General features: G+C 68.4%; 98 protein-coding genes (2 of these 98 cut by a window edge). 39 read left to right on the forward strand and 59 right to left on the reverse strand.

Going from position 1 to position 115,343, the window contains the following annotated elements; genetic code table 11:
* Window positions 1-141, reverse strand: partial view of an MFS transporter gene (locus QUE68_RS25605; RefSeq protein WP_284234898.1) — the 5' end (the start) only. 1,593 nt of this gene lie to the left of the window's left edge; only the first 141 of its 1,734 coding nucleotides appear in the window; the start codon lies at window positions 139-141; the stop codon falls past the left edge of the window.
* Between the two features lie 274 nt (window positions 142-415).
* Between QUE68_RS25605 and thiD the strand changes: the two genes are divergently transcribed.
* The 9 genes from thiD to QUE68_RS25650 all read left to right on the forward strand — a co-directional run bounded on the left by thiD (window position 416) and on the right by QUE68_RS25650 (window position 8,180).
* Complete coding sequence (gene thiD, locus QUE68_RS25610) at window positions 416-1,261, forward strand: bifunctional hydroxymethylpyrimidine kinase/phosphomethylpyrimidine kinase (protein WP_284229297.1); 846 nt, start codon at window positions 416-418, stop codon at window positions 1,259-1,261.
* Entirely contained in the window at window positions 1,251-1,868 is a 618-nt protein-coding gene (locus QUE68_RS25615; protein WP_286274624.1) for an alpha/beta hydrolase family protein, read from the forward strand. Before thiD ends, QUE68_RS25615 begins: the two co-directional genes overlap by 11 nt.
* 19 nt (window positions 1,869-1,887) lie before the next feature.
* Complete coding sequence (locus QUE68_RS25620) at window positions 1,888-2,499, forward strand: septum formation family protein (protein ID WP_286274625.1); 612 nt, start codon at window positions 1,888-1,890, stop codon at window positions 2,497-2,499.
* Between the two features lie 29 nt (window positions 2,500-2,528).
* Window positions 2,529-4,016, forward strand: coding sequence for a flavin-containing monooxygenase (locus QUE68_RS25625; RefSeq protein WP_284234896.1), 1,488 nt, complete (start codon window positions 2,529-2,531; stop codon window positions 4,014-4,016).
* 17 nt (window positions 4,017-4,033) lie between these two features.
* Complete coding sequence (locus tag QUE68_RS25630) at window positions 4,034-4,303, forward strand: hypothetical protein (protein WP_284229305.1); 270 nt, start codon at window positions 4,034-4,036, stop codon at window positions 4,301-4,303.
* Window positions 4,304-4,423: 120 nt separating this feature from the next.
* Window positions 4,424-5,251 carry a polysaccharide deacetylase family protein gene (locus QUE68_RS25635; protein WP_455013534.1) on the forward strand — a complete coding sequence of 276 codons (828 nt, stop codon included), beginning with the start codon at window positions 4,424-4,426 and terminating at the stop codon, window positions 5,249-5,251.
* A gap of 89 nt (window positions 5,252-5,340) precedes the next feature.
* On the forward strand, window positions 5,341-6,489 hold the full coding sequence (locus QUE68_RS25640) for an APC family permease (protein WP_286275946.1): 1,149 nt from the start codon (window positions 5,341-5,343) through the stop codon (window positions 6,487-6,489).
* Between the two features lie 101 nt (window positions 6,490-6,590).
* Complete coding sequence (locus tag QUE68_RS25645; protein ID WP_286274627.1) at window positions 6,591-7,904, forward strand: uracil-xanthine permease family protein; 1,314 nt, start codon at window positions 6,591-6,593, stop codon at window positions 7,902-7,904.
* Window positions 7,905-7,919: 15 nt separating this feature from the next.
* Entirely contained in the window at window positions 7,920-8,180 is a 261-nt protein-coding gene (locus QUE68_RS25650; protein WP_286274628.1) for a hypothetical protein, read from the forward strand.
* A gap of 4 nt (window positions 8,181-8,184) precedes the next feature.
* Here the strand turns inward: QUE68_RS25650 and QUE68_RS25655 are convergent, their stop codons facing one another.
* Complete coding sequence (locus QUE68_RS25655; protein WP_286274629.1) at window positions 8,185-9,363, reverse strand: acyl-CoA dehydrogenase family protein; 1,179 nt, start codon at window positions 9,361-9,363, stop codon at window positions 8,185-8,187.
* A gap of 52 nt (window positions 9,364-9,415) precedes the next feature.
* Between QUE68_RS25655 and QUE68_RS25660 the strand changes: the two genes are divergently transcribed.
* A complete protein-coding gene (locus QUE68_RS25660) occupies window positions 9,416-10,618 on the forward strand; it encodes an NAD(P)/FAD-dependent oxidoreductase (RefSeq protein WP_286274630.1) in 1,203 nt (400 codons plus the stop codon).
* Window positions 10,615-10,950, forward strand: a complete 336-nt coding sequence (locus QUE68_RS25665) for a cupin domain-containing protein (RefSeq protein ID WP_284229316.1) — start codon at window positions 10,615-10,617, stop codon at window positions 10,948-10,950. The genes QUE68_RS25660 and QUE68_RS25665 overlap by 4 nt, the downstream gene beginning before the upstream one ends.
* A gap of 44 nt (window positions 10,951-10,994) precedes the next feature.
* Here QUE68_RS25665 and QUE68_RS25670 read toward each other — a convergent pair whose 3' ends face one another.
* Both QUE68_RS25670 and QUE68_RS25675 read right to left on the reverse strand, forming a co-directional pair.
* Entirely contained in the window at window positions 10,995-13,046 is a 2,052-nt protein-coding gene (locus QUE68_RS25670) for an acetate--CoA ligase family protein (RefSeq protein ID WP_286274631.1), read from the reverse strand.
* An 8-nt stretch (window positions 13,047-13,054) separates the two neighbouring features.
* Window positions 13,055-14,698, reverse strand: a complete 1,644-nt coding sequence (locus tag QUE68_RS25675; RefSeq protein WP_286274632.1) for a phytoene desaturase family protein — start codon at window positions 14,696-14,698, stop codon at window positions 13,055-13,057.
* 115 nt (window positions 14,699-14,813) lie between these two features.
* On the opposite strand from QUE68_RS25675, the gene QUE68_RS25680 reads away from it, so the two are divergent.
* On the forward strand, window positions 14,814-15,482 hold the full coding sequence (locus QUE68_RS25680; RefSeq protein ID WP_284234888.1) for a TetR/AcrR family transcriptional regulator: 669 nt from the start codon (window positions 14,814-14,816) through the stop codon (window positions 15,480-15,482).
* Here QUE68_RS25680 and QUE68_RS25685 read toward each other — a convergent pair.
* Both QUE68_RS25685 and QUE68_RS25690 read right to left on the reverse strand, forming a co-directional pair.
* Window positions 15,463-16,623, reverse strand: a complete 1,161-nt coding sequence (locus tag QUE68_RS25685) for an ABC transporter ATP-binding protein (RefSeq protein ID WP_284234887.1) — start codon at window positions 16,621-16,623, stop codon at window positions 15,463-15,465. The genes QUE68_RS25680 and QUE68_RS25685 overlap by 20 nt on opposite strands.
* A gap of 10 nt (window positions 16,624-16,633) precedes the next feature.
* The gene (locus QUE68_RS25690) at window positions 16,634-18,010 is read right to left on the reverse strand and encodes an aspartate aminotransferase family protein (RefSeq protein ID WP_284234886.1); all 1,377 of its coding nucleotides are present in this window, start codon (window positions 18,008-18,010) and stop codon (window positions 16,634-16,636) included.
* 89 nt (window positions 18,011-18,099) lie between these two features.
* On the opposite strand from QUE68_RS25690, the gene QUE68_RS25695 reads away from it, so the two are divergent.
* Genes QUE68_RS25695 through QUE68_RS25710 form a run of 4 tightly spaced genes read left to right on the forward strand, consistent with a single transcriptional unit; the run spans window position 18,100 to window position 22,345 of the window.
* Window positions 18,100-19,353 carry a polyamine ABC transporter substrate-binding protein gene (locus tag QUE68_RS25695; RefSeq protein WP_284234885.1) on the forward strand — a complete coding sequence of 418 codons (1,254 nt, stop codon included), beginning with the start codon at window positions 18,100-18,102 and terminating at the stop codon, window positions 19,351-19,353.
* Entirely contained in the window at window positions 19,311-20,264 is a 954-nt protein-coding gene (locus tag QUE68_RS25700; RefSeq protein WP_284229328.1) for an ABC transporter permease, read from the forward strand. The genes QUE68_RS25695 and QUE68_RS25700 overlap by 43 nt, the downstream gene beginning before the upstream one ends.
* Window positions 20,261-21,142 carry an ABC transporter permease gene (locus tag QUE68_RS25705; protein ID WP_284234884.1) on the forward strand — a complete coding sequence of 294 codons (882 nt, stop codon included), beginning with the start codon at window positions 20,261-20,263 and terminating at the stop codon, window positions 21,140-21,142. The genes QUE68_RS25700 and QUE68_RS25705 overlap by 4 nt, the downstream gene beginning before the upstream one ends.
* A gap of 51 nt (window positions 21,143-21,193) precedes the next feature.
* On the forward strand, window positions 21,194-22,345 hold the full coding sequence (locus tag QUE68_RS25710; RefSeq protein WP_284229332.1) for an aromatic ring-hydroxylating oxygenase subunit alpha: 1,152 nt from the start codon (window positions 21,194-21,196) through the stop codon (window positions 22,343-22,345).
* A 3-nt stretch (window positions 22,346-22,348) separates the two neighbouring features.
* Here the strand turns inward: QUE68_RS25710 and QUE68_RS25715 are convergent, their stop codons facing one another.
* Together QUE68_RS25715 and QUE68_RS25720 are read right to left on the reverse strand one after the other, a co-directional pair.
* On the reverse strand, window positions 22,349-23,788 hold the full coding sequence (locus QUE68_RS25715; RefSeq protein WP_284234883.1) for a M28 family peptidase: 1,440 nt from the start codon (window positions 23,786-23,788) through the stop codon (window positions 22,349-22,351).
* Entirely contained in the window at window positions 23,785-25,296 is a 1,512-nt protein-coding gene (locus QUE68_RS25720) for a M28 family metallopeptidase (RefSeq protein WP_284234882.1), read from the reverse strand. The genes QUE68_RS25715 and QUE68_RS25720 overlap by 4 nt, the downstream gene beginning before the upstream one ends.
* 83 nt (window positions 25,297-25,379) lie before the next feature.
* Between QUE68_RS25720 and QUE68_RS25725 the strand changes: the two genes are divergently transcribed.
* Complete coding sequence (locus QUE68_RS25725; protein ID WP_284234881.1) at window positions 25,380-26,126, forward strand: SDR family oxidoreductase; 747 nt, start codon at window positions 25,380-25,382, stop codon at window positions 26,124-26,126.
* A 12-nt stretch (window positions 26,127-26,138) separates the two neighbouring features.
* On the opposite strand, the gene QUE68_RS25730 is transcribed toward QUE68_RS25725, so the two are convergent.
* The 5 genes from QUE68_RS25730 to thiO are packed head-to-tail and all read right to left on the reverse strand — an operon-like array spanning window position 26,139 to window position 29,369.
* Window positions 26,139-26,612: a MarR family winged helix-turn-helix transcriptional regulator gene (locus QUE68_RS25730; protein ID WP_284234880.1), complete on the reverse strand. Its 474-nt coding sequence runs from the start codon at window positions 26,610-26,612 to the stop codon at window positions 26,139-26,141.
* Between the two features lie 13 nt (window positions 26,613-26,625).
* Entirely contained in the window at window positions 26,626-27,387 is a 762-nt protein-coding gene (locus QUE68_RS25735) for an SGNH/GDSL hydrolase family protein (RefSeq protein WP_284236118.1), read from the reverse strand.
* Window positions 27,388-27,398: 11 nt separating this feature from the next.
* Entirely contained in the window at window positions 27,399-28,154 is a 756-nt protein-coding gene (thiG, locus tag QUE68_RS25740; protein ID WP_284234879.1) for a thiazole synthase, read from the reverse strand.
* Window position 28,155: 1 nt separating this feature from the next.
* Complete coding sequence (gene thiS, locus QUE68_RS25745) at window positions 28,156-28,353, reverse strand: sulfur carrier protein ThiS (protein WP_284234878.1); 198 nt, start codon at window positions 28,351-28,353, stop codon at window positions 28,156-28,158.
* The gene (gene thiO, locus QUE68_RS25750) at window positions 28,350-29,369 is read right to left on the reverse strand and encodes a glycine oxidase ThiO (RefSeq protein WP_284234877.1); all 1,020 of its coding nucleotides are present in this window, start codon (window positions 29,367-29,369) and stop codon (window positions 28,350-28,352) included. Before thiO ends, thiS begins: the two co-directional genes overlap by 4 nt.
* Window positions 29,370-29,508: 139 nt before the next feature.
* On the opposite strand from thiO, the gene thiE reads away from it, so the two are divergent.
* Window positions 29,509-30,189: a thiamine phosphate synthase gene (gene thiE, locus QUE68_RS25755; protein WP_284234876.1), complete on the forward strand. Its 681-nt coding sequence runs from the start codon at window positions 29,509-29,511 to the stop codon at window positions 30,187-30,189.
* Here thiE and QUE68_RS25760 read toward each other — a convergent pair.
* Window positions 30,173-30,679, reverse strand: coding sequence for an NUDIX hydrolase (locus tag QUE68_RS25760; protein ID WP_284229350.1), 507 nt, complete (start codon window positions 30,677-30,679; stop codon window positions 30,173-30,175). The genes thiE and QUE68_RS25760 overlap by 17 nt on opposite strands.
* 160 nt (window positions 30,680-30,839) lie before the next feature.
* On the opposite strand from QUE68_RS25760, the gene glnX reads away from it, so the two are divergent.
* The 4 genes from glnX to QUE68_RS25780 all read left to right on the forward strand — a co-directional run bounded on the left by glnX (window position 30,840) and on the right by QUE68_RS25780 (window position 36,194).
* Window positions 30,840-32,159, forward strand: coding sequence for a protein kinase G-activating protein GlnX (glnX, locus tag QUE68_RS25765; RefSeq protein ID WP_284229352.1), 1,320 nt, complete (start codon window positions 30,840-30,842; stop codon window positions 32,157-32,159).
* A gap of 32 nt (window positions 32,160-32,191) precedes the next feature.
* Window positions 32,192-33,148 carry a glutamate ABC transporter substrate-binding protein gene (locus tag QUE68_RS25770; protein ID WP_454786513.1) on the forward strand — a complete coding sequence of 319 codons (957 nt, stop codon included), beginning with the start codon at window positions 32,192-32,194 and terminating at the stop codon, window positions 33,146-33,148.
* 65 nt (window positions 33,149-33,213) lie between these two features.
* Window positions 33,214-35,409 (forward strand): serine/threonine-protein kinase PknG, encoded by a 2,196-nt coding sequence (locus tag QUE68_RS25775; protein ID WP_286275947.1) that lies wholly within the window; start codon window positions 33,214-33,216, stop codon window positions 35,407-35,409.
* Between the two features lie 80 nt (window positions 35,410-35,489).
* Window positions 35,490-36,194 carry a PAS and ANTAR domain-containing protein gene (locus QUE68_RS25780; RefSeq protein WP_284234873.1) on the forward strand — a complete coding sequence of 235 codons (705 nt, stop codon included), beginning with the start codon at window positions 35,490-35,492 and terminating at the stop codon, window positions 36,192-36,194.
* 189 nt (window positions 36,195-36,383) lie between these two features.
* Here QUE68_RS25780 and QUE68_RS25785 read toward each other — a convergent pair whose 3' ends face one another.
* From QUE68_RS25785 to fgd, 3 genes are read right to left on the reverse strand one after another with little or no spacing between them, the layout of a single operon-like run.
* Window positions 36,384-37,532: an acetate kinase gene (locus QUE68_RS25785; protein WP_284234872.1), complete on the reverse strand. Its 1,149-nt coding sequence runs from the start codon at window positions 37,530-37,532 to the stop codon at window positions 36,384-36,386.
* Window positions 37,529-39,646: a phosphate acetyltransferase gene (gene pta, locus QUE68_RS25790; protein ID WP_284234871.1), complete on the reverse strand. Its 2,118-nt coding sequence runs from the start codon at window positions 39,644-39,646 to the stop codon at window positions 37,529-37,531. Before pta ends, QUE68_RS25785 begins: the two co-directional genes overlap by 4 nt.
* Before the next feature lie 18 nt (window positions 39,647-39,664).
* A complete protein-coding gene (fgd, locus tag QUE68_RS25795) occupies window positions 39,665-40,675 on the reverse strand; it encodes a glucose-6-phosphate dehydrogenase (coenzyme-F420) (RefSeq protein ID WP_284229363.1) in 1,011 nt (336 codons plus the stop codon).
* 71 nt (window positions 40,676-40,746) lie between these two features.
* On the opposite strand from fgd, the gene QUE68_RS25800 reads away from it, so the two are divergent.
* Window positions 40,747-41,487, forward strand: coding sequence for an MBL fold metallo-hydrolase (locus tag QUE68_RS25800; protein WP_284234870.1), 741 nt, complete (start codon window positions 40,747-40,749; stop codon window positions 41,485-41,487).
* Here the strand turns inward: QUE68_RS25800 and QUE68_RS25805 are convergent.
* From QUE68_RS25805 to QUE68_RS25815, 3 genes are read right to left on the reverse strand one after another with little or no spacing between them, the layout of a single operon-like run.
* A complete protein-coding gene (locus QUE68_RS25805) occupies window positions 41,480-41,770 on the reverse strand; it encodes a hypothetical protein (protein WP_284229366.1) in 291 nt (96 codons plus the stop codon). The genes QUE68_RS25800 and QUE68_RS25805 overlap by 8 nt on opposite strands.
* A gap of 27 nt (window positions 41,771-41,797) precedes the next feature.
* Complete coding sequence (locus QUE68_RS25810) at window positions 41,798-42,907, reverse strand: LLM class flavin-dependent oxidoreductase (RefSeq protein ID WP_284234869.1); 1,110 nt, start codon at window positions 42,905-42,907, stop codon at window positions 41,798-41,800.
* On the reverse strand, window positions 42,904-43,401 hold the full coding sequence (locus tag QUE68_RS25815) for a GNAT family N-acetyltransferase (protein WP_284234868.1): 498 nt from the start codon (window positions 43,399-43,401) through the stop codon (window positions 42,904-42,906). The genes QUE68_RS25810 and QUE68_RS25815 overlap by 4 nt, the downstream gene beginning before the upstream one ends.
* 118 nt (window positions 43,402-43,519) lie before the next feature.
* On the opposite strand from QUE68_RS25815, the gene QUE68_RS25820 reads away from it, so the two are divergent.
* Window positions 43,520-44,371, forward strand: coding sequence for an SDR family oxidoreductase (locus QUE68_RS25820; RefSeq protein WP_284234867.1), 852 nt, complete (start codon window positions 43,520-43,522; stop codon window positions 44,369-44,371).
* A gap of 147 nt (window positions 44,372-44,518) precedes the next feature.
* Window positions 44,519-50,710, forward strand: a complete 6,192-nt coding sequence (gene pks2 / locus QUE68_RS25825) for a sulfolipid-1 biosynthesis phthioceranic/hydroxyphthioceranic acid synthase (protein ID WP_284236117.1) — start codon at window positions 44,519-44,521, stop codon at window positions 50,708-50,710.
* Between the two features lie 2 nt (window positions 50,711-50,712).
* Here the strand turns inward: pks2 and QUE68_RS25830 are convergent, their stop codons facing one another.
* Window positions 50,713-51,498, reverse strand: coding sequence for an SDR family NAD(P)-dependent oxidoreductase (locus QUE68_RS25830; RefSeq protein WP_284234866.1), 786 nt, complete (start codon window positions 51,496-51,498; stop codon window positions 50,713-50,715).
* Between the two features lie 56 nt (window positions 51,499-51,554).
* Here QUE68_RS25830 and QUE68_RS25835 point away from each other — a divergent pair, with 56 nt between their 5' ends.
* A complete protein-coding gene (locus QUE68_RS25835; protein ID WP_284234865.1) occupies window positions 51,555-52,928 on the forward strand; it encodes a WS/DGAT/MGAT family O-acyltransferase in 1,374 nt (457 codons plus the stop codon).
* Window positions 52,929-52,943: 15 nt separating this feature from the next.
* Here QUE68_RS25835 and QUE68_RS25840 read toward each other — a convergent pair whose 3' ends face one another.
* The 14 genes from QUE68_RS25840 to QUE68_RS25905 form a co-directional block, all read right to left on the reverse strand.
* Window positions 52,944-54,191 carry a phthiocerol/phthiodiolone dimycocerosyl transferase family protein gene (locus QUE68_RS25840; protein WP_284234864.1) on the reverse strand — a complete coding sequence of 416 codons (1,248 nt, stop codon included), beginning with the start codon at window positions 54,189-54,191 and terminating at the stop codon, window positions 52,944-52,946.
* Window positions 54,192-54,216: 25 nt separating this feature from the next.
* On the reverse strand, window positions 54,217-55,026 hold the full coding sequence (locus QUE68_RS25845; protein ID WP_284234863.1) for an ABC transporter permease: 810 nt from the start codon (window positions 55,024-55,026) through the stop codon (window positions 54,217-54,219).
* Window positions 55,026-55,847 (reverse strand): ABC-2 transporter permease, encoded by an 822-nt coding sequence (locus QUE68_RS25850; RefSeq protein ID WP_284234862.1) that lies wholly within the window; start codon window positions 55,845-55,847, stop codon window positions 55,026-55,028. The genes QUE68_RS25845 and QUE68_RS25850 overlap by 1 nt, the downstream gene beginning before the upstream one ends.
* On the reverse strand, window positions 55,844-56,809 hold the full coding sequence (locus QUE68_RS25855; protein ID WP_284234861.1) for an ATP-binding cassette domain-containing protein: 966 nt from the start codon (window positions 56,807-56,809) through the stop codon (window positions 55,844-55,846). Before QUE68_RS25855 ends, QUE68_RS25850 begins: the two co-directional genes overlap by 4 nt.
* 11 nt (window positions 56,810-56,820) lie before the next feature.
* Window positions 56,821-61,284 (reverse strand): type I polyketide synthase, encoded by a 4,464-nt coding sequence (locus QUE68_RS25860; RefSeq protein ID WP_454786476.1) that lies wholly within the window; start codon window positions 61,282-61,284, stop codon window positions 56,821-56,823.
* Window positions 61,284-66,002 carry a type I polyketide synthase gene (locus QUE68_RS25865; protein WP_286274633.1) on the reverse strand — a complete coding sequence of 1,573 codons (4,719 nt, stop codon included), beginning with the start codon at window positions 66,000-66,002 and terminating at the stop codon, window positions 61,284-61,286. The genes QUE68_RS25860 and QUE68_RS25865 overlap by 1 nt, the downstream gene beginning before the upstream one ends.
* Window positions 65,999-66,760, reverse strand: coding sequence for a thioesterase II family protein (locus QUE68_RS25870; protein WP_286274634.1), 762 nt, complete (start codon window positions 66,758-66,760; stop codon window positions 65,999-66,001). The genes QUE68_RS25865 and QUE68_RS25870 overlap by 4 nt, the downstream gene beginning before the upstream one ends.
* Entirely contained in the window at window positions 66,757-68,526 is a 1,770-nt protein-coding gene (locus tag QUE68_RS25875; protein ID WP_286274635.1) for an AMP-binding protein, read from the reverse strand. Before QUE68_RS25875 ends, QUE68_RS25870 begins: the two co-directional genes overlap by 4 nt.
* Window positions 68,527-68,891: 365 nt before the next feature.
* The gene (locus QUE68_RS25880; protein ID WP_286274636.1) at window positions 68,892-69,314 is read right to left on the reverse strand and encodes a hypothetical protein; all 423 of its coding nucleotides are present in this window, start codon (window positions 69,312-69,314) and stop codon (window positions 68,892-68,894) included.
* Window positions 69,315-70,559, reverse strand: coding sequence for an O-succinylhomoserine sulfhydrylase (locus tag QUE68_RS25885; RefSeq protein ID WP_284234855.1), 1,245 nt, complete (start codon window positions 70,557-70,559; stop codon window positions 69,315-69,317). It abuts the gene before it with no gap.
* Complete coding sequence (locus tag QUE68_RS25890) at window positions 70,556-70,969, reverse strand: rhodanese-like domain-containing protein (protein ID WP_284234854.1); 414 nt, start codon at window positions 70,967-70,969, stop codon at window positions 70,556-70,558. Before QUE68_RS25890 ends, QUE68_RS25885 begins: the two co-directional genes overlap by 4 nt.
* Window positions 70,970-71,003: 34 nt before the next feature.
* Window positions 71,004-71,471: an Rv0361 family membrane protein gene (locus tag QUE68_RS25895; protein WP_286274637.1), complete on the reverse strand. Its 468-nt coding sequence runs from the start codon at window positions 71,469-71,471 to the stop codon at window positions 71,004-71,006.
* A complete protein-coding gene (locus QUE68_RS25900) occupies window positions 71,468-72,571 on the reverse strand; it encodes an ATP-grasp domain-containing protein (RefSeq protein WP_286274638.1) in 1,104 nt (367 codons plus the stop codon). The genes QUE68_RS25895 and QUE68_RS25900 overlap by 4 nt, the downstream gene beginning before the upstream one ends.
* Before the next feature lie 24 nt (window positions 72,572-72,595).
* Entirely contained in the window at window positions 72,596-72,910 is a 315-nt protein-coding gene (locus QUE68_RS25905; protein WP_286274639.1) for a UBP-type zinc finger domain-containing protein, read from the reverse strand.
* 39 nt (window positions 72,911-72,949) lie between these two features.
* Between QUE68_RS25905 and QUE68_RS25910 the strand changes: the two genes are divergently transcribed.
* On the forward strand, window positions 72,950-74,545 hold the full coding sequence (locus tag QUE68_RS25910; RefSeq protein ID WP_284234850.1) for a Na+/H+ antiporter: 1,596 nt from the start codon (window positions 72,950-72,952) through the stop codon (window positions 74,543-74,545).
* Here the strand turns inward: QUE68_RS25910 and QUE68_RS25915 are convergent.
* Window positions 74,501-74,971 (reverse strand): MarR family winged helix-turn-helix transcriptional regulator, encoded by a 471-nt coding sequence (locus tag QUE68_RS25915; RefSeq protein ID WP_284236116.1) that lies wholly within the window; start codon window positions 74,969-74,971, stop codon window positions 74,501-74,503. The two genes, QUE68_RS25910 and QUE68_RS25915, sit on opposite strands and share 45 nt — an antisense overlap.
* A 211-nt stretch (window positions 74,972-75,182) precedes the next feature.
* Here QUE68_RS25915 and QUE68_RS25920 point away from each other — a divergent pair, with 211 nt between their 5' ends.
* The gene (locus tag QUE68_RS25920; protein WP_286274640.1) at window positions 75,183-76,394 is read left to right on the forward strand and encodes a cytochrome P450; all 1,212 of its coding nucleotides are present in this window, start codon (window positions 75,183-75,185) and stop codon (window positions 76,392-76,394) included.
* Window positions 76,395-76,406: 12 nt separating this feature from the next.
* On the forward strand, window positions 76,407-76,595 hold the full coding sequence (locus tag QUE68_RS25925) for a ferredoxin (RefSeq protein ID WP_286274641.1): 189 nt from the start codon (window positions 76,407-76,409) through the stop codon (window positions 76,593-76,595).
* On the opposite strand, the gene QUE68_RS25930 is transcribed toward QUE68_RS25925, so the two are convergent.
* The 3 genes from QUE68_RS25930 to QUE68_RS25940 all read right to left on the reverse strand — a co-directional run bounded on the left by QUE68_RS25930 (window position 76,581) and on the right by QUE68_RS25940 (window position 79,287).
* The gene (locus tag QUE68_RS25930) at window positions 76,581-77,282 is read right to left on the reverse strand and encodes a hypothetical protein (protein WP_284234846.1); all 702 of its coding nucleotides are present in this window, start codon (window positions 77,280-77,282) and stop codon (window positions 76,581-76,583) included. The two genes, QUE68_RS25925 and QUE68_RS25930, sit on opposite strands and share 15 nt — an antisense overlap.
* An 83-nt stretch (window positions 77,283-77,365) precedes the next feature.
* Window positions 77,366-77,995, reverse strand: coding sequence for a PaaI family thioesterase (locus tag QUE68_RS25935; RefSeq protein WP_455012560.1), 630 nt, complete (start codon window positions 77,993-77,995; stop codon window positions 77,366-77,368).
* Window positions 77,992-79,287 carry an adenylosuccinate synthase gene (locus QUE68_RS25940; protein WP_284234845.1) on the reverse strand — a complete coding sequence of 432 codons (1,296 nt, stop codon included), beginning with the start codon at window positions 79,285-79,287 and terminating at the stop codon, window positions 77,992-77,994. The genes QUE68_RS25935 and QUE68_RS25940 overlap by 4 nt, the downstream gene beginning before the upstream one ends.
* Before the next feature lie 69 nt (window positions 79,288-79,356).
* Here QUE68_RS25940 and QUE68_RS25945 point away from each other — a divergent pair, with 69 nt between their 5' ends.
* Genes QUE68_RS25945 through QUE68_RS25955 form a run of 3 tightly spaced genes read left to right on the forward strand, consistent with a single transcriptional unit; the run spans window position 79,357 to window position 81,351 of the window.
* Window positions 79,357-79,962: a peptidase M50 gene (locus QUE68_RS25945; RefSeq protein WP_286274642.1), complete on the forward strand. Its 606-nt coding sequence runs from the start codon at window positions 79,357-79,359 to the stop codon at window positions 79,960-79,962.
* A 27-nt stretch (window positions 79,963-79,989) separates the two neighbouring features.
* Window positions 79,990-80,562: a hypothetical protein gene (locus QUE68_RS25950; protein ID WP_286274643.1), complete on the forward strand. Its 573-nt coding sequence runs from the start codon at window positions 79,990-79,992 to the stop codon at window positions 80,560-80,562.
* Window positions 80,563-80,571: 9 nt separating this feature from the next.
* On the forward strand, window positions 80,572-81,351 hold the full coding sequence (locus QUE68_RS25955) for a site-2 protease family protein (protein WP_286274644.1): 780 nt from the start codon (window positions 80,572-80,574) through the stop codon (window positions 81,349-81,351).
* Between the two features lie 6 nt (window positions 81,352-81,357).
* Here QUE68_RS25955 and QUE68_RS25960 read toward each other — a convergent pair whose 3' ends face one another.
* Complete coding sequence (locus QUE68_RS25960; protein ID WP_284234841.1) at window positions 81,358-81,774, reverse strand: DUF3151 domain-containing protein; 417 nt, start codon at window positions 81,772-81,774, stop codon at window positions 81,358-81,360.
* Window positions 81,775-81,875: 101 nt separating this feature from the next.
* Between QUE68_RS25960 and QUE68_RS25965 the strand changes: the two genes are divergently transcribed.
* Complete coding sequence (locus tag QUE68_RS25965; RefSeq protein WP_286274645.1) at window positions 81,876-82,604, forward strand: Rv0361 family membrane protein; 729 nt, start codon at window positions 81,876-81,878, stop codon at window positions 82,602-82,604.
* A gap of 62 nt (window positions 82,605-82,666) precedes the next feature.
* Here the strand turns inward: QUE68_RS25965 and fbaA are convergent, their stop codons facing one another.
* Entirely contained in the window at window positions 82,667-83,704 is a 1,038-nt protein-coding gene (gene fbaA, locus QUE68_RS25970) for a class II fructose-bisphosphate aldolase (protein WP_284234839.1), read from the reverse strand.
* A 991-nt stretch (window positions 83,705-84,695) separates the two neighbouring features.
* On the opposite strand from fbaA, the gene QUE68_RS25975 reads away from it, so the two are divergent.
* The gene (locus QUE68_RS25975) at window positions 84,696-87,461 is read left to right on the forward strand and encodes an ATP-binding protein (protein WP_286274646.1); all 2,766 of its coding nucleotides are present in this window, start codon (window positions 84,696-84,698) and stop codon (window positions 87,459-87,461) included.
* A 47-nt stretch (window positions 87,462-87,508) separates the two neighbouring features.
* Here the strand turns inward: QUE68_RS25975 and QUE68_RS25980 are convergent, their stop codons facing one another.
* A complete protein-coding gene (locus tag QUE68_RS25980; RefSeq protein ID WP_284234837.1) occupies window positions 87,509-88,522 on the reverse strand; it encodes an alcohol dehydrogenase catalytic domain-containing protein in 1,014 nt (337 codons plus the stop codon).
* 106 nt (window positions 88,523-88,628) lie between these two features.
* Here QUE68_RS25980 and QUE68_RS25985 point away from each other — a divergent pair, with 106 nt between their 5' ends.
* Both QUE68_RS25985 and QUE68_RS25990 read left to right on the forward strand, forming a co-directional pair.
* Window positions 88,629-88,928, forward strand: coding sequence for a hypothetical protein (locus tag QUE68_RS25985; protein WP_284234836.1), 300 nt, complete (start codon window positions 88,629-88,631; stop codon window positions 88,926-88,928).
* A 65-nt stretch (window positions 88,929-88,993) separates the two neighbouring features.
* Window positions 88,994-90,079, forward strand: coding sequence for a hypothetical protein (locus tag QUE68_RS25990; RefSeq protein WP_286274647.1), 1,086 nt, complete (start codon window positions 88,994-88,996; stop codon window positions 90,077-90,079).
* Between the two features lie 3 nt (window positions 90,080-90,082).
* On the opposite strand, the gene QUE68_RS25995 is transcribed toward QUE68_RS25990, so the two are convergent.
* Window positions 90,083-92,848: a helix-turn-helix transcriptional regulator gene (locus tag QUE68_RS25995; RefSeq protein ID WP_286274648.1), complete on the reverse strand. Its 2,766-nt coding sequence runs from the start codon at window positions 92,846-92,848 to the stop codon at window positions 90,083-90,085.
* A gap of 72 nt (window positions 92,849-92,920) precedes the next feature.
* Entirely contained in the window at window positions 92,921-93,481 is a 561-nt protein-coding gene (locus tag QUE68_RS26000) for a hypothetical protein (RefSeq protein WP_286274649.1), read from the reverse strand.
* A gap of 117 nt (window positions 93,482-93,598) precedes the next feature.
* Between QUE68_RS26000 and QUE68_RS26005 the strand changes: the two genes are divergently transcribed.
* Complete coding sequence (locus QUE68_RS26005) at window positions 93,599-94,297, forward strand: DedA family protein (protein WP_284229423.1); 699 nt, start codon at window positions 93,599-93,601, stop codon at window positions 94,295-94,297.
* On the opposite strand, the gene QUE68_RS26010 is transcribed toward QUE68_RS26005, so the two are convergent.
* The 9 genes from QUE68_RS26010 to ttfA form a co-directional block, all read right to left on the reverse strand.
* Window positions 94,294-95,202, reverse strand: a complete 909-nt coding sequence (locus QUE68_RS26010; protein WP_286274650.1) for an LLM class F420-dependent oxidoreductase — start codon at window positions 95,200-95,202, stop codon at window positions 94,294-94,296. The genes QUE68_RS26005 and QUE68_RS26010 overlap by 4 nt on opposite strands.
* Before the next feature lie 217 nt (window positions 95,203-95,419).
* Window positions 95,420-96,775 carry a ferredoxin reductase family protein gene (locus tag QUE68_RS26015; protein ID WP_286274651.1) on the reverse strand — a complete coding sequence of 452 codons (1,356 nt, stop codon included), beginning with the start codon at window positions 96,773-96,775 and terminating at the stop codon, window positions 95,420-95,422.
* A 51-nt stretch (window positions 96,776-96,826) separates the two neighbouring features.
* The gene (gene nhaA, locus QUE68_RS26020; protein WP_286274652.1) at window positions 96,827-98,668 is read right to left on the reverse strand and encodes a Na+/H+ antiporter NhaA; all 1,842 of its coding nucleotides are present in this window, start codon (window positions 98,666-98,668) and stop codon (window positions 96,827-96,829) included.
* Complete coding sequence (locus QUE68_RS26025; protein WP_286275950.1) at window positions 98,665-100,602, reverse strand: acetoacetate--CoA ligase; 1,938 nt, start codon at window positions 100,600-100,602, stop codon at window positions 98,665-98,667. The genes nhaA and QUE68_RS26025 overlap by 4 nt, the downstream gene beginning before the upstream one ends.
* Before the next feature lie 14 nt (window positions 100,603-100,616).
* Window positions 100,617-101,780 (reverse strand): glycoside hydrolase family 76 protein, encoded by a 1,164-nt coding sequence (locus tag QUE68_RS26030; protein WP_286274653.1) that lies wholly within the window; start codon window positions 101,778-101,780, stop codon window positions 100,617-100,619.
* Window positions 101,781-101,795: 15 nt separating this feature from the next.
* Window positions 101,796-102,449 carry a TrmH family RNA methyltransferase gene (locus tag QUE68_RS26035; RefSeq protein ID WP_286274654.1) on the reverse strand — a complete coding sequence of 218 codons (654 nt, stop codon included), beginning with the start codon at window positions 102,447-102,449 and terminating at the stop codon, window positions 101,796-101,798.
* A complete protein-coding gene (locus QUE68_RS26040; protein ID WP_284234827.1) occupies window positions 102,442-103,341 on the reverse strand; it encodes a hypothetical protein in 900 nt (299 codons plus the stop codon). Before QUE68_RS26040 ends, QUE68_RS26035 begins: the two co-directional genes overlap by 8 nt.
* On the reverse strand, window positions 103,342-104,118 hold the full coding sequence (locus tag QUE68_RS26045) for an SDR family NAD(P)-dependent oxidoreductase (RefSeq protein ID WP_286274655.1): 777 nt from the start codon (window positions 104,116-104,118) through the stop codon (window positions 103,342-103,344).
* A 29-nt stretch (window positions 104,119-104,147) separates the two neighbouring features.
* Window positions 104,148-104,954: a trehalose monomycolate transport factor TtfA gene (gene ttfA, locus QUE68_RS26050; RefSeq protein ID WP_284229436.1), complete on the reverse strand. Its 807-nt coding sequence runs from the start codon at window positions 104,952-104,954 to the stop codon at window positions 104,148-104,150.
* Between the two features lie 110 nt (window positions 104,955-105,064).
* On the opposite strand from ttfA, the gene QUE68_RS26055 reads away from it, so the two are divergent.
* On the forward strand, window positions 105,065-105,742 hold the full coding sequence (locus QUE68_RS26055; RefSeq protein WP_286274656.1) for an SDR family NAD(P)-dependent oxidoreductase: 678 nt from the start codon (window positions 105,065-105,067) through the stop codon (window positions 105,740-105,742).
* A gap of 82 nt (window positions 105,743-105,824) precedes the next feature.
* Here QUE68_RS26055 and clpB read toward each other — a convergent pair whose 3' ends face one another.
* From clpB to QUE68_RS26080, 5 genes are all read right to left on the reverse strand, one after another.
* The gene (gene clpB, locus QUE68_RS26060; RefSeq protein WP_284234825.1) at window positions 105,825-108,371 is read right to left on the reverse strand and encodes an ATP-dependent chaperone ClpB; all 2,547 of its coding nucleotides are present in this window, start codon (window positions 108,369-108,371) and stop codon (window positions 105,825-105,827) included.
* Window positions 108,372-108,500: 129 nt separating this feature from the next.
* A complete protein-coding gene (locus QUE68_RS26065; RefSeq protein ID WP_286274657.1) occupies window positions 108,501-110,765 on the reverse strand; it encodes a putative bifunctional diguanylate cyclase/phosphodiesterase in 2,265 nt (754 codons plus the stop codon).
* A 113-nt stretch (window positions 110,766-110,878) separates the two neighbouring features.
* Window positions 110,879-112,276, reverse strand: a complete 1,398-nt coding sequence (locus tag QUE68_RS26070; protein WP_286274658.1) for an amidohydrolase family protein — start codon at window positions 112,274-112,276, stop codon at window positions 110,879-110,881.
* 5 nt (window positions 112,277-112,281) lie between these two features.
* The gene (locus tag QUE68_RS26075) at window positions 112,282-113,523 is read right to left on the reverse strand and encodes a multidrug effflux MFS transporter (RefSeq protein ID WP_286274659.1); all 1,242 of its coding nucleotides are present in this window, start codon (window positions 113,521-113,523) and stop codon (window positions 112,282-112,284) included.
* A complete protein-coding gene (locus QUE68_RS26080; protein WP_286274660.1) occupies window positions 113,520-114,482 on the reverse strand; it encodes an antibiotic biosynthesis monooxygenase in 963 nt (320 codons plus the stop codon). The genes QUE68_RS26075 and QUE68_RS26080 overlap by 4 nt, the downstream gene beginning before the upstream one ends.
* Before the next feature lie 325 nt (window positions 114,483-114,807).
* Here QUE68_RS26080 and QUE68_RS26085 point away from each other — a divergent pair, with 325 nt between their 5' ends.
* Window positions 114,808-115,125 carry a helix-turn-helix domain-containing protein gene (locus QUE68_RS26085; protein ID WP_284234820.1) on the forward strand — a complete coding sequence of 106 codons (318 nt, stop codon included), beginning with the start codon at window positions 114,808-114,810 and terminating at the stop codon, window positions 115,123-115,125.
* Here QUE68_RS26085 and QUE68_RS26090 read toward each other — a convergent pair.
* Window positions 115,122-115,343, reverse strand: the 3' end of a protein-coding gene (locus QUE68_RS26090; protein ID WP_284234819.1) for a ClpP family protease. The gene runs 369 nt beyond the window's last position; 222 of the gene's 591 nt are visible here — the last part of the coding sequence; its start codon lies beyond the right edge, outside the window; the stop codon is at window positions 115,122-115,124. The genes QUE68_RS26085 and QUE68_RS26090 overlap by 4 nt on opposite strands.

Here is a 115,343-nt window from a genome sequence, read left to right on the forward strand (position 1 = left end):
GGTGGCCAGCAGCGTGCCCAGGGTGGTGTTGGACAGGACGACCCACTTGTAGTGCGGATGGTCGTGGTCCATGCGCCTGCGCCGCGTGGCGGTCTCGGCGAGCGCGGCGTCGGCGCCCCCCGCGAGTCCAGGCTTCGTCATGTCAGTCTCAGTCGTCATCAGCTTCACTTCACGTATCGACATCGGTTCCATACGGGCGGCACGGACGGCCCTGCCCAAAAAGCATATGTTAGCTATACAAAACATCTCGAGGCAATTCCTATTCCCCATCCCTGCGGCGTCGCCCGCAAGACCCCCTGCGGTACGTTCGAAATCGTCCGCGCGGGAGCGCACGCCACGTGCACTGAGAGGACGGCCAGTGCGCCGTCGACCGTATGAACCTGACCGGGTAATGCCGGCGTAGGGATGAGGTGCCATGAATTTCCTACCACTCAGCCCGCCGCGGCAGACCCCGCTGCGCGTGATGACCATCGCGGGCAGTGACTCCGGCGGCGGGGCGGGCATCCAGGCGGACATGCGGACGTTCGCGCTGCTCGGCGTGCACGCATGCGTGGCCGTGGTCGCCGTCACGGTACAGAACTCGTTGGGCGTCAAGGGTTTTCACGAAATCCCCCTGGACGTCATCACCGGCCAGATCACGGCCGTCGCCGAGGACATCGGCATCCAGGCCGCCAAGACCGGGATGCTGGCATCGTCCGACATCATCGAGGCCGTTTGCCAGACGTGGCGGGACCTCGACGCGGCCGGGCTGGCGGCGCCCCTGATCGTCGACCCGGTGTGCGCCTCCATGCACGGCGACCCACTTCTGCACCCGTCGGCCTTCAATGCGCTGCGCGGTGAACTGTTTCCGCTCGCCACGCTGGTGACGCCGAACCTCGACGAGGTACGGCTCATCACCGGGATCGACGTCGTCGACGCGGCCACCCAACGGGATGCGGCGCGGGCGCTGCACGCGCTGGGGCCGCGGTGGGCATTGGTGAAGGGTGGGCACCTGCGGTCGTCGTCACACAGCCCCGATCTGCTGTTCGACGGCTCGGAATTCCACGAGTTCGATGCCGAGCGCATCGACACCGCCCACGATCACGGGGCGGGTGACACCCTGGCGGCGGCGACGGCGTGCGCCCTGGCCCACGGCTACGACGTGCCGGAGGCGGTGGCGTTCGCCAAGCGGTGGGTGACCGAATGTCTGCGCGCTGCATACCCTTTGGGGCACGGCCACGGCCCGGTGTCACCGCTGTTCAGGCTCAGCCATGGACTTTGACGCGATCGCGGGCATCGCGCACGCACCGGCCGGCGACCCGACCGGAATCGTCGTCCTGACCCACGGTGCGGGCGGCAGCCGCGAATCCCCGATGCTCATCAGGATCTGCGACCAGTGGGCCGCTCACGGCTGGCTGGCGGTCCGCTACGACCTGCCCTACCGGCGGCGTCGGCCGAAGGGGCCGCCATCGGGATCAGCCGCCGCCGACCAGGCGGGCGTCGCCGAGGCCGTCGCGCTGGCCCGCTCGCGCACCAACGGTCCAGTGCTCGCCGGCGGCCATTCCTACGGCGGCCGGATGACGTCGGTGGCCGTCGCGGACGAGCTCGCGGTCGACGTGCTCACCCTGTTCTCCTATCCCCTCCATCCGCCGGGCAAGCCCGAACGCGCCCGCACCGAACACCTACCGTTGATCACGGTGCCGACCGTGTTCACCCACGGCACGTCCGACCCCTTCGGCAGCATCGACGAGGTGCGTGCGGCGGCGCTGCTGATCTCGGCTCACACCGAGGTGGTCGAGGTGACCGGCGCCCGCCATGACCTCGGCTCCAAGACCCTGGACGTCCCAGCGCTCGCGGTCGAGGCCGCTCTCCGGTCGCTACCGTCGTAGATCCTGCTATCTTCCGAGAATGACCTGGCCGTCGGGAGATCCGAATCAGCCGCCCGAGTATCAGCAGCCGGGTGCTCAGTACCCGCCGCCGCCCCCGCTGCCCTATCAGCAGGGTCCGTACGGACCGCAGGGGCCGTACGGCCAGCCGCCCGCCGGCTACCCCTATCCAGGTCCGCCGCCGAAGAAGTCGCGCAAGGGCCTTTTCATCGGTCTGGGGGTGCTCGCTGTCGTGCTGATCGGTGCCCTGATCGCCGCCGTCGCCTTCTTCTTCTTCGCCACCAAGGACAAGGTCATCGCCACCGACCTGGCCGTGGGCGACTGCCTCACCGACATCCCGGACGGCTCACTGGTGCAACTGGTGCCCAAGACCGATTGCAACCAGCCGCACGCCGGTGAGGCCTACGCCGTGCTGACCATGCCCGACGGTGAATACCCGGGCGAAGCCGCGATCAACGTGTGGCAGAACAAGTGCCCGGACGAACTGGCGTCGTACGCCCCCGACGCGCTCACCGACGACTCGATCGGTGTGTTCGTGCTGTATCCCACGGCGGAGACGTGGGGGCAGGGCGACCGGGCGATCGTCTGCATCGCCACGACCGACATCAAGCGGACCGCATCGCTCAAGGGGTGACGAATAGGACCTGAGGTAGCGTCTTGGGAATGAATTTCGAGCACTTCGACACGGTCATCGTGGGTGCCGGGTTCGCGGGGATCGGCGCTGCGATCCAACTCAAGCGACTGGGCCTGCACGATCTCGTCATCCTGGACCGCGAGGACGACCTCGGCGGCACCTGGTACGTCAACCACTACCCCGGCCTCGCCGTCGACGTGCCGACCACGACCTATTCGTACTTCTTCGAGCCCAACCCCAACTGGTCACGGCTGTTCACCCCGGGACCAGAGATCAAGCAGTACGCCGACGACGTCGCCGACAAGTACGACGTCCGCCGACACATGCGGTTCAACGTCACGGTCTCCGGCGCCCGCTGGGATGAGGACGCCAGCCTCTGGCGGGTCGCCCTGGCCGGTGGTGACACCCTGACGGCGCGTTACCTCATCACCGCGACGGGCTTCCTGTCCCAGCCGAAGGTGCCCGACATTCCGGGCATCGCCGAGTTCGCCGGCAAGGTCATCCACACCACGGAGTGGGAGGACGACTACGACGCCGCGGGCCGTCGCATCGCGGTGATCGGGACCGGCGCCACCGCCGTCCAGCTGATTCCCGAACTCGCCAAGCGGGCCGCCGACCTCACGGTGTATCAGCGCACCGCGATCTGGGTGGTGCCCAAGGTCGACCTGCGGTTCGGAGAACGAACGAAGCGGCTGTTCGCGCGAATCCCCTTGACCCAGCGCGTACTTCGCTGGCTGACCGACTCGATCTACGAGGTCATGGTCTCCGTGGGCGTCCGGCACTACCGGACCTTCCGCGGCCGGTTCAACGTCTCCGCGTCCGACCTGTCGAAACTTCACCGGTTCGCAGTGATCCGCGATGCCGACCTGCGCCGGCGCCTGACGCCCGACTACGACTTCGGCTGCAAGCGTCCCACGTTCTCCAACGGCTACTACCGTGCGTTCACCAAACCTCATGTGCACCTGCAAGATGCAGGTATCGATCACGTCGAAGCCGACGGCATCGTCGCCGCCGACGGCACCAAGAACGTCATCGACACCCTGGTGCTGGCCACCGGATTCGATCTGTGGGAAGCCAACTTCCCCGCCGTCGAGATCATCGGCCGCGAGGGCCGCGATCTCGGAAAGTGGTGGCGTGACACCAGGTTCCAGGCGTACCAGGGCGTCTCGATGCCGTACTTCCCCAACTACCTGAGCCTGGCGAGTCCGTACGCGTTCCTGGGGTTGAACTTCTTCAACACGATGGAGTATCAGATGCGGTTGATGGACCGCCTGTTCTCCGAGGTGAAGCGACGCGGGGCCACCACGTTCGAGGTCACCGAGGAGGCCAACACGGCCTTCCTCGACCGGATGACCGAACTCCTCGTCGACTCGCTGTTCACCACCGGCAACTGCGGGAGTGCGAACTCGTACTACTTCAACCCTGCCGGCGAGCCCACCCTGTTGCGCCCGTCGTCGACGGAAGCAGCCATCAAGGAGGCCTCGGAATTCCCGCTGGCCGACTACCAGATTGCCTAATCAGAGAGGATCGGTACGTGCCGCAGGAGAGTAGTTCGAAAGTGCCCGCGTTCGTCGGATTGGCCTTGGCCGGAACGGGTGTCGCACACTTCGTCCGCCCAGAGCTGTTCGAGGGCATCACCAAGTCCGCCTTCCCCACGGACACCGACCGCTACCTGAAGATCAACGGCGGTCTCGAGACGGCGCTCGGACTAGCGGTGGCGATCCCGCAGACGCGCAAGCTGGCGTTGGCCGGGCTGCTGGGTTACGGCGGCTACCTGGCCGTCAACGTCATCCGCAACCGGTAGCGCCGGGGGGGTCAGCTACCTGACGGCAAACTCCAAGGCCCAGCTTCCGCCGCTATCGATCGCTGAGCAGTTACCCTGCTGCATGTGCCCGATGTGACCAGAGTGATCAATGGGGCACTGCTGTCACGGCGCACCATCCTCCTGGGCGCCGTTGCGTCGGCCGCTGGACTCGCCCTCGCCGGCTGCGGCGCGGGCGCCTCGAGCGAGCTTGCCGTCGCGACACCGGTCGGACCGCCGCCGGCGCCCGCGTGGCCCCAGCTGCTGCCCCCGCCGCCGACTCAGGCCCGGATGCTGCTGCCTGGCGGCGGCGTGCTCAGCTCCCTGCCCGGGCCCGGTGACCTGATGTCGCTGACCCTCGACGACGGGGTCGACAGCGCGGTGGTGCGCGCCTACTGCCAGCTGGCGAAGGACACCGGCATCCGCCTGACCATGTTCGTCACCGGCGTCTACGCCTCGTGGAGCGAGAACCGCGAGATGCTGCTGCCGCTGGTGGAGTCGGGCCAGATCCAGCTGGGCAACCACACCTGGATCCACCCGAACCTGACGAAGCTGACCGGCAGTGGGATCGCCGACGAGCTTCGCCACACCGATCGGTTCATCAAGGACACCTTCGGCGTGGACGCCGCGCCCTTCTACCGGCCGCCGTACGGCGCCTTCGACGATCGCGTCCAGTCGGTGGCGACCGACCTCGGCTACACCGAGACCACCCTCTGGAACGGCAACCTGGGCGATGACCAGATCCTGGCCCCACGCGACATCGTCGCCAACGCCGAGAAGTACTACGTGCCGCAGTCGATCGTCATCGGCCATCTCAACCACCCACCGGTCACCGGCACCTACCACGAACTGCTCGACGTCATCCACGATCGCAAACTCCGCACGGTCACCCTCGCCGACGTCTTCCTCAAACCCGAGGCCAGTCGGCTGACCTCCGCGTACCCCGACTGACTACGCTCTGACGCGTGGCCGTGCCAGATCCACCCGCGCTGCGGCGCAGCCTCGGCACGGCGGACGCCGTCACCATCGGACTCGGGTCGATGCTCGGCGCGGGCATCTTCGTCGCCCTGGCACCGGCCGCCGCGGCGGCCGGTTCGGCGCTGCTGGTGGGGCTGGCCGTTGCCGCGGTCGTCGCCTACTGCAACGCGACGTCGTCGGCCCGGCTCGCCGTGCTCTACCCGCAATCCGGCGGCACCTACGTGTACGGGCGGGAGCGGCTCGGACCGTTCTGGGGTTACACGGCCGGATGGAGTTTCGTCGTCGGCAAGACGGCGTCGTGTGCGGCGATGGCGCTCACGGTCGGTGTCTACGCCTGGCCGGAGTACGCCCACGCGGTCGCCGTCGCCGCGGTGGTCGCCCTGACCGTGGTCAACACCGTCGGCGTGCAGAAGTCGGCGTGGCTCACCCGGATCATCGTCGCCCTCGTCCTAGCGGTGCTCGCCGCCGTGGTCACCGTGATCGTCGGGTCCGGGAACGCCGACCTCTCGCGGCTGGCGCTGCACGACGCGAGCGTCCTCGGTGTGCTGCAGGCGGCCGGGCTGTCGTTCTTCGCGTTCGCCGGGTACGCCCGCATCGCCACCCTTGGCGAGGAAGTGCGGGATCCGGCGAGGACGATCCCGCGGGCGATCCGCCTCGCCCTCGGGCTCACCCTGGTCGTCTACGCCGCGGTTGCCGTCGCCGTGCTCGCGCAATTGGGCAGCAGTGCAATGGCTTCCGCGACCGCCCCGCTGGCTGACGCCGTGATCGCCGCCGGTCACCCTGGACTGACGCCCGTCGTCCGGGCCGGTGCGACAGTCGCGGCACTTGGATCGCTGTTGGCGCTCATCCTCGGGGTGTCGCGCACGGTGCTGGCGATGGCCCGCGACCGCCATCTGCCCACCGTGCTGGCCGCCGTGCACCCGCGGTTCGCCACGCCGCACCGCGCGGAGATCGCCGTTGGCGCCGTCGTCGCCGTGCTCGCGGCGGTGCTCGACCTGCGGGGCGCCATCGGCTTCTCGTCGTTCGCGGTGCTGGTGTACTACGCCATCGCCAACGCATCGGCATTCACCCTCGGCGCCAAGGTGATTCCGATCGCGGGTCTGCTCGGTTGTCTGGTCCTGGCGTTCACGCTGCCGGTGACGTCGGTGCTCGTCGGCGCGAGCGTCGTCCTGCTCGGCGCGCTGGCCTACGCCGTGCGTCGCCGAACGTGACGCCACTGCGAAGAATCGCCCGTTTCTTCGCAGTGGGCTCACGCTCGGCGGGAGAGAGCCTGGCTCGCGGGATCACCTGCGATGGTGTGTAGTCGAGAACCGTGATCCCACTCAGCTGGAAGCCCGTGCCGTCCGACGCGAATGTCGTCGCGCCCGATGAACGCCTGAGCTGGCCGCGCACCCTCGGCATCGGCGCCCAGCACGTGGTGGCGATGTTCGGCGCGACGTTCCTGGTGCCGGTGCTGACGGGCTTCCCACCGGCCACCACGCTGTTGTTCTCCGGCGTCGGCACGGTTCTGTTCCTGATCATCACCGGCAACCGGTTGCCCAGTTATCTCGGATCTAGTTTCTCGGTCATCGCCCCGGTCACCGCGGCGGTGGCGTCGAACGGCACCGGCAGCGCCCTGGGCGGCCTGGTGGCCGTCGGCCTGTTGCTGATGATCATCGGCGCCATCGTGCACTTCGTCGGGACCGGCTGGCTCGACGCGACCCTGCCGCCGGTCGTGACGGGCGCGATCGTCGCGTTGATCGGCTTCAACCTGGCGCCCGCCGCCAAGGCCAACTTCGACAAGGGCCCCGTCGTCGGCCTCGTCACCCTGGTCCTGCTCGTCGCGATCCTGGCGTTCTTCCGTGGCATCATCGGTCGCCTCGCGATCTTCCTGGCGGTCGTCATCGGCTACCTGCTGGCACTCGCCATCGGCGACGTCGACACCTCCGCGATCGCGGCCGCGCCATGGATCGGCCTGCCCGAGTTCCAGACGCCGTCGTTCGATCTCGCGGTGCTGCCGCTGTTCCTGCCCGCGGTCATCGCGCTGGTGGCGGAGAACATCGGCCACGTGAAGTCGGTCGGGCAGATGACGAACACCGACACCAACCCGGTGATGGGCCGCGCCATCGCCGCGGACGGATTTGCCACCACGCTCGCGGGCTTCGGCGGCGGTTCGGCCACCACCACGTACGCCGAGAACATCGGCGTGATGGCCGCGACCCGCGTGTACTCCACTGCGGCGTACTGGATCGCCGCTGCCGTAGCGATCGTGCTCGCGATGTGCCCGAAGGTCGGCGCGGCCATCTCCGCCATCCCGCCCGGCGTGCTGGGCGGGGCGACGATCGTGTTGTACGGGCTCGTCGGCATCCTCGGCGTCCGCATCTGGCTGACCAACCACGTGGACTTCGGCCTGCCGGTGAATCAGATGACGGCAGCCATCCCGCTGATCATCGGCATCGCCGACTTCACCTGGCAGACGGGCTCGTTGACCTTCACGGGCATCGCGCTCGGCTCGATCGCCGCGCTGGTGATCTACCACGGGATGCGACTGCTGGGCTTCCGCGGGCCGAAGGCCACGTCGGACGGGTTTGGCCAATCCCCCGACGACAGGGGTAACGGGCGAGATAATCAGGCCGAGTCGGCCTAAATGAAGGAATGTGCGATGAAGAAACTGGCAGCAACGCTATTGACGACCGCCGCGATGGCGGCACTCCCGTTCGCCGTGGCGCCGGCGGCTCAGGCCGACATCTGCGCGGGTGCCGGCGGTCGGCACGTAGCCGTCGGCGGGTGCACCAACGTTGCCGGCGACGTCGCCAGGGGCGTCGCGATCGCCTCGGCCGACACCCCGTACGTCTACGGCGAGATCCCGTGTTACACGGTCGAAGGGGTGCCGTACTACACGCCTCCCGGCGACCCCTGCTGAGCGGTCACCCGCCGCCTTCCAGTACCGCCGCCGGTCCGCGATTCATCAGCTGACGGGCGACGATGAGGCGCTGAATCTCGCTGGCGCCCTCCCAGATCCGCTCGACGCGGAGCTCTCGGTACATCCGCTCGGCGACGTTCTCGCGCATGTAGCCGCGACCGCCGAAGATCTGCACGCTGCGGTCCGCGGCCCGGCCGGCCATCTCCGAGCAGTACAACTTGGCCATTGACGCCTGCGCGTGCAACGTCTTTCGGTCCGCGCCGGCATCGATCGAACGCGCCACCTCGTACAGCATGGTGCGCGCCGCGAAGAGTTCGGTGGCGGTGTCGGCGAGCATGCCTGCCACGAGTTGATGCTCACCGAGTTGCTTGCCGTCGACGACGCGCTGCTTGGCGAACGCGGTGACCTCCTCGAGCAACCGTTGTGCAGCCCCCACGCACCTAGCCGCCACCATCAACCGCTCGAACCGGAACCAGTCCTGCGTGAAGGTCATTCCCTCGCCCTCCGCGCCGACGAGATTCGCCGCAGGCACCCGCACGCCGTTGAAGGCGACGATGGGGTGTTCATCAGCGATGTGATGCGAATAATGTGGCGTACGAACCACTTCCACACCCGGCCACGGCAGGTCCACCACCACGAGAACGTGTTCGCCCTCGAACTCGCCGCCGACCAGAACCGCCTGCACGAAGCAGTAGTCGGCGAGGTTGTACGACGTGACGTGCCACTTCACCCCGTCGACGACGTACTCGTCGCCCACCCGACGGGCGGTGGTGGCCAGTGCGGAGACGTCGGAGCCCGCGAATTCCTCGGTGATGGCGTAGGCCTCGTGCTTCTCACCGCGGACCGAGGGGAGCAGCCACCGTTCCCGTTGGTAGTCGGTGGCCACGTCGACCCACCACTGGGGCGGAGTGGCCATCGCCCAGGCCAGGCCGTTGGTCGCCCGCCCGCACTGTTCCTGCACCAGCACTTGCTGTAGCGCGGTGCATCCGACGCCTCCTACCGAGGTGGGCATGTTGGTGCCGTAGAGGCCCAATTCAATTGCTCGGGAATGGTGTTCGGCAGTCAGTTCCTTGGACAGCACACCACCGGCGAACTCGGCTTCGACCTCGAGGGGGATCAGCGAATCGACGAAGCCACGCGCGGTCTCCTGGATTCGCCGATCTGCCTCCGTCAATCCGTACATCCCCGCTCCTTGCTCTTGACTGAGTGTTCAGTCTATGTCAGCGTCTGGTGCTATGACTAGTTCCACCCATGCCGACGTGGTGGTGGTCGGCGGCGGGACGGTCGGCGCCTGGACGGCCGTGCTACTCGCCGAGTCCGGTGTCCGACACGTCGTCCTCCTCGAATCAGCGACCCTCGGTGACGGCGCCAGCAGCCGCGCGGCGGGCATGGTGCGGGCCCAGGGCGGTACCGAGCCGGCGATCAAACTCGGTCTGCGCGCCCAGGAGTTCTACGCCGCCAGCGGCGATCGCTTCCCCCTCGACTGCGGATTCGTCGCGCAGGGTTACCTCATGCCGTCGTTCACCGAAGCCGAAGTGCAGCAGGCACAACAACGCATCGCGCTGCAACGTAGCCTCGGCCTCGAAGTGGAGTGGCTGAGCAGTGCCGATCTCGACGCCCGGCACACCGGTCTGGCGCCGGGCGTGACGATGGGCGCGTCCTATGCGCCGGGAGACGGGTACCTCGACGCCCCGCGCAACGTGCTGGCCTACACCGCCGCGCTGGTCGCCCATGGCGTCGACGTCCGGGAGCACTGCGCCTTCACCGGACTGCGCACCCGAAGCGGCCGGGTCACGGGGGTCGATACGGCCGGCGGCCCCATCGACACCGAACGGGTGGTGCTCACCGGCGGCCCCAAACTCGCCGCCGTGGGCGCCGTGGCGGGCGGCCCCATCCACGCCGGTGGCGCCCGCCATCAGGTGGTCGTCACCGCTGCACCGGCCGGTCTCGACGTCCACGCCGTGCCGATGGTGTTCGACGTGACATCCGGAATCTATTGGCGTCCAGGTGAAGCCGGTGGCGTGCTCTGGGGTATGAGCAATCCGGACGAACCACCAGGTGTGGCGGTCGACTTCGACGAGCCGTACTACCGCAAGGCGCGCGACCGCATGGAGCATCTCTTCCCCGCCGTCAGGGGTCTCGGCATCCGGAGGTCGTGGGCGGCGACGATCGACTACACACCTGACCACCTACCGATCCTCGGCCCGCTGCTCACCGACGATGGCCCAATCGAGGGCACCGTCGTCGCCAGCGCTGCCGGACACGGCATGATGTGGGGCCCCGCGGTCTCGCAGGTCGCGGCCGACCTCGCCACGACGGGTCACTGCGAGTGGCTCGACCTGGCCGACCTTGGCCTCGACCGCTTCGACGCCGAGGGCAACAGTCGCGTTGCACCCGAACCGATTTCACTACCATTCCCCGAAAGGGCCTCACGATGATCACCAGCCTGCTGCCCGATGCCATCGACGCCGAGCTGGAGGACTGGGGCCCGCTCGACGAGGCCACCGGCGACCCGATGGCCACCCACGGACTCGAGGTGTGGGTGGACGGCGAGTCGTCGGCGGGCATCTGGCAGTGTGCCCCCGGTCCGTCCCGGTGGGCGCTGCAGACCCACGAGGTCATCTACCTCGTCGCGGGCCGGATGACGGTGACACCCGACGGGGGTGAGGCCTCGGAGATCGGCGCCGGCGACGTCGCGGTGTTCCCGAAGGGCTGGACCGGGACGTGGGACGTCCACGAGACGGTGCGCAAGGTCTACTCGATCTTCTGAGTCACCAGGGTCAGCTCAGCCCCGCCGAGTTGGCCTTCGCCCCGCTACTGGCCGCCCCCGCTGCGCACTATCACCAGCGCGTCGACGGCGATCACGCCGGACGCCGAGACGATCAGCGGGTTGGCCTCGACCGCCTCGAGTGAATCGCCGAGTTCGGTCGCCAGCCGCGAGAATCCGACGATCACGTCGGCGAGCGCATCGACGTCCACCGCCGCGCCGCCGCGCCAGCCGTCCAGCATGGGCCGGATGCGCAGGCCGTCGAGCATGCGCAGGGCACCGCCATGGGACACCGGTGGGCAGGCCAGCACGCGGTCGGCCAGCAGCTCGACCAGGGTCCCGCCGGCGGCGACCACGACCAGCGGGCCGAACGTACCGTCCCGCACGACGCCGACTGACACCTCGACGCCGTCGGGCACCATCGGCTGCACCGTCACCGACGGCCCCAACCGAGACGCGATGTCCTGGTATGCCGTTCGCACCGCGTCGGCGTCGGCCAGGCCGAGGACCACGCCACGCACGTCGCTCTTGTGCTCGACGGCCGTGGTCTTCAGGACCACCGGATACCCCGTGGCGTCGGCGGCGGCCACGGCCTCCTCGAGGTCGCGGGCCACCGTCGGCCGCGCCACCGGCACGCCGTAGTCGGCGAGGAGTTCGAACGCCACCCCGGGATTCCCGTCGGCCAGTCGGGCGCGCCATCGACGTCGCCGACCCTGGTCGACGGGAGACTCGGCGGGCTCGAGGTCCCGCGGCCAACGGGACAGGTGCCCCAATGCCGCCAGCCCGCTTCGGAACCCCTCGAGAACGGGAATTCGATTGTCCCGAAGTCGTTGCGCAGTGGGACCATCGATCGCTGCCGGCACCGACGTCAACACGGCCAAGGGAGCGCTGGTCTCCGCCGCGACGTCGAGCACCGCATCCGGATAGGCGGTGTCGTCGTCGAACTCGGTCACGAGATCCACGGCCAGCGCGGTGACGGCCACCGCGGGGTCTTCGGTCATCACCCGCAGGCAGGCGCGGAACAGTGCCCGGGTGTCCGCCCCGGTGCCCCACACGTCCAGCGGATTGGTGGCGAGCAGGCCGTCGTCGAGCAGGTCCTCGATGGCCGTCACCGACCGCCCCGACAGCGAGGCGAAGTCGACGCCCACGTCATGGGCCAGATCGGTGATCAGCGCGCGCTCCGCACCCGAATCATGAACGGTGGCAATGCCGTTCCCCGGGCCGGCGCGCCGGCCCGCGCTGAACACCTCGATGGTGTCGGTGAACTCGGCGAGATCCCGCACCCGGACCGCCCCAACGGAATCGCAGAACGCCTGCCAGGCCGCGTCGCCGCCGGCCAACGCCCCGGAGTGGGCGGCGACCATCGCCTGGCCGGCCGGTGAGCCTCCGACGGGCAGGATGACGGCGGGGATGCCCATCTCGTGGGCCCGACGCAGCGCGCCGCGCAACCGGGGTAGCGCACGCGGCGTCTCCAAGAGCAGCGCAAGCAATTCGGTACCCGGATCGTCGAGGGCGTACTCCACGTAATCCGCGGTGTGGGTGACCAATTCCTGGCCCGAGGACACGGCGAGCCGGAAGCCGAACCCGCGACGCGACCGGAGCAGCGTCGAGAAGGCCGATCCGGAGTGGGTGACGAGGCTGACGCCGCCCGCCCGGACGGGATCGGATTCCAGGTAGCCGAGTGCGCGCAACCCGACCGCGTTGTTGACGAAGCCCATGCATCCTGCGCCGCAGAGCGCCATACCGGCCTCCGACGCGACTGCGGCCACCTCCTCGCGCACGCCGTGGGCGGAGCCGAACACGACCCCCGAGCGCGCGCCCGTCTTGGCGGCCGTCGTCACCTGATCGACCAGCGCGCCGTCCGGGACGCCGAACAGCACCAGATCGACCGGTTCGTCGAGATCGGCGAGCGACGGTACGCAGGGCAGCTCACCGATCCGCTCGTACCGCGGATTCACCAGATGCATTCGGGCCGAACTGCGTTGGGCCTCGATGACCATCCGTGCGCCGAAGCTGTCGGGACGGGCGCTGGCGCCGACGATCGCCACCGACGTGGCGCCGAGCATCGCGCCTACCGCCGCCCGGCGTGCATCGTCCACCGAACCGCCTAGGTCCAACGGCCGAGCGCCGCACGGATCCGCCCGCTGGCCCGCTTCTTGTCGGCCAGCGCGGCCTTCGCCGCCTGCCAGCCGGGGATGCCGCAGACACCGCCGCCGGCGTGCGTGGCCGAGCTGCCGTTGTACAACCCGTCGATCGGGGTGCGGTAGTCGGCGAAGCCGGGGGCGGGACGCATGTGGAACAGCTGCTCCAGGGAGAGTTCACCGTGGAAGATGTTGCCGCCGATCAAGCCGTACTCCTGCTCCATCTCGTGCGGTCCGACGATGTCGCGGTGCAGGATCGAGGCCTTGAAACCCGGCGCCACCTGATCGTAGAGATCGATGAGGCGGTCGGCATATGCGTCCAGCTCGGGCCCGTGCGGGGCGTACGCCCACTCGGCGGGCACCCACTGGGTGAACAGCGACATGATGTGCGTGCCATCGGGATTGAGGGTCTTGTCCAGAGTCGTCGGGATGACGCCGTCGCTGAAGGGCGCCCATGCCGGCTTGCCGACGCGGGCGTCCTGGAACGCCGCCTCGATGTACTCCATCGTGGGTGCCATCTCGACCGAGCCCGTATGGTGCTCGGCGATCCCCGAACTCGGGTCGGCGGTGAAGTTGGGCAGTTCGCCGAGCGCCAGGTTGATCTTCACGACACCACTGCGGGTCTTCCAGTGCTCGATGTCGCGGACGAAGTCGTCGGGCAGTTCGTGGCGCGGGATCTGGTCGAGGAAGGCCGTGCGCGGATGCAGGGTGGTGACCACCAGTGGCGCGGTGATCTCCTCACCGTTCTGCAGCACCACGCCCTCGACCTTGCCGCCGCGCACCGTCAGGCTCGATACCCCTGCGCTGGTGCGGATCTCGGCACCGAAGCTGCGCGCCGAGCGGGCGATGGCCTCCGACACCCCGCCCATCCCGCCCTCGGGATAACCCCAGCTACCGAGCTGACCGTCGCCGACGTCACCGATGGAGTGGTGGGCCATCACGTAGGCGGTGCCGGGCTCGTACGGTCCGGCCCACGTTCCGATCACGCCGTTGACCGCAAGCGCGCCCTTCACTTGCGCTGATTCGAACCAGTCATCGAGCAGATCGGCGATGCTCATGGTCAGCAGCCGGGTGACGTCGGCGGTCATCCGGGTGGTGATGCCCTTCTGGCTCCACGCCAGCTTCGCGAGGTCGATGAGATCCGACGGTTTGTGCGAACCGATGTTGGGCGGCACCTGGGTCAGCAGCGGACCCATGACCTCGGCGATGCCCTCCAGCCATTCGTTCCACTTGGGCCAGGCGTCGGCATCCTTCTTGGAGAACTTGGCGATCTGCTCGTGCGTGCGCGCGGGGTCATCCTCGAAGATCGTGAGCGAGCCGCCCTCGGGAAACGCCTGGTAGTACGGTCCCATTGGATGCACCTTGTAGCCGTGGCGTTCCAGGCCAAGGTCGCCGACGATGGTTGGCGGCATCAGGCTCACGACGTAGGACAGTCGGGTGACCCGCAGGTGCGGCGCGTCCTCCCATGGTGACTCGGTGGTCGCCGCACCGCCGAGGGTGGCCCGCGATTCGAGCACCAGCGTCTTGGCGCCGGACCGGGCGAGGTAGGCCGCCGAGACCAGACCGTTGTGACCTCCGCCGACGACGATCGCGTCGTAATCATTGGCCATGGGGACCTTCTTTCGAGTGCTCGGCCGTCGTCCTGACTGACTGTTCAATCTAATCGAGTGTTAGGCTTGCAGACAAGTAGCAGTGCCGCCACTTGGAGGGAGGACCGGGAGCGATATGGCCGAACCCGCACCCGCGACGGAGAACAACGAGGCCCGTCGCACCGAAATGCTCGACGCCGCAGCAAGCCTGATCTGTGAACGCGGATTCGGCGAGACACGGATCGCCGACGTGGCCAAGCGCGCAGGGGTCAGCTCCGCACTCGTCATCTACTACTTCGGCACCCGTGACCGGCTGCTCGTCGACGCACTCCGCCACTCCGAGGAGTCGTTCTACGAAGCGGCCGAGAAGATGCTCGCCGAGGTCACCTCGACGCGGGAGCGGCTGTCGCTGCTGATCAAGTCGACGGTGATTCCGCAGGCCGACAACGAGATTCCCGGTGCCTGGGGCCTATGGCTGGACCTGTGGGCGCAAGCCTTCCGTCACGACGAGGTGAAGGCGGGCCGGGTCGAGCTCGACGCCCGCTGGCGCCAGATGATCGTCGACGCCATCAGGTCCGGTGAGGCCACCGACGAGTTGAGCGGCAAGGTCGACGCCAGGATGTTCGCCCTCGAGTTCGGTGCCCTGCTCGACGGTCTATCGATCCAGGTGGCGCTGGAGGATCCGGAGATCGACTCCAACGTCGCCTACGACATCGCGATGAGGTTCTGCGAACGCGAGCTGAATCTGCCTGCCCAAAAGCAGAAGCGCAAGCCCCCGGCCAAGCTCACGCCGAAGAAGGGCTGAGCGCCTCGTCCGCGATCGGGTCGGGCACCATCGAGGACGCACTGCGGTGCAACACCCGGACCGCGTCGTGCGCACAGACACACGTGACGGCCGCTCCCGGTGCATGGGTCACCGACGACGGGCCGGAGGCATTCGGGACCTCGACCACCAGCGCCGAAGCGGCCCCGACGTCGACGTGCACCTGCGTATACGAGCCGAGGTACACCACCTGGCTCACGGTGCCGCCGATCGCATTGTGGCTCAGGTGAACCGGTTCGTCGGCACCCTGCAGCGCGATCCGCTCCGGACGAATCACGATCGCCGCGGGACCCCTCGGCATCGAGTGCTCGACGACGGCGCTGAGTTCGGTGCCGAGCGCCGAGCAGATCGCCGCCGTGTCGGAGGCCTCGACCACCTCCGCGTCGAAGATGTTGGCAGCGCCCAGGAACTCCGCGACGAACGTGGTCGCGGGCGAGGAGTAGATCTCCTGCGGCGGACCAACCTGCTCCACCCGGCCGTCGGCCAACACCGCAATCTGGTCGCTCATCGTGAGCGCTTCCTCCTGATCGTGGGTGACGTAGACGAACGTGATGCCGACCTCGCGCTGGACGGCGCGCAGCTCGAGCTGTAACTGCCTGCGCAGCTTGGCGTCCAGCGCACCGAGCGGCTCGTCTAGGAGGAGCACGCGTGGCCGTAGCACCAGCGCCCGGGCCAGCGCGACCCGCTGCTGCTGACCGCCCGACAGCTGCGCCGGACGCCTCTTGGCCAGCGTGCCCATCTGCACGAGGTCGAGGGCTTCGTCGACGCGGCGCCGGCTCTCGTCGCGGGTGGCCTTCTGATATCTGAGCCCGAAGGCGACGTTCTCCGCGACGGTCATGAAGGGAAACAGCGCGTAGGTCTGGAAGACGGTGTTCACCGGGCGACGGTGCGGTGGATCGTTGACGACGTCGCGGCCGTCGAGTTCGATGCGGCCGGAGTCGGGCTTCTCGAAGCCGGCGATCATCCGCAGTGTCGTCGTCTTGCCGCAACCGGACGCCCCCAGCAGCGAGTAGAACTGGCCGGCGGGGATGTCGAGGTCGATACCGGTGACGGCGGGTACGCCGTCGAAGGCCTTGGCCAGCTGGTGCAGCCCGATGTGCCCACCCGTCGCGGCGGTCACCATCGACCCCCGATCAAGGAGCCACCGCCGCAGCCAGCCGCGCGAAGTTGCCGGTGAACCGGTCGACATCGGACTGGTCGTGCTGGACGGAGAGCAGCCATTGCTCCACCTTCCCCCATGGCGGCAGGAACACGCCGCCATTGTGCTGAATGAGCCAGTGCAGATGACCGAGCCGCGCGTCGACCGTGAGGAAGTCGCGGAACTCGCGGACGGGATCGCGGCGGAAGGTCACGCATCCCTTGGCGCCAACCGAGACGACGTGCCAGTCGAAGCCGTGGTCGGCGATCACCGCCTCCAGGGCTCCACGCATGCGGACGGCGAGGGCGTCGAGATGGCGGTAGTTGTCGTCGGTGAGCACTTCGGCCAGCGTGGCGCGGGTGGCGGCCATCGCCAGCGGATTGCCGTTGAAGGTGCCGACCTGTTCATAACGGCCATCGGCGATCGCTGACATCACCTCCGTGGTGCCGCCGATTGCGGCGACGGCGATCCCGCCGCCCAGTGCCTTTGCCAGACAAACCATGTCGGGTACGACCCCGGAGATCGCGGTGACACCACCGGGGCCGGTGGTGAAACCGGTCTTGACCTCGTCGAAGATCAGCAGGGCGCCGTCTCGGTGGACGAGCTCGCGGACGGCGGCGAGGTAACCGTCGTCGGGCCTGATGATGCCCGCGTTCATCATGATCGGCTCGAGGATCATCGCGGCCACCCGACCGCGGTGCTCGGCCAGCGCCCTGGCCACGGCCTCGGTGTCGTTGAACGGCACGACCACCACCAGGTCGCGGATGGCTGCCGGGATCCCCGAATTGCCGGGCACGCCGATGGGGTGGTCGCGTGGGCCGACCTCGTCGGGCTCCGGGAGCACCGACACCTGGACCGAGTCGTGGTGGCCGTGATAACAGCCCTCCACCTTGATGATGAGGTCACGGCCGGTGAGGGCGCGGGCGAGATGGACGGCGTCCATCGTGGCCTCGGTGCCCGAATTGGCGAACCGCCACAGCGGCAGGTCGAACCGACGGGCCAGTTCACCGGCGATCCAGATCGCATCCTCGGTGGGCTGGGCGAAGTGCGTGCCGCGCCGGACCCGGTCGCTGACCGCGGCCACGATCGCTGGATGTGCATGTCCTGCAATGGAAGCGCCGTAACCGCCGTGCATGTCGACGTACTGCGTACCGTCGACGTCGTACACCTTGGAGCCCTCGCCGTGACTCATCCAGACGGCCTGCGGCTCGGCGATCTGCCAGTTGGACGTCGCGCCGCCGGCGAGGTGTTCACGTGCCAGGGCGATCATCTCGGTGCTGCGCGGTTGACGACGCAGGAACGTCTGCTCCTCAGCGGCGATGAGTTCGTCCACCGCATCCGACACCTGGCTTTGCAGCACCGTCGAAGACACGGCGCACCTCCATCGCTAGCGGTTGACTGAGCATTCAGTCTATGCGAGAGTCCTATCACCGACAAGACGCGAACCTGCGGGAGGCCCACATGCCAGGCCAGAACTCGATGCCCGGCAGGCCCGGACCCAGCCGCCGCCAATTCCTCCAGCGCACCGCGATTCTCGCCGCCGCCGCACCCGGCCTCGGCGCCTTCCTGGCAGCATGCGCCAAGTCCGAACCGACGTCTTCGGGGCCTACCCTGACGATCGCGAAGCCGGACAGCCCGGTCAAATGGGACATCGCGGGCGACAACCAGCCGATCGCCGACGGCCTGGCCCCCGAACAGGGCGCCACCCTGAAGATCTACAACTACGCCGACTACCTCAGCCCCCAGGCCATCAAGGCCTTCGAGGACCAGTACGGCTGCAAGATCGAGGTATCGACGTTCAACGACGGCGACGAGGCGATCACCAAGCTGCGCAGCGGAGTCGACTTCGACATCTACAACGCCAACTACACCGAGATGAGCAGATTGGTCACGGGCGGACTGCTCCGCCCGCTGAACCACTCCTACGTTCCGAACATCACCAACGTGTGGCCGACGTTCACCAACCCCTGGTACGACCAGGGCTGGCAGTTCACCGTGCCCTACACCATCTACACCACCGGAATGGGTTGGCGCAGCGACCAAGTGCCGGCTGACATCGGTGCGCTGAAGAACCCGTACGAGTCGCTGTGGGACCCCGTCTACAAGGACAAGACGGCGATCATCGACGACTGGCACACCGCGATGGCGATGGTATTGCTCAAGCAGGGCATTACCGACGTCAACACCTCCTCGGCCGATGACCTGAAGATGGTCGGCGAACAGCTCAGCGCACTCGTGAAGGCCACGTCGCCGAAGGTCACCATCACCATGTACAGCGACATGCCCTCGGGGCAGATCGGGCTGTGCCAGATGTGGTCCGGCGACATCATCAACGCGCAGTCCTACCTCCCCGAGGGCGTAGGCACCGACATCCTGCAGTACTGGTTCCCCCAGGACGGTAAGGGTCTGGTGGACAACGACATGCTGGTCACCCTGAAGGGTGGGAAGAACCCGGTGCTTTCGCACCTCTTCCTCAACCACATGCTCGACCCCGCCGTGGCCAAGGAGAACTTCTCCGCCATCGGCTACCAACCGCCGCAGAACACCCTGACGGCCGATACGCTGATCGCCGAGGAGTTCATCCCCGAGAACCTGCGGTCGGCGATCGTGAAGCCGGAGTACTTCGACAGCGGGTACCGCCTGCTCGAACTCGACGCCGACAATGATGCGGCATGGCACAACGTCTGGAACGCGTTCAACGCCGGCGGGTCCTGACACCGGTGCTTCAGCGGTCGCGCGAGCCCAACGCCCGACTGTGGGCCGCCCTGGCCGTGCCGGGGATCGGCTGGCTGCTGCTGTTCTTCCTCGCGCCGCTCTACGTCGTCCTGGCCATCGTGTTCGGTCGCGTCGATCCGCTGTTCCGCACCGCCGTCCCGGTGTGGAACCCGTTGCAGTGGAACCCCTCTCAGTTCACGTACGTGCTGTCGCGGATAGGTCCCGGCGGCGTCTACTTCCCCGCCCTGATGCGCACCGTGCTCTACGTCGGCGCAGCGAGCATCCTGTGCCTGGCGATCGCCTTCCCGGTCGCCTACTACGTGTCCCGCCTGGCCGGCAGGCGCAAGGGTCTGTTGATCGCCCTCCTCATCGCACCGTTCTGGATCAGCTACATGATGCGAATGTTGGCCTGGGTCAATCTGCTTCAGAACGATGGGCTGGTCAATCGGCTGCTGAACTTCGGTGGGATCTTCGACGTCTCCGTCGACTGGCTCACCGGTCAGCCGGTCGTGGTCATCCTCGGGCTGGCCTACGGCTACGTCCCCTACATGATCCTGCCGCTGTACGCCGGGCTCGACCGGTTGTCCCAGCCGATGCTGGAGGCTGCCAGGGATCTCGGCGCCAGCCGGCTCTCGTCCTTCCTCCGCGTGACCCTGCCGTTGTGCCGTCCGACCATCTTGGCCGCGGTCCTGCTGACCTGCCTGCCGATGCTCGGTGACTACTTCACCAACGATCTGCTGTCTGCCTCCCCGAAGACCGCGATGGTCGGCAATCTGATCAACGACAGTGTGCAGGCACCCGGCCAGACCGGTCAGGCAGGCGCCTTCGTGATGCTGGTCCTGCTGGCCACGGTCCTGCCGATGATGTACTACGTCCGAGTGACGTTGCGCGGGGACGAGGTTCGGACGTGAGAGGCCCCGTCGCGTGGTTCCGCGATCCGTGGCGCCGGCCCCGGGTACTCGCCGGCATCACCGTCTTCTACCTGGTGTGGTCGCTGCTGCCGGTCCTCATCGCCGTCATGTTCTCCTTCAACGACGGCCGGTCCCGCACAAACTGGCAGGGCTTCTCGCTGCGCTGGTACTGGGGTGACCCGACGCGGTCCGTCTGGCACGACGCCAGCCTTCACACCGCGCTTCTGCAGACCTTGAAGCTCGGCGTGATCGCCACGTTGATCGCCGTCCCGCTCGGCGTGCTGTTCGCGATCGGCGTCGACCGGTGGCACGGGCGACTGCCGGCCGGGGCGAACGTGCTGATGCTCATCTCGTTCGTCATTCCCGAGGTACTGCTCGCCGTCGCACTCCTGTTCGTCATGACCAACCTGGCGTTGCCCATCGGGCTCGGGACGTCGGCCCAGGTGGTCGGTCTGGTGACCTACCAGGTGGCCTACCCCGCCGTTCTGGTGCGGGCCCGACTCGCCACCATCGGCAAGCAATACGAAGAGGCCGCAACGGATCTCGGCGCCGCTCCCCTAGGCTCGCTGTGGCGGGTGACGATGCCGATGCTGATGCCCGCCATCTTCGCGAGCACCGTCCTGGTGTTCGCCGACGTCATCGACGACTTCGTGCTGGTGCGCTACCTGTCCGCGGGGTCGTCGACCGAACCGGTGTCGGTGAAGATCTACAACACGGCCCGCGCCGCTCCGACCCCCGCCCTGAATGCGCTGGCCACCCTGCTGCTGCTCGCCGCCCTCGCCGCCGTCGTCATCGGGTATCTGGTGTACCGCAGGATGACCCGCGGTGACACCACCGCCGCCGATCGTGGCCTGGCCGCCTTCGCCGGGGAGGCCTGAACCCCGCGCGCTCCTATGGACCGGCCGCTCGCCACCGACTATCCTGACTGTATGTTCAAACAGTACGAGCCGGCACCCGTCCCCCCCGACGATCTGGCCGCCAGCCTGGCGCCGTTCGGGTCCTCGCGCATGCTGCCGCGCGAGGCCTACGTCGACCCGGCCGTATTCGCCTGGGAACAGCGCAACATCTTCTCGGGATGGACGTGCGTCGGCCACGCCAGTGACATGGCGGGGGTGGGCTCTCAGCGTGCCATCGGATCCGGCGCCAACGGAATGCTCTTGGTGCACGGCGATGACGGCGTCATCCGCGCCTTCGCCAACGTGTGCCGGCACCGCGGCCACGAACTCCTCGAGTGCGGCACGTCGGCAAAGCGGCGCGGCATCGTCTGCCCGTATCACTCGTGGTCCTACCGACTCGACGGCGGTCTGCGCCACGCACCGGGATTCAGCGATGACGCCGGTTTCGACCCCGGGCAGTTCGGCCTGACCGAGCTGCGCCTAATCACCTGGCACGGCTGGTTGTTTGCAGACGCCAGCGGCGAGGACGTCGAATTCGCCGAGCACGTCGCGGGTCTCGAGGACATCGTGAGCCCATACCGGCCCGAGGAACTGGTGATCGTCGACCGGCACTCCTACGAGCTGGCAACCAACTGGAAGGTGATCGCCGAGAACTATCAGGAGTGCTACCACTGTTCGACCATCCACCCCGAGCTGTCCAAGATCAGCCCACCGGACACCGGGGCCAACCTCGAGTTCGAGGGATCGTGGATGGGCGGGTGGATGTCGATGATCGAAGGCGCCGAGACCATGTCGTTCACGGGCAAGAGCGGCGGCGTGGCGATCCGCGGACTCTCCGAGCGCGAACTTCGCACCGTGATGTACCTCGTCGGGTTCCCCAACCTGCTCGTCAGCCTGCATCCCGATTACGTCATGACCCACGTGATGACACCGCTGGCCGCCGACCGCACTCACGTCGAGTGCGCGTGGGCCTTCCCGAAGGACGTTGCGGCGCAGCCGGATTTCGACCCGTCCTATGCCGTCGACTTCTGGGATCTGACCAACCGGCAGGACTGGGCGGCGTGCGAATCGGTACAGCGCGGCCTGAGTTCACCGCATGCACGGCCGGGCCCGATGGCTCCCGACGAGGACGGCGTCCATCAATTCGTCACGCGGGTCGCCAAGGCATATCAGGGTCGGCCATGACCGTCAGCCGCGGGCCGGCACCCCGTTCGGCCCCTCGGTCGAGTGCGCATAGGTGCCCACGGCGAAGGCGACCGCGGGGCCGGTGATCGACAGCGTGGCGCGGTCGACGTTGGCGATCGTGTCCCGGGGGCTCTGGTAGTTCGGGTCGAAGGGCACCCCGGCCCGACCACCCCACAGGCGGGCCTGCGTCGCCGACTTGCGTTGTGAGCCACCGGCGGTGATGCCGCCGATCGGTACCCCGGCACGCAGGAAGGCGCTGTAGTCACTCGCCAGCCCCAGCGGCTGGTCGGCCGGTCGCACGCCCGCGAGGTTCAGGTAGCCGGCCAGCGTCCGCTCCACACCCGCCGCCCCGGCGGGCACCCTCGCGGCGGGAACGTCGGGGTTGGCTTGACCGGACTGGTCGCCGTCGTAGGTGAAGTAGCCCGCGTTCGTCGAGCCCAGCGCCTCGAAGTCCAGATAGAGGGCGACGTCGTCGAGCCCGCCGCGGCCCAGGCTCGCCACGTAGTTCGTCGATCCTTGTAGACCGGTCTCGTGGGATCCCCAGAAGGCGAACCGCACCGCGTTGGTGACGTCCGGCGAACTACCCAGTTGCACAGCGGTTTCCAGGACCGCTGCGACGCCCGAGCCGTCCTCGTTGAGGCCCGGGCTGCTCACCGCGGAATCGAGGTTCGCCCCTGCGACCACCACGTTGTGCGGATCGCCCGTCTTGGTTTGCGCCAGCACGCTGCGCGACGTCACGACCGCGCCCTTGGCATCCAGGGTCAGTCGGACCGGCGCCGACGTGCGGCGCAGCTGCGCATCGGCGACCGCATCGATCACGGCGACCGGCGTGGTGAGCTGCCGGTAGTACCCCGGCGTGAACAGGCCCGCCGGGCTGCCGCCTTGTCCGGGATCGCTCACGACCAGCAGCCCCACCGCACCCTTTCCGACGGCCACGTTCTGCTTGTCGACGACGGAACAACCCTCGTCGTCGACGATGGCGATCGCCCCGCGCACGTTGACCGACCCGTAGTCGCCCACACTGCAACCGGACGCGCGCTGCGGCCGCAGGGTGACGGCGCTGAGCCCGCCCGGCGCTGTGGTCACCAGCAGCGAGGCCTGATCGACGGGAAGGCTCCGACCCGACACGACGAGGGTGGGCCGCCCTGGTGACGCCATGGCGAGCCGCTCGAATTCCGGCGTCTGGACGTCGAAGCCGTTGTCCCGCAACGCCTTGGCGACGTAGTCCACGCTGGCGGCGAAGCCGGGGGTGCCGTCGGCCCTGCTGTTCCCGTTGGCGGCGGCGATGTCCGCCAAGTTCTCCAGCTGCCCGTACATACCGTCGGCGGTCACCTTCGCTGCCAGCTCGCGAGCGGGATCCGCGGCGGGTGGCGGCGGCGGCGCGGGGGCCGACGAGCAGGCGGCGACCAGCAATACGCCGGCCAGCGCCCACACCGCTCTCACGATTCGGAGACCAGGTGCCGCGTGCGGTCGGCGCGGGCGGGTACGCCGTTGCGCCCACTCTGATCCTGGGCGTACAGACCGATCGCGTAGGCCACCCCCTTGCCCTGAATGCCGAGCGCGGTGTCGTCGAGATTGGCGAACGTGTCCGAATTCTTGTGGTAGTTGGGATCGAACGGTTGATCCGCCGCGCCGCCCCAGAGATCGGCCTCCTCGCCACTCATCTTCTCCTCGGCACCGGAGAACAGCCCGCCGGCCGGGATCCCCGCCTGAGTGAAGGCGTCGTAGTCCGAGCGCCCGTCGAAATCGGTGTCGCGCGCCTCCTTGCCCGAATCGTCGAGATATCTCGACAGCATCCGCTCGATCCCCGCCGAGCCCTCCGGAACCCGCGGCACGCTGTCCGACCGGGGCGCGGACTGGTCACCGTCGTAGGTGAAGTAGCCCGGGTTCGGGGAGGCCAGCATGTCGAAGTTGAGGTACAGCGCGATGTCCTTGAGGCCCTCGACGTCGAGGGTCTTCACGTACTCGTCGGACCCCACCAGGCCCTCCTCCTCGGCCGCCCAGAAGGCGAACCGGACCGCGTTCTTCACCTGCGGTGAACTACCCAGTTGCACAGCGGTTTCCAGTACCGCGGCCGAACCGGAGCCGTTGTCGTTGATGCCGGGCCCCTCCGGGACGCTGTCGAGGTGCGCGCCTGCCATCACCACGTTCTCGGTCGAGCCCGTCTTGGTCTGGGCGACGACGTTACGGGTGCGGTCGGTGCGGACGCCCGCGTCGAGAGCGACTGTCGCTGCGGCAGGGTTGGCCCGCAGCCGGGCGCCGTCGGACTTGGAGATGCTGACCACGGGAATCTTGACGTCGACGTCCTCCCCCAGCGTCCCGCCGCCGATGTCGTCCCCCTCGACGTTGTTCGCGACGACCAGCGCGGCCGCCCCTCGTTCGGCGGCCATGGTCTGCTTCGTCCCGAACGGGCACGCCCCGCGGTCGACCAACACGATCGCGCCCTTGACGTCCAGACCGTCGTAGTCCGACGCGGCGCAGCCCGGCTTCGGGCCGGTGCGGGCCGGCACCAGCGGTCCGCTGACCCCGCCCTGCGACGTTCCGACCGTGTACTGCAGCGGCGCAGCCTTCACGCGCTGGCCCCCGACGGTGACGACGGGCTCGCTGGCGAACGGAATCCGCACCTCGAAGTCACCGGTCTGGACGTCGAAACCCTTGTCCCGCAATGTCTGAGCGATGTAGTCGACGCTGGCGTCGTAGCCGGGCGTACCCAGGGCCCGGTTGCCGCCGTTGGCGTCGGCGATCTCCTGCAGCTTCTTGAGGTGCCCCAGCATCGCATCGGTGGCGACCCGGTCCCGGAGTGCCGCCGCGAACTCCACAGCCGGCGCAGAGGCGGCGTCGGGCACTGCCGAGGGGGCCGGCGGGGCGGACTGCTTCCCACATCCGCCCACGGCCGCCGCGCACACGACCGTCATGAAGCCTGCCAGTACCGCCCGAGATCTCCGCTGCATGGTCACAACGTTAGTCAAGCGCGGGAATGAACCCCGCCACCGTGCCGTTCGATTTAGGTGACACATCACGCAAAGGAGTACTCATGGGATCACTCGACGGTAGGAATGCTCTCGTCACCGGCGGCACGGCGGGTATCGGGCTCGCTTCGGCACGCGCCCTCGCCGAGGCGGGTGCACACGTGTTCCTCACCGGTCGCAACCAGTCGACCATCGACGCGGCAGTCGCGTCGATCGGGCCGTCGGCGACCGGAATCCGCAGCGACGTGAGCGACGTGACGCAGCTCGACGCCATCGTCGACGCAGTGACCGCACACGGTGGCGGTCTGGACGTCGTGTTCACCAACGCCGGTGGCGGTGAGTTCGCCACGCTGGAGGACGTGACGGTCGAGCACTTCCTCGACACCTTCAACCGCAACGTCGCAGGGACGCTCTTCACCGTGCAGAAGGTACTGCCGCTGCTCAACTCCGGCGCCTCGATCATCCTGTCGGGATCGACGTCCGCGTCCAGGGGGATCCCCGCGTTCGGCGTATACGCCGCCTCCAAGGCTGCCGTCCGCTCGTTCGGCCGGACGTGGGCCGCGGAACTGGCGGGCCGGGGTATCCGGGTGAACACCCTGGTGCCGGGTCCGGTGGAGACCCCCGGCCTCGTCGGCCTGGCTCCCAGCGGCGGGGAGAAGGAACTGTTGGAGAGCCTGACCGCCGACGTGACACTGGGTCGCATCGGGCAGCCGGAGGAGATCGGCGCCGCCGTGGTCTTCCTCGCGTCGCCGGCGAGCAGCTTCATGACGGGAAGCGAAATGTTCGTCGATGGCGGCGAAGTCCAGACCTGACGGCTCCCACCCTCACTCCGGCGTCGGCAGCGTGCCCTCGCGCAGAATGGTCTGGTAGACCCCACCCAACAGGTCGCCCAGTTCTTCGACCTGCTCGTCATCGAGGTCGGAGAAGAACAACGTGCGTACCCACGCCACGTGCTTGGGCGCCGCGGTCTCGAGAGTCGTGATCCCCGCCTCGGTCAGCCACGCATCGGTGGCCCTGCCGTCGGTGTCTGACTGAACCCGGTCGACGAGACCTCGCGCGGCCATGCGCCGGAGGTGGTGGGACAACCGACTGCGCTCCCAGCCGATGAGGGTGGCGAGCTGCGAGAGCCGCAATCGCCGCCCCGGCGCCCCGGATAGGGCATTCAGGACCGTGTAGTCGGCCAGCGACAGCCCGCACTCGGCCTGGAGCTGCCGGTTCATCTCGAACTCCAACCGGTGATACACCCGCATGTAGTGAAGCCAGGTCCGCCCCTGCGACGGTGTCAACCACACGCTCATGTTGGCCCCGGCCTCAGGTCGGCCGGCTGGTGATCAGATCGGCCACCGCCCGCATGCCCGCCGCGTTGGGATGCAACGGCACCACCCGGCCCGGCATTGGTAGTCCGACGCGGGTCGTCCAGGGATCGTCGGACCACGCATGATGGTCCCGGCTGGCCTGGGCGGCCCGGATCCACTCGCACCCCGTCTCCGCGGCCGCTTCGCCCGTGAGTCGTTCGAGCGTGTCGGCGATGCGGCGGCCGAGGGCGGCGTCGAGACCGGTCAACGGCGGGGCCGGCGTTCCCGCGGGCGGCAGCAGCGTCAGGTAGTCGACGAACAACACCAACGCGTGCGGGGCCCGCTCCCGAACTGCCCTGCCCACATCCTTGAGAGACTGCCCGACCGCGACCAGGGCACGGTCCCGGGCGCTCGGGTCGAGTCGCCCACCCACCACGCCACCGATGACGGGCAGCGATCGCGTCCACCGCGGCAGACCCGCCGCGAAGAGCATCGGAACGTAGCCGGCGTCATTACCGCCGATGGTCACCGTGACCAGGCTCTCCGAGCCGTCGAGCGCGTCGATCTGCGGCGGCGCCCCGCGCTGCCGTTCGGACAGCACGTTCGCCGTGGTGGCGCCGGAGAACGTGACGTCGACGAGGTGGTAGGAGAGGCGTTCGGCGACGAGGTGGGGATAGTTGGCGGCCGAGCGGCCAGCGCCGAAGGGTGCATTCGTGGCCTTCGGCCTGATCCCGGGCCCCGCCGCCATCGACGAACCCAGCGCGACGTAGCGCTTCACCGGGCGATCTCTCACCGGGCCGGGCTGGAGGCCTGTGCCCAGAACCGCTTCGGGATCCGGCCCGCCTGGCGCGCCAGCCTGCCCGCGGTGACCGCCGCCGCCATCGCGGCTGCCATCATCGCCGGGTCGGCGGCCCTGGTGACGGCGGTCGCCAGCAGCACGGCGTCACACCCGAGCTCCATCGCCTGCGCCGCGTCGGACGCGGTGCCGATGCCTGCGTCCAGGACCACGGGCACGCCGGCCCGCTCGACGATCATCTCGATGTTGTGCGGATTGGCGATGCCCAGCCCGGTGCCGATCGGCGAGCCCAGCGGCATCACCGCGGCGCACCCGATGTCCTCCAGTCGTCGCGCCAGCACCGGATCGTCGTTCGTGTAGGCCATCACGATGAACCCGTCATCGACCAATTGCTCGGCCGCCGTGACCAATTCGACGCCGTCGGGCAGTAGCGTGCGCTCGTCGGCGATGACCTCGAGCTTGACCCAGTCGGTCTTCAGCGCCTCGCGGGCCAGTTGCGCGGTCAGCACCGCCTCAGCCGCCCCGCGGCACCCCGCCGTGTTCGGCAGCGGCGTGATGCCGAGCCGGTTCAGCAGATCCAGTACGCCGGTGCCGCCGTCCGCGTCGACCCGGCGCATCGCGACGGTGGTCAACTCGGTGCCCGACGCGACGAGCGCCTCCTCGAGCACCGCGAGGTTGGCCGCGCCGCCGGTGCCGAGGATCAGCCGCGACCCGAAACTGCGGCCCGCGATGGTCAACTTGGAATCCATCTCAGCCACCCTGCACCGCCGTCACGACCTGTACCTTCGCTCCATCGGTGAGCGCCACGTGCCACTCGGAGCGCGGGATCACCGCCCAGTCCACCGCCACGGCGATGCCCTTGTCGGGCACGCCAAGTCGGCTCAGGAGGTCCGCGACGGTGGTCGGCTCGTCGAGCTCCATGGATTCGTCGTTCACCACGACCTTCACGCGGGCACCCCCACCTTCAACTCGGCCGCGATCGTGGCCGCGGTCCACGGCGCCAACAGGAAACCCGATCTGCCGTGACCCGCTGCCACCAGCGTGCGGTCGTCGAGCCGGCCGACCAGCGGCAGGTTGTCGGGGGTCATCGGTCGCAGGCCCGCCGCGCATTCTGCGAGCTCGTACTCACCGAGCGCGGGCATGACCTCGCATGCGTCGTCGAGCAGTTCGCGGACACCCGCGACGGCGGGCGCGGTGTCGTGCCCGTGCTCGTACTGCGTCGCGCCGACAACCACACCGTCGGCGCGGGGCACCAGGTAGACCTGGCGACCATGCACTCTGGCTCGGATTACCCTCTGCGGCAACGGCATACAGCCCCGTCGCCAGCGCAGCCGCAGTACCTCACCCTTGACGGGACGGATCGGCAGCCCGGGCCACAGCGCGGGGGCGCCGATACCGTTGGCGATCACGACCGCCTCGGCGTCGCGGGTCTCCTCCAACGACTGCACCGGCGGCGCCCACGACACCCCGAGTTCATCGCAATGCGCCGTCAGCGCCTCGAGCACGGCCCGGTTGTCGACGGCCAGCTCGGTTTCGGCGACGAATCCATGCCGGATGCCCTGAGCCAGGAGGGGCTCCACGTCGCGCGCCGCCCTGGTCATGGTGACCGGGTGCCCTTGGGCGGCAAGCCATTCACCGGTGGTGGCCAGGTCTGCCGCGTCGGCTCGATCCACCGCGACCACCAGCGACTCCCTGGCGGTGACGACGTTCGACGGCAGCCCGTCGAGGAAGTCGGTGCGCCACATCTCGAGTGACGCCAACCCGATCCGAAGCAACTGCTCCTCACCGGGCCAGGCCTCGCTGTGGGGCGCGAGCATGCCGCCGGCCACCCAGGACGCGCCATGTGCCTCGGTACGGTGAACGCGCACTGACCGCCCGTCGAGCGCGGCCCGACGGGCCACCGACAGCCCTATGACGCCGCCGCCGATGACTGCGAGCTCTGGCCCCGTCCGATGCGTCCCCAAGTCCCTTTCCTTCCTACGCCGGCATGATCCGGTTCAGGTGTGACGGTAAGGGTGTCGACCGCACCCACTCTCAGCCCCCGATTCCGGGACTCCCGTGTCGCTGTCTCGAGCCTACTCGCCGCTCGCTAACGTTCGTCGTGTGCGTGAAACCCTGCCGCCACCCCAGCGCCTCGCGACCGCCCGGCTCTACCTGTGCACCGACGCCCGGCGCGAACGCGGCGACCTGGCCGAGTTCGCCGATGCGGCGCTGGCCGGTGGAGTCGACGTCATTCAGCTCCGCGACAAGGGGTCCGCCGGCGAGAAGCAGTTCGGTCCGTTGGAGGCTCGCGGCGAGCTCGCCGCACTCGACGTGCTGGCCGACGCAGCGCACAGGCACGGCGCCCTCTTCGCCGTCAACGACCGTGCCGACATCGCCAGGGCCGCCGGTGCGGACGTCCTCCACCTCGGCCAGGACGACCTGCCGCTGGCGGTGGCCCGCGCCGTCATCGGGGACGGCCCGCTGATCGGGCGCTCTACCCACGACCTCGACCAGGTGCGCAACGCCGCCGGTGAGGACGCCGACTACTTTTGCGTCGGGCCCTGCTGGCCCACCCCGACCAAGCCGGGCCGGACGGCGCCGGGACTCGACCTCGTCCGCGCCGCGGCGGAGCTGGAGACCGACAAGCCATGGTTCGCGATCGGTGGCATCGACGCCGATCGACTGTCCGAAGTGCTCGACGCGGGGGCGCGACGGATCGTGGTGGTGCGGGCGATCACCGCGGCCGACGACCCCGCCGCGGCCGCCCGCGCGTTGAGGGCGGCGGTCACGGCTCGCGATTGACCTCGAGCGGCAACGTGGCCGAGGTGGTGCGCAGCAGCTCCCAGCTCGCGGCGAAGCCTGGGTGCAGGGGAAGGTCGAGCACGTCGTCCTCGGCCACCCAGCGCAGTTCGGAGCTCTCGCGGTTGGGCACCGTCCGCAACGGCTCCGCCGCGTCGGCGATCACCGTCGTGTAGCTCCAGTAGGAACCCTTGGCTCCCACGACCGTCGCGGTGATCACCGTCGTGCGAACCACCAGCTGGTCGGAGGTGAGGCCGGCCTCCTCGTGCGCTTCGCGGATGGCCGCCTGCTCGACGGTCTCGTGGCTGTCGCGAGCACCCCCGGGCAGGCTCCAGGTCCCGCCCTGATGACTCCACGGCGCGCGGTGCTGCAGCAAGACCGTGGCGCCTCCGCCGGGGCTCGGGGCGCGCAACAGCAGACCCGCTGCACCGTGGCGACCCCAGAAGGGCACGCCGTCCTCCGACAAGACCCAGCCGTCACCGTCGCCACGCACGGGTTCAGGATAGGGCTCTCCGGCGTCATCGGGCGCGGTCGAAGATGGCCGGTGCCAACGGTGTCGATCATTGTCCCGCGCGTCCCGCGCCCTGCTCTTAGAATTCCTTTACAGTTGGGAAGCCGGGAAAGAAGCAGCGAAAGCAGAGGTCCGCGCACAGGTGACTGTGGAGTTAGCGCACCCATCCACCGAGCCCCTTGCGTCCCGCTCGCAGACCAGGCCCGCGCATCCGCGGTGGTGGTTCCTCTGGACCACGCCCGGCCGCATCCTGGTGATCGGCTTCGTCCTCTCCGCCCTGGTCATCGCCTGCGCCTTCGCCACGTCGACGACCATCAACGGCCGTCAGCAGGCCCTCTCCAGGGTTCTGGACCACACCGAACCGCTGTCGTTCGCCGCCGGTCAGCTCTACACCACCCTGTCGGTCGCTGACGCCGCCGCAGCGACGGCCTTCATCTCGGGTGCCGAGCCCCGGGCCGTCAGGCAGCGCTACGAACAAGCCATCACCGACGCCTCGGTCGCGGTGACCCGCGCGTCGAGCGGCCTCACCGACGCGGAGATGGTCCAGCTGCTCGGTCGGGTCAACGCCCAGCTGGCCGTCTACACCGGGCTGGTCGAGACGGCGCGCACCAACAACCGGGCGGGCAATCCCGTCGGGTCGTCGTATCTGTCCGAGGCCTCGTCGCTCATGCAGACGCAGATTCTCCCCGACGCCCAACGGCTGTACGAGCGGACCTCCGCACAGGTCGACGTGGAGACCACCGCGTCCACCCGAATTCCGGCGCCGGTCATCCTGGTGGTCCTCGCGACCCTGATGTTCGGCGCCTTCGCCAACCGGTGGCTGTCGCGGCGGACCCGCCGACGGGTGAACATCGGGTTCGTCGCGGGCGGGCTCGCGGTACTCATCATGATCGTCTGGGTGGGAACGGCCCTGACGATTTCCACCGCCGACAGCCGCAGCGCCAAGAGCACCGCCGCCGAGTCGCTCAAGACCGTCACCACCATGGCTATCACCGCTCAGCAGGCCCGCGCCGACGAGACGCTCTCCCTCATCCGCCGCGGTGACGAGGGCGTCCGCAAGCAGTCCTACTACCAGCGCATCGACACCATGCAGCGTCAACTCGCCGACTACCTGGACCGCGATGACGCCATCGACAAGGCCGACCTGGCCGATGCCGAGCAACTGCTGCGACGCTGGCGGGCCGCCGACGACCGGATCAACGCCTACATCGCGGTGGGCAACTATCAGGCCGCCACCCAGGTCGCCCTCGGCACCGGCGAAGACGACTCCACGCCCGCCTTCGACAAGCTCGACGCCGCCCTGACGAAGGGTATCGGCGAGAGCCGCCAGCAGTTGCGCAACGACATCGTCAACGCGCGGCGCGTGCTGTCCGGCGCGACCGTCGGCGCGGCGGTGCTCAGCATCATCGCGGCAATCGCGGTGGCGCTCGGGCTGTGGCCACGGTTGAGTGAGTACCGATGAGCGTTTGCGCGAAGAGCATGAATCAGATGACGATGTGCACGCGCCTCGTGGCCGCCCTCGCGGTGGGCCTGATGGTGGTCGGCTGCAGCCAGACCGCGCCCGCCGTCAACGTGCCGAGCGTGACACTCGCCCCGCCCACGCCCGCCGGCATGACCGAGATCGCCCCTGAGCCGGCCCAGCTACCCGTCGACGACGATGACGACTGCACCGCCAGCCTGAGGCCGTTCCCCACCAAGGCCGAGGCCGACGACGCCGTCACCAACATCCGCAACCGCGGCAGGCTCATCGTTGGGCTCGACATCGGCAGCAATCTGTTCAGCTTCCGCGACCCCATCACCGGTGAGATCACCGGGTTCGACGTCGACATCGCCGGTGAGGTCGCCCGCGACATCTTCGGCACCCCATCACAGGTCGAGTACCGCATCCTGTCGTCGGCCGACCGGGTCGCCGCGCTGCAGAACAACCAGGTCGACATCGTCGTCAAGACCATGAGCATCAACTGCGCGCGCAAGGCGTTGGTGAACTTCTCCACCGAGTACCTGTCGGCCAATCAGCGGATCCTGGCACCCCGCGACTCGGCGATCACCCAGGCCTCCGATCTGGCGGGCAAGCGGGTGTGCGCGGTGAAGGGCACGACGTCGCTGGAGCGGATCCAGCAGATCACCCCGCCACCCGTCATCGTCGAGGTCGTGACGTGGGCCGACTGTCTGGTCGCGCTGCAGCAGCGCCAGGTCGACGCCGTGAGCACCGACGACTCCATCCTGGCCGGGCTGGTCTCGCAAGATCCGTATCTGCACATCGTCGGGCCGTCGATGGCCAAGGAGCCCTACGGCATCGGGATCAACAAGGAGAACACCGGCCTGGTGCGGTTCGTCAACGGCACCCTCGAGCGGGTTCGCCGCGACGGCACGTGGAATACGTTGTACCGCAAGTGGTTATCGGTGCTCGGTCCTGCTCCCGCCCCGCCCGTGCCGAGGTACGTGGACTAGTGACCACCCCGGAGTGGCACGACGAGACACCCGACGAGGGCCCAGGCACCCAGCCGGCCGACGCCATGGCGTACGACTCGCTGGCGACCATGCGGCCGATGGCGACCCAAGCCGTCTTCCGGCCGAACTTCGACGACTCGGAGGATGCGTCGGTCGGCAGCGTCGAAACCGAACCGCACGAACAGACGACCATGTTGACCCGGCAGTGGTCGCCCATCCGTCGGCTCGGCGGCGGTCTGGTCGAGGTGCCGCGCGTGCCGGAACGCGACCCGCTGGAAGCCCTGATGACCAATCCGGTGGTCGCCGAGGCGAAGCGGTTCTGCTGGAACTGCGGTAAGCCGGTCGGCCGCTCCACCTCCGACGGCGAGGCCCTGTCCGAGGGCTGGTGCCCACACTGCGGCAGCGCGTATTCCTTTCTCCCGCAACTGAGTCCCGGCGACATGGTCATCGATCAGTACGAGATCAAGGGTTGCATCGCCCACGGCGGTCTCGGCTGGATCTACCTGGCCTTCGACAAGAACGTCAACGATCGGCCCGTCGTGCTCAAGGGTCTGGTGCACTCCGGTGACGCCGAGGCACAGTCGATCGCGATGGCCGAGCGGCAGTTCCTCGCCGAGGTCACCCACCCGGGGATCGTGAAGATCTTCAACTTCGTCGAACACGACGACAAGAACGGTGATCCCGTCGGCTACATCGTCATGGAGTACGTCGGCGGGACGTCGCTCAAACAGGCCAAGGGACAAAACCTTCCGGTCGCGCAGGCCATCGCGTACATGCTCGAGATCCTGCCAGCGCTGGGCTACCTGCACTCCGTCGGGCTGGTGTACAACGACCTGAAGCCCGAGAACATCATGGTCACCGAGGAGCAGCTCAAGCTGATCGACCTCGGCGCGGTGTCGCGGCTGAACTCGTACGGCTTCCTCTACGGCACCCCGGGGTACCAGGCACCCGAGATCGTCAAGACGGGACCGACGGTCGGGACCGACATCTATACGGTGGGTCGCACCCTCGCCGCGCTGACGCTGGACCTGCGCACCCGCAACGGCCGCTACGACGACGGCCTCCCCGATGACGATCCCGTTCTGGCCCAACACGATTCGTTCGGTCGGTTGCTCAGTCGGGCCATCGACCCCGACCCGCGCCGGCGGTTCGGCAGCGCCGAGGAGATGGCGGGGCAGCTGATCGGCGTACTGCGCGAGGTCGTCGCCAAGGACTCCGGCATGCCGCGGCCAGGGTTGTCCGCGGTGTTCAGCCCGTCTCGTTCGACCTTCGGCGTCGATCTCCTGGTCGCCCACACCGACGTGTACCTCGACGGGCAGGTGCACTCCGAGAAGCTGACCGCCCAGGAGATCGTCCGAGCGTTGCAGGTGCCGCTGGTCGACCCCGCCGACGTCGGTGCGGCGGTGTTGTCGGCGACCGTGCTCAGCCAGCCGGTGCAGACGCTCGACTCGCTGCGGGCCGCGCGCTACGGATCGCTGGATTCCGATGGCGGCGTCGATCTCTCGGAGTCGGTCGAGCTGCCGCTGATGGAGGTGCGGGCGCTGCTGGACCTCGGCGACGTGGCCAAGGCCAACCGCAAACTCGACGATCTGTGCGAGCGCGTCGGGTGGCGCTGGCGTCTGGTGTGGTTCCGCGCGGTCGCCGAATTGCTCTCCGCCGATTACGAATCGGCCACCAAGCACTTCACCGAGGTGCTCGACACCCTGCCCGGCGAACTCGCCCCCAAGCTGGCGCTGGCGGCGACCGCGGAGCTCAGCGGTTCCGCCGACGAGAACACCTTCTACAAGACGGTGTGGAACACCGACAACGGCATCATCTCCGCGGGATTCGGCCTGGCCCGGGCGCAGTCCGCGAACGGCCAGCGCGACGAGGCGGTCACCACCCTGGACCAGGTACCGCCCACCTCCCGGCACTTCACCACCGCGCGGCTCACCAGCGCCGTCACGCTGCTGTCCGGGCGCTCGGGCAGTGAGATCACCGAGCCGCAGATCCGCGATGCCGCCCGGCGCGTTGAGGTGCTGCCCGACACCGAACCCCGGGTACTGCAGATCCGCGCACTGGTGCTCGGTACCGCGATGGACTGGCTGGCCGACAACACCGCGAGCACCAATCACATCCTCGGCTTTCCCTTCACCGAGCACGGTTTGCGGCTGGGCGTCGAGGCCTCCCTGCGCGGGCTGTCCCGCGTCGCCCCGACCCAGGAACACCGGTACGCGCTGGTCGATTTGGCCAACAGCGTGCGGCCGATGAGTACCTTCTAGCCGACTGCGGACCTCACGCACCGGTGACGTCGACGTCAGTTAGCGCGCGGGTCCGCGCGTAGCACGGTTATCCTTCGGCCATGGCCGAGACCCCGCCGGACGATGCCAGTCCCTGGCTCGAAGAGGTCTCGGCTCGCGCACCCGACTCCCTGCTGGTCGGGTGGTTCCGGTTCTACTTCGCCGACGAGCGCTGGGAGTGGTCTGCCGAGACCGCGCGCATCCACGGCTACGAGCCCGGCACCGTGACGCCGACCACGGAGCTGGTCATGTCGCACAAGCATCCCGACGACCTCGCCAGGTTGGCGGCTCACCTCGACACCGTGCGGCGCACCCACGAGGCGGTCAGCACCCGGCACCGCATCATCGACGCGCAGGGACGCACCCGCGAGGTCGTCGTGGCCGGGCTGGAGGTCGTCGAGGACAATGTGGTAATCGGCACGTCGGGGTTGTACATCGACGTCACGCCGACCGCGCGGGCGGTCCAGGACTCGGTTCGTACCCGCGAGCGGGCGCTCACCGACAAACTCGCCGTCGTCGTCGACGGGCGCGCGTCCATCGATACCACCAAGGGCATGCTGATGCTGATCTACGGCATCGACGCCGAAAAGGCCTTCGGCCTGCTCAAGTGGCGGTCCCAGGAGACGAACGTCAAGCTGCGCGTGCTCGCCGCGCAACTGGCCGAGGAGTTCCTCGCGGTCACCAACGACGGACAATTGCCACAGCGGGCGGCCTTCGATGCGATCTTCCTCACCGCGCACGAGCGGCTTCCGCAGACACCGGCGTAGCCGGCGGGGTCGTCATTTGGCGTCGGCGATACCCGTGATGTCGGCGCGTACGGCCAGAACGCTACTGCTTAACGCAGGGGGTTGGCACCGAGCACACCTGACGAGGAATCTCCAAGACTTCAACCACGATCTAATCCACCCGCTTCTCCCAGTATGCCCTACTTGAGCGATTCACACTCAAGAACCACGTCAGGCGTCGAGCACGTCGACGCAGGCCCGGGCGATGGCGAGCTCCTCGTTGGTGGGGATGACCAGCACGGTGGTCGGCGACGTCTCGAACGAGATGCGCCGCGGCGACCGGGCTGGGCTCTCGTTGAGGTGCTCGTCGAGCTCGACGCCGAGCGGCGCAAGCCCGCTGAGCGCATCGCGCCGCACGGTGGCGTCGTTCTCGCCGACCCCGGCGGTGAACGTGATGACGTCGGTGGTGCCGAGCAACGCCAGATAGGCGCCGATGTACTTGCGCAGCCGGTGGATGTAGACGTCATAGGCCAATTGCGCATCCGCGTCACCGGAGTCGATCCGCCGGTGCAAGAGCCGGAAGTCGATCTCGCCGCCGAGGCCGAGGACCCCCGAGCGCCGGTTGAGCATCGTCTCGACGTCGGCCAGGCTCATGCCGGCCGCCCGGTTCAGGTACATGATGACGCCCGGGTCGAGGTCCCCCGACCGGGTGCCCATCACCAGACCCTCCATCGGCGTCAGGCCCATCGAGGTGTCCTGCGGCCGGCCGCCGACGATCGCCGACGCGGACGCACCGTTGCCGAGGTGCAGCACGATCTGGTTGAGCGACTCCAGCGGCGCCTGGAGGAACTCCGCGGCCTGCTCGCTGACGTACTGGTGCGAGGTGCCGTGAAAGCCGTAGCGCCGAATGTGCCACTGCTCGGCGATGTCTCGCGGAATCGCGTACGTCGCCGCAGCGGGTGGCAGGTCGTGGAAGTACGCCGTGTCGAAGACGGCGACGTGCGGAAGGTCGGGCAGCACCTTGCGGGCCACCTCTATGCCGGTGATGGCCGGTGGATTGTGCAGGGGTGCCAACGGTGCCAGTGTCTCCAGCGTGGCGATCAGCGCGTCATCGACGACGGTCGGTCGGTACAGGTCCGGTCCGCCGTGCACGACGCGGTGACCGACCGCGACCACGCCGAGCGCATCGAGGTCCAGGCCAGCCTCGGACAGTTCGTCGAACGCTGCTCGCAGTGCGGCTTCGTGGTCGGCGATGGGCCCAGAACCGATCCGTTCGATGATGCCGTCGGCCACCTGCCGGCCAGAATCAGGCTGCAAGACAGCATATTTCAGGGACGAGGAGCCGCAGTTGAGCACCAGGACGGCGCGCGGGGTGTTCACTTTCCCTGCGCCTGAATCGCCGTAATCGCCACGGTGTTCACGATGTCCTCGACGAGTGCGCCCCGCGACAGGTCGTTGACCGGCTTGTTGAGGCCCTGTAGCACCGGCCCGATCGCAATCGCGCCCGCACTGCGCTGGACCGCCTTGTAGGTGTTGTTGCCCGTATTCAGGTCGGGGAAGATGAGCACGGTCGCGCGGCCCGCCACCTCGGAGTCCGGCATCTTCGTCTTCGCGACCGACGGTTCCACGGCCGCGTCGTACTGGATGGGCCCCTCCACCAAGAGGTCTGGCTCTCTTGAACGCACCAATTCCGTTGCCAGCCTTACTTTTTCGACGTCGGCTCCCGTGCCGGACGTGCCGGTGGAATAGGACAGCATCGCCACCCGCGGGGTGATGCCGAACTGCGCGGCGGTGCGCGCGGACGAGATCGCGATGTCGGCGAGCTGCTCGGACGTGGGATCGGGCACGATGGCGCAGTCACCGTAGGCGAGCACCTCGTCGGCGAGGCACATCAGGAAGATGCTCGACACCGTGGTGACTCCGGACGCCGTCCTGATGATCTCGAATGCCGGCCTGATGGTGTGCGCGGTGGTGTGCCGCGCGCCGGACACCATGCCGTCGACCATGTCGTTGTACACCAGCATCGTGCCGAAGTAGGAGACGTCGTGGATGACTTCGCGCGCCTGCTCGACGGTAACGCCCTTGCGCTTGCGCAATTCCGCGTACTGCTCGGCGAATCGATCGCACAGGTCGCTGGTCTCCGGGTTCAGCACGGTCGCGTCCGACAGGTCGACGCCCAGTTCCGCCGCGCGAGCCCGGACGGCGGACTCGTCACCGAGGATCGTGAGGTCGGCCACCGACCGGTGCAGCAGGCGGCCCGCCGCCTTGAGGATTCGATCGTCATCGCCCTCGGGCAGCACGATGCGCTTGCGGTCACTCCGTGCCCGCTCCTGCAGCTGGTAGGTGAACATCTGTGGCGTCACCACTGACGGTATCGGAATCGACAGCTGCGCAAGCAGATCCGCGGTATCGACGTACTCCTCCATCAGCGTCAGCGCGGTGTCGATCTTGCGGTGCGAGCTGGTGGTCACCCGACCGCGTGCCGACGCCGCGGCCCGTGCCGTGTCGTAGGTGCCCAGCTCGGTGGTGACGATCGGCATCCGCAATCCGAGGCCCGACACCAGCGCACCGATGGCGGGGTGCAACGGCAGGCCCCCGTTGAGGACGATGCACGACAGCGACGGAAACCCCTCTGCCGCATGAGCGCTCGCCACCGCCAGCACCACGTCGGATCGGTCCCCCGGCGTGATGACGGCCATGCCCTCGCGCAGCCGCTCGAGAACGTGCTCGGCCGTCATCCCCGCGACGAGGACGCCCAGCACCTCGCGGTTGAGCAGGCTGTCGTCGCCACTGCTCATGGTGCCGCCGACCGCATCCCGCAGTTCGGCGACCGACGGGGCGACGAGCAGAGGTTCCTCCGGCAGCACGTAGCTCTTGGGGGCCACGCGCTTCAGCGCCTCGGCCACCGCCGTCAGCTCCGCGGGATCGCACCGGTTGGCGACCACGGCGGCCGTATGGGCGTGTTGCCCGGCGATCTCGGCGAGGCACAATTCGACGACGTGCGCGACGTCCTCGGGTGTCCGATCGGCGGCGCGCACGGCGAGCACGATCGGGGCGCCAAGGTTGACCGCGATGCGCGCGTTCACGCTCAACTCGCTGGGAGAGGCGACGTCGGTGTAATCGCTGCCGACGATCAGCACGGCGTCGCAGCGTTCGGCGACGGCGTGATAGCGCGCGACGATGTCGGCCAGCGCCGCGTCGGGATCGTCGTGCAGCTCCTGGTAACCGACACCGACGCAGTCCTCGTAGGCCAGCCCGGCGGTCGTGTGCGCCAGCAGGAGATCGAGGATGTAGTCCCTCTCCCCGCCGGCTGAGTCCCCCGGGTCGCTCCGCTCCGGCCCCCGCCCCTGGGGACGCCTGGTGATCGGCCGGAACACCCCGACCTTCGCCACCGTGGACGCAAGCCGGTGCAGGATGCCCAGCGCGATCGTCGACTTACCGGTGTCGCCCTCGGGCGACGCTACGTAGATGGCCGAGGCGCTCGTGGTGGACACGGGGACCAGCCTGCCAAATCACCCCAGCTTGCGCAGCCGCGGCTCCAGATCGTTCTTGAAGAGTTCGAGGAATCGACGCTGGTCGTGCCCGGGCGCGTGGAACACCAGGTGGTTGAGCCCCCAGCCGACGTAGTCCTTGACCTTGTCGACGGCCTCGTCGGGATCCGAGGCGACGATCCACCGCTTGGCGACCTGCTCGATGGGCAGCTCGTCGGCGGCCTTCTCCATCTCGAGCGGATCGTGGATGTTCGTCTTCTGCTCGGCGGTCAGCGACAGCGGCGCCCAGAACCGCGTGTTCTCCAGCGCCACCTCGGGATCGGTGTCGTAGGAGATCTTGATCTCGATCATCCGGTCGACGTCGTCGGGGTTCTTGCCCGCGGCTTCCGCGCCCTCCCTCATGGCGGGGAGGAGCTTGTCCTTGTACAGCTCCTCGCCCTTGCCCGAGGTGCAGATGAACCCGTCGCCCGCGCGGCCGGCGTACTTGGCCACCTGGGGGCCGCCCGCGGCGATGTAGATCGGGATGCCACCCTCGGGGACGTCGTAGATCGACGCGCCCTTGGTGTGGTAGTACTCGCCCTCGAAGTCGACGCGGTCACCGAGCCATAGCTCGCGCATCAGGCGCACCGACTCGCGCAGCCGCGCGTAGCGCTCCTTGAACTCCGGCCACTCGCCGGTGAATCCGGTGGCGATCTCGTTGAGGGACTCGCCGGTGCCGACCCCGAGGAAGATGCGATTCGGGTAGAGGCATCCCATGGTGGCGAACGCCTGCGCGAGGACCGCCGGGTTGTAGCGGAAGGTCGGCGTCAGCACCGACGTGCCGAGGACGAGGCGCTTGGTGCGCTCGCCGACCGCCGTCATCCAGGCGAGCGAGAAGGGCGCGTGTCCGCCCTCGTGCCGCCACGGCTGAAAGTGATCGCTGACCGTCGCGCTGTCCATGCCGTGCGCTTCGGCCTCCACGGCCAGCTCGACGAGTTCACGCGGCCCGAACTGCTCTGCCGACGCCTTGTATCCCAACTTGAGTTCAGCCACAACACTGTTCTACTCCCTGGATGGCCACCGCTATTCCCCACCTGCGAATCAGGCCCCCTAAACTGAGCGCCGTGGCACGACCGGTCGAACTGCAACGCATCACCGATACCGTCCACTTCGCACACACCGCGCTGGTCAACTGGACCCTCGTCACCGATGGCACCGGTGTGGTGATGATCGACGCGGGCTTCCCGGGTCAGCGCGAGGAAGTGCTTGGCTCGGTCCGCCAACTCGGGTTCGGCGTCGACGACATTCACGCGATCCTGCTGACGCACGCTCACGTCGACCACCTCGGCACGGCCATCTGGTTCGCGAAAACCCATGGCACACCGGTCTTCTGCCACGACGCCGAAGTCGGCCACGCCCATCGGGAGTACCTGGAGCAGGTGTCGCTGCTCGACCTGGCGGTCAAGGCTTGGCGGCCGCGCTACCTGAAGTGGTCGCTGAACATCGCCCGCGTCGGCGCCCTTCGGCGCGGCGGGATTCCCTCCGCGCGGGCCCTGACCGAGCAGGTCGCGGCCGCCCTGCCCGGAACCCCTACGGCGATACCCACGCCCGGGCACACCGGTGGCCACTGCTCCTACCTCGTCGACGGCGTGCTCGTCAGCGGCGACGCCCTGGTGACGGGTCATCCGGTGTCCACCCGCCGCGGGCCCCAGCTGTTGCCCGGCATCTTCAATCACGACCAGGCCGCCTGCGTCCGCAGCCTCTCGGCGTTGCAGACGCTCGCAACCGACGTGCTGCTGCCCGGCCACGGCCCCGTCTGGCGCGGACCCATCGGGGAAGCGGCGAAGCACGCCTTGGCTACGTGAGGATCCCGTAGCCGAGGAGGAAGATCGCGGTCAGCGTGAACCCGCACCCCAGGACGATGGTCGGCATCAGGATGGTCTGATCGAGTTCCTCGGGGTCGCGCGAATCGTCGGCGACGGGCCCGTAGATCACCGACCCGACCGCGGATTCCCGGAACGTGCGGACCACGCGACCGACCCGCTCGTTCGGCCGGGTCCCCACGTGAGAGCGCAGGGCCACGCCTCCTGCGAAGGTCAACAGTCCGGCGGCGAGAAGCAGCCAGCCGACCGTCAGCTCCGACAGCATGGTCCAACCCTAGCTCGTCGCGTCGGGTCACAACCCCCAGCGCTTGGCGATCAGCTCGTGCGAGCGCAATCGGTCCGCGTGGGCGTGCGTGACCGAGGTGACCACGAGTTCGTCGGCATGGGTCAGTCGCTGCAGCGCATCCAGTCGGTGAGCGACCTCGTCGGGGTCGCCGACGAATTGCGTTGCGGTGCGGTCCCTGACGAGTTCCTGCTTCTCCGAACTCAACGGCAGGCTCGACGTCGGATCGGGGTACGGGACGGCACCGTCACCCGCCCGGATGGAGTGCACCCAGTGCCCGTAGGTCGACGCCAGCTGCCGGGCCGTGGCGGTGTCGTCGGCCACCACGATGTCCGCGGACACCACGACATGGGGCTCGCGGAGCTCGGCCGACGGCTGGAAGCCGTCGCGATAGACGTCGATCGCCCCCAGCGCCGTCGCCGGCGTGATGTGGTAGCTCGCGACGAACGGCAGCCCGAACTTCGCCGCCACCCGGGCGCTCTGCCCCTTGCTGCTGCCAAACACCCACGGCCGCAACGGCGCTCCCTCACCCGGCGTGACGTGGGCCTCCACCCCGTCGACGTGATAGGAGCCGTCGAGCATCGCCAGGATGTCGGCCACCTGGTCCGCGAAGTCGGGTGCGCTGGCCTCGGGCTGCTGCAGCACCGACATCCTGGCCTGCAATCGCGGGTTGCTCAGCAGGGCACTGATGTCGAAGGGCGCCGGGATGACGACGTCGTCGATCTCCTGCCACGGCCGCGGGGGTCCCTTGGGCCGGGTAACGGCGGTGGCGGCCGCGCGGCGGCGCTGGCCCGACCGCCCCACGCCGAGGTCCATGCGACCGGGGTACAACGCGTCGAGGATGCCGAAGCTCTCCACCACGGCCACCGCGGTCGTGTACCCCAGCTGCACCGCGGCCGCGCCGACGTGAATGCGCTCGGTGGCCGCTGCCAGTTGACCGATCAGCACCGCCGGCGACGAGCTTGCCACCGCGACGAAGTGGTGCTCGGCGAGCCAGTATCGGCGGTAGCCCCATTGCTCGGCGTGCCGGGCGAGGTCGACGGTGTTGCGCAGCGCCGTCGCGGCGTCACTGCCCTCGCTGATTGGCACCAGGTCGAGGATCGACAACGGGACGTTCACGGCTGCAACTCCTTCACGAACGCCATCGGGTAGACCTCCCCCTGGGCCGGCAGCGGCTCGTCGAGCTTTTGATACCCCGTCGCCAGGTACAGCGCCTCGGCTTCGGGCTGACGGTCCCCGGTGGTGAGGTACACCCGTCGGTACCCGCGTGCGGCGATCTCCGCTTCGAGTTCGACGAGCAGCGCCTTGGCCAGACCGCGTCGGCGATGCCCGCTATCGGTCCAGATGCGCTTGAGTTCGGCGGTCGCCTCGTCGAAGCGGCGGAAGGCCCCACCGGTGACGGGCCGGTGGTCGAGCAGACCGACGAGCATCCCGCCGGCGGGTGCTTCGAACTCGTCGGCCGGATAGCCCCGCAGCCAAGTGGCCACGCGCTCGACCGTGCCGCCGTACCTGGTCGCGTACTCGACCGCGAGCTCGGCCAGCAGCGGCTCGGCCAGCGGGTCGTGCTGGCCGACGATGACGAAGCGGAGCCCCTCGACAGTTGGCGAAGTCATCACCTCAATGTCTACCTCGGCGGGCCCGCGTACATTCCGGGCGCGGCGATTCGCCTCATCGTGATTGCAACTTCGGCGTCTTCACAGCAGAAACTTGACACGTGTAAAGTTTGGCCGCATGGACAACATTCGAGGCCGAACCATCGCGATCACCGGCGCCGCCCGCGGCATCGGCCACGCCACTGCGAAGGCCCTCCTGCAACGCGGCGCACGCGTGGTCATCGGCGACCGCGACACCGCCGTCCTCGAGTCGGCGGTCACCGGCCTCACGAAGTTCGGCCAGGTCACCGGTTATCCCCTCGACGTCACCGACCGGGAATCGTTCGAGGTGTTCCTCGACAAGGCGCGGGCCGACGGTGCCGGCCACGTCGACGTGCTGATCAACAACGCCGGCGTGATGCCCGTCGGCCCGTTCCTCGAGCAGTCGGAGCAATCCATCCGCTCCTCGATCGAGGTCAACTTCTACGGCGTTCTGACGGGCTGCCAACTGGTGCTTCCCGAGATGGTGCGCCGCCGCCGGGGACACATCGTGAACATCGCCTCGATGGCGGGCATGGTCGCGGTCCCCGGTCAGGTCGTCTACGCCGGCACCAAGTTCGCCGTGGTCGGCCTGACCACCGCCATGGCCGACGAGTTCGCGCCGCAGGGGGTCGAGGTGACCTGCGTGCTGCCGACGTTCACCAACACCGAGCTGATCTCGGGCACCAAGAACACCGGCGCGCAGAAACCGGTCGAGCCCGAGGACATCGCGGCGGCCATCGTGAAGGCGCTCGACAAGCCGAAGACCCATGTGTCGGTACCGGGACCGCTGCGCTTCGTCGGGGCGGCGACGTCGATGCTCGGCCCCCGCGGCAGGCGCTGGCTGTCCAAGCAGATGGGCAACGACCACGTCTTCCTCGACTTCGACAGGACCGCCCGGCAGAGCTACGAGGACCGGGCGCAGAGCGCGATCGGCGTCATCGACGACTAGGGCTCTGACCAGCTCCAAAAGGTTTTGACGCGGGCGTCAGCTAAGCTGACGGCGATCCGTGGCGGCTGCATCCAGCCCCACGTGCAGCTCACCGGCTCCCCGACTGGGATGCAGCCCAACCGTTAGGACCTCCCAGTGGCTGAACCCATGGTTACGCCGATCGCAGTGATTGGCATGGCCTGCCGCCTGCCCGGCGGCATCGATTCACCCGAACGGCTGTGGGAGGCCTTGCTTCGCGGCGCCGACCTCGTCACCGAGGTTCCGGCGGATCGCTGGGACGCCGACGAGTTCTACGATCCCGAGCGCGGCGTGCCGGGCCGCTCGGTCTCCCGCTGGGGCGCGTTCCTCGACGACGTCGGGGGTTTCGACGCTCCGTTCTTCGGCCTGGACGATGCGACGGCCACGGCGATCGATCCGCAACACCGGTTGCTGATGGAGACGTCCTGGGAGGCCATCGAGCACGCCGGGATCGTCCCGTCCTCGCTCTCGGGCTCGATGACGGGTGTCTATCTCGGCTTGTCCCACGACGACTACATGCGGATCAGCCTCGAGGCCGACGAGTACGGCTTCACCGGCGTGGCCTCGGCGATGGCGTCTGGCCGCGTGGCCTACGCACTGAACCTTCACGGGCCGGCGCTGACCGTCGATACGGCCTGTTCGTCCGGCCTGCTGGCCGTGCACACGGCGTGCCGCAGCCTCGACGGCGCCGAGAGCGACCTCGCCCTGGCCGGCGGTGCCATGGTGATCCTGCAGCCGGAGACCACGGTATGGGCGTCCGCCCAGGGCATGATGTCGCCGACCGGCCGGTGTCGGGCGTTCGACGAGGCGGCCGACGGCTTCGTCCGCTCGGAGGGATGCGCGGTGGTCCTGCTCAAGCGGCTGCCGGATGCGTTGCGCGACGGTGACCGGATTCTCGGTGTCATTCGGGGCACCGCGGCGAACTCAGATGGCCGCACCAGGAACATCGCGACGCCCTCCCAAGAGGCTCAGGTCGCGGCCGCCCGTGCCGCGCTTGCGGTGGCCGGGGTGGACGCGGACACCGTGGGCGTGGTGGAGGCCCATGGCACCGGCACCCCGGTGGGCGACCCGATCGAGTTCGAGAGCCTGTCGCAGACCTACGGCGCCACGGGCAGCGTCCTGCTGGGGTCGGCGAAGTCCAACTTCGGCCACACCGAGTCGGCGGCGGGCACGCTGGGTCTGATCAAGGCCATCCTCGAGCTGCAGCACGGCGTGGTTCCGCCGATGGTGCACTTCAACCGGCTGTCCGAGACCCTCGAGAAGGTCGTCGGCGGACTGGTCGTGCCGCGTGAGACCACCCCGTGGCCCGCCGACGGCCACAGCGGACCGCGCCGCGCGGCGGTGTCGTCCTACGGCATCTCCGGAACCAACGTGCACGCGATCGTCGAGCAGGGGCCCACCCCCTTACCCGACGCCCCCAACCCCAACGACGCGGTCGAGCGGCCCACTCTGATCTCGCTGTCGTCGACGTCGACCGACGAGCTGCGGCGGACCTGCGGCCGCCTCGCCGACTGGCTGGATTCGCACCCCGAACCGGTGGCGGTGGCCGACCTCGGCTACACCCTGGCCCGCAGGCGCGGACACCGCCCGGTGCGCACGTCGGTGCTCGCCGACGGCGTCAAGGAACTACGAATTGCGTTGCAGGACATCGCCGCCGATGAGGTACAGATCCCAGCCGCGGTGGGCCGCGACGACCACGGCCCGGTGTGGGTGTTCTCCGGCCAGGGCTCGCAGTGGGCGGCAATGGGCGCCGAACTCCTGGCGACCGAACCGGCGTTCGCCGCCGCCGTCGCGGACCTCGAACCACTGATCGCCCGGGAGTCCGGGTTCTCGGTGACCGTGGCGATGTCGGCGCCAGAGACCGTCACCGGCATCGACCGGATCCAGCCGACGCTGTTCGCGATGCAGGTGGCGCTGGCCTCGACGATGGCGGCCTACGGGGTCCGGCCCGGTGCGGTCATCGGCCACTCGATGGGGGAGGTGGCGGCCGCCGTCGTCGCGGGCGCGCTGTCACCATCCGACGGGGTGCGGGTGATCTGCCGCCGCTCCTCGCTGTTGAAGCGGCTGTCCGGTTCCGGGGCGATGGCGTCGGTCGACCTGGCCGAGGCCACCGTGCGTCGAGAGCTGGCGAGCCGCGGTGTCGACGACGTGGTGGTCGCGGTGGTGGCCTCCCCGTCGAGCACCGTCATCGGCGGCGACACCCAGACGGTCCGCGACCTCGTCGCGGCCTGGGAGCAGCGCGACGTGCTGGCCCGCGAGGTCGCGGTCGACGTGGCCTCCCACTCCCCCCAGGTGGATCCGATCCTCGCCGCGCTGGCCGACGAACTGGCGGAGCTCACCCCGAGCGCGCCGACGGTCCCGTTCTACTCGACCACCCGCGACGACCCGCGGACGTCACCCGCCTGCGACGCAAGCTACTGGGTGGACAACCTGCGCCAGACGGTTCGCTTCTCCGCGGCGGTTGGGGCGGCGCTGGAGGATGGCTACCGGGTGTTCGCCGAGTTGTCCCCGCACCCGCTGCTGACCCGCGCCGTCGAACAGACCGCCGACGGCATCGAGACGCCGGTGGCCGCACTGGCCAGCCTCAGGCGTGACCAGGCGCAGGCGCACTTCGCGCTCGACTTCGTCGCCGACCTGCACGGCGCAGGCGCGGCGGTGGACTTCGCCGCGCTGCATCCCCGCGGGCGGCTGGTCGACGCGCCATTGCCGACGTGGACCCACCGCCCCCTGCTGCTCACTCGGACCGGCGGCGGGCCGGGTCACGTGGTGGCCGCCCATCCCCTGCTGGGGGCCCACGTCCGGCTGTTGGAGGAACCCGAGCGGCACGCCTGGCAGGCCGACGTCGGAATCGCCGTGCAGCCATGGCTGGGCGAGCATCGAGTGAACGGTGTCGCGGCGCTGCCGGGGGCCGCCTACTGCGAGATGGCGCTGGCCGCCGCCGATGCGCTCTTCCCCGCCGGTGCCGAGGTGCGCGACGTTCGCTTCGAGGAGCTGCTGTTGCTCGACGACCACACGGAGGTCGCCGCCGTCGCCGCGATGGACGCCCCTGGGGTTGCGACCTTCGCCGTGCAGACCGACGACTCGGGCGATCGGGTCCGACGCGCGGCCGCCGACCTGCACGCGGTTTCCCCTGCCGGCCCGCAGGAACGCCGCGACGTCGCCGGTCTGCTGGCCGCGCATCCGGGCACGGTCGGCGGCGAGGAGGTCCGGCGGTCGCTGGCCGCGCGGGGAATCGAGTTCGGTTCCGCCTTCGCCGGCCTGGGCAGCGTCCACACCGCGGACGGCGCCACGCTGCTGGCCGAGATCGGTGCGCCCGCGGGCATCCGGGCGGGCCAATCCGGCTACGGCATCCACCCCGCCGTCCTGGACGCCTGCTTCCAGTCGGTGGCCGCCCACCGGCGTGACGGCATCGGCCTGCTGTTGCCACTGAGCGTCGGGCGACTGCGCCGGTTCGGATCGGGCCGCGACGCCCGGTACTGCCACGTCACCGTGACGACGTCCGATGCTGCCGTGATCGAGGCGAATCTCGAGGTGCTCGACGGCGACGGCGACGTCATCCTCGCGGTCGACCGACTGCGGATGGGCAGCGGCGCCACCAAGGCAGGGCTGCGCGAACGCGTGCTCGCCGACCGGCTGCTGACCGTCGATTGGGAGCGGACCGAGCCGCCGACCGCTGCGGCCGACACCGGAGAGTGGCTGCTGATCGCCGTGGCCGCCGATCCCCTCGCCACCGGGCTGTCCGATGCGCTGGGGGCCTGCGGAGTCCGGTGCCGGACGGTGTCACCCGACGAGCGCCTCGACGCCGCCGGGCTCACGGGCGTCGTGGTCCTCGCGCCTCCGGCCGACGGCGACCCGACCGCGGCCAGCCCCGGGCGGGGCCGCGATCTGGTCTCCCACGTCGTGAAGGTCGCCCGCGAACTGTCGGACGTCGGGTCCGAGGACGGTGAGCGGCCGCCGCGCCTCTACGTCGTCACCCGCAACGCGCAGGCCGTCACGCCGGGCGACCGGGTCAACCTCGAGCACGGTGGCGTGCGCGGCCTCATACGGGTGATCGGCGCCGAGCAGGTTCAGCTGCGTCCGACTCAGATCGACGTCGACTCCTCCACGTCCGCAGCACAATTGGCTACGGAGCTGCTGAGCCGTTCGGACGAGGACGACACCGCCTGGCGAGAGGGATCGCGGTTTGTGGCGCGGCTGCGGCGCACGCCGTTGCGGGCCGAGGAGCGCCGGACCACCCTGGTCGATCCCGGAGCGGACGGCATGCGCCTTCAAGTACGCACGCCCGGTGATCTGCAGACCCTCGAACTGGTCACCGTCGAACGACCGACACCGGCGGCCGGACAGGTCGAGGTCGCGGTCAGTGCCTCCAGCATCAACTTCGCCGACGTGCTGGCCGCCTTCGGCCGCTACCCGACGTTCGACGGCAAGGCCCCGCAACTCGGCCTCGACTTCACCGGTGTCGTCAGCGCCGTCGGCCCCGGGGTCGCCGACCACCGAATCGGCGATGCCGTAGGCGGTTTCGGCGCAGGCGGATGCTGGGGCACGTACGTCACCTGCGACGCCCGCCTGGTCGCGCCGCTACCGGCCGGCCTGACCGCCGAGCAGGCCGCCGCGGTCTCCACCGGCTACGGCACGGCGTGGTACGGGTTGTGCCACCTCGCCAGGCTCGGGCCGGGCGACCGCGTGCTCATCCATTCCGCGACCGGCGGGGTCGGTCAGGCGGCGATGGCGATCGCCCGCCACGTCGGAGCCCAGATCTACGCCACGGCTGGCAGCCCGCGTCGGCGCCAGTTGCTCCACGACATGGGTGTCGAGCACGTATATGATTCTCGCTCAATCGCTTTCGCCGATGAGATCCGACGTGACACCGACGGGTACGGCGTCGACGTGGTGCTCAACTCGCTGATCGGACCCGCCCAGCGCGCCGGACTCGAGCTCCTGGCCTTCGGCGGCCGCTTCGTCGAGATCGGCAAACGGGATGTCTACGAGCACACCCGCGTCGACCTCTATCCGTTCCGGCGCAATCTGACCTTCCACTACGTCGACCTGGCCTTGATGACCACGGGCGCCCCCGAGGTGATCGGCGCACTTCTGCGCGAGGTATACGAAATGGTCGGCGCCGGTTCGCTACCCGTGCCCGAGCACACCGTGTACCCGTTGACCGAAGCCGCCACCGCCATCAGGGCCATCAGCGCCGCCGAGCACATCGGCAAGCTCGTCCTCGCGGTACCCGGGAGCGGATCCATCCGGGTGGCGGTACCGCCGAACCGGGCGCCGGTCTTCCGTGGCGACGGCTCCTACCTCGTCACCGGCGGGGTGGGCGGCCTTGGACTGTTCTTGGCCGCGGTAATGGCCTCGGGCGGCTGCGGCCGGATCGTCCTGACGTCGCGGTCGCAACCGAATCCCGCTGCGCAGAAGACGATCGAGCGACTGCGCGCCAACGGCGCCGACATCGTGGTGGAGTGTGGCAACATCGCCGACCCGGAGACCGCGACGCGACTCGTCGACGCCGCCACCGCCACCGGACTGCCCCTGCGCGGCATCCTGCACGCCGCGGCCGTGGTGGACGATGCCACGCTGGCCACCGTCACCGACGATCTGATCGAGCGGGACTGGGCGCCGAAGGCCTTCGGCGCCTGGCACCTGCACCAGGCGAGCTCGGCTCAGCAACTCGATTGGTTCTGCAACTTCTCCTCGGCCGCCGTGCTGCTCGGCTCACCGGGCCAGGGTGCCTATGCCGCCGCCAATAGCTGGCTGGATGCCTTCACGGCATGGCAACGCAGCCAGGGCATTCCGGCGTACGCGATCGCGTGGGGCCCATGGGCCGACATCGGCCGCGGCACCGGGATGGCGGACCGCGGTGACGTCACGATGATCAGTCCCGAGGACGGCGGCTACGCGTTCCGGGCCATCCTGCGTCACGACCGGGCCTACACCGGCTACCTCCCGTTGACCGGGATGCCGCTGTTGACGGCGCTGGCCGCGCGCAGTCCGTTCGCCGAGGCGTTCCGCGACACCGACGGTCGAACCGGCACCGACGTTCCCACGGTGCTGGCCGAACTCGCTGGGCTGGCACCGGACGAGTGGCCGAACCGGCTGCGAAGACTGGTCACCGAACAGGTCGGCCTGATCCTGCGACGTGCGGTCGATCCCGATCGTACGTTCGCCGACCACGGCCTGGATTCCCTTGGCACGCTTGAATTACGGACCCACATCGAGACCCAGACGGGTATCCGCCTGACACCCAAGACCATCGTCACCTTCGGCACGCCGCGGGCGCTGGCCGGGCATCTGACCGAGACGCTGGACGGCAGCGCGTAGCGTCAGCCGTCCACTAGCCAGCCGGTTACCGCGATCGACGCTCGTCTGGGCAGCACCCGGGTGACCACACGCGCGACGAAGGCATTGGCGGCGCCGTCGACGAAGCTGGGTTTGCGGCCGGCCAGCGCCCGCATCGTCGCGTCGACCACCTGCTGCGGGCTGCGGGTGACCGCCGTGGCTGCCGGACCGGATGCGGCCGTCGCCGCCGCGTCACCGGCCAACTCGAAGAAGGGCGTGTCGGTCAGCCCGGGACACACCGCCAACACGCGGATCCCGTGCGTGCGCTCCTCCGCCCAGAGCGCTTCGGTGAACGACAAGACGAAGGCCTTCGACGCGCCGTAGACCGCCATCTTCGGCAATGGCTGGAAGGCCGCGATCGACGCCACGTTGATGATCGTGCCCGCGCCCCTGGCCCGCATCTGCGGAAGGTAGCGGACCGTGGCGCCGACGACCGTCCGGCAGTTGAGCTCGACCGCCGCCTCGAGGCGCTGCGGGTCTGCGTCGGCGACGTCACCGTGGGTTCCGAAGCCGGCATTGTTGACCAGCACGGAGATCTCGAGGCCGAGGCGATTCGTCTCCTGCCACAGGTCGCCCGCCGCGGTGGGGACCGACAGGTCCATTGCCAGCACGGTGATCTCGACGCCGTATGCCGTCCGCAGTCGCGCCGCAAGGGCGTCGAGCTTGTCGGCGCTGCGGGCGACGACGACGAGATCGTCACCGCGTGCGGCGAACTGCTCGGCGAACTGCGCGCCGATTCCGGTCGATGCCCCGGTGATCAGGGTGACCATTGCCGACTCCGATCAGATGGGGTACCCGCAGGGTGTTGAGGACGTATCGTCATGGCGTGCAACGTCCGCGGTGGTTGAGTGGACTCGATGCCAGCTTCCTCCACCTCGAGAGCGCGACGCAGCCCCTGCAGGTGATTTCGGTACTGGAACTGGATGTCTCGACGATTCCGGGTGGTTACGACTACTCCCGCTTCCGCCATGACCTCTCGATGCGGGTCCGCGGCATGCCCGCGTTTCTGGAGAAACCGTCCCATGGCTTGGCGTATCTCGGTCGTCCCGTCTGGCTGGCGGACGGCGCCATCGACGTCGACCGCCACGTGCACCGGGTCGTTCTGCCAGCCCCCGCGGGCCGAGCCGAATTGGTGGACGTCTGCAGCTATCTGGCGGGTCTGCCGCTCAGCCGTGACCGGCCGCTGTGGGAGATGTGGGTGATCGAGGGCGGTCACCGGCTGGCCGTGCTGATCAAGGTCCACCACGCAGAGGCCGACGGTGTCACCTTCGCCAGGATGCTGTCGCAGCTGTGCAGTACCGAAATCGACCCCGAACCCAACCCCCCGCCTGCGGATCCGCCGCTCGGCGCGAGTTCGTGGGCGATCGCCATCGACGGACTGGCACGTTTCGCCGGACGACCCCTGTACGTCGCCGTCACGCTGCTGCCCGCGACCATCAGGGCGGTCGCCGACACCGTTCGGCGGGCGGTGACCGGCCGCGCCATGACAGCGCCGTTCACGGCCCCGCGGACCGTGCTCAACGGCCGCCTCACAGCGGATCGCAGGCTCGCGTTCGCCCGCCTCGACCTCGACGACGTGAAGGAAGTGAAGAACCACTTCGGGGTTACCGTCAACGACGTCCTGATGGCCCTGATCGGCGGAGTGCTCCGCCAGTTCCTGCTCGACCGCGGCGAGTTGCCCCGCCGCTCGCTCGTCGCCCTCGTGCCGGTCTCGGTGCACGTGCCATCCGAACGCCCCGAGCGCAACCAGGTTTCGGGAATGTACGCCAGACTCCTGACGCAGATCGCGGACCCCGGCACACGACTGAGGGCGATGGCACCAGCCAATACCGTTGCCAAGGAACATAGTTCGGCGATCGGCGCGACACTGCTGCAGGACTGGTGTGAGCTCACCGGGCCCGTCACCCTGGGCATCGCGAAGCGGACCTACGCACGCCTGACCCGGTTCCGTCCGATGTACAACGTCGTGGTGTCCAACGTGCCGGGCCCCCAGGCCCGTTACTTCCTCGGCGCTGAGATCACGGCGATGTACCCGTTCGGCCCCGTCCTGCACGGTGCCGGTGTCAACATCACCATGTGGACGGTCAACGGGATCCTCCACATCGGCGTGATTGCGTGCCCCGAACTGCTGCCCGACCCCGCCGCTCTGGCCGACGGGTTCGCGGTCGGGTTGCAGCAGCTCCGCAGCGAAACCGACTGAGCCATCGGGTCTCATCTACTCGGTGATCCAGCCGCAGCGGGACGGGACGTCTGCCAACAGATCGTGGATCTCGCGGACGTGGCGCTCGGGTTCCGGTCCGTGGCTGTGGTAACCGATCACCACCCGGCCGTCATACATTGCGGAGGTGTACATGTCGACACCCGCGGACGCCGATGCGAAGAGCACTTCGACGTCGTACTGCTCGACCGTCAGACCGGGTGGCGTGCGCAGCGCCGGCAGTTCCCCACCGTCGGTGGTCATCACGACGTCCGGCAGGCCCGGCGGGTTCCCCTGGTACTGCGAACCGAAGTGCAGGAACGACTGCTGGATCACCCCGTCGGCCAGATCGGCACGGAACGCCTCGACGATGTCACGGGCCAGGTCGAGGATGTCGGTCCTCGGGGTGATCTCGGCCAGGTACATCGCCATCCCCACCGGGTTGGTGGCCTGCGTCGCACCGACGGGCGGGGTCAGGAAGAAGCGCAGATCGACCGGGTACATGTACGGGATGGGCAGATGTGGGGTATCGCGGATATTCCACTCCGCCAACAAGATCGACGCGGCCACCATCGCGTTGACACTGACCCGGCGGGCCGCGCACACGTCGAGCAGATCGCGGCTCTCCTGATGGCTGAGCCGGCAGGTCGCCGACGGCACCCGAGCCGACCGTGGACCGGCTCCCGCGTTTCGATTCGAGGGCGGCAGCTCGTAGGCGAACATCGCCGGGAGGTAGCGCTCCAAGCCGAATCGCTGGAGTTTCTCGATGCCGCGTTCGGTGAGCACCGCCTCCAACGACTCCGGAATGGGTTCGGTCACGACCGGCCCGACGCCCACACCGCCGACGATGTCGGTGTACCAGCCGAACAGCTTCTCCAGCAGGGCGAACTGGTGGTGGGCGTCGGCCAGCGCATGGTGGGTGTACAGGGTCAGCTCGGAGCGGTCCGCCCCGACCCTGAGACGCAGGTTCAGCAGCGCCTCGGATTGGTCGGGGAGCCGCTGAGCCGGTGTCTCGCCGAGCTTCTCGACCCACATCCCCTGGTGCTCGTAGTCGTCGACCATGATTTGGTGTCTGCCGTCGGCGCCGGGCCGATCGAGGTGACCGGCGTGCGCCGGATGCACCTGCAACAGCGTCTCGAATGCCTGCGACATCGCGCCGACGTCCACCGGTCCGTGCAGTGTCAGGGTCATGCCGATGAAGTTCTCCGCCGTCGCGTAGAACTCCTCGCTCGGCGTCAGATAGCGGATCGGGGTCGAGCCAAACACCGTGCACCTTCCCTCGTCATGCGGGTCACCGGCTGGTGCTCGCCCGGCGGTAGCCCACCACGAGCGGCCACAGGCACACCGCGACGATCGCGGCGCACCATGCCAGCAGGTGGAGCATCGGCGACAGCACTGGTCCCCCCACCGAGAGCCCGCGCATCGCGTCGACGGCCGGTGACATCGGCTGGTGTTCGACCAGCGGTTGGACCCAGTCGGGGTAGCGCTCCAGCGGCACGAACCCGGTACAGAAGGTCGCGCCCAAGATGATCACCGGTTGCATGGCCTCCACCAGAACGGCTCTGGGCCAGTACAGCGCGACCGTATTGGCGAGTGTCGCAAAGGCCACGCCGAAGATGACCGGTATGGCCACCCACAGCACCGCCGCGCCGACCCCGACGTGAAAGCGGAACCCGAACAGCATTCCGGCGCCGAGGATGACGAGCGTCGTGGCGAGCAGGCGGATGGTCTCGGCGGCCAGGCGCGCGAGCAGTCCGGCGGCGCGATGGACGGGCAGCGCCCACATTCGGGAGAGGAACCCGTCGAGCCGCTCGGCGTTGATGCCGACCACACCGGTCGTCGACCCCGACATCGTGGCCACCAAAGCCACCAGCGGCACGCTGCGGTACAGCGCGTCCTCGCCCGTGATCGCGGTGATCGAGTCACCGAAGACGACCTTGAGCGTGAGCAGGAAGGCCACGGGCAACAGCAGCGCGTGGACGAGCGTCATCGGCGTGCGCACCGACCGGATCAGCAGCCGCTTGGTGAGCACCAGGGTCTGCTCGCGCAGGCTGTCCGAACGGGCCTCGGAGTCGTCGCTTCGCGCCGCGAGGATCACCATCAGCTTCTCCGCCGGTACACCGTGATCGCCCAGGGCAGGGTGACCGCGATCATGCCGACCACCCAGGCCAGCGCCGGTGCCAGGACCGACCAGGTGATCGGCGGGACACCGGGTTGGGAGTCGCCGGCCAGTGCCTGCATGGCGTAGACGAGCCGGGAGATGGGCTGATTGTCGACGACCGGCTGGATCCATCCCGGAAAGCGGTGCAGCGGTTGAATTCCCACCGACAGGAAGCCGAAGATCAACTGCGGCAACAACAGCCACTGGGCGGTCGAGGCGGGGTTGCGCGAGTTGGCCCCGATGGTGTCGGCCAGGAAAGCCAGGGCCAGACCGGTGAGCATCACCAACAGGCAGAACACGGCGATGGCCATGGGTCCGCGGTGGAATCTGAAGCCGATGGCGTAGCCACACCCGAGCGCCACGACCAGCCCGATCGCACAGCGGTACACGCTCGCCGCGATGCGGGCCGCCAGCGGCGTCAGCGATGCGATCGGCAGCGACTGAAAGCGGCGGTTGATCCCCTTCACCGAATCGGTCGCAGCCCGGAAGGCGGTGGAGATCGACGCAAAGGCGATGGCCTGCAACACTATCAGCGGCAACAAATACTGCGCGTAGCTGCTCATCCCCAGGTCGGGCCCGTCCATCAGCCGGTTCAGCGGGATGTAGAGGCTGGCGGTCGCCGCCACCGACACGACCACCCCCACCGCCACCTCGCCGTTGCGCAGCGTGGGAGCGATCAGCCGGGTGGTGAGCACCCACCACTGCTGGGCGCCAGAGGGGTCCGGCCGCTTCTGGGCGACCGTAGCGAGGGACGCGGTCACGTCGACACCCCGGTCAGCGAGAGGAAGACGTCGTCCAGCGACGGCCTGCGCAACACGATGTCGGCCAACGGAATGTGCGCCGAATTGATCTGCAGAAGAGCCGCACTCAGCACGGCGGGGCCATCGGCCGCGGGCAGGCTGACCCGGTCGGACTCGGGGCCGATCGCCGCCAGGCTGGTCGCGGGCACCAGCGGACCCAGCGCCTCCACCAGGGCGTGCAAATGGGCCGGATTGCGCGGCACGATCTCGCAGAACGTGCCGCCGGTGCGCTCCTTGAGTTCGTCGGCGGTCCCCTGCGCGACGATGGTGCCGTGGTCTATCACGATGATCCGGTCGCTCAGGGCGTCCGCCTCCTCGAGATACTGGGTGGTGAGCAACGTCGCGATGCCCGCCTCCTTGAACGTGGTGACCAATTCCCAGATGGCCTGTCGGCTGCGCGGATCCAGTCCTGTGGTCGGCTCGTCGAGGAACACCACCTCGGGTCGGACCACCAGCCCGCAGGCGATGTCGACGCGTCGGCGCATGCCACCGGAATAGGTGCTGACCCGTCGCCCCGCGGCGTCCTCGAGATCGAACTGGCGCAGCAGGTCGGCGGCTCTCGACTTGGCAGCGGTCTTGCTCAGACCCTGCAACCGGCCGAACATCACCAGGTTCTCGTATCCGCTCAGCATGTCGTCGAGCGCGACGTGCTGACCGGTGAGCATGATCGACCGGCGCACCAGCGCCGGGTGGCTGACCACGTCCTGACCCGCCACCGTGGCACGGCCGCGATCCGGCGTGGTCAGCGTCGACAGGATCTCCACCGTAGTGGTCTTGCCCGCACCATTCGGACCGAGCAGGGCCACGACCTCGCCGCGGCCCACGTCGAAGGTGATGTCGCGCAACGCGGCTACCGACCCGAACGACTTGCCAATACCCTCGACCTGGACGCCCAGGTCGGAACCTCCGTCGAAATGCGACATCGCTTCCCTACCTATTCGTCGTCATCGAGAACGGCCGCGGACAGATCCACCAGGGCGAACGCCTCGTCTTCAGCCTCATCGTCAGCACTGTCGGCGTCCCCGGCGACCGCGTCGTCGAGCAAGGCGATCAGTGTCGTGGTGAACTGCCCGGCAAGCGCCTCGACGGTATCGGCCGGCACCCGCCGACGGTCATACCACCAGTCCACGTGAAGCACGCCGCCCTGTCGAAACGCCCGTATCTCCAACGGATGTCCGAGACCCGGCAGGGTCTCGCGGACCGTGAGCCCGGTATCGTCGTCGAACTGCACCGGCGCGTCACTGGGACGCCATTCCGGCACCATTCCGAGGTAGGAGACGAAGATCTCCGGGACGGGTGCGGCGGCGAGGAGCGGTGCCGTCGGCGCGTGCAGATGACGGAGCAGGCCATGCCCGATGCCATGATGCGGCACCGCCGCGACCGTCCGGCTGACCTCCTCGAGCAGCTGGGCCGCACTGGCACTCGCCACGTCCAGGCAGGGCAGCGCGATCGGGTAGATCGTGGAGAACCAGCCGAACGTCCTGCGCAGATCGACCTCCGGCCGGAGCACCGACCGGCCGGCCCCGGCGAGGTCCACGGCGGCCACACCGTCACCGACGGTGATCGCCAGGGTGCGCGCCAGCGCGGCCAACAGGATCTCCTCCGCCGAGGATTGCAGGATCCGGCGGGCGTTGTCGATCTGCGACGTCTGGTCGGGGGTCAGGGCGACGGCCAGCCGGGTCAGGTCGTCGGCGCCCGGCGGACCGGTCACGGCGGCGTCGATCTCGGGGCTGGTCAACCGCAACGTGGCCTGCGCGGCATTGTCGAGCCAGTAGTTGCGTCGGTCGAGCACCGCGGGATGCGCGGCCAGGGCCGCACACCGCTGCGACCATTCCCGCCAGCCCGTGGTGACGGGTTCCAGGGCGATGTCGCTGCCGGCCAGCCGCTGGCCGAAGGCCGTCATCAGGTCGGTCACCAGCACCTCGCGCGAGGTGGCGTCGTCGACCATCTGGTGCAGGGTGAGCACCAGGAACCGCGGGTCCCCAGCCGCAGTGGTGACGTAGGTGGCCGTCAGTGGCCAGCTGCGCAGGTCCTGTGCCGCAATCGTTTCCGACACGATGCTGGCCAGCGCCGCCCGCTCCTGCGCGGTGTCCGGCGCAGCGTCGGCGGGCAGTGACCGTTCCGCGACGTCGACCACGCCACCGGGGTCGGCGATCTGCTGTTCCCACGTCCCCGCCCGGTTGGCGATCCGCATCCGCAACGCATCGTGCTGATCCACCACCGCGGCCATGACGGCGGAGACGTCCTCGGCCCGCACCGTGGAGTCCAGCCGCAGGACCAGCGGCGCCCGCCAGCGGCCCGGCTCGGCCAGCCCGCCGTCCAGGAAGCGCAGGAGGTTCGGCGGGGCCGGCGGATTGAGATCGTCGGTGTCCTGGCTCGCCAGGCCGCCCGAGGCGTAGCGCGAGACGAGCGCATCGGCCAGTGCGGCAATCGTGCCGTGGTCGTAGAGGTCCTGTGGCGTGATCTCCAGACCCTGGTGCGATGCGGTCATCGCGACGCCGATCGCCAGGAGGGAATCACCACCGATGGCGAAGAAGTCGTCACCCGGCGCGATCGTCTCGACACCGAGGCATTGCGACCAGATCCGCTGCAGTGTCGCCTGCATCTGCGACCTGGCATCGGTGGCGCTGACGGAGACGCGCTCGGGCTGCCGCGGTTCGGCGACGCCCGCTCCGCCCGGTTCGGCCAGCTGGCCGCCCGAGCGCGAGGGGGTGGCGGGATCGATCCAGTGTCGTTGCCGGGCAAAGGCATAACCGGGCAGCGTCACACGCTGGGCCTGGTCGCCGTGGCGGGGCGTCCAGTCCACGTCCACGCCGGCCGACCAGAGCTGTCCCAGGCCGAGCAGGAAGACGTCGCGATCGTCGCGGCTCTGCAACGGGTGGCGCATGAGGCGCACCGCGCGATGCGTCTCCGACCATCCGGGCAGTCGTACGGCGGATCCCGTCAGGCTCCCGCCGGGACCCACCTCGACCAGCACCCGGTGGGGATCGGCGAGCAGGGTCGCCACGTCGTCGGCGAACCGCACCGTGGACCGGACGTGCCGCGCCCAGCGCTGAGGATCTCCTGCCTCCTCGTCGGTCATCCATGTCCCGGTCACGTTCGACAGCAACGGGATTCGGGGGGCGTGCAGGGTCAGGGTGGAGAGGTACTCGGCGAATGGGGCCAGGACCGCGTCCATCGACCGGGAGTGGAACCCGTGCGACGTCCGCACCCGTCGGGCCGTGATGCCCTTGGCGGCAACGCGATCGGCGAACTCCCGAATGGCGTCCTCCGAACCCGCGATCACGCAGCTGCCTGTCTCGTTGACGGCGGCGAGGTCGACGTCGGCGGTGAGCAGGCCGGCGAGGTCGTCGGGGTTCGCTGCCACGGCGACCATGGCCCCCGAGGGTGCGGCGTGCATCAGCCGGGCGCGTACCGACACCACCTTGATCGCCGTCGCCTCGTCGAAGACCCCGGCGACCGTCGCGGCGACGATCTCGCCGATGCTGTGCCCGGCCAGCGCCGCCGGCGTGACCCCGAACGACAGGATCAGCTGCGCCAGTGCGTACTCCACCGTGAACAGAGCCGGCTGGGCCAGGTCGGTGGGCTCCAGGCTGGTCGCGCCGGAACCAAACACCTCCGCGGCCAGATCGATGCCGAGCTCCGCGCCGAATCCCGCGGCACACCGGTCGAAGGTCTCCCGGAACACCGGTTCGGTGTCGTACAGGCCGCGGGCCATGCCGACGTGTTGCGCACCTTGTCCGGGGAACAGGAACGCCACCCGCTCCGTGGCCGAGGACGAGCCGGACGGGCACTGCCCGACCGACACCCGCTCGTGGTCAACGGCGGTCAGGACCGCTGCGGCGTCGGCACGGTCGGCGACGACGGCCGCCATCCGCACCTCGTAGGGCCGTCGACCCGCCAGCGTGAACGCCACGTCGGGCAGCGACAGATGCTCGTCGCGTGAGAGTTCTCCGGCGAGGGCTGTCCGGGCATCCGTCACGGACTCCGCGGTCCTGGCGGACAGCAGCAGCACCTGAGGACCGCTCGGGGCAGTGACGGCGGAGGTCCGCGGCGCCTCCTCGAGGACCAGGTGGACGTTGGTGCCACCGACCCCGAACGAGCTCACACCGGCCCGTCGCGGAGTGTCGGATTCCCATGTCGTGTAACGATTCTGGACGACGAACGGGCCGTCCTCCAGGTGCAGTTCCGGGTTCGGCGCGGTGTAGTGCAGAGTCGGGGGGATCGCCTGGTTCTTCAGGCACAGGATGGCCTTGACCAGACCGGCGACACCGGACGCCGCGTCGAGGTGGCCAATGTTCGACTTCACCGAACCCAGCACGCACGGCGCGGACCGTTCCAGCTCCGACACCTCGAAGGCCTGGCGAAGGGCTTCGACCTCGATCGGGTCGCCCAGTGGCGTACCGGTGCCGTGGGTCTCGACGTAGCCGATGGTCGAGGAGTCGACGTCGGCGATGGCGTGTGCCTCGGCGATGACCTCCGCCTGACCGGCGAGTGCCGGTGCCGCATAGGTCATCTTGACCGCACCGTCGTTGTTGATCGCCGAACCGCGGATGACGGCGTGGATTCGGTCACCGTCGTCGAGCGCCGCCTGCAACGGCTTGAGCACCACGGCCGCGACCCCGCTGCCGAAGATGGTGCCGTCGGACCGAACGTCGAACGGCCTGCAGTGCCCGGACTGCGACACCATGGCGCCGGGCTCGAAGCCGTAGCCGACGTGATGCGGCACCCGGATCGCGGCGGCACCGGCGAGCACCATGTCGGATTCGCCGGACAGCAGGCTCTGGCAGGCCAGGTGCACCGCGACCAGCGAGGACGAGCAGGCGGTCTGCACCGAGATGCTCGGCCCCCGCAGATTGAACTGATGTGACACCCGCGTCGCGGGATAGTCCTTGTCGTTCAACAGAACCAGGTTGAACATCTCGACGGTGATGCCCTCGCCGATCAACGCATCGCGGTCCCGGTGCGACATCAGGTTGTGCAACAGGTAACCGCTCGCGGTGCTCGAACCGAAAACCCCGACCGCACCGTCGTAGGTGGCGGGGTCATAGCCGGAATCCTCGAACGCGTGCCACGCCGTCTGGAGGAACAGTCGCTGTTGAGGGTCCATCATCCGCGCCGTGTACGGGGTCATCCCGAAGTACTCGGCGTCGAACTCGTCGATGCCGTCGAGCAGGGCAGCGCGCCGGACGTAGGCGGGATCGGCGAGTGTCTTCGCGCTCACGCCCGCGGCGGTCAGGGCCTCCTCGGACAGCGTGGTGACGGACTCCTCACCGCGGCACAGGTTGTCCCAGAACTGTGTCACCGAGTTGGCGCCGGGGAACCTGCCCGCCATACCGATCACCGCAATGGCATTGGGCGGCAACTCATTCGCTTCGGTCACTTCATGTGGATGCATCACTGGACTCCATGTCCTCGTCGTCTGCCTGCCTGAGCTTGCTGGCGGGCCTTGGCGCGCTGTTGGGCCCTAGCCCCCAGGGCAGAGCGGGCCGGCACCGGATCGTCTGCCGCCGTCCCGAAGCCCATCCGCTCGCAGAGTGCGTCGGTCAGGCGCGAAATGGTCGGGTACTCGTAGATCACCGCGGCGGGCAGTGTCACTCCCAGGCTGGCGCCGAGGCTGCGCTGAAGGGACACGCTCATCAGCGAATCCATGCCCAGTTGGAAGAATCCAGCGTTCGGGTCGAGGGTCTGCGCGTCGGACAATCCCATCGCGTCCGACGCCAGGCTGCCGATGTGGTCGGCCAGAAGTCCGCGGCGCCGATCGGGCGGGCTTTCGCGCAACGCCTTGGCGAACTCGCTCTCCGGCCCGACCCCAGCCGTCGCATCCGCCTCCGCCAGCAGATCGTCGACGATGCGCAACGCTCCGCGGGTGCGGTACGCCGCGGCCAGCAGCGACCAGTCCGCGTCCACGACCGTGGACCGCACCGGCGCGTCGGGCGCCATCGCCAGGGACAGTGCACGGATGGCCACGTCGTCGGGCATCGGCACCAGCCCCGAGTTCGACATCACCTGATTGGCATCGGTCTCATTGTCCGCCAACGACTTCCACAGCCCCCAGTTGACCACGGTGGCCGGCAGACCCATGTTGCGGCGCGCGTAGGCGACGGTGTCGAGGTAGTTGCTGGTCGCCGTGTAGTGGGCCAGCCAGCGCGAACCGAGCAGCCCGGAGACCGACGAGAACATGACGAAGTGGCGGACGGCGGTGCGCAGCGACAGGGTGTGCAGCACGCCCAGCGCATCCAGCTTCGGACCGAACATCGCCGTGACGTCGCCTTCGGTCATGTCCGACAACGCGACTGGTCCGCCGCCGAAAGCCGCCAGGTAGATACCCTCCAGCGCAGGAAGGTCGGTGCCGAAACGGTCGAACAGTGCCGCCATCGCGACGGGGTCGGCAGCGTCGGCGGCCACCTGCACCAGCGTCGACCCGGTCGATGAGAGCCGTTGGGCCAGGTCGTCGAGCCGGCCGCCGGGGTTTCGCGACACCGCGATGATCGTGCCGGCGCCCATGTCGGCGAGCTGCTGGATCAGATGCGGCCCGATGCGGCCGGTGGCACCGATCACCAGCTGGCTGGTGTCCCGTCCGAGCCGATCGCTCGGGACCGCCACCGGAGTCTGCCGTCGCAGACGTGGCACGTGCCGGGCACCCGACCGGTAGACGACCTGGTCCTCCGGCCCGCCGGAGATCGCCTCGGCCAGTACGCAACGCGCGGCCAGGACGGCGGGCAACGAGTCGTCGACATCGACCACGCCGCCCCAGATCTCGGGATGCTCGAGGGCGAGGGTGCGGCCCAGACCCCACAGGACGGCGTGTGCGGGGTTGGCACGATCGCCGTCGGCGACCGGCTGCGCATTGCGGGTGAGCAGGTACAGCCGCGGAGGCGAGGACATCGAGAGCAGTTCTTCGACAAGTCTTCTCGCGTCGTCGAACAGGGTGCGGGCCGAGGCCGCGTCGATCGAGGCTCCCGTGGTGGCGGGCGCGAACAGCACGTTGTCCACCGCGCCCAGCGCACCGTGCCCGAGCTCGGCGCCCACCTCGGCGTCCCCGAGCACCAGCCACGGGCCCACTCCCGCCGCATCGGCCGCAGGCAGCGGTTGGACGGGCCAGGTCGGCTCGTACAGCCAGTCCGCCGGGACGGGAGTGTCGGCGCCTGCCATGGGCCGGGAGACCTGCTGCGCCCCAACGCTCTTGACAGCCGCTGCGGGAGCGTCGAGCCAGTGCCGGGTGTGACGCCAGGGGGTGATCGGGATGGCGGGGTGGGGTTCGGGCCGATGGTCGCCCTGCGGCGGCCGGGACGTATGGGTGGCATTCAGGTTGGTGTGGAATTCGACGGTGTCGTGCCCGTCGCGCTGCAAGGTACCGAGGCTATGGTGATGCGCGTTGCCGGTGGATGGGTGCTCGAGCGTGTCGGACATCGCCTTGGTGAGCAACGGGTGCGGGCTGACCTCGATGAAGGTGCAGTGGGTAGCGCCCGCGACGGCCACGGCCTGGCTGAACCCGACCGGCTGGCGCAGGTTGGCGACCCAGTGCTCGGCATCGAAGAGCGTTGCGGCATCGACATTCTCGACGGTGCTGATGACCGGGATCAGCGGCAGCCTCGGCGTCAGTCCGGCCAAGGCCTCACGCAGCTCCGGCAGGAGCGGATCCATCATCGCGTGGTGCGAGGCGACTTCGACGTCCACCCGCCTGGCGAACGCGTTCTGTGCGGTGGCCCTCGCGATGACGGCTTCGACGGCCTCGATCGGTCCGGCGACCGCCGTCTGACTGGGCGATGCATGGACCGCGATCGTCACCTCGGGGTAGTCGGCGATCAACGTCCCAACCGCGGTTGCGTCGAGCTCGAGCAGGGCCATCGCCCCCTTCTCCGCGCGTTCGGCCATCAACCGTGACCGGGTGGCGATGACGTGCAGGCCCTGCGCCGGAGTCAGGGCACCCGCCACGACTGCGGCGGTGACCTCACCCATCGAGTGCCCGATGACGGCATCCGGCTCGACACCGTAGGAGCGCCACAACGCGGTCAACGCGAGCTGAACGCCCACCACCGTCGGCTGAATCCGCTCGATCCCGGTGATCGCCTCGCCGCCCGCGAGCACGTCGTACAACGAGAACCCCACCTGCTCGACGAAGTCCGGCTCCAGCGCGGCGACCGCGTCGGCGAACGCCGGTTCATCCGCGAGGAGCTGGCGACCCATTCCGGGCCACTGCGAGCCCTGACCCGAGTAGACGAACACCGTGCCGGAGCCGCACGACCCCTGGTGCGGGTGGACCACGCCGGTGGCGGGTTCGGCGGCCGCGACCGCCCGCAGCCCGGCGATGGCCCCCGCGCGGTCGGCCGCACAGACCGTGGCGAACGTCCCGTGCCGGCTGCGGTGATGGTCGAGCGTGTGCGCGACGTCGGGGATCGGCACCAGCGCGCCGGGGCCGGTCATCCAGTCGGCCAGGGTCGTGGCCGTCGCGGTCATCCGCTCCGGGCTCTTGCCGCTGACGACGAGCGTGGTCACCGCGGGCGTCACCGCGGGCTCCTCCGCCCGCGCCTCGAACCCCTGCTCCAGCACCACGTGTGCGTTCGTGCCGCCGAAACCGAAGGCCGACACCCCGGCCAAGCGCCGACGGCCGGTCGCGGGCCATCCCGTCGGTGCGTCGACCACCTTCAGGCGGAGCTCGTCGAACGGGATGTGCGGGTTGGGGTTCTCGAAGTGCAGGTTGGCGGGGATCGTGCCGCGTTGCAGCGCCATCGTCGTCTTGATCAGCCCGACGATGCCCGCGGCGGCCTCCAGATGACCGAGGTTGGTCTTGACGGCGCCGGCCAACAGCGGCGCATTCGCCTGTCTGCCACGCCCATACACCGTTCCGAGGGCTCGAGCCTCGATGGGATCGCCGAGGAGCGTTCCGGTGCCGTGCGCCTCGACGTAGTCGATCTCCGACGGCGCGACGCCCGCATCGGCGCACGCGGCCCGCAACACCGCGGCCTGCGCCGCCGGGTTCGGCGCCATCAGCCCGTTGGACCGACCGTCCTGGTTGACCGCGGAACCGCGCACGATCGCGAGCACCCGGTCCCCGTCGCGCTGCGCGTCCGAGAGCCGCTTGAGCACGGCGACACCGCAGCCCTCACCGCGGACGAATCCGTCGGCGGCGGCATCGAAGGCGTGACAGGCACCGGTCGGCGACATGGCTTCGGCCGCGTCGAAGCTGCGGGTGACGGCGGGTGAGAGCACCAGGTTCACGCCAGCGGCGATGGCCAGCTCCGACTGGCCCGTCCGCAGACTCTGACAGGCCAGGTGCACCGCGACCAACGAGGACGAGCACGCGGTGTCGACGGTGAGCGACGGTCCCCGCACGTCCAGGAAGTAGGAGAGGCGATTGGCGATGATGCTCAACGCCCCGCCGGTGCCCGTCCAGGCGTCGATCCGGCCGAGGTCGCGCGCGGCGAGGAAGCCGTACTCGCTGACGCACGCGCCTGCGAAGACTCCGGTCAGGCTGCGCCGCAGGGTCTCGACGGGGATGCCGGCATGCTCGAGGGCCTCGACGGCGACCTCCAGCAGCAGGCGCTGCTGCGGATCGATGCGGTCGGCTTCCCGCGGCGCGATGCCAAAGAACTCGGCGTCGAAACCGGCGACGTCGTCGAGGAACGAGCCCCATCGCGTCGTGCTCGCCAACGCCGCCGCCGCCTCCGGGGTGCCGTCGTCGAACGCCTGCCACCGATCGTCGGGCACGGTGCCCACCGCCGACCGGCCTGCGGTCAGAAAGTCCCACAGCGCCTCGGGTCCGCGGATGTCGCCGGGATCGCCGGGTAGCCGGCAGCCCAGCCCGATGACGGCGATCGGTTCGTCCGTCGAACGGCCACCAGCCCCCGGCACGACGCCCACCGGCTCGGCACTCGGATTCACCAACGCGTGGACCAGGCTGTTGAGCGTCGGGTTCTGCCAGAAGTCCACCGGTGAGACGGGCCGGTGTAGCAACTCCGACAGTTCACCCGACAGGACCACCGCGTCCCGCGACCCCACGCCCTGTTCGTTCAGGGGCGCGTCGAGGTCGATCTGGTCGGGGTTGCAGCCGATGGTGGTGACGAGGTAGTCGACCAACCAGTGGCGGAGTTCGGCCTCCCGGTCCTCACTCACGCCGGACCCGGCGGGACCGAGCCGGCCCGCACGTCTTCGGTGGAGTGCGCCAACACGCGCTGCTCGACCCAGTGGGCGAGGTGCGGCAGATTCGTGTTGATGTAGAAATGGTCGCCCACGAAGGTGGTCAGCTCGAAGTCCGCCGTGGTGCGTTGCGCCCACGGGGTCATGAGTTCGGCGGTGGCCAGGTCGTCGTCATCGGCCATCAGCCCGTAGATGGGACAGGCCACCTTCACCTCGGGCGGGTGGTCGTACGACGCGATGGCCTTCAGGCCGCGCAGCGTCGGCAGCATCGTGGCGGCGAACCGTTCGTTCTTCAGGAACTCCGGGTTGGCGCCCGTGACGTCGCTGACCATGCTGAGCAGCTCGAGTTCGGAGCCCTTCAGGTCGACGCCGTGGCGCACCGCTCCCGGCGCGGCGCTGGCCGACACGAACAGCGCCGCGACGGGGTTGCCTGCCTGCTCGAAGCGCAGGGCCACCTCGAAGGCCAACAGCGCCCCCATGCTGTGGCCGAAGAGCGCCACCCGGCCCGACGGGGCGTCAGCGGGTTTGAGCATCGCGCACAGGCGGTCGGCGAGCTCGGGGATCCCGGTGTACTGCGACAGGTCCTTGCCTGCCCGCTTGCCCGGATACTGCACCGCGACGCAGCTGGTGTCGGTGAACGCCCTGGCGAACGGAACGTAGAACTCCGGCGAGCCGCCCGTGTGGGGAAAGATGTAGAGGCGCGGCCGGTCCGCATCCTTGGTCGTCGCGGTCACATCGATGCGTCGAGGCGCGAGAAGTCGTCCAGCCGGTAACGATCCAGACACGTGGAACGGCGGACCTTGCCGCTCGTGGTGATCGGGATCGCGCCCTGCGGTACCAGCACGATATCGGCCACCCGCAGGCTGTGGTTCTGCGAGATCGCCGACGTGACTTGCCGTTTCACCCCGCGGAGCCGGTCGATCGCGGCCTCGCGCGATTCGCTCCGATCCTTGAGTTCGATGATGGCGACCAGGTGCTCGGTGCGGTCGTCTGGGATGGCGATGGCCGCGACGCGTCCACCGGTGATCTCCTGGATCGTCGCCTCGATGTCATCGGGATAGTGATTGCGGCCATCGACGATCAGCAGGTCTTTGATGCGCCCGATGATGAAGAGCTCGCCGTCGGACATCACCCCGAGGTCACCGGTGCGCAACCAGCCGTCCGCCGGGGTGGAGGGTGTCGGGCTGACCAGGGAAATACCGAAGTAGCGCGCCGTCTGCTCGGGATTGCGCCAGTAGCCCATGGCGACGTTCTCGCCGTGCACCCAGATCTCGCCGATGGCGCCCGCCGGGTTCTCCCGCATGGTCTCGGGATCCACGATCCGCAGGGTCGACGTCCGCGCAGCGCCGTAGCTGACGAGCTCCGTTCCTCCGCTCGCGGTGTTCTCGCACCGCTTGGCGTGACCCGCGGACAGCTTCTCGTACTCGAAGCGGACGGAGGTGCCGATTCGCTCCAGCTCGGCCGTCGCCACGTAGACCGTCGCCTCGGCGAGGCCGTAGGACGGTCGCACCGTCGTCCGCCGCAGGCCGAACTTCTGGAACCGCTCGTTGAACCGGGTGATGGTGGCCGCGTGGATGCGTTCACTCCCGCTGATGATTCCGGACACGTCGCTGAGGTTCAGTCCTGCGAGGTCGTCGTCCGAGGTGCGCCGGACCGCCAGTTCGAAGGCGAAGTTCGGCGCGGCCGAGAAGGTATGGGGGTGGGAGGCCAGCTGCTGGATCCACCGTGCCGGGCGCTGCAGGAAGGCCATCGGGCTCATCAGGACCGCGTGCAGTCCGGCGTGGATCGGTGCGCACACACCGTGGATCAAACCCATGTCGTGGAAGAAGGGCAGCCAGGACACCACCGTGGTGCCGACCGGCGGCACGCCGCCGGTCTCGGCGAAGTAGTCGGCCATCACCTGCTCGAGATTGGCGACGACGTTGCGGTGCGACACCATCACGCCCGCGGGCACACGGGTCGAGCCCGAGGTGTACTGCAGATAGGCCGGGCGGGAACGCACCTGCGGTGCCGGTTCGGACTCGACCGGCGCGTCGAGGTCCAGCGCGTCGACCTCGACGACGCTTGGCGCCGAGCGGCCGAGCACGGCGGAGTACTCCCGGACGACGTCCGCCACCGCCGTCGTCGTGAGGATCACCGTGGGTGCGGAATCGCGCAGGGCGGCCGACACCCGCTCGTCGTGCGATCCCGCCTGCGGTACCGACAGCGGGACGGCGACGAAACCGGCGTGCAGCGCACCGAGGAACGCGATCACGTACTCCAGACCCTGCGGCGCCAGGATCGCCGCCCGGTCCCCGATCGCCCCGCAGAGCGTGAGTTCCTCGGCGACCACGCGGACCCGCTGGTACACCTGCGACCAGGTCAGGGTCTCGGGGTAGCCAGCAGGATCGATCTCGTAGTCGACGAACGTGTACGCGGGTGCGTCGGGCTGACGAAGCGCCCGCGCACGCAGCACGTTCGGAATTGAGGTCTCCGCAGAGGAGGTCCCAAGCACGGACAAAACACCACCACCCTGTTCTCTGAAGGTCCTACGTCCGGTTGGGCGCTGTGGGGGTCGCTCGTGCGTACCCGTCTTCGCGCCCGTCCGGCCTCTCGGCTACCTTCGGCCGCCGGACCCGTCGCCGCAGACGCCGTGTGTCGCCGCAACGTTCGAAACAGGCCGCATGACGACGCCTACTGGCGCGAACATACTCGATATTTGACGTCTACGTCATATCGCGTTGCGCCAAGACCCGATGATGGCAAACCACGTGAGTCGGTCGACGTGTCGGACGGAGTTCGCCAAGACTCACCGAGGGCCCAGTTCAGGAAGACTCCGCGCCGCCGCCGGACGTTAGCTGAATCCGGCACAGCGGAGTCTGTTCGCTATCCGCGATCTCCACTAATGACATCTTCGGAGTCGGCGACGGGAAACGGGTCCCCGATCCGGTACGACTCGACCTCGTCCAGCCGGGCGAACAGCTCCTCGACCGTGAGCCCGATGGAGGCGGGGTCCTCGGCCGAGCCAACGAGCAGCACGTGGGGTTCCTCTGGGTCGGTGAGCCAGAGCCGGGTCACCGACTCCACCGACTCGTCGTCCACCTCGACCCCGGACGGCGGGTAGTACCAGGTGACGAAGTCCTCGCCGGAGTGGGCGTCATCGAAGATCCAGCCGCGCGGAATGATCTCGTCGGCAATGCGGGCGACACCCTGGACGTCGGCGTGCACGTCGGCCGGTAACCAGCTGTCGTTGCGGGCGTTCAGCCGCTTCTTGCGCCGCGCCTTCTTGGCCGCATTCGACCTCGACATCTAGCTGAGAGCCTGATCCAGGTCTGCGATCAGGTCCTCCGTGCCCTCGAGCCCGACGGACACCCGCACCACCGCGTCGCCGAGTCCGATCGCCGCCCGACCCTCCGGACCCATCGCGCGATGGGTGGTGGTGGCGGGATGCGTGATGAGCGACTTGGAGTCACCCAGGTTGTTCGAGATGTCGATGATGCGCAGTTTGTCGAGTACCTCGAAGGCGCGTTGTTTGCCCTGTCCCTCGGCGGCCGCCAACTCGAACGTGACGACCGTGCCGCCGCCCCGCATCTGCCGTTTGGCCAGATCGTACTGCGGATGCGACTCGAGGAACGGATACCGCACCCACGACACCGATGGGTGGTTCTGCAGGAACTCTGCGACCCGATGCGCCGAGGCGTTCGCGTAGTCAACCCGAACCGCCAGCGTCTCAAGGCCTTTCAACATCGTCCAGGCGTTGAAGGGACTGATCGCCGGTCCGGTGTGGCGCATCAACTTCTGCACCGGCCCGTCGATGAATTCCTTGTCGCCGAGGATCGCGCCGCCGAGCACCCGGCCCTGACCGTCGATGTGCTTGGTACCCGAGTAGACGACGACGTCCGCACCCAGCGGCATGCCCTGCTGCAGCAGTGGGGTCGCGAAGACGTTGTCCAGCACCACCTTTGCGCCGGCGGAGTGCGCCAGATCGGAAACCGCGGCGATGTCGACGAGCGACTGCATCGGGTTCGACGGCGTCTCGAAGAACACTGCTCGGGTGGGCTTGGAGGTATCGGCCAGCGCCTCCTCCCACTCGGAGAGGTCTTCCCCGTCGACGAACACGGTCTCCACGCCCCACCGCGGCAGGATCTCGTTGCACACCACGAAGCACGAACCGAACAGGCTGCGCGCGGCCACCAACCGGTCGCCGGCTCCGAGCAGGGCACCGAGGGACGTGAACACCGCGGCCATCCCCGTCGCCGTCGCGAAGGCCGCTGGCGCGTCCTCGATCAGCCGCAACCGTTCCTCGAACATCGCGATGGTGGGATTGCCGTACCGGGAGTAGACGAACCGGTCGATCTCCCCGGTGAACGCCTTCTCGGCATCGCCCGCCGAGCCGTAGACGTAACCGGAGGTCAGGTAGAGCGCCTCGGAGGTCTCCTCGAACTCCGATCGCAGCAGACCACCGCGTACCCCGATGGTGGCCTGACTCACGCCGTCGGGCAATGCCTTTGGGATCCGCACCGAAGGGACGGGACGATCCTCGGATTCGGTCATGATTGTCTCCAGGGTAGGCCGATGGCCTTCCAGCCGGTCCCGCCGCGGTGCCCGAGCTCGTCGAGGTTCCCCTCGAAACCGTCGAGCACGTTGTAGGACGGCGCGATCCCGGCGTCGGTGGCGGCCTCGGCCGCGCCAATCGAGCGGTTGCCGGAGCGGCACAGGAACACGACCGGGCGCTCCCCCGGCGTCACGCCCGCAGCCACCAGCTCGTCGACGAATCCGTCGTTGTGCGTGCCGTCGGTGCGGCTCCATTCGACGTACACGACGTCGCGCTGCAGTGACGAGATGTCGGGTACGCCGACGAAGCGCCACTCGGCCGAGGTCCGGCAGTCGACCAGCACGGCCTCGGGATCGCCGACCAACAGCTTCCACGCCTCTTCAGGGGTGATGTCTCCCGCGTAACTCACGACCGCGAGTGTCCCATAGGTAGCTGGGGCAGACCTAGCTCAGGCAGACCTTCCAGGCCCCGTCCTCCTGGACGAAGGTCAGCGGGGTGGGCGACTTACTGTCCGCCGTCTTGTCGAAGTGGTACGTGACGGTCGCCGAGGCGCGGTCGCCGTCGACGCCGATGTCGGTGACGTCGTCGAGGTAACGCTCCCCGTTCTTGGCCACCGAATCACGCTGCCGCGCTTGAAAATCCGACTCGCTGCCCTGGTCGGCTCGGCACGTGAAGTCACGGAACGCGGCGTAGTCCTGGCGTTGCAGCGCGTCGTTCTGGCCGACGGCCGCCCGCGCCACCTGGTCGCCGGGGGTGGTGGTCGTCGACCCGAACACGTTGAACGACACGATTGCGATCACCACGATCGTGATGACCACCAGCGCACCGAGGAAGGGCGCGATGGTGGGGCGGTCGGGCTCGGGTTCCGGCAGCCGAATGGGTCCCTCGTCGTCGGCATCGGAACCCGTCACGACCCGAGCCCATGAACGACGGTGGACACCCGGTGCGCCCGATCACGGGCCCGGACGACGTCGGGGGCGGTCGCGATCGCCACCGACGTCGCGTCCAGCAGTCGCACGTCACTCTCGGGCACGTCGAGGGCCTCGGCCAGCGCGGGGCCGGGGCCGGTCCGACGCGTGCCCACCTCCGCGGCCGCCGGGGAGATCATGATCGTGTCGACCGACAAGCCCAGGATTGCCCTCGCATGCAGCTCGAAGTACGAGAGTCGTTGCGAGCGAAGGGTTATCAGGCCGGTTTCGAGGGGCTGCGCGTCGACCGTGGCGAAGTACACCTCGTCACCGTGCACCAGCAGCTCGACGGCGAACACACCCCGTCCGCCCAGCGAGTGCACGATGCGGGCGGCGATGGACCGCGCGGCGTCCAGAGCCGCCAGCGACAGCCGGTGCGGCTGCCACGTCTCCAGCGGGCCCGCTCCTGCCTTCCGATGCCCGATGGGTTCGCAGAACTGCACGGCCGGTCCCGATGCCTCGGTCGTGCGCACCGTGAGCAGAGTGACCTCCTCGTCGACCTCGACCACGGTTTCGGCCATCACCCGGTTGGACCACGCCGGGCCCGTGGCGAACGCGCGCTTCCACGCGGGCTCGACGTCGTCGGGCCGCGTCAGCACCGACTGGCCGTCGGCAACCGTGCCCGTCAGTGGCGTCACGACCAGCGGGAAGCCGGCATGATCCGCGACGGCGGCCAGCTCCTCGGCCGACGAGGCGAACCAGAACGGCACGGTCGGCAGACCCAGTTCGTCGCCCGCCAACTTGCGCAAGCCCTCGCGATCGGCACCCAGTCGGACCGCACGCGGCGTGGGGAAGACCTCGACGGACTCCCGCTCGGCCGCGGCGATCAGCACGGCGGCCGAGACGTCGGCGGACACGGCGATCACGTAGTCGGGCCGGTGTTCGTCGAGCAGGGCACCCACCGCGTCCGCCTCGGGGCACTGCTCGACCCGCGTGACGGCGACGCCGAGGCGCTCGAACGCCAGGGCCAGCTCGGGACCGGCGTCACCGGCGCCGAGAAGTAGGACGGTACGGGGACGCTCGCTGCCGGAGGCTTCACTCATCGCCTGCCCACCCTGCCAGATCCCTCATCCCAGCTGAATGTCGACGTAGCACCATCGCCAGCTCTCGCCTGGCTCCACGGACCTCATGACGGCATGACCGGTGGTGTGAAAGTGGTCGTTGGCGTGCTTGTGCGGGCTCGAGTCACAACAGCCGACGTGCCCACACGCGAGGCACATCCGCAGATGTGCCCAGGTGCTCTCGCCCAGCTCCGCACACCCCGCGCACATACCCGGCGTGAGGGCTTCGGGCTCCGCCGCGTCGGCGCTCTCGGCGAGGTGCTCGCACGTCGGGGACGACGGCGGGGAATTCACCTCGCGCTGTCGCGTTCTCCTCCGCATGCCGTCAACAATAGGGCGGTCTTGGAAAGGGGGTGCGGCATGGCAGGTGCCGCATTGCTTGCGGTTCTCGTGGCGTCGGTGTTGCTGGCCGGGATCGCGCGCCGGTTCGACGTGTCCGGACCGTTGGCCTTGGTGGTGGCCGGCCTGCTGGCGGGCCTCATCCCCGGCGTCGACGGCATCGAGCTCGAACCGGATCTGGTGCTGTTCGTCATCCTGCCCCCGCTGCTGTGGTCCGCCGGGCTCGAGAGCAGCTATGTCGCGATGCGGAGGAACACGCGCCGAATCGGCCTGCTCGCGGTGGGTCTGCCACTGGTCACCACGTTCGCGGTCGGCATCGTGGCCTACCACACGGTGCCCGAGCTGACGATCGCCGCGGCGCTCACGCTCGGCGCGATCGTCGCCCCGCCGGATGCGGTGTCCGCCACGGCCATCGGCCGCAGGCTCGGGCTGCCGCGCCAGATCATGACGTTGCTCGGCGGCGAGAGCCTGCTCAACGATGCGACCGCCCTGACGGCCTACAAGGTCGCGCTGGCGGCGGCGATCGGCACGGCCACGAGCTGGGGGACGCCCATCTTCACGTTCGCGCTGGCGGCGGTCGGCGGCACCGTGGTCGGCGGCGCGATGGGCTCGCTCATCGTGTACGTCCGGCGCTGGCTCGGTGACTCGCTGGTGGAGAGCGCGCTGGGGTTGGTCGCGCCGTTCTTCATCTACCTGCTCGCCGAGGAGACACACGGCTCGGGCGTGATAGCCGTCGTGGTGGCCGCCCTGATCCTCGGCCAGCGCTCGACGCGCGCCAGCTATGCCACCCGACTTCAGGACACCGCCGTCTGGAAGACGGTGCAGTTCGTCCTCGAATCGTTTGCGTTCCTGTTGATCGGGTTGCAGCTGCCGACGGTCGTCGCCGAGCTGCGAGGCATCTCCGTCGCGGTCCTGGTGACCGCCTCGGCGGCGGTGCTGGCGACGGTGATCGTCGTCCGGGTCGTCTGGGTGTTCTCGATGGCGTTCGTGCCGCGCAAGCTGTCCCGTCGCATCCGGGAGAACGAGGAAGCTCCGACGAAGGCGCAGGTCTTCATCGTCGCGTGGGCGGGGATGCGCGGGGTGGTGTCACTGGCCGCCGCGTTCGCCGTACCCGTCAGCACGCTGTCGGGTGACCCGTTTCCCGGGCGGCCGCAGCTGGTGTTCCTGACCTTCGTGGTCGTGGTCGGAACGCTGCTGCTGCACGGGCTCACCCTGCCCTGGATCATCAAGGTGCTCGACGTCCAGGGCGACGATGCCCACCAGGACGCCCTCGACGAGGCCGCCGCCCAGACCAAGGCCGCTCAGGCGGCCGCCGACCGACTCGACCAGCTCATGGCCGAGCAACGTCCGGAATCGGACGTCCACGAGCGTGCCGCCACCGTGCTGCGGCGCTGGAACGACCGTCGCAGCAACTCCGCGTGGGAGCAGCTGGGCCGCGGCGACGACGAGATCGGCGAGGGCCCGGCGGCGGCCTTCCGGCGCCTCCGGCTCGAGATGCTCAAGGCGGAACGGGAGACGTTCATCGCCGAGCGCGACGCAGGCCGGATCAACGACGAGACGCTGCGGTCGGCGTTACGGGGCCTCGACCTGGAGGAGGCGACCCTCTCCAGGGACTAGACCCGCCGGCGGCGTCGCCAGGTCCCCGCGGAACCCCCGCATGGCACCCACCATCGCCGCGAACGTGCGATGCGCCGCCTCGAGATCCGAGTCCGGCAGCTGGGCCATGGCGCCGTGGTTGTGCCGCGCCAGGGCCGCGAAGAACGTCCGCGCAAGGTCCATCCCGTGCTCGGTGTACCGCAGGATCACCTTGCGTCGGTCCGCGGGGTCGGCCTCCCGGCGCAAATGGCCGGCCTCGGCCATCCGCTCGACCAGGTACGTGATCGCCGCACCCGACATACCCATTTGCCGCCGGAGCTCACCGGCCGTCAGCTGCGCACCCCGGGTCTCGGCGATCATGACGAATAACAGCGCCCGAAACTCGTTGGGCGACACATCGTTTCGTTCGGCGAACACCCTGGCGATCCAGTCCGACTCCGCCGTCATCTCACGCAGATCCGCGCCGATCAACTGCTCGAGCCGGGTGCGGTCGGCGGCCCGTCCGATATCGTCGCGCGGCACTGGGCACCCCCGGTCTTCAGCCAACGGTTCGAGTCTAGGGGCCGGGCGCACGTGCGCGGATCGCAAACGGCTCGATTGCGCGACCGGGCGGCTTCGGCCGGTCTCCCCGCCCCGCGCCGTCGGTACCGTCGAAGACATGACTGCATCGGCCGCCCCCTCGCTGCCACCCGTACACATGCGCCGCGACGCCTTCGATCCCACTCCGGAACTCGGCGAGATCCGGGCGGGTGCCGGAGTTCAGACCGTCGTCAACTCGTTTGGCATGACGGTGTATCTGGTTGCCCGGCACGACGACGTGAAGCGGGTGCTGTCCGATCACGATCACTTCTCCAACGCCCGGCCGCCGGGTTTCGTCGTTCCCGGCGCTCCGGTCATGCCCGACGAGGAACTGGCCAGCGCCCGGGCCGGCAACCTCCTCGGCCTCGATCCCCCCGAGCATCAGCGGCTGCGAAGAATGCTGACGCCGGAATTCACCATCCGGCGGATCAAGCGCCTGGAGCCCCGGATCGCCGAGATCGTGACCGAACACCTCGACGCCATGGAGGCGGCCGGACCGCCCACCGACCTCGTCGAGCACTTCGCGCTGCCCATCCCGTCGTTGGTGATCTGCGAGTTGCTCGGCGTGCCCTACGAGGATCGCGCGGACTTCCAGTCCCGTTCCGCCCGCCAACTCGATCTCTCGCTGCCGATCCCCGAGCGGCTCGAGATGCAGCGCCGGGGCCGCACGTACATGCAGTCCCTCGTCGGCAGGGCCCGCCGCCACCCGGGTGAGGACATCCTCGGCATGTTGGTCCGCGAGCACGGCACCGAACTGACCGACGACGAACTGGTCGGCATCGCAGGTCTGCTGCTGCTCGCCGGCCACGAGACCACGTCGAACATGCTGGGACTGGGCACCCTTGCGCTGCTGCGACATCCCGACCAGTTGGCCGCCGTGCGCGACGATCCCGATGCCATCGGACCCGCGATCGAGGAACTTCTGCGGTGGCTGTCGATCGTGCATACCTCGATTCCCCGGGTAACCACGACCGACGTCGAGGTGGCGGGCGTGCCCATTCCGGCGGGTCAGCTGGTGTTCGCGTCGCTGCCCGCGGCCAATCGCGATCCCGAATTCATCTCAGCGCCAGACGTTCTCGACGTTCGCCGCGGCGCGCCGGGGCACGTCGCCTTCGGGCACGGAGTGCACCACTGTCTGGGCGCCTCGCTGGCGCGGATGGAGATGCGGATCGCGTGGCCCGCGCTGCTGAAGCGGTTCCCGAAGCTGGCGCTGGCCGAGGACTTCGACGATGTCGCGTTCCGCTCGTTCCACTTCATCTACGGACTACGGTCGTTGGCAGTGACCTGGTGATGGGATGGTGACATGAGACTAGAGGCCGACCGCGAGGACTGCATCGCGTCGGGCAACTGCGTGATGATCTCCAACGCGTTGTTCGACCAGGACGACGACGGCATCGTGGTGCTGCTCGCCGAGGAGGTGCCCGACGGCGAGGAGGACCACGCCCGCGAGGCGGTCAAGATCTGCCCGGCGTCGGTACTACGCCTGGTCTGACGACCTGGAGTCTTCGGCGCGCGGGTCCAGGTCGATGACCCCAGATCGGTTGAGCACGAACAGGCTCACCACCAATACCCACGCCGGGAAGGCCAGCGCGATCCACATGCTGACGTCCGCGGCGAGCATCACCGCCAGCACCACGGCGTAGGTGGTCATCACCAACCAGCGCGGCATCAGGGACGTCTTGAGCCAGATGGTGGCCAGCGACATCATGAACACCGCCGCCATCCGCAGCGCATACGTCTTGGTCAACGTCATCAACAGCATCTGCCCGAACGCCGTGATCTCGATGCGCGCGGCCGAGTCCGACGTGGCGAGGTCGCCCGACGACAGCGCCACCCCCACCGCACTGGCCACGAAGGTCATCGCCAGGAACAGCAGCCCGCTGCCGAGGAACACCGACGAGAAGAACTTGTCCTCGAAGTGGCCAAAACCGTCGCGCACGACGCCGATGAACCACAGGAACATGATTCCGGCGAACGGCATCAGGATGGCCGCGACGCGAATCCTGGCCCGCCCGCTCTCGATCCACTGCGTGCCGATCTGGGGATGCTCGGGCAGCGTTGTGCGGATCAGGATGAGCGCCGCGGCGAACAGGATCGCGAACAGCACTCCGGCCACGGCCGCCGCGCGGGGGGTGGACAGCGTGCGTAGATGACGCTGTGCAGCGCCGGTTTCGGTCACGCGGTCATGGTCTCACTGACATCTGCGCCACGGTCGTGGAACGCGCCGAGCGCAGCCCGGCAGCACACGTCGGTGCCGTGGCGTCAGGGTTGGCCTGGTAGCAGCCGAATCATCAACCCGTTGGCCTCGGCGCAGAGGGTGCCGTCGGGCTTGCGCAGCTCGGCGTTGACGAACGCCTTGCGGCCCTCGACCGTGCGGATCCAGCCCTTGGCGCTCAGTGCCGTGTCGATCGGCGTGACGCTGCGATAGTCGACGTGCAGGAACCCCGTGCGGCTGATCGGACGCCCGGCAGCGTGGATCACCATGCCGAAGATCGAGTCGAACAGCAGCGGAAGCACTCCACCGTGAACGGCCGAGTTGCCACCGACGTGGAAGCGAGTGAACGAGACGCTCAACTCGACGCCGTCGGCCTCGAATCTGGTCACCCGGTAGGGCGGCATCAGCAGGCTGCCCGAACCGGGAAGCGTAGGAACGCGATTGGCGGGCCCAACGCCCTCGGCCGCCTCGAAGGGCTCCAGCAGATCGACCAGCCCCGCGACGCGAGCGGCGGCGTCGACCCAGGTGTCACCGTCGGGGTCGGCCGACACGGCGAGGTCCTGCAACCGTCTCATCGACGCCAGGAACGGACCGTATCCCGGCCCCGGGTTCGCGGGTTCGAAGAGCGGAAAGCCACCGTGCCGGTCGTACTCGGGATCGTCGGTCAGGTCACTCACGTGCGCGCCAGGATGTCGCGGCGCACGATGGTCTGCTCGCGGCCGGGACCCACGCCGATGCACGAAACATGGGCGCCGGCAAGCTCTTCGAGCCGCAGCACGTAGTCACGTGCCTTCGCGGGCAGATCCTCGAAACTGCGCGCCTGGGAGATGTCCTCCCACCAGCCGGGCAGTTCCTCGTAGACGGGCTGCGCGACGGCGATGTCACTCTGGGTCATCGGCATCTCGTCGGTCCGCTTGCCGTTCACCGTGTACCCGACGCACACCGGCACGGTCTCGAGGCTCGACAGCACGTCGAGCTTGGTCAGGAAGTAGTCGGTGATCCCGTTGACGCGGGTGGCGTAGCGGGCGATCACGGCGTCGAACCAGCCGCAACGCCTGGCCCGCCCGGTGGTGACGCCGACTTCGCCACCGGTCTTGGACAGGTACGCGCCGAACTCGTCGAACAGTTCGGTCGGGAAGGGGCCCGAGCCCACGCGCGTGGTGTACGCCTTGAGGATTCCCAGCACGGTCGTGATCCTGGTCGGCCCGATGCCCGAGCCGACGGCCGCACCGCCCGCCGTCGGATTCGACGACGTCACGAACGGATAGGTGCCGTGGTCCACGTCGAGGAGCGTGCCCTGCGAGCCCTCCAGCAGCACGATCTCCCCGTCGTCGAGCGCGTCGTTCAGCAGCAGCCGGGCATCGGCGATGCGGTGCTTGAAGCCCTCGGCCTGCTCGAGCAGCGCATCGCGAACCTCGTGCGGGTCGAGCGCCTTGCGGTTGTAGATCTTGACGAGCACCTGGTTCTTGAATTCCAGTGCGGCGTCGATCTTCTGCGTCAGGGAGTCCGGGTCCAGCACGTCGGAGACGCGAATGCCGATGCGCGCGATCTTGTCCTGATAGCAGGGCCCGATGCCTCGACCAGTCGTGCCGATCTTCTTGCTGCCCATGTAGCGCTCGGTCACCTTGTCGATCGCCACGTGGTACGGCATCAGCAGGTGCGCGTCGGCGGAGATCAACAGGCGCGAGGTGTCCACGGCCCGGTCTTCGAGACCCTTGAGCTCGTTCAGCAACACGCCGGGATCCACGACGACGCCGTTGCCGATGACGTTGGTGACCCCGGGCGTCAGGATGCCCGACGGGATCAGGTGGAGGGCGAAGTTCTCACCGTTGGGGAGGACGACGGTGTGCCCGGCGTTGTTCCCACCCTGGTAGCGAACCACCCATTGGACGCGACCACCGAGTAGGTCGGTGGCCTTTCCCTTGCCCTCGTCGCCCCACTGGGCGCCGATGAGGACGATTGCCGGCATGGCGTTATCTCCCGCTCATCTGCCTCGATACTGTGGCAGCCGGTGACACACCCTATCCGAGAAGATCCCATGCAGGTGAATCCAGACGTCGTGGTGCTGCGCTTCGGCGGGCGCACGCCCCGGTCGCTGGCGCCGCTGCCGGTCGTCGACGTCACCGCACCGACCGACGTCGATGCCGCGGCCGACGCCCGACGCTTGATCGTGCTGGGGACGTCCGCAGACTTGGCGGTGGTGCTGGCCAGGCTGGTGCGCATCGACCGACTCGACGTCGAAGTGGCCCTAGTGCAGCGCCGATGGGCCGCCGGGCGGGCCCGCACCGCGCCCGCGCGGCGGGTTCCGTTGATCCGCGACGAAACCGGCGCGGTGCTCGTCCGCGCCGCCTACTGGCTGCCCCCCGAGGCGGCGCGCACCGTTGCGGGCGAGGCCGTGGTCGACGACACCGTGCTCTTCGATGGCGAGGTGCCGGGTGTGCGGATAGAGCCGACATCCTCTCCGCCGGGGCTGCGGGCCCGCGTGCTCGCCGGTCGGCTGTCGCCACGGCGCTGGGTGACGGGCCGCGCGGCACAGCTCGGCACGACGGGTGTGCTGGTGGTCCGCGACGGTGTGCGGGCGGCGCGCCCAGCGCGGCGGTCGACCTTCTACCGGCACACCACCGGCTGGCTTCGGGTCCGATGAGGCGATCCGCGTGCGACCATTCCGCGGATGTGGTGGTTCTACACGGTGATCCTCGGCATGTCGTTCGCACAGGTCTTGCAGGAACTCGCACTCGCCGTGCGCGAGCGCTCCCGGGACCGTACGCGGAGCCCCTACGTGCCGGCGATGTTGTGGCAGGTCTTCCTGCTGGCGCTCATCGTCGAGGTGTGGTTGGCCGCCACCTACTACCGGGACACCGTCACGCAGATCTCGATTCTCGAGCTGCTGGGGTTCCTGCTGGTCCCCGCTGGCATCCTGGTGATGTCGTTCTTGCTGCCCGAGGCGCAACACGACAGCGACCGCCAAGGTGACCCGTCGGAGGCCTTCGCCCAGGTTCGCTCACTGTTCTTCGGGGTGCTGATCGCGATCGTGGCCGTCAACCTCCTGCATGGATTCCTGATCGGCCAGCAGGGCTGGGACGTCGACTTGCTCTTCCAGTGCCTGATCATCGCCGGAGCGATGGCCGGGCTGTTCCTGCGCGGCGCCGTTGCCGACGTCGTGCTGGCGGTCGTCATGATCGGCATCGTCGCCGCCTACATCGGGGTCGGCTACTCGACCGTCCTGGTCGACGGCACCGGGTAGCTTCGTGGCGTGAGCATCCGTCCGCTGCGCCAGTCGGTGCGCCCGAGTCCGATCTTCCTGGCGATCGTGGCGATCACGGCCGTCGGCGCGGTGGTGGCGTGGCTGGCCGAGTTCGACCGCACGCCCATGGCGTACGTCGGAGTGTTCGTCTTCGTCGTGTTCGGTTGGCTGGTGTCGCTGTGTCTGCACGAGTTCGGGCACGCCTACACGGCGTGGCGTTACGGTGACCGCGACGTCGAGATTCGCGGCTATCTGACGCTCAACCCGCTGAAGTACTCGAATCCGCTTCTGTCCCTTGGCATTCCCATACTCTTCATCGCTCTCGGCGGTATCGGACTGCCCGGCGGGGCGGTCTACCTGCGCACCTGGTCGATGACCAAGCGGCAGCGCACCACCGTCAGCCTCGCGGGCCCGTTCGCCAACGTGGTACTCGCGATCGTGCTGCTGACGATTACCGCCGCGTTCTGGACCCCCGAGCATCTGGTGTTCTGGGGCGGCGTGGCCTTCCTCGGCTTCCTCCAGGTGACGGCGGTGCTGCTCAACCTGCTGCCCATCCCCGGGCTGGACGGTTACGGCGCCCTGGAACCGCACCTGAAGCCGGAGACGCAGCGTCAGCTGGCCCCCGCCAAGCAGTGGGGTTTCCTCATCCTGTTCGTGCTGTTGATGGCCCCGGTGCTCAACGGGTGGTTCTTCGGACTGGTCGCCGGAATCGTCGATCTGTTCGGCGTTCCCGGCGGGCTGTGGCCACTGGGCGGTCAGCTGACGCGATTCTGGTCCGCCTGGTTCTGACCGGCGCTAGGCGAGGCCGAGTTCTCCGCGTGCGGTGCGATCGCAGTCGTCGAGCAGATCGAGGCACCGCTGAAACTCGTCCGTCTCACCGATCGTGTCGGCGGCGTGGGCCAGCGCTGCCACGCAGCGCAGGAAGCCGCGGTTGGGCTGGTGGGCGTAGGGCACGGGCCCGAAACCCTTCCAGCCGTTACGGCGCAGCTGATCCAGGCCGCGGTGGTACCCGGTCCGTGCGTACGCGTACGCCGTGACCGCCTTGTCGTCGGCGAGGGCCTGCTCGGCCAGCTCCGCCCACGCCACCGAGGCCGACGGATGAGCGGCGGCGACGATCGCCGGATTCTCGCCTGCGGCCAGTTCGGCCTCGGCCTCGGTGTCGCCTGGAAGCCGGACCGGATCAGGCCCCAGCAGATCGCCCATGTGAGTCATGCGCTTATTGTGCCGTGCGGATCCCTCCGCGATGTCGCCAGGCTTCGGCGGCTGCGGGTGGATAAGCTCTGCAGAAGTCATCAGGGAGGACTGAGGCACCAATGTCGAACCCATCGGGGCCGGACCAGAACGACGAGCCGGCCAAGGGCGAGGTCGCCGATGCGTCCGCACCCGAGACCGAGGTAATCGATCCCGCCGCGCTGGCCGGGGCCGCGGACGCCGAGGCACCCGAACGCAGGTTCACCGCCCCGTCGGGGATGGACGCGGGCCGGACCCAGATCATCCAGACACCGTCGGAACCGGCCACGGAGATCTTTGCGGTGTCACAGGGACCCGTTGCACCGCAAGTGATTCCGGGCCGGTCCGACGCGCCCAAGCCGCCGGGGCGGCGACGCAGCTGGGGCTGGGTGATCGCGTTGGTACTCGTCATCGCGGCCTTGGCGGCGGTCGCCATCCTGGGCACCCTGCTGCTGAGCCGTGACGATGCGCCCGCCGTGTCGCAGGAGGACCTGGTGCGCACGACGATCCAGAACTTCGATACGGCGATCCAGAGGGGTGACCTGTCCACGCTGCGCACCATCACCTGCGGTGAGACGGCCGACGGGTACATCCGCTACGACGACAAGCAGTGGAGTGACATCCACTCCCGCGTCGCCGCGGCCAGGCAGTACCCGATCATCGCGAGCATCGATCAGGTAATCGTGAACGACGGCCACGCCGAGGCCAACGTCACGACGTTCATGGCCTTCGACCCGTCGACCCGCTCGTCGCGGAGCTTCGATCTGGAGTTCCGCGACGAGCAGTGGAAGATCTGCCAAGCGCCTCAGTAGCCCAACCCCCGCGATTTCGGCGCGGAAACGTTCGGTCAGCGAACGTTTGCGCGCCGAAATCGCTAGCTGCCGGTGACGCTGCGGCCGCTGCTGTGCAGGTCGTTGCAGGCCTCGATGACGCGTTCGGTCATCGACGCCTCCGCCTTCTTCAGATAGCTACGCGGGTCGTACACCTTCTTGTTGCCGACCTCGCCGTCGATCTTCAGCACCCCGTCGTAGTTGGCGAACATGTGGCCGGCCAGTGGCCGGGTGAAGGCGTACTGCGTGTCGGTGTCGACGTTCATCTTCACCACGCCGTAGTTGAGCGAATCCTCGATCTCGGACTTCAGCGAGCCCGACCCGCCATGGAACACGAAGTCGAAGGGCTTGCTCCCGGCCGCCAGGCCCAGCTTGGCGGCGGCGACCTCCTGGCCCTCCTTGAGGACCTCCGGCTTGAGCTTGACGTTGCCCGGCTTGTAGACGCCGTGAACGTTGCCGAAGGTCGCGGCAAGTAGATACCTGCCGTGCTCGCCCGCGCCGAGGGCGTCGATGGTCTTCTCGAAGTCGGCGGCCGTGGTGTAGAGCTTGTCGTTGATCTCGGCCTCGACACCGTCCTCCTCGCCGCCGACGACGCCGATCTCCACCTCGAGGATGATCTTCGCCTCGGCGGCCAGCTTCAGCAGTTCCTTGCCGATCTCGAGGTTCTCGTCGATCGGCACCGCCGACCCGTCCCACATGTGCGACTGGAACAGCGGGTTCTGCCCCTTCGCGACGCGCTCGGCCGAGATCGCCAGCAGTGGACGCACCAGGCCGTCCAGCTTGTCCTTGGGACAGTGGTCGGTGTGCAGGGCCACGGTGATGTCGTACTTGGCGGCGATCACGTGGGCGAACTCGGCGAGCGCGACCGCACCGGTGACCATGTTCTTCAGGCCCAGCCCCGAAGCGAATTCGGCGCCACCGGTGGAGAACTGGATGATGCCGTCACTACCTGCGTCCGCGAAGCCCTTGATCGCGGCGTTCACCGACTCCGAACCGACGCAGTTGATGGCCGGGAACGCGAAGGAGTGCTCCTTGGCACGGCCCAACATCTCGGCGTAGACCTCGGGAGTAGCGATGGGCATGGGAGTTCCTCTCGGTGCAATGCAGTTCGGCTTACCTGGGCAGTATCTCAACAATCGCGCACACATGTGCCGCGGGTTACACGACGAGAATCTTCCGGTAGCGCATCTTGCCGGTGTCGATCGCGTCGCAGACCTCGGCGGCGTGCGCCATACGGACGCTCCTCGAGGACCGCGCGCACCCCGGTTTGAGCCCAACACCATCGCGGCACCCTGCTCCGTACCGCAGCCGCCTCGCCCACGGCTCGGAGCCCGAACGTAGGGAAACACCCGATTTATCGGCGACCTTCGGTCCATAGCGTCGAACCCACGCCCGAGTGGGCAAATAATCGAAGGGGAAGTCCATGACCACTTTTCACAGACCTGCTGCCATGACAATCGCCAGGACGGCTGCGCTGGCCGCGGCGGCCGGATGTACGGCACTGGCACTGGCGAGTCCAGCGTCGGCTCAAAAGAGCGATACACACCTTGCCGTAGATTGCCCGCAGCCCTTCAGCCAGTCATGCGACAAGAAGTCACGGGCGATCTCCTTTCCGACTGACGGTCGCTTGTTCGTCTCTTTCACCGCCGACCCCAATCCACCGGCGTGTGCTCCCGGCCGAGCGCGCATCTTCGTCGACGGCAGGGAGTGGGGCAGCAACATCGTCCAGCCTGGACAGAATGACGGCGGTTACTTCATCGAGACGACTCCCGGACGTCACACCGTTCAGGTCCAGATGGATGGCGTCCTGGGAGGCTGCAATACCGGGTCCATGAGTGGTTGGTCTGGCAACCTTCGCGTCGAGACGGACGCAGACGCAGCGGACGGGGCTGGGTAGCCGCGGGTACGCTCTTGGGCGGCCCGGAAAGACGTTGCTGCCCAGGCGCACTGACGCTCGCCGGGTGCTTCGGCACCTGGGCACCGGTGGGTCTTCTGGCGCGCGGTCTACGAAGTCCCAGATAGCGGCCGGTCCATCGACTAGACGGACGCTTCAACTGCTGAAATGCTTTGCCCATGACTTGGGGAGGCGCCACGAGTCACAGGGTCGAAGCGCGTGTCATCGACGAGTACCTGACGTCGGCGTCGCGCGAACCCTCCGCGCTGTTGATCGAAGGCGAGGCGCGTATCGGCAAGACCACCCTGTGGTCGGCCGCGACCGATCGAGCCCGCGAACGTGGATGTCAGGTGCTCTCCTCGCGGACGGCAGTCACCGAATCCCTCCTGGCCTACGGCGTCCTCGCCGACCTACTCGACGAGATCGACGAGTCGGTCTGGGGTGCGCTGCCCGGCCCGCAGCGAGTTGCAGTGGAACGAATCCTTTTGCGGGTCAACTCAACTGCGTCGACCACGGATCCGCGCACGGTCGCCGCGGGATTCCTGTCGGTCATCGAGGTCCTCGCCGCCCGCGGCCCGGTGGTGCTGGCCGTCGACGACCTGCAGTGGGTGGACGTCTCCAGTCAGCACGTCGTCGCGTTCGCTGCCCAGCGGCTCACGGGGCCGGTCCGGATGCTCGCCACGGTGCGCTCCGATTCCGACGTCGACACCGACACCTCGTGGCTGCAACTGCCTCGCCCCGATGCACTGACGCGGCTGCGATTGCAACCGATGCCGATGCGAGAGTTGCACGCGATGATCTCGGAACGGCTCGGGCGCTCGTTCGCCCGGCCCACGATCAAGCAAATTCAAGACATCTCGGGCGGTAACCCGTTCTACGCTCTGGAACTCGCCAGAGCGATCGGCCCTTCGACGGACTCGATGGTGGCGCTGCCGAACACACTTGCCGAGCTGGTGGCGGTCAGGCTCGGGGGCCTGGAGGCCGACGCCGGCGAGGCATTGCTGGTCGCCGCATGCCTACCCGCACCCACGATGGATCTGGTGGCGCGAGCCACCCGAACCAGCCCCCACCGCGTGGCGCAGATGTTCGGGGACGTCGAGGACAAGGGCATCGTCGCGATCGATGGCCAACGCATTCGCTTCACCCACCCGCTGCTGAGCCAGGGGGTCTACGCCTTGGCGACGCCCGCTCGGCGACGCGCGACGCATCGTCGCCTCGCAGCGACCGTCGATCAAGCCGAACTTCGCGCGCGCCACCTCGCGTTGTCCGCGACCAGCGGCGACGCCGCGACGATGAACTCGCTCGACGCCGCCGCCGAGTCCGCCCGCGCACGAGGAGCACCCGCCGCCGCTGCCGAGTTCGTCGACTTGGCCATCAAGCTTGGTGGTGATACCCCTCGACGCCGACTCCAGGCTGCGAGTCACCACTTCAGCGATGGTGACGCGAAGCAGGCGAGGATGCTGCTCGAGGACGTCATCGCCATGACCGAACCCGGTGTGCTGCGCGCGGAAGCGTCGTGCTTGCTGGGGTTCGTCCACCTGTTCGGCGAGAGCTTCCTTGAGGCCGCCGGAGTGCTGGAGGGGGCACTCGACGAGGCGGGGGATGACACGAGGCTGCGTACGGAGCTGTTGGTGACGCTGTCCTACGCCCGGTACAACGCGGGTCAATTCGGCCGCGCCACGCGTCGAATCGACGAGGCGACCGTCATTGCCGAACGACTCGGTCAGCCGATTCTGCTCAGTCAGGCACTCGGGCTGCGAGTGATACTCGGCTTCCTCCGCGGTGACGGCCTCGATCAGGACCGACTCAGCCGGGCCCAACAGTTGGAAGACGTCGACGTCGACATGCCGATGGCCTTTCGACCCCGGATGCAGAACGCGATGCTCTTGGCGTGGACCGGACGGCTCGACCTCGCCCATGACGAGATGACGGACATTCGGCGGCGCTGCATCGAACGCGGCGAGGAGAACGAATTGATCTTCGTCGCCATTCACGCCGTCCTGCTCGAGATGTGGCGGGGTAACTTCACCGACGCCGGCCTGATCGCCGAGGACACCGAAGAACGCGCGCGGTATCTGGGCGGGGACGTCCCACTCTTCGTGGCAATGACCATCCGTGCTGCCTTGGCGGCGTACGCCGGCCGAGAGGGCGAAGCGCGTCGCGATACCGCCGCTGCGCTGGCTGCCAGCCAACGCTGCGGGGCGAACCTTCTGGTGGTCTGGACGTTGACGACCTTGGGATTCCTCGAGTTGTCGCTGGGGAACTACGAGGCGACCCTCACCGCCACGGCACCGTTGCTCGCCAGGCTCGAGGCGGCGCCAAGGGCGACCGAGATCGTCTCCGCGACCTTCGTGCCCGACGCCGTCGAGGCGATGGTCAACCTCGGCCGACTCGATGACGCCGAGCGGCTCGTCGACATCCTCGAAGGCAACGGCCGTCGGTTGGATCGCGCGTGGATGCTCGCCGTTGGTGCGCGGAGCAGAGCCATGGTGTTGGCCGCCCGCGGAGACATCGACGCCTCGCTCGGGGCCATTCGAGAGGCGACGGCCCAATGTGACAGGCTGCCAATGCCTTTCGAGCACGCGCGCACCCAGCTGCTCTTGGGACAAATCGAGCGACGCCATCGGCGAAAGGATGCCGCCGCCGCCGCCTTCACCACGGCGCTCAAGACCTTCGAGGCCCTCAACGTCCCGCTGTGGGCCGATCGGGCCCGCGCCGAACTGGACCGCAACCACACCGGGCCGCGTCGAAAGACCGTGCTCACGCCGTCCGAACAACGGGTCGCCGAGCTCGCTGCCACCGGTAAGACGACCCGCGACATAGCCGTTGCCCTGTTCATCAGCCCGAAGACCGTCGAAGCCAACCTCGCCCGCATCTACCGCAAGCTCGACATCAGGTCGCGCGCCGAACTCGGCAGCCGCATGCGTGCAGCGGACGCTCAGTAGCGGACGATCTCCTCGGCACACCGACGCCGCGCCCTCACCCAGGTCGGCTAGACCGTCAGCACCATCCGGTAATGCGCCTTGCCCGTGTCCATGGCCTCGTAGGCCGCGGCGGCTTCTGCCAACGGCCGTTCCTCGACGACGGCACGGACACCGGTCTGCACGGCGAAGTGCATGGTTTCCTCGACGTCGCGGGCGGTGCCCGACGGGTGACCGGTCACCGACAGTCCCGCGTTGATCAGGTCGAGCGGACTGATCGGGAGGTTGTCAGGCGTCACACCGACGACGACGAGCTCACCCCGCGGTCCCAATCCCCCCACGGTCGCGGCCATCGCCGCGGAGTTGGCCGCAGTGGCGAGCACTACCTTCGCGCCGCCGAGATCCTGCAGGGCCGACGCGACGTCGGCCTCGTTCGAGTCGACGTAGTGATGTGCCCCCAGCGCCAGTGCGCCCTCGGCCTTGGCGGCACCGCGGGCGATCGCGACGGTCTCGAATCCCATTGCCCTCGCCCACTGCAGGCCCAGGTGGCCGAGGCCTCCGATGCCCAGCACGGCGACCAGGTCGCCGGCCACCGCTCTCGTCTGCCGCAGTGCGTTGAACGTCGTCACTCCGGCGCAGCCCAGCGGCGCGGCCTCGACGAACGACAGACCGTCGGGGATGCGCGCCAGCGCGGTCGCCGGAGCTGTCACCGACTCCGCATACCCTCCCGGATAGTGCCAACTGGGTATCTGAAGACGCTCGCACTGCATGAAATGGCCCATGCGACAGGGCACGCATCGATTGCAATTTCCGCCGAACCAGCCAACAGCCACCCGGTCACCCACGGCGAAGTCCTCGACACCGTCTCCGACCTCGGCGACGGTGCCCGCAATCTCGTGCCCAGGCGTCACGGGCCAGGACAGTCCGGGAAAGCCGCCGCTGACGAAGGCGTGGTCGGTGCCGCACACGCCGCACGCGGCGACGTCGATCCGGACGTGACCGTGCGGCGGCGAGGTGGTGTCGACGTCGACGAGGGTGAGCGGTTGATTCGCGGACGCCACCTGGACTGCCTTGTGTGTGGACATCGGTGAAGTTTAATCCCGCTGCGTTGGCACCCAGAAGGGCTGAGGATTCGAGCACGTAGGGAAACACCCGATTTCTTCGTCATGGAGCGGGATTACCGTCGGGCCGATGAGCTCCCACGCGACATCGGTTCCGTGCTACCTCGTCGAGTGGTACGACCCACGGATGGCAACGGAGCCGATCGAGCACACAGCCGCCAGACTCGACGACTATGCGGTGTCGATGTCCACGCCGGACTCGACCGTGCGGCTGCTCACGGTCCTCGCGGTCCCCGCTGACGACGTGTGCTTCGGCGTATTCACTGCCGCATCAGCAGATCTCGTCGCCGAGACCTGTCAGCGGGCCGGCCTTCCCGCCCAACGACTCACACCTGCCGTCGACGCTCACTTCGGCACCCCGGAGTCGTAGGGAAACCCCCGATTTGTTGGCGCCCTGGGCGGTCTTAGCGTGGGGTGTGAGCCGGGAGGTCTTCGATGTACATGCGCGCCAGCGTGCACGACCACGCCGCCATCATCCTGAGCGTGCTGCTGGTCTTGGGGTCCACCGGGTGCGGGAGTAGCACCGTCGTCCAGGGCAGTTCACGTTCCGCGGCGGCACCGAGCAGCGAATCATCCGTCAGTGCGGCCCCCTCCTCGGCAGGCGGATTGTTCAGCGGCGAGCAGCCATGGACCACCGACGTCGCCGACGCGGAGAGGTCGGACCGCAGCGACGCCATCATCGCCACCCTCAACCGCCTCGGCGGCTGGGGCAACGGCGGCGTGTTTCAGACGGATTTCTCGATCCCGATCTTCTTCGCCGATGGCTCCACCCCCCGCACACAGGTCACCGGCGTCGATGACTACTGCTACGGCGGGCCCGACTGCGACGAGGTGCCTGCCCAGATGCCGGTCCCGGTGGACGCCAACATGGAGGGCTCCGAAGACATGGATTGCGATGTCTCGCAGCAGGACTGCCACATCCTCGTTGCGGAGCGCGACGAAGGCAAGCTGTACGAGGTGTACCAAGGCACCAAGGAGGGTGACGACATCACCGCGATGGGGCTCTTCGTCTGGGACCTCGGCAAGGCCTATCCGGAGACGCTGCGCGGTGATCAGTGCACCAGCGCCGATGCCGCGGGGTTCCCCATCGCAGGCCTCACCCCGACTGCGGACGAAGTGGCCGCGGGCAATGTCGATCACGCTCTGCGCTTCATCCTCCCGAACGACCGGATGAAGGCCGACGTGTACGTCCGGCCGGCGACGCACGCGGGCGGACCGGAGAGCACCGACCCCGACGCTCCTCCCTACGGCGTCCGCCTGCGCCTCAAGAGCGACTTCGACGACTCCGACTTCGGCGAGTCCCAGAAGGTGATCCTGGCGGCGCTCAAGAAGTACGGAATGTTCCTCTCCGATGGCGGCGAGATCGCACTCACCTTTGCCGACGACCGAACGACCACGGCGAAATGGGCCGACTTGGGAATCGAATCGGGGTCATTCAGCTCCATCACCCCCGATGCCTTCGAGGTCGTCGATTTAGGGGAGGAAGTCCCCGTCACCTACGACTGTGTCCGCAATCCGTGAGTCTCAGTCCGACACCCCGTCCATACGACTGCCCAGCTCGGCCCTCGAGCTGATGTGCAACTTGCGGTACACCCGAGACAGTTTGGCCTCCACCGTCTTCGGGCTCATGTAGAGGTTCGCCGCAACGTCACGGTTCGTCATCCCCGAGGCAGCGAGCCGGGCTACGCGAAGTTCAGACGGAGTCAGCGTCGTTTCGGGCGGCGGCCCGCCGTCGGCAAGTGCCAGTTCATCGCGAGCACGTCGCGCCCACAAGGGCGTGCCGAGCCGCTCGAAGTCGGCCAGCGCCGCCCCCAGACTCGTCGCCGCATCGTCGCGTCGACGCAGCTTGCGCTGTAGTTGGCCAAGGAAGAGTTGCGTACGAGCGCGCTCGAAGGGCATCGGCACCCGATCGTGTTGGGTCATGGCTCGTTCGGTGGCCTCCAGAGCACCGTCGAGATCGTCGCGGGCTGCCTGCAGCATGCCGCGACACCGCCCTGCGACGGCAAGCAACCACGCCCGGTCCAGGCGAATGCCATTGCTCTCCATGAGGTCGACCCAGCCGGCGGCATCCTCGAGCCGGCCAAGCTCGACCATCGCCTCCACGGCATCGGGGAGGAACCACGACGAGATGATCTCCATCGATCCAGGTGCTCGGGCCACGGCGGCGAGAAGCGGGTCGAGGACCGCGAGCGCTTCGGCGTAGCGGCCGAGCGAGACCTCGAGGAAACCCTCTGTCATCACGGGCCATCCGGACAGGTTGGCCGCACCGGACCGGAGACCGGCCGCAAGCCCTTCGGCACACGTTCGACGAGCCTCCTCGACCTCGCCGGCATGGGCGGTCCACAGCGCGGTGACCGTCAGGGCGACGTAGCGCGGGACGTCCCCGTTGAGCTGCAGCGCGCGCTCCATCGCTTCCTCGGCCTCGGCGGCGAGCGCATCGAACTCTCCGCGCCACACGCTGAGTATGCCGATGTGAAAGGTGGCGAAGATCAGGTCGCCATCCTCTCCGTATTCGACGGAGCGCCGCTTGATGACGGCCAGTTCGTCTCGCGCGCTGTCGAGTTCGCCGTTCCACGCCGAGAGCAGTGCACTCTGCACGTTGGCCCGAATCGCCATGGGCACGTTGACGTCATGATTCTGCAGTTCGACGGCGCGGTTCACACTTTCTCGGTCGAGTCCGTCTCCGTGCATGAAGCGCAGGGTGGTTCGCATGGACAGTGCCTGACTGAGAAGGTGGGCCAGCGGCGGCGATTCGCACAGCTCGACGGCCTCGTCGACGCTCTGGCTGGCTTCGACCGCACGCCCCGAATTGATCTGGGCGAACGCCAGGAAGACAAGAGCCTCGGCCCGGAACGCCGGGTCGTCACCAACCTCGTCGAGTGCTCTCTGCAGCATGTCCGCAGCGTCGGTGAAACTGTCGTCGAACATCCGCACGACGCCGAGCAGGTGGCGTGCTCGCGCGCGGAGTACACCCTGTCCGAGTGCTGCGATCGTCTCCTCGAGCAGGCTACGGGCGCGTTCGGAGTCTCCTGCATTGAAGTGCAGACCCGCCAGGGTGATTCGACGCTGCGGTGTGTCCCCGCCGAGCGCGAGTGCCAGGTTGACGAGTTCGGCTGCTGCCCCGGGTGCGCCCCTGTTGCGCGCGATGTCGGCTGCGGCGTCGAGCTCGGTCAACGTCGCCGGATCCCCGGTCGTCGCAGCCAGCGCAAGATGCCGGGCCCGCGACTCGGGGTCGTCGATGAGCTCGGCAAGGCGGTGATGCATCGCGCGGCGGGTCGCCGGGGATGCCCGTTGGTACACCCCCTTGGCGAGTATCGGGTGGCTGAACCGGATTCGATTCCCGTCCAGGCTGATGATTCCTTGTGTCTCGGCGGGTTCCAGCAGTTCGACGAGGTCGCCCACCTCGGTGTCGACGGCCCGGGCGACCAGGTCGACCGTCGGTGCCGGAAGGCACGAACTGGCTAGCAGAGCGACTTCGTTGGCCGCACCGACGCCGTCGATGCGGCGATCGACGAGCTCGGTCAACGACGGTGGCAGGACATCCCCGCCGCCACCGGTGTCTGCGTTGATCGATCTCGCCAACTCGATTGCGTAGAACGGATTTCCACCGGACGTCTGGTGGATGTGCAACATCGTCGGGCGTGGATAGGAGCGTCCGAGACGCTTGGAGATGACGGCGTGTAGGGCTCCTACGCTGAATGGGCGCAGGGAGATTCGATGAAACCGATCTGGTTTCGGAGACTGGAACCAAGAAACCGAGGACAGGTCGGCCGTACGCACCGTGCCAAGCATCGCGACGGGACCGGAGATGCGGCGGCCGACCGAATCGAGTACGCGCACGCTCGACGAGTCGAGCCACTGCAAGTCGTCGATCGCGAGCAATAGCGGGCTTTCCTTGGCGAGGTGTTCGACGACGGACAAGAATCCTGCGGTGATCGCGCGCTGGTCGGTCACGACGTCACGGTCGCCCATGTCCCTGGTGCGCGGCATGATTCGGTCCACTGCTTGGCGCTGGGGCGCGGCGAGGTCGGCCCAGGCCGACGGCGCGACCGAGGCCAGAAGGTCGGCCAGCGCCGTGTACGCCATGACCGACTCCGCGGCCGTTGGCCGCGTCGACAGGACTCGGATGCCTCGGTCGCGAGCTTCGTCGAGGGCCGTCAGCCAGAGCGTCGTCTTGCCGATGCCCGGCTCGCCTTCCAGTAACAGCGCCGCCGGTGCAGACGAGGCCGCATCCAGAAACCGAGCGATCTCCAACGCCTCTAGCGCTCGAGCTACATTCACAGCGCTCACACAGCCAACATCTCACACCATCTTGCGCAGCGTCTGGTGAAAGCAGCAAGCATGTGCTCGTCCCGCGCGACGTCACTCGGGGATCTGCGGCCCGATCTTGCGCGCGAGGTCGACGGCGGCATCGTTGGCGGAGCCATCGCTGACCATGCTGAGGACCGCCACCTGGACCGAGTTGGCCCGACCGCCTGCCACGAATTCGACGGCACCCGCACCCGCGAATCGCATCCCGTCCGGCCCGGGCGTGTACATGCCCTCGAGCCCTGGCTCGGGATCCCGCAACGAGCCGCTAGCCGCCGTGCCGGGACTGCCGATCTCGACGCTCACCGATTCGAGGCTGTCCGGGTTCTCCCAGACGCACCGCGAATCCGACGATGCGCCGTCGACGGCGGTCCCCAGAAGCGCGGAGATGTCCCCCGGCGTCAGCAGTGAACACACGTCGATCGGCGTGCCGGACTCCTCACCGGCGGCCGCGATCGACGACCCAGACGACTCGGCGACGTCGAGGCCTGAACCGCCGCCCGTATCCGACGCCCCGCAGCCCACTGCAGTCGCGAGGATCGCGGCGAATACGAGTACGGAAGCACGATGGCCGTCGACGTCGACGGAGCGCAGCGGGTACGGGAGTTCAGGCATCACTCGACGCTATTCGCTCCGAGGCGTCGATAAATCAGGTGTTTCCCCATCTCTGCGCACACGATGCCGCGCTCGTCTCAGCGGAACGTCAGCCAGACGCCGGTATCTTGGTGAACCATGACCACCACCACCCTGGCGTTGATGCCGGACTTCCTGGACCCGCTGACGCTCATCGGGTACTTCGGTACGTGGGCGTTGGTGGGCCTTCTGGTCGTCGTCTTCATCGAGTCGGGCGTCCTGTTCCCCGTGCTCCCCGGCGACTCGCTGCTGTTCGTCGCGGGGATGCTCGCCGCGGGTACGGCCGCCCAGGCCGAGGCCGTCGACACCAACTTCCAGCTGTGGCAGCTGCTGGTGTTCATCCCCATCGCCGCCGTGGCGGGCAGCCAGGTCGGCTACTGGATCGGCCGCAGCATCGGCACGTCGATGTTCAAGCCCAAGGCGCGGTTCCTGAAGCAGAAGTACCTCGACGAGGCGCACGCGTTCTTCGAGGAACGCGGACCCTTCGCCATCGTGTTGGCCCGCTTCGTGCCGATCGTGCGGACCCTCGCCCCGATCACCGCAGGCGCCGCCAGGATGAACTACGGCGTGTTCACGCTCTTCAACGTCATCGGCGCCGTCGTGTGGGGCGTGGGACTGACGCTCCTCGGCTACTGGCTCGGCCAGTTCGAGATCATTCAGAAGCTGCTGGAGCCCATCTTCCTGGTGATCGTGCTGGCCTCGGTGGCCCCGATCTTCTTCGAATGGCGCAAGCGTCGCAAGGCCGCCAAGCGTGCGGGCCTGGTGACCCCGGACGAGCCCGCCGCTGAGCAGGCCTAGCCGAGGCCCAACGCCTTCGCCAGGATGCGCAACGCCGGGCGCGGATCGGCGGTCGGGTCGGCACCGATGACCTGCACGACGACGTGATCGGCGCCGGCGTCGAGGTGAGCGTGCACGCTGGCCGCAGCGTCATCCACCGATCCAAGTCCAATGATTCTGCGCGCCAAACGATCTGAGCCACCTCGGACCAGATCCGACTCGTCGAACCCCTGGCGCAGCCAGGAGTTCCGGTAGTTCGGCAGCCCGCTGTAGACGTTGAGGTGGCCGTGCGCGAACGCCAGCTGCTCCTCCGGGTCCCCGCCCACGACGACCCCCTGCTCGGAGACGATCCACTTGTCCGGTCCGAGGATCTCGCGGGTCTTCGCCGACTGCTCCGGCAGCACCAGATAGGGATGCGCGCCGTCGGCGTGCGTCCCGGACAGCTCGATCATCTTGGGCCCCAACGCGGCCAGCAGCCGCACCGGCCGTCCGGCGCCCGGCTCGATCTGCTCGGGGACCGACGCCATCTTCTCCAGGTAGCCGCGCATGGTCGTCAGCGGCTTGTCGTATACCCCGCCGAAGCCGTACTCGACCAGCGGCGCATGGCTGACCCCGAGGCCGAGGACGAACCGGCCCGGGAACAGAGCGCTCAGCGTGCGGGCACCCGACTCGGCGGCCGACGCCGCCCTGGCGTGGATGTTCGCGATGCCGGTGCCGACGACGAGTCGCTCGGTGGCGGACAGGAAGGCGGCCGACTGGGTCAGGCACTCCTTGCCCGTGACCTCGGGAATGAACAGCGACCCGAAGCCGAGTGCCTCGATCTCGCGGGCCACCTCCTGCGCGGCGGGCATGGCCCAGGTGTCGCTGGCCCACCAGACGCCGATCGTGCTCGGATAGTCGGTACGTGCGCGTTCAGTGTCGGTCACCCTTGGCATTCAATCAGCGCCGGCTCGCGGTGCTGCGGACACCCCGCTCGACGAGGGCGATGGCTGACCACTCGGTCTACTCGGCCCCCGCGTGATCGCCCTCGAGCAGACCTGTCACCGCAGGACGAGCGCAAAGACGACGCAGCACAGCAGAATGAGGGCCGCGACCGCGATGGCCGCTTGCTGGGTATATCGGTGTCGCACGGGGTTCCTGTCGTCAGACGAAGTTGAAACGCTCGGTGTGAACGTGGCCACCGGGTATCCCCAGAGTGCCGAGAGCATCCTCCATCGCGTCCTGCATCGCGTTGGGACCACAGATGAAGTACTGCAGGGTCCCGTATTCAGCGGGCAGGCGCCTGCGCAGCGTCTGGGCGGTGATGAACCCCTGCTCTCCCGCCCATGTGGGCGTGGGATCGGACACGACGTAGATGACGGTGAGCACCAATTGCTCTGTCAGAGCGTCTATCTCCTCGCGAAAGGTCGCATCCTCGAACCTGGGAACTCCAAAGAACAGATAGCACGGCCTGCGTTCGTCGCGAGACGCGAAGGTCCGCAACATGCTCATCACCGGCCCGATGCCTACACCGCCGGCGAGGAAGACGAACCCAGGCCCGGAGTAACGGTCAGGCGAGAACACGCCATGCGGACCGTCGACATAGGCGCGGGTGGTCGGTGCAATTGCACCGACGGTCCCGGTGAAGTCGCCGAGTTCCTTGATGCTCATTTGCAAGGTCGTCGGATCATCTCCGTTGGAGGAGAACGAGAACGGGTGCTGTGTCAGTGCAAACGGTGATCGATTCAACGACAGCCATCCGAATTGCCCGGGGGCAAAGGTGAACCCGGCGTGTCGGACGGGACGCAAGGTGACCGTGTTGACGCCGCCACGTTCGGAGACCACCGACACGACTTCCCACGAACGTCGTCTCCGCAGCAGTGGTCGGGCGATGCGTACCCACAGGAACATCAGAAGGAAGCCCACCGTCATGACGACCCAGAGCAGACGCTTCCAGGGCTCGTTCACGTAGTGGCCGATCAGTTCGACGTGCACCAGCGCTGCGGTGATCGCGATGGTGGACAGCACCAAATGCATTGCCTGCCAAGCCTCGTATGAGAGGTGCAGCGCCGCGCGCCATACCGATGTCACGATCACCGCCAACAGACAGACGATCGCCAGGGTTCCGAAACGACCTGCCCATGGTGCTGTGAATGGGTTGACCCGCTCGATGTACGTCGGATCTACTAGCACGATCAACAGGATTGGATGCGCAAGAATGAAACACGTTCCGACATAACCCATATAGCGGTGGAAGTGCACCAGCGCGTCTTCACCGAACGGGGCCGCGACCGCCTTCACCCGGGCGACCAGCACGAACTGCAGACCCATCATCGACAACCCGACGAAACCCAGCGCGACGGTGAACTCCCGCCAGAACCCGCGATCGTCGTCGGCTACCCCGATGACGGCGAAGATCAAGGGAACGACGACGACGGCAACGTAAGCGCCGATCCACGCCGGAGTGCGCAACGCCGCTCGCACCCGCCGTTCTGCACTCAGGCCGAGACTACCGTCCACAGCTCACCTGACCCATTCGATTCCTTGGTGCTTCGCTTGCCGTGCCTGACGCTAATCCTTCGCCTCCAGCGCGCGGATCAGGCTGGCCGCATCCCACGGCCCGGAGTGGCGCCGTCCGTTGACGAAGAACGTCGGCGTGGACCCGAGATCCATCAACTCGGCGTCCTGCGCGTCGTCCTGCACCCGGTGCAGAACCTGGGGCGAGTGCAGATCATCGTCGAACTTCGCGATGTCGATGCCGACGCCGTCGGCGTAGCGGTAGATGTGCTCCCATTCCAGGTGCTCCTGGAACTCGAACATCTTGATCGCCAGATCTAAGAAGCGGCCCTGCAGCGCGGCGGCCTCACTCGCCCGGGCGGCATCCATGGCGTGCGGGTGGACGCGCTCCAACGGAAGGTGGCGCCACACGTAGCGCAGTCGATCGGGACCGAAGTACTCGCGGACCTCGTCGATGGCGCCAGTGGCCCGGCTGCAGAACGGGCACTCGAAGTCGCCGTACTCGACCAGTGTCAGCGGCGCGTCCGGGTCGCCGCGCAGATGGTCGCGGTTCGGATCGACCTCGCGGATCAGCGTCATCCCGACGGCGACCGGCGGGCTCAGCCAATCGGTGATCCGGAACGTCACCCAGCCCACCGCCAGCGCCAGCACGGACGCGGCCAGGACGCCGACGCGCGCCAGGTCCTGCCGCTCCGGATCCTCGATGGCCAGGTCGATGATGAACAGCGAGATGGTGAACCCGATACCCGAGAGGGCGGCCCCACCGGCCACCCGGCGCAGGGTGAGACCTGGTGCCAGCACGCCCATTCCGGCCGCCCGCACCAGGGCCGTCGCGCCGGTGATCCCGATGAACTTGCCCACCACCAGCCCGGTGATCACGCCCCAGGTCAGGGGTGATCGCACGGCCGCGGACATCGTCTCGCCGTCCAGGCGCACACCCGCGTTGGCCAGCGCGAACAACGGCAGGACGAAGAACGACACATAGGAGCCGAACCCCGTCTGCAGACGTTCGTTGATCGAGATGGAGTCGCGCAGGCTGCGGGTCGCCGCGCGCGCGTACTCCGAATTCGGAGACTGCCGGAAGGCGCGGATCACCTCGACCGCCTCCTCGACACGCTGCCGCTCGGGGGTGAACACCGGGATCAGCAGCGCGACCACCACGCCGGCCAGGGTCGGATGCACACCACCCATCGACAGGGCGATCCACAGCGCTACCGCCAGCACCGCGTAGGCGGGAACCTGCGCGGTGGGCAACAGCCGCACCGCCGCGAGCCCGCCGATGAGCGCCACGGCGACGAGCAGCGGGACCAGGCTGACCTGATCGGAGTAGAAGACGGCGATGGCCAGCAGTGCGCCCACGTCGTCGACGACGGCCAGTGTCAGCAGGAACGTCCGTAACCGGGCCGGACACCTGGGGCCGACGATCGCCAACGCGCCCACCAGGAAAGCGGTGTCGGTGGAGATCACCACACCCCACGCTCTGGCGTCGTCACCGGACGGGTTCAACGCGAGGAAGACGAGCGCGGGCACCATCAGACCCGCGAGTGCCGCCACGACCGGTACCACGGCGCGGGCCCGGTCGGTGAGCTCACCGATGGTGAACTGGCTCTTCACCTCCAGGCCGACGATGAAGAAGAAGAAGGTCATCAGGCCGTCGTTGATGAGGTGCTTGACGCTCATCTCGGCGTGGAACTCGCCGAGGCGAAGCCCGACCTCGGTGCCCAGGACGTCGGAATAGCTTTGCGCCCAAGGCGAATTGGCCCACAGGATGGCGATGATGGTGAACGCCAGCAGCAGGGCGGCTGCCGTGTTCTCACCGCTGCGCGCGGCCGTCGGATCGCGGCCGAAGCGGCTCGGCGCGCGCCTGCTGGACCGCGGACCGTCGGTCGTGGTCACGTCCTGGCGTGCCCCGCGAACTCACCGAGCAATTCGGGGCGGTCCACGGCGCTGGGGGTCAGCACCTCGGACGGGTTCGCGCCCAGCAGGATTCGCTTGATCGGGATCTCCAGCCGCTTGCCCGTCATGGTGCGCGGAATTCCTGGCACGTGGATGACGTCGTCGGGAACGTGCCGAGGCGAGGCGCCGTGGCGGATCGACTCGACGATCCGGGCCCGCAGGTCGTCACCGAACTCGACCCCGTCGGCGCAGGCGACGAACAGGGGCATCCAGTATCCGCCGTCATCGAGTTCGACACCCACCACCAGGCAGTCTTGGATCTCGGCCATGCTCTCGACCGCGTTGTAGATCTCCGCGCTGCCCATCCTGACCCCGCCCCGGTTCAGGGTGGCGTCCGAACGACCGTGCACCACGACGGATTCGCGCTCGGTGATGGTGATCCAGTCGCCATGGCACCACACGCCGGGGTACTTGTCGAAGTACGCCGTGCGGTATTTCTCGCCGTCCTCGTCGTTCCAGAAGGACACCGGCATCGACGGCATCGGCGCCGTCACCACCAGCTCACCCGCCTCGTCGGTGACCGACCGTCCGCCCTCGGCCCACGCTTGCACCGCCACGCCCAGACAGATCGCGTTCAGCTCGCCGGCCCGGATCGGCACCAGCGGGGCACCGCCGATGAACGCGGTCACGACGTCGGTGCCGCCGCTCATCGAGATCACCGGGACCGGTCGGCCGATGCCTTCCTGCAGCCAGCCGAAACCGGAGGCAGGCAAGGGCGAACCCGTCGATCCGACCGCCCGCAGCGACTCCAGCGGATGGTCCCTCCCGGGATGCAGCTCCTCCTTGGCGCACGCCAGCCAGTAACCCGCGCCCGCGCCGATCACCGTGACCCGATGATCGGCCGCGACCTGCCAAAGGTAGTCGGTGCGACCGTAGGTGGGGCTGCCGTCGTACAGCACGATCGTGGAGCCAACGAGCAGCCCCGACACCAGCAGGTTCCACATCATCCAGCTGGTGCTGGACTGCCAGAAGAACCGGTCCTGCGGTTTCAGGTCGAGGTGCAGGCTCAGGTACTTGACGTGCTCGAGCAGGACGCCACCGTGGCCGTGCACGATGCCCTTCGGCGTGCCGGTGGTACCGGAGGAGAACAGCACCCACAGCGGGTGGTCGAACGGGACGGGCGTGACGTCGAGTTCCGCGCCGGCTCCGCGCTCTAGCGCCTCGGCCCACGGGGTGTTCCCAACCACCGGCTCGCCGAGCCGCGGCACCACCACCGTTGCCTTCAATGTCGTTAGCTGCGAACGGATCTCGGCCAGTTCGTCGTGGCGGTCTCGCCGCTTGCCTGCGTACACCGAACCGTCACTGGCCACCAGCACCGTCGGCTCCAGCTGGCTTAGGCGTGCGACGACGCCTCCGACGGCGAGGTCCTGGTTGCACACCGCCCAGGTGGCGCCGACGCTCGCGGCACCCAAGAAGGCGACGACCGCCTCGCCGACGTTCGGCAGGTATCCGACGACGCGGTCACCCGCTTGCACGCCGACACTGCGTAGGTACGCCGCGAAGGCCGCGGTCTCCGTGCGCAGCCGCGCCCACGACCACTCCGCCGAGCCGTCCTCACCCGCGACCACCATCGCGGGTCGGTCGTCGGTGGCATGCCGGAAGATCTGGTCGACGTAGTTCAGCGTGGCACCCGGAAACCATTGCGCTCCAGGCATTTCGCTGTTCCCGAGCACCGCGGTCGGTGGCGTCGTGGCTTGGATGTCGAAGAACGACCAGACCGCACCCCAGAACCAGTCGAGGTCGGCGACGGATGCCCTCCACAACGCGTGGTAGTCGGCGAATTCACCCCGCCCACTCTCGGCCAGCCAGTGCAGGAACCGCGTCACGTTGGCATCGTCGATGGTCCGCTGGTCGGGGCTCCAGTCCCCCGACATCTGATCGGTCGGGGTCACTGCGGGCCGTCCTCCTCCGTAGGCGTTTCGGATACGTCCAGCAGGAGCTGCCCCGGGGGCACGTCGTCGCTGACGGTGTGTGCGGCCTCCATGAGCATCCAACCCGAAAGTTGAACGGAAAGATCACGTTCGGGCACTTCGGAGGCGTTCACCGCCCCTTCGACGAACTCCGCGTCCTTGCCACCGGCCGTCGGCAGGTCGGCGTTGCGGTCCCAGAACGCTCCGAACAGCGGCAGACCGTCGACGGTCTGCCGGTAGTCCCAGGCCGAGTGGGCGGACTTCAGCACCAGCTCCTTGGCGGTGGCACGGGTGGCGGTGTCCTCCTGGCTGTCCTCGGGCAGCAGCGTGGCGGCGAGCGCGAGGTACCGCGCCAGGATGCCGTTGAAGAGTCCGCCGTCGCCGCCACCGGCGCCCTTGATGACGCCACCGGGCGCCATCTCGTCGGCGATCGCCTTCACCAGGCGACGCACGCGGTCGGCATGGCGGGCGTCCTGGGTGCGGGCGGCCAGCTCCACCTCGAGACCGAGGACGACGCCCTGGCAATAGGTGTACTGCGCGCGGACCATCGACCCGCCCTTGATGCCGTCGAACACCAGGTGGGTGTCCGGGTCGATCAGCGTCTCGTCGATCCAGTCGGCCATCTGCTGTGCGCGGCGCAGGCGGTCGTAGCGCGCCAGGAAGATCCCGGCGGGTCCGTTGGCGGGGGCGTTGAAGAACTGGTCCTGCTTGCGCCAGGGGATGCCGCCACCGTCCTCCGGCACCCACGCGTTGAGGAATTGGTCGGCCAGCTTGTCGAGCGCCTTCGGCCGTTCGACGCCGGCCTGGCTCCCCGCCCGTTCGAGGGAGAGCGCCAGCCACGCCATGTCGTCGTAGTAGTCGTTGATCCAACGCCCGGTGTTGCGCCAGTGCTGTCCCCTGATCTGGCGTTCGATGGTCACCCTGCGCTCGGGCTGCGGGTCGCGGATCTGCGCGTCGACCAGGCAGTCGAGCAGGTGCGCCTGCCACCAGTAGTGCCAGGTGCCGAACGACTGCGCCTTCTTGGTGGGCGGCCAGGCGACGACGCCGAGTTGCGTACCGGGCAGCCGCCAGAGTCGACGGTAGTGCCGCTTCGCGATCGCGGCCTCAGCGCTGGCCGCGCGATTGCCCCACAGCTGATCCATGGCTTTGATCCTGCCCTACCAGGCTTGCGCTGTGTCGGCATGCGTCGCGATCCAGGCGTGCATGGCGATGCCGCCGGCCACCGCGGCGTTGATGCTGCGGGTGGACCCGAACTGCGCGATGGACACCGTCACGCTGGCGCCGCGCTGCGCGTCCTCGGTGATTCCGGGACCCTCTTGGCCGAAGATCAGCAGGCAGTTGCGCGGTAGGCGGGTGTGCTCGAGCCGGACCGATCCGGGCACGTTGTCGACCGCGACCACCTCGAGGCCCGCCTCGGCCGCGAACGCGAGCAGTTCGGCGGTGGTGTCGTGATGCTGGAGACGCTGATACCGGTCGGTGACCATGGCGCCGCGGCGATTCCACCGACGCCGGCCGACGATGTGCACGGTGTCGACGGCGAACGCGTTGGCGGTGCGGACGACGGCCCCGATGTTGGCGTCGTTGCCGAAGTTCTCGATCGCGACGTGCAGCGGGTGCCGTCGCGTGTCGATGTCGGCGATGATCGCCTCGCGCGTCCAGTAGCGGTACGCGTCGACCACGTTGCGAGTATCGCCGTCGCGCAACAACTCCGGGTCGTAGCGGGGATCGAGCGGAAGTGGACCCGACCGTCCCTCGAGCCAAGGCCCCACACCGGGGCCCGTCGTCCACTCCGTCGGACCCGGATCACTCACCGGTGGTCCACAACGCGGCGTGGGTGCCGACCACGGCGACCGTCGCATACAGCAGCGCTTGATTGATCTCGCCCTGCGTGCACAGCGATCCGCGCACCGCGACCGCGTCGAGTGACGCATCGGGCAGCACCAACATAGAGGAGCCGTACACCGAACAGGCATACGACAGACCCTTGCCCGGCAGGGTCGGTGTCACCTGGATCATCATCGGGCCGCCGCGACGAATCGAATCGTCCCGGTAGCGCGACGCCAGACCGGTGACGTCGAGCCCCAGCAGCATGTAGCCATTGCCGGTGAAGGCGTTCGGCTCCCCCAGCGCGGTCGGCATCAGCTGCGAGCCGCCGGCATCGAAGGCATCGACGCTGGTGGACTTCACCACCAGGCCGGTCTCGGTGTCTCCGGTGGGCGTCAAGCCGACCGGAAACGACGCCCCGTAGGCGGCGATGGTGCCGGGGATGCGGTCCTGGGGCGAGTACAGGTACACGCCGCGCACCTGGGTCTGATCGCGCAGCGGGCCTAGACACACTGTGCCAGAGAGCTTGTCGGGGTTGGGCGACGCGGCGGGCTGCAGGTTCAGGTCGGTCGCGCCGCTGCAGCTACCCACCGCAGTGCTCTCGATCGGGTGTGCCAGTGCACCGTAGAGACCGAACCGCAGGGTGTCGACCTTCGCGTGCGGAGCGCCGGCCTGAGAAGGCGCCGCATCGACGTCGAGGAGCACGTAGTCACCGTCGAAACGCAGATTCGACGCCGAGACGTTCCAGCCCAGCACGGCAAGCGATTCGCCGAGCTTGGCGCCCTGGGTGGCATACGGGCTCGGCTCGGGTTCCTTCGAACAGGAGACGACTGCGACGCCGGTGACGAGGGCCAACAGCAGTGCGACGACAGCGCGCACTCAGGTCCGTCCCCGGCCGCGCCCCACCACTTTGGTCGCCGCCCGCACGAGACTCCGCGGCACCATCCGACCCGCAGTGGTCAGCACCTTGTACTGCACGCCGGGAACGATCACGATCTGCCCCTTGGCGACGTCGGCCAGACAGTCGCGCACGACGTCGGCCACCTCGAGCCACAGCAGCGACGGCGTGCCCTCCATGTCGATGCCCGCGCGTTCGTGGAACTCCGTACGCACGAAGCCGGGGCACAGGGCATGCACGCCGACGCCGGTGCCGTCGAGACCGTTGGCCAGGCCCTCGGAGAACGAGATCACCCACGCCTTCGACGCCGAGTAGGTGGACCCCCTTCCCGGCAGCAGGCCCGCGACGCTGGCGACGTTGATGACCGTGCCTGCCCGGGCGGCCAGCATGGGCGGCAGCGCGGCACGCGTCAGGTGCATGACCGCGGTGACGTTGACGTCGAGCTGCGATTGAAGGGCCTCGAGATCGGCGCTCCAGAATTCCCCCGACGTGCCAAATCCCGCGTTGTTCACCAGTACTCGCACACCTTCGGCGAGCCGATAGGCCACCTTGGCCCGGTCGGCGGCGACGGCCAGGTCGGCGGCCAGCACCTCGACGTCCACACCGGCTTCGTCGTGCAGCTCGGCGGCAAGGCGTTCCAGCCGTTCGACGTCGCGCGCCACGAGCACCAGGTCGTAACCATCGAGGGCGTATCGGCGGGCGAATCCCATACCCAATCCGGACGTCGGTCCGGTGATCAGCGCGACGGGACGTGGCATGCCGACAGGCTACCGGCCCCTAGTCGGGCCTAGCGTTGGTAGTGCGGTGACTGACGCCCGTTGCGTACGGGCGGCCGCTGCTGCGTGTAGCGGCCGACGTCACCACGCGTGGGCGGGGCGTCGGTGCGGCCCGCGGGCAGTTCGGCGGGGCGCGGTGCGACGGGCCGGCTCGGCGAGCCGCCGCGCCTGGCGATCGCCTGGCCCGCAACGGCGGACTGCCCGGGCTGCGGGATGGGCGGCAGCACGCGCAGCAGGTCGTTGAACTGCCGCACGGTGAGGAGGCCTTCGTCCCACTGCGCGCGGGTGCTGGTGATTGGCATGCTGACCAGCGTCCAGTGCTGCTCGTTCCACATGATCTCGGCGCAGTCGGGGGCGGCGTGCGCGAACGTCACCATGCGGCGGTCACACGCTCGACGGGCGGCGTCCAAATTGGTGGAGTACACCATTCGCGGGCCGATGGCGCCGAGGAGCCAGATATCGCTCTCGCGGGGTTCCTTGATGTCCTTCAGGCGCACGTCGACCACGACGTTGGTGCCGACCTTGCGGTGCAGCGCGATGACGGTCGCCACGTCCTCGAGGTCGAAGATGAAGACGGCCTCGCCGCGGATCTGTCCGAGGACCACGTTCTTTGCCGAGACGTCGCCGACCGTGGACATCACGCCACGCTTCCAGCGCGGCACGATCTCCGTGGACTCGTGCTCGTAGTCGAATCCGTGCGACTTCGCCCACGACTTCCGCCGCCTACCGAGCCCACGCCGTTTGTCGAGGTCGACATACAACAACACCGCCGCACCCACGAAACAGAGTGCAGACAGCGTGAACCAGAGGGGAACCATTGACCCCCAGCCTACTGGTTGGCGCCGGATTCGCCAGAACTCGAAGTGATCACAAACCGGTCACGCCTCGTGGGCGCGGTTCGCGGGGGCGCGACGCGCACACTGAACGGGTGAGCGACCTCTCCGGCAAGGCCTTCCTCGTCGTCGGTGCGACCGGGGCCCTCGGATCCCGCATCGCGCGCCTGCTGGCCGACTGCGGTGCCGCCGTGACGGTCAGCGGCCGTTCGGCAGAGGCGCTGACCAGCCTCGGCGTCGACGGCGCGCACGTCGTCGCGGCGGATCTGCGCGAACCGGACGCCCCGCGATCGGTGGTCACCGCCGCGATCGAACGGCACGGCCGGCTCGACGGGCTGGTAATCGCGGCCGGGGTGGTCGCCTTCGGGGCGCTCACCGACATCGACGACGACACCGTCGACGACCTTCTGCTCATCGACTTCCTCGCCCCGCTGCGCCTCATCCGCGCCGCGCTGCCCGTCATGGAGTCGGGCGGGGTGATCCTCGGCATCAGCGCCGTGGTGGCCGAGAAGCCGATGCCCAACATGGCCGTCTACTCCGCGGCGAAGGCGGCCACCGCTGCACTGTTCACCGCGGTGCGCACCGAGGCGCGCCGCCGCAAGGTTCGCATCGTCGACGTCCGGCCGCCGCACACCGAGACCGGGTTGGCCGGGCGGGCGATCGCCGGCGACCCGCCGAAGCTCCCGACGGGCCTCGATCCGGATGCGGTGGCAGCCCGGATCGTCGAAGCGCTACTGGGCAAGGAAACCGACGTCCCCAGCACCGCCTTCTAACCGCGAGCCATCCCCGCGAGCAGACGCAAAGGGCCCTCAAACCGTGGAATTGAGGGCCCTTTGCGTCTGGTGGGCGGGGTAATCAGCCCAGGATCAGTGACTCGCCGTCGGGGCTGACGTTGACCGGCACCACGTCACCGTCGTGCACCTCACCAGCCAGCAGCTGCTTGGCGAGCTGGTCGCCGATGGACTGCTGCAGCAGCCGACGCAGCGGCCGCGCGCCGTAGAGCGGGTCGAAGCCGCGCTCGGACAGCCACTTCTTGGCGGGCAGCGACACCTCGAGGGCGAGCCGGCGCTGGGCCAACCGCTTCTGCAGCTGTTCCAGCTGAATGTCGACGATGGACACCAGCTCCTCGGGATTGAGGCCCTCGAAGACGATGACGTCGTCGAGCCGGTTGATGAACTCGGGTTTGAACGCCGAGCGCACCGCCGCCATCACCTGCTCCTCGTTGCCACCGGCGCCCAGGTTGGACGTCAAGATGAGGATGGTGTTGCGGAAGTCGACCGTGCGGCCCTGCCCGTCGGTCAGCCTGCCCTCGTCGAGGACCTGCAGAAGCACGTCGAACACGTCCGGGTGCGCCTTCTCGATCTCGTCGAAGAGGACCACCGCGTACGGACGCCTGCGGACCGCCTCGGTCAGCTGGCCACCCTGGTCGTAACCGATGTAGCCGGGAGGCGCACCGACGAGGCGGGCGACGGAGTGCTTCTCGCCGTACTCGCTCATGTCGATGCGGATCATCGCCCGCTCGTCGTCGAACAGGAACTCCGCGAGCGCCTTGGCCAGCTCGGTCTTGCCGACACCGGTCGGGCCCAGGAACATGAACGAGCCGGTCGGCCGGTTGGGGTCGGCAACCCCGGCCCTGGTGCGGCGCACCGCGTCGGAAACCGCTGTGACGGCTGTCTTCTGGCCAACGACCCGCTTGCCGAGCTCACTCTCCATGCGCAGCAGCTTGGCGCTCTCGCCCTCGAGCATCCGGCCGGCGGGGATGCCGGTCCAGGCCTCCACCACCTCGGCGATGTCGTCGGGTCCGACGTCTTCCTTGAGCATGAGGTCGGTGCGGGCTTGAGCGGTCGGAATCGCCGCGTCGAGCTTCTTCTCGACCTCGGGGATGCGGCCGTACCTCAGCTCGGCGGCCTTGGCCAGGTCACCGTCGCGCTCGGCCCGCTCGGACTCACCACGCAGGTGGTCCAGCTGTTCCTTGAGGTCGCGGACGATGTCGATGGCGCCCTTCTCGTTCTGCCAGCGCGTCGTCAGCTCCGCCAGTTTCTCCTTGTGATCGGCGAGCTCCGAGCGCAGCTTCTCCAGCCTGTCGACGGATGCCGCGTCCGTCTCCTTGGCCAGCGCCATCTCCTCGATCTCGAGGCGTCGGACCAGTCGCTCGACCTCGTCGATCTCGACTGGCCGGGAGTCGATCTCCATGCGCAGCCGCGACGCAGCCTCGTCGACCAGGTCGATGGCCTTGTCGGGCAGGAAGCGCGAGGTGATGTAGCGGTCGCTCAGCGTGGCCGCCGCGACCAGCGCGGAGTCGGTGATGCGGACGCCGTGGTGAACCTCGTAGCGGTCCTTGAGGCCGCGCAGGATGCCGACGGTGTCCTCGACGGACGGTTCGCCCACCAGCACCTGCTGGAAGCGGCGCTCCAGGGCGGCGTCCTTCTCGATGTACTTGCGGTACTCGTCGAGCGTGGTGGCGCCGACCATGCGCAGCTCGCCGCGGGCCAGCATCGGCTTGATCATGTTGCCCGCGTCCATCGCCGACTCGCCGGTGGCGCCCGCACCCACGATGGTGTGCAGCTCGTCGATGAACGTGATGACCTGTCCGGCCGAGTTCTTGATGTCGTCGAGTACGGCCTTCAGGCGTTCCTCGAACTCGCCGCGGTACTTGGCGCCAGCCACCATCGAACCCATGTCCAACGAGACGACGGTCTTGTTGCGCAGGCTCTCCGGCACGTCGCCGGCGATGATGCGCTGGGCCAGGCCCTCGACGATCGCGGTCTTGCCGACGCCGGGCTCGCCGATCAGCACGGGGTTGTTCTTCGTGCGGCGGCTCAACACCTGCACGACGCGCCGAATCTCGTTGTCGCGCCCGATGACCGGGTCGAGTTTGCCTTCCCGGGCAGCCGCGGTCAGGTCGGTGGAGTACTTCTCCAGAGCCTGGTAGGTGCCCTCGGGGTCGGGGCTGGTGACGCGGGCGCTACCGCGCACCTTGGTAAACGCCTCGCGCAGCGCCTGCGGTGACGCGCCGTGGCCGGTGAGCAGCTTGGCGACGTCGGAGTCGCCGGACGCCAGGCCCACCAGCAGGTGTTCGGTGGAGACGAATTCGTCGTCCATCTCCACGGCCAGTTGTTGGGCGGCGGTGACCGCCGACAGCGACTCGCGGGACAGGTTCGGCGTCGAGCTGGCGCCGCTGGCCTTGGGCAGTCGTTCGACGAGGCCGGCCGCCTCGGTCCGGATGATCGCGGGATCGACGCCGACGGCCTCGAGTAGGGGCGCTGCAATCCCGTCGTTCTGGGCGAGCAGCGCCGTCAACAGATGGGCAGGGCGGATCTCCGGGTTGCCTGCGGCGCTAGCCGACTGCAAGGCCGAGCTCAGCGCCGCCTGGGTCTTCGTGGTCGGGTTGAACGAGTCCACGACACCTCCATTTCGTTCGAAAAAATGCTTCTTGCGTTGTCCAACGCCGTCAAGGTTGAGTCTGTTCCGCTCAACTCTAACCATTTTCCCGGCTCGGCGGTAGTGCCGAAAGGCCTCACGCCGCCGTAGCTACTGCTGCGCCGCCAGGGTGTCGAGGTTTCCCAGCGCGTCGAGCAGCAGTGGCCCGGCAACGGGCGGGCTGAAGTGGTAGCCCTGCGCCTGGTCGCAGCGGTACTCCGCCAGCCGGTCGGCGACGGCTGCGCTTTCGACACCCTCGGCCACGCAGGTCACCTCCATGTCATGCGCAAGGTCGATGACTGCTCGCACGATGGCGGCCGCGCGTCGGTCCTCCAGCATCGGCATGACGAACTTCTTGTCCAGCTTGACCTCGTCGACGGGAAGTTCCCGAAGGTACTGCAACCCGCTGAAGCCGCTCCCGAAATCGTCGATCGACACGCGAATTCCGTTCTCGCGCAAGTCTTCCAATACATTCCGCGTTCTCGACAGATCATCGATGACGAGGTCCTCGGTGATCTCCAGCGTCAAGTCGGTGGGCGCCACTCCATGCCCGGACAGCGCGCCGCTCAACCGGGCAGGCAGATCCGAGTCGCCGAAGGACGGCGCGAACAGGTTGACCGCGACGGGAACGGTCCGGCCGGCCTGGTGCCACTGCACCGAGTCCGCGAACACCAGCTCGAACACCAACTCCGTTAGGGAGTCCATCAGGCCACCTCGCCGGACCAGGGGCAGGAAGGTGGCCGGGGTCAACAGGCCGTGGTCGGGGTGGGGCCAGCGAACCAGCGCCTCGACCCCGACGGCGGCACCGGCCGACGAGCCCAAGGCGATCTTCGGCTGATATGCCATCACCAGTTCGCCGTGCTCGATCGCGCGGCGAAGGTCGCTCAGCAGACCCGTGTCCGCCGCGAACGTGAGAACCCCCGACGCCTTGGTGCGCTTCGCCGCGTACATCGCCAGATCGGACTGCTTGAGCAAGGTCTCGGCGCGCAGGTCCAGGTCGCGCGCGGGGGCGACCGAGAGTCCGACGCTGGGTCGGATGGACAGGACGTGGCCGTCGACGTCGAACGGTTCGTCGAACGCCTCCACCACCCGCCGGGCCACCGAATCGGGCGGGTCGGGCCCCTTCTCGATCAGGATCGCGAACTCGTCACCGCCCAGCCGGGCGACCGTGTCACCACTGCGCACCGCGGCTTGGATCCGCGTCCCGACCTGGGCCAGCAGTAGGTCGCCCGCGGCATGCCCCAGTCCATCGTTGACGAGTTTGAAGTCGTCGAGGTCCAACGTCAGCACCGCCAGCGCGCCGAAGAGCTCGCGCCGGTGCAACTCCACGGCGTGCTCCAGTCGGTCACGGAATAGGAACCGGTTGGCCAGGCCGGTGAGCGGGTCCCGCAGTGCCTGGTCGGCGACGATCGCCAGCAGCCGTTGGTTCTGCCCGACCACCAGGTATTGCCGCAGCAGGACCGCGATCACCAGCACGGCGGTGATGCCCAGCACCAGCCCGGAGGCCGGATCGGAGAGGTCGGCGAGCGCAACGACACCCGCCACGGAGAACGGGACGTAGGGCAGCCACAGGGACGCCATCGCCATGCCGTGGTCGACGCGTTGCGCCCGGCGGCCGGAGAGGGCGGCCAGCCCCAACGCCAACATCCCGGTCACCCACCCGGCATCGATGAGGTCGCCACGGTGATAGCCGCCCGCGATGCCCAGGCGGAAGAACGCGCCGTTGGTCAATCCCATCAGGACCACGCCGACGACCAACAGGGCGGCGGTGGTACGGGCCGCACCCTTCGCACGGCTGAGCACCAGCAGTCCGATCGTGATCGCCAGCGTGTCGATGATCGGGTACGCCAGTAGGGCCAGCATCTCCAGCGGCCGTTCACCTTGTAACCCGAACAGCCCCCGCAGCAGTGTGATCCACGTGATGAGGAACAGCGAACCGGCGATGACCAACCCGTCCATGAACGACCGCATCGCCGACAGTCGCGAGTGCCCCACCGGTAGCAGTAACAGCGCAAGACACGTCGCGACGTTCGGCCCGATGAACCCGGCGTCGGTAACCGAGGGAAAGGGCAGCTCGACACCGTCCAGTTCGAAATGGACGCTCTTGATCACGTGCGCGATCAACCAGGCCGTCACACCGATCGCCATGCACGCCCACGCCGCCCGCACCCGACCACGGGTGGCGACCGCCGTCGCCAGTGCGCACGTCGCAGTGAACAGTCCGACGACGGCGAAGGAGATGTTGCGTATGAGCGACACGGCGGGCTGGCCGCTCGGCGGCACGCCCAGCAACCAGAGAGCGACCAGCCAGACGAGGAACGCAGCCCAGAGGACGAGACCGATCTTGGCCACGCGCCGCGGTTCGAGCCGAGTCACCCGTACGCCTCTCCGCATCGATGGCTCCAAAGCGCTTCCGTGCCGAAGCGGTGCGAGGAACTCTACGGGCAGGTCAGCCCGCCCATCGGGTGAAATTAGTTCAAGGTATGCAGCTAAAGGCTCGTCAGGCGTCGGCCCCGAACGTAGACCTCCGCGATCGAGCTCTCGCGCAGACCCATCAGCAGCGCGAACAGCGTCTGATCGCGGGCGAGGTCGGCGTCATCGGCGCGGTACGCGTTGGCCAGCAGACCCTTCAGCGCATCCTCCGGCTCGACGACGATGAAGTCCGCCTCCTTGCCGGTGTCGAAGTTGCCGAAGCGGTTGTCCATGTCGAGTGCGCGGGCGCCGCCCAGCGTGCCGATGAACAACATCTCCGCGGGGTGCAACGAAACTCCCGCCGCGCCGTCCTCACTGATGTGCTGCTTGAACGCGTCGTCGAGGACACGCGGCATCAGCCACTCGTCGCCGGCGCCGAAGTCGGTGCCGGAGGAGATGTTCACGCCCGAGGCGACCGTGCGCTTCCACGGCATCGTGCCCGACCCGAGGAACAGCTGCGAGACCGGGCAGTGCGAGATCGAGGTACCGGTCTCGGCCATCCGCTCGAGTTCGACGTCCTGACAGTGCACGCAGTGCGCGAGGATGGTGCGCTTGCCCAGCAGGCTCTTACCGCCGACCTCGGAGCCCGGGAGGAACTTGCCGTCGTAGATGTCGAGGTACGAATTGACCTGAAACACCTCCTTCGTCATGGCGACTTCACCCGTGCCTGGGCGGTTGTTCTCGTTGAGGTGGCTGTGCACGTAGACACCTCGGGGCTTCACCTCGTCGTACAGCTCGCCAAGGTTCTTGAGCGTCTCGGTGGTCACCGACAACGAGAACCGCGGCACGATCGCGACGTGTAGCAGCGCCGTGTCGACGTCCCCGGTGTCGGCGCCGTGCCACTTCTCGATCTCCTCGCGGCTGAGACGGATTGCGTCCTCCTCCGAGGTGATCAGCGGTTGCGCGGTCTCACCGCCAACGGTTTGGATACCGCGTCCGCTGACCACGCGCAGACCTGCCTGTTGCGTCCGTTCGAACAGCGAGTCCTGCGCGTGCGGGAACGCCGACCCGAAAACCATGGCCGCGGTGGTTCCGGCGGCGATGCGACGATTGCAGAACTCGACCGCGGCCTGCGCAGCGAACTCGGGATCTTCGAACTTGCTCTCCGACGGGAACATACACAGGTTCAGCCATTCCAGCAGCTGCCCGCCGCCGTAGGAGGCGCCGGCATAGGTCTGGGGGAAGTGAACGTGGGTGTCGACGAAGCCGGGAATCAGGTAGCCACCGCGGTGGTCGTTCACCGGCTCGGGGCCGTATTCGGCTGGCAGCACGTCACGTTCACCGCAGAAGACGATGGTGCCGTCATCGTCGACGACCAGCGCACCGTCCGGAATGGACACCAGCGCCCCGGCGGCCTCGGTTACGAGCGGCCTGCCGGCGATGTGGTAGACGTGCCCGAGATGGACCTGCGTCATGAACTTCACTCCCTCATTGGTGGTGATGACTCCTGTTGTGTCACAGCTGTATTCGTCCTGCGTCGCCCCGAGGTCGCCCAGGTCAGCAACCCGAGGGCGGCCACTCCGCACACCACGTAGAGCCAGCCGAGCGTGGCCTGGTCGTTCTCCGGCAGAGCGCCGACCGCGGCCAGCGCGACGCTGATGATCAGATAGCAACCTGCGCTGGCTATTCCGCCGACCAGCCCGAGGTTCTTGGTGAACAGTCCGAGGGCGAGGCCATACATCTGCGGGCACAGCACGCCGCATCCTGCCAGCGCCAGCGCAGCGCCGATGGTCAACGCCCAGGCGTTGATCCCGATCGTCAGTCCGGAGACCACCAGCACTACGGTGCCCGCGCCGAACAGCCCCAGGGCGCTGAACGCCAACTTGGCGGTGCTGGTGCGTACGGCGAAGTAGCCGCAGGCCAACTCCCCCAACAGGTTCGCTGCTCCGACGGCGAGTGCGACGGCCCCGTAAGCGGCGGGCTGGAAGCCGAGCTGCTCCTGGTACAAGAACGGACCGGCGACGCCGAACGCCAGTTGCGCCGACGCGAGGAGCCCGAAGACCAACACGAAGCACCCGAACACCGGATTGCGGAGAGTGTGGGCAATGGCGCGCGACGTGGCACGTACCGCGATCGGCGTCCGATCACCGGGCTCCAGCGTCTCCGGCATCGCGGCGAAGACGAGCGCAGCCACCAGCGCGGCAAGCACTGCCACCAAGGCGAAGACCATCCGCCATGACGTGAACTGCACCAGGACGCCGCCGACGGCCGGGGCGATCACCGGCGCCAGCCCCCACGCCGCACCGAGGATGCCAGACACCGAGGTGAGCTTGGCGCCGCGAAAACAGTCCGCCGCAACGGCATACGTCAACACCATGCAGGAACTTGCCGCGAGCCCCTGCAGAAAGCGAGCGACGAGCAGGAAGGTGACGCTGGGCGCGAGGGCGCACAGCACGCTGGTGGTCACCACCACCGCGAGGCACGTCAGCAGCACGCGCTTGCGACCCCAGGCGTCGGCCATCACCCCGACCGGGATGAAGCCGATGGCGAGGCCGAGCATGTAGACGGTCACGGTGCCCTGCAAGGCAGCCGGAGTGGACGCGAGGTCGGTGACCATCTGCGGCAGTGCGGGGGTGTAGACGTCCAGCGGGATCTGGCTCAGCGGGACGACGCACAACAGGATCGCCACGAGGTGGCGGGGCGGTCCCACCGCGGCCGTCACGGCAGCGTCCAGAACTTCACCGTGACGAGGTAGAAGATCACCGCCCAAACCGCGTTGATGGCCAGCACGAGCGCGAAACCCTTGATGTTGGTGGAGGGTTGGCGTGCGTTCTTCGACGGCACCATCCAGAACCGCAGGATCGGATTGCCGTAGAAGGGCATCGTGACGTAGCTCATCACGAAGCTCGACAGCAGGTTGCCGACCAACATGCTGAACCAGAGCGGCATGCCGAGCGGCGCGGTGAGCAGCGTGAGGAACACGACTGTCGGGTATAGCCCCATCCACACCGCCATCGAGGTCTTGAAGTCAGATGGGGGCGGTGAGTCGGAGTCGCCGTAGTCGAACCAGTTGCCGAACGAGTGATCGATCCTGCGCAGCGTGAAGTCGGCGAACCGCTCGTCGGAGAGCAGGGTCCGGCGCGCGTCGGACGTCAGCCACGCATCGAGGTGTTCGGCGTTGTCGAACTTGTAGGAGATGGTCCACTCGTCCTGAACGCCCTCGATGGGCCGGAAGATCTCCGAGCCACGGAACCCGGCGAACGTGCTCTCCACGTCGTCGACCTCGGCCTGCCATGTGAGGAAGGCCTCGACCTGATCGGGGGCGACCCGGTGGCTGACGACGACGGTGACCAACGCGTCGTCGACCTTGCTGTCCTGGGCGATCACCTGCCGGGTGCCGGGACCGTCGAACAGGTCGGCGCCGCGATCCAGGAGGTCTTGGCGGGTCGCACTATTGACCCACTTCTGCAGGTTCGCCACGGAATCGAACTGGTAGACCACCACCCAGTCGGTCTGCTCACCGCTTGGCCGGCGCAGCTCGATCCCACGGAACCCCGGGTAGCGAGCCGCGGCCGCGCCGAGCTTCTTCTGCCACTCCAGGTAGTCATCGTCGCGCCCGGCCCGCACCTTCTGTCCAATGAGAAGTGTCGCGGCACCGGCGGTGGCCGAGTCGTCGGTCATCGCGTACTGCCCTCCCCGGGCCATGCTGCCGTCGCAGCGATCGCCCCAACACCAGACCCACACGGGGAGTGAGGCATTCGGCTGCGTCCCAGGTCATCCGGTGGCGGAGCGGCGGGCCTTCCCGGGAAGTCGGTCACCTTCATGGTCGGTCGTGCGCCCTTCTCGAACTACGGGCCGACACCTGGCGGCGAGCACAACGTAACAGGGCAGGCAGGCTCCGTCGCGGCCATGCAAGAAGTCAGCTACCTCGTCATCTGCCGGGTGTCGTGATACGTCCTGAGCGAACACCCTTCCGCCGACCGCATCGTTCGGCGATGATGTCGCCATGGGCGAGATCATCCACATCCCCCGCGACCGACGGCAACAGCCGGACCCATTGTGGCGCGAGGCCCTCGGTCGGAGACTGCGCGTGACCCGCGAGCATCAGGGCCGCCGACTGGTCGACGTCGCCGAGCGGGCGGGCATCTCACCGCAGTACCTCTCCGAGATCGAGCGTGGCCGCAAGGAGCCGTCGAGCGAGATGATCGCCGCGGTGTCCGGGGCGCTCGGCATCGAGCTCGCCCGTTTACTCGGTGGCATCTCGGCCGACCTGAGCCGGCCGACCACCCGCCGGTCGGCGGGCCCGATGCTGATGGCGGCTTAGGCCCGCTGGTCGAGTAGGCGATCGGCGAGGCCGTACGCCACCGCGCCGTCTGCGTCGAATACGCGGTCGCGATCGGTGTCGTGGCGCAATTCCTCGACGGTCCGTCCGGTGTGCCGGGCCAGGATCGCCTCGAGTTGGTTTCGGACCCGAACCACCTCGTCCGCCTGCAGGATCAGATCGGGGATGGTGCCGCGGCCCTGCGCCGCCGGCTGATGGAG

This window comes from Mycolicibacterium sp. TUM20985 (assembly GCF_030295745.1).
Classification (GTDB): domain Bacteria; phylum Actinomycetota; class Actinomycetes; order Mycobacteriales; family Mycobacteriaceae; genus Mycobacterium.

Coding starts and splice junctions, on each gene's coding strand:
- QUE68_RS25940 (WP_284234845.1), bottom strand. CDS start 79,287: ATGCCGGCAATCGTCCTCATCGGCGCCCAGTGGGGCGACGAGGGCAAG.
- QUE68_RS25675 (WP_286274632.1), bottom strand. CDS start 14,698: ATGGCCAATGATTACGACGCGATCGTCGTCGGCGGAGGTCACAACGGT.
- QUE68_RS25685 (WP_284234887.1), bottom strand. CDS start 16,623: ATGGTGACCGCCGCGACGGGTGGGCACATCGGGCTGCACCAGCTGGCC.
- QUE68_RS25770 (WP_454786513.1), top strand. CDS start 32,192: ATGTGCACGCGCCTCGTGGCCGCCCTCGCGGTGGGCCTGATGGTGGTC.
- QUE68_RS25640 (WP_286275946.1), top strand. CDS start 5,341: ATGCTCGGCGCGGGCATCTTCGTCGCCCTGGCACCGGCCGCCGCGGCG.
- QUE68_RS25650 (WP_286274628.1), top strand. CDS start 7,920: ATGAAGAAACTGGCAGCAACGCTATTGACGACCGCCGCGATGGCGGCA.
- QUE68_RS25830 (WP_284234866.1), bottom strand. CDS start 51,498: ATGGTCACCCTGATCACCGGGGCATCGACCGGAATCGGCGCGCAGTTC.
- QUE68_RS25780 (WP_284234873.1), top strand. CDS start 35,490: ATGGCCGAGACCCCGCCGGACGATGCCAGTCCCTGGCTCGAAGAGGTC.
- QUE68_RS26025 (WP_286275950.1), bottom strand. CDS start 100,602: ATGTCGGGGGACTGGAGCCCCGACCAGCGGACCATCGACGATGCCAAC.
- QUE68_RS25625 (WP_284234896.1), top strand. CDS start 2,529: ATGAATTTCGAGCACTTCGACACGGTCATCGTGGGTGCCGGGTTCGCG.
- pks2 (WP_284236117.1), top strand. CDS start 44,519: ATGGTTACGCCGATCGCAGTGATTGGCATGGCCTGCCGCCTGCCCGGC.
- QUE68_RS25910 (WP_284234850.1), top strand. CDS start 72,950: ATGGCAGGTGCCGCATTGCTTGCGGTTCTCGTGGCGTCGGTGTTGCTG.
- thiG (WP_284234879.1), bottom strand. CDS start 28,154: ATGGATTCCAAGTTGACCATCGCGGGCCGCAGTTTCGGGTCGCGGCTG.
- QUE68_RS26005 (WP_284229423.1), top strand. CDS start 93,599: ATGACCACCACCACCCTGGCGTTGATGCCGGACTTCCTGGACCCGCTG.
- QUE68_RS25710 (WP_284229332.1), top strand. CDS start 21,194: ATGTTCAAACAGTACGAGCCGGCACCCGTCCCCCCCGACGATCTGGCC.
- QUE68_RS25975 (WP_286274646.1), top strand. CDS start 84,696: ATGACTTGGGGAGGCGCCACGAGTCACAGGGTCGAAGCGCGTGTCATC.
- QUE68_RS25945 (WP_286274642.1), top strand. CDS start 79,357: ATGCAGGTGAATCCAGACGTCGTGGTGCTGCGCTTCGGCGGGCGCACG.
- QUE68_RS25980 (WP_284234837.1), bottom strand. CDS start 88,522: ATGTCCACACACAAGGCAGTCCAGGTGGCGTCCGCGAATCAACCGCTC.
- QUE68_RS25815 (WP_284234868.1), bottom strand. CDS start 43,401: ATGACTTCGCCAACTGTCGAGGGGCTCCGCTTCGTCATCGTCGGCCAG.
- QUE68_RS25805 (WP_284229366.1), bottom strand. CDS start 41,770: ATGCTGTCGGAGCTGACGGTCGGCTGGCTGCTTCTCGCCGCCGGACTG.
- thiD (WP_284229297.1), top strand. CDS start 416: ATGAATTTCCTACCACTCAGCCCGCCGCGGCAGACCCCGCTGCGCGTG.
- QUE68_RS25700 (WP_284229328.1), top strand. CDS start 19,311: ATGGCACAACGTCTGGAACGCGTTCAACGCCGGCGGGTCCTGACACCG.
- QUE68_RS25965 (WP_286274645.1), top strand. CDS start 81,876: ATGTCGAACCCATCGGGGCCGGACCAGAACGACGAGCCGGCCAAGGGC.
- QUE68_RS26045 (WP_286274655.1), bottom strand. CDS start 104,118: ATGCCACGTCCCGTCGCGCTGATCACCGGACCGACGTCCGGATTGGGT.
- QUE68_RS25900 (WP_286274638.1), bottom strand. CDS start 72,571: ATGAGTGAAGCCTCCGGCAGCGAGCGTCCCCGTACCGTCCTACTTCTC.
- QUE68_RS25820 (WP_284234867.1), top strand. CDS start 43,520: ATGGACAACATTCGAGGCCGAACCATCGCGATCACCGGCGCCGCCCGC.
- QUE68_RS25860 (WP_454786476.1), bottom strand. CDS start 61,284: ATGCATCCACATGAAGTGACCGAAGCGAATGAGTTGCCGCCCAATGCC.
- QUE68_RS25720 (WP_284234882.1), bottom strand. CDS start 25,296: ATGCAGCGGAGATCTCGGGCGGTACTGGCAGGCTTCATGACGGTCGTG.
- QUE68_RS25660 (WP_286274630.1), top strand. CDS start 9,416: ATGACTAGTTCCACCCATGCCGACGTGGTGGTGGTCGGCGGCGGGACG.
- QUE68_RS25725 (WP_284234881.1), top strand. CDS start 25,380: ATGGGATCACTCGACGGTAGGAATGCTCTCGTCACCGGCGGCACGGCG.
- QUE68_RS25960 (WP_284234841.1), bottom strand. CDS start 81,774: ATGACTCACATGGGCGATCTGCTGGGGCCTGATCCGGTCCGGCTTCCA.
- QUE68_RS25990 (WP_286274647.1), top strand. CDS start 88,994: ATGTACATGCGCGCCAGCGTGCACGACCACGCCGCCATCATCCTGAGC.
- QUE68_RS25885 (WP_284234855.1), bottom strand. CDS start 70,559: ATGACCGAATCCGAGGATCGTCCCGTCCCTTCGGTGCGGATCCCAAAG.
- QUE68_RS25915 (WP_284236116.1), bottom strand. CDS start 74,971: ATGACGGCGGAGTCGGACTGGATCGCCAGGGTGTTCGCCGAACGAAAC.
- QUE68_RS25985 (WP_284234836.1), top strand. CDS start 88,629: ATGAGCTCCCACGCGACATCGGTTCCGTGCTACCTCGTCGAGTGGTAC.
- QUE68_RS26000 (WP_286274649.1), bottom strand. CDS start 93,481: ATGCCTGAACTCCCGTACCCGCTGCGCTCCGTCGACGTCGACGGCCAT.
- QUE68_RS25655 (WP_286274629.1), bottom strand. CDS start 9,363: ATGTACGGATTGACGGAGGCAGATCGGCGAATCCAGGAGACCGCGCGT.
- QUE68_RS26085 (WP_284234820.1), top strand. CDS start 114,808: ATGGGCGAGATCATCCACATCCCCCGCGACCGACGGCAACAGCCGGAC.
- QUE68_RS25620 (WP_286274625.1), top strand. CDS start 1,888: ATGACCTGGCCGTCGGGAGATCCGAATCAGCCGCCCGAGTATCAGCAG.
- QUE68_RS26080 (WP_286274660.1), bottom strand. CDS start 114,482: ATGACCGACGACTCGGCCACCGCCGGTGCCGCGACACTTCTCATTGGA.
- QUE68_RS25730 (WP_284234880.1), bottom strand. CDS start 26,612: ATGAGCGTGTGGTTGACACCGTCGCAGGGGCGGACCTGGCTTCACTAC.
- QUE68_RS25920 (WP_286274640.1), top strand. CDS start 75,183: ATGACTGCATCGGCCGCCCCCTCGCTGCCACCCGTACACATGCGCCGC.
- QUE68_RS26070 (WP_286274658.1), bottom strand. CDS start 112,276: ATGACGCAGGTCCATCTCGGGCACGTCTACCACATCGCCGGCAGGCCG.
- QUE68_RS25775 (WP_286275947.1), top strand. CDS start 33,214: ATGGCGTACGACTCGCTGGCGACCATGCGGCCGATGGCGACCCAAGCC.
- QUE68_RS25695 (WP_284234885.1), top strand. CDS start 18,100: ATGCCAGGCCAGAACTCGATGCCCGGCAGGCCCGGACCCAGCCGCCGC.
- QUE68_RS26030 (WP_286274653.1), bottom strand. CDS start 101,780: ATGGATCAGCTGTGGGGCAATCGCGCGGCCAGCGCTGAGGCCGCGATC.
- QUE68_RS25855 (WP_284234861.1), bottom strand. CDS start 56,809: ATGTCGCATTTCGACGGAGGTTCCGACCTGGGCGTCCAGGTCGAGGGT.
- QUE68_RS25950 (WP_286274643.1), top strand. CDS start 79,990: ATGTGGTGGTTCTACACGGTGATCCTCGGCATGTCGTTCGCACAGGTC.
- QUE68_RS25845 (WP_284234863.1), bottom strand. CDS start 55,026: ATGGTGATCCTCGCGGCGCGAAGCGACGACTCCGAGGCCCGTTCGGAC.
- QUE68_RS25925 (WP_286274641.1), top strand. CDS start 76,407: ATGAGACTAGAGGCCGACCGCGAGGACTGCATCGCGTCGGGCAACTGC.
- ttfA (WP_284229436.1), bottom strand. CDS start 104,954: ATGGTTCCCCTCTGGTTCACGCTGTCTGCACTCTGTTTCGTGGGTGCG.
- QUE68_RS25665 (WP_284229316.1), top strand. CDS start 10,615: ATGATCACCAGCCTGCTGCCCGATGCCATCGACGCCGAGCTGGAGGAC.
- QUE68_RS25905 (WP_286274639.1), bottom strand. CDS start 72,910: ATGCGGAGGAGAACGCGACAGCGCGAGGTGAATTCCCCGCCGTCGTCC.
- QUE68_RS25615 (WP_286274624.1), top strand. CDS start 1,251: ATGGACTTTGACGCGATCGCGGGCATCGCGCACGCACCGGCCGGCGAC.
- QUE68_RS25880 (WP_286274636.1), bottom strand. CDS start 69,314: ATGTCGAGGTCGAATGCGGCCAAGAAGGCGCGGCGCAAGAAGCGGCTG.
- QUE68_RS25680 (WP_284234888.1), top strand. CDS start 14,814: ATGGCCGAACCCGCACCCGCGACGGAGAACAACGAGGCCCGTCGCACC.
- fbaA (WP_284234839.1), bottom strand. CDS start 83,704: ATGCCCATCGCTACTCCCGAGGTCTACGCCGAGATGTTGGGCCGTGCC.